This window comes from Shimia sp. (assembly GCF_965227725.1).
Classification (GTDB): Bacteria; Pseudomonadota; Alphaproteobacteria; order Rhodobacterales; family Rhodobacteraceae; genus Shimia.
In genome coordinates this window covers 1-115343 of record NZ_CBDDGH010000005.1, presented here as the reverse complement: position 1 = coordinate 115343, position 115343 = coordinate 1, and the positions used below count along the sequence as shown (strand labels likewise).

80 protein-coding genes and 1 pseudogene (1 of these 81 running past the window's edge) are annotated in these 115343 nt (G+C 58.6%); 33 read left to right on the top strand and 48 right to left on the bottom strand.

The window, feature by feature from the left end; translation table 11 throughout:
* Window positions 1-644 carry the 5' end (the start) of a coniferyl aldehyde dehydrogenase gene (locus tag ACO07T_RS10810; protein ID WP_422049421.1) on the bottom strand. It extends 808 nt beyond the left edge of the window, so the window shows 644 of its 1452 coding nt (coding positions 1-644); its start codon is at window positions 642-644; its stop codon lies off the left edge, out of view.
* Between the two features lie 1067 nt (window positions 645-1711).
* Between ACO07T_RS10810 and ACO07T_RS10805 the strand changes: the two genes are divergently transcribed.
* From ACO07T_RS10805 to ACO07T_RS10785, 5 genes are all read left to right on the top strand, one after another.
* The gene (locus ACO07T_RS10805; protein ID WP_422049420.1) at window positions 1712-4054 is read left to right on the top strand and encodes an ankyrin repeat domain-containing protein; all 2343 of its coding nucleotides are present in this window, start codon (window positions 1712-1714) and stop codon (window positions 4052-4054) included.
* 421 nt (window positions 4055-4475) lie between these two features.
* The gene (locus ACO07T_RS10800) at window positions 4476-6416 is read left to right on the top strand and encodes a thiocillin family RiPP (RefSeq protein WP_422049419.1); all 1941 of its coding nucleotides are present in this window, start codon (window positions 4476-4478) and stop codon (window positions 6414-6416) included.
* A gap of 103 nt (window positions 6417-6519) precedes the next feature.
* On the top strand, window positions 6520-8766 hold the full coding sequence (locus tag ACO07T_RS10795) for a TOMM precursor leader peptide-binding protein (RefSeq protein WP_422049418.1): 2247 nt from the start codon (window positions 6520-6522) through the stop codon (window positions 8764-8766).
* Window positions 8767-8780: 14 nt separating this feature from the next.
* Window positions 8781-10187, top strand: coding sequence for a SagB family peptide dehydrogenase (locus ACO07T_RS10790; protein WP_422049417.1), 1407 nt, complete (start codon window positions 8781-8783; stop codon window positions 10185-10187).
* Entirely contained in the window at window positions 10187-11845 is a 1659-nt protein-coding gene (locus ACO07T_RS10785; RefSeq protein ID WP_422049416.1) for a S41 family peptidase, read from the top strand. The genes ACO07T_RS10790 and ACO07T_RS10785 overlap by 1 nt, the downstream gene beginning before the upstream one ends.
* A 4-nt stretch (window positions 11846-11849) precedes the next feature.
* On the opposite strand, the gene ACO07T_RS10780 is transcribed toward ACO07T_RS10785, so the two are convergent.
* Window positions 11850-14285, bottom strand: a complete 2436-nt coding sequence (locus tag ACO07T_RS10780; RefSeq protein ID WP_422049415.1) for a GcvT family protein — start codon at window positions 14283-14285, stop codon at window positions 11850-11852.
* A 128-nt stretch (window positions 14286-14413) separates the two neighbouring features.
* The gene (locus ACO07T_RS10775) at window positions 14414-15304 is read right to left on the bottom strand and encodes an AraC family transcriptional regulator (protein ID WP_209083856.1); all 891 of its coding nucleotides are present in this window, start codon (window positions 15302-15304) and stop codon (window positions 14414-14416) included.
* Between the two features lie 220 nt (window positions 15305-15524).
* On the opposite strand from ACO07T_RS10775, the gene ACO07T_RS10770 reads away from it, so the two are divergent.
* Genes ACO07T_RS10770 through ACO07T_RS10760 form a run of 3 tightly spaced genes read left to right on the top strand, consistent with a single transcriptional unit; the run spans window position 15525 to window position 19055 of the window.
* Complete coding sequence (locus tag ACO07T_RS10770) at window positions 15525-16370, top strand: SDR family NAD(P)-dependent oxidoreductase (RefSeq protein WP_422049414.1); 846 nt, start codon at window positions 15525-15527, stop codon at window positions 16368-16370.
* 29 nt (window positions 16371-16399) lie between these two features.
* Complete coding sequence (locus ACO07T_RS10765; protein ID WP_209077949.1) at window positions 16400-16864, top strand: (2Fe-2S)-binding protein; 465 nt, start codon at window positions 16400-16402, stop codon at window positions 16862-16864.
* Window positions 16865-16868: 4 nt separating this feature from the next.
* Window positions 16869-19055 (top strand): molybdopterin cofactor-binding domain-containing protein, encoded by a 2187-nt coding sequence (locus ACO07T_RS10760; protein ID WP_422049413.1) that lies wholly within the window; start codon window positions 16869-16871, stop codon window positions 19053-19055.
* A 91-nt stretch (window positions 19056-19146) separates the two neighbouring features.
* Here ACO07T_RS10760 and ACO07T_RS10755 read toward each other — a convergent pair whose 3' ends face one another.
* The gene (locus ACO07T_RS10755) at window positions 19147-19494 is read right to left on the bottom strand and encodes a cupredoxin domain-containing protein (protein ID WP_422049412.1); all 348 of its coding nucleotides are present in this window, start codon (window positions 19492-19494) and stop codon (window positions 19147-19149) included.
* A complete protein-coding gene (locus tag ACO07T_RS10750; RefSeq protein WP_209083862.1) occupies window positions 19494-20018 on the bottom strand; it encodes a DUF4142 domain-containing protein in 525 nt (174 codons plus the stop codon). The genes ACO07T_RS10755 and ACO07T_RS10750 overlap by 1 nt, the downstream gene beginning before the upstream one ends.
* 138 nt (window positions 20019-20156) lie before the next feature.
* Between ACO07T_RS10750 and ACO07T_RS10745 the strand changes: the two genes are divergently transcribed.
* The 4 genes from ACO07T_RS10745 to ACO07T_RS10730 all read left to right on the top strand — a co-directional run bounded on the left by ACO07T_RS10745 (window position 20157) and on the right by ACO07T_RS10730 (window position 32542).
* Window positions 20157-21113: an AraC family transcriptional regulator gene (locus tag ACO07T_RS10745; protein WP_209083863.1), complete on the top strand. Its 957-nt coding sequence runs from the start codon at window positions 20157-20159 to the stop codon at window positions 21111-21113.
* 111 nt (window positions 21114-21224) lie between these two features.
* Entirely contained in the window at window positions 21225-21593 is a 369-nt protein-coding gene (locus tag ACO07T_RS10740; protein WP_422049411.1) for an SPW repeat domain-containing protein, read from the top strand.
* Between the two features lie 400 nt (window positions 21594-21993).
* Window positions 21994-30924: an Ig-like domain-containing protein gene (locus tag ACO07T_RS10735; RefSeq protein WP_422049410.1), complete on the top strand. Its 8931-nt coding sequence runs from the start codon at window positions 21994-21996 to the stop codon at window positions 30922-30924.
* Between the two features lie 52 nt (window positions 30925-30976).
* Complete coding sequence (locus ACO07T_RS10730) at window positions 30977-32542, top strand: Ig-like domain-containing protein (RefSeq protein ID WP_422049409.1); 1566 nt, start codon at window positions 30977-30979, stop codon at window positions 32540-32542.
* Between the two features lie 345 nt (window positions 32543-32887).
* Here the strand turns inward: ACO07T_RS10730 and ACO07T_RS10725 are convergent, their stop codons facing one another.
* The 15 genes from ACO07T_RS10725 to ACO07T_RS10655 form a co-directional block, all read right to left on the bottom strand.
* The gene (locus tag ACO07T_RS10725) at window positions 32888-37657 is read right to left on the bottom strand and encodes a LamG-like jellyroll fold domain-containing protein (RefSeq protein ID WP_422049408.1); all 4770 of its coding nucleotides are present in this window, start codon (window positions 37655-37657) and stop codon (window positions 32888-32890) included.
* Window positions 37658-38000: 343 nt separating this feature from the next.
* The gene (locus ACO07T_RS10720; protein WP_422049407.1) at window positions 38001-41888 is read right to left on the bottom strand and encodes a galactose oxidase-like domain-containing protein; all 3888 of its coding nucleotides are present in this window, start codon (window positions 41886-41888) and stop codon (window positions 38001-38003) included.
* A 583-nt stretch (window positions 41889-42471) separates the two neighbouring features.
* Entirely contained in the window at window positions 42472-43098 is a 627-nt protein-coding gene (locus ACO07T_RS10715; RefSeq protein WP_422049406.1) for a response regulator transcription factor, read from the bottom strand.
* 425 nt (window positions 43099-43523) lie between these two features.
* Entirely contained in the window at window positions 43524-44561 is a 1038-nt protein-coding gene (locus tag ACO07T_RS10710) for an alginate lyase family protein (protein ID WP_422049405.1), read from the bottom strand.
* Window positions 44561-47326 (bottom strand): hypothetical protein, encoded by a 2766-nt coding sequence (locus ACO07T_RS10705; RefSeq protein WP_422049404.1) that lies wholly within the window; start codon window positions 47324-47326, stop codon window positions 44561-44563. Before ACO07T_RS10705 ends, ACO07T_RS10710 begins: the two co-directional genes overlap by 1 nt.
* Window positions 47327-47347: 21 nt before the next feature.
* Window positions 47348-47980, bottom strand: a complete 633-nt coding sequence (locus tag ACO07T_RS10700) for an alginate O-acetyltransferase AlgF (protein ID WP_422049403.1) — start codon at window positions 47978-47980, stop codon at window positions 47348-47350.
* Window positions 47977-49305: an alginate O-acetyltransferase AlgX-related protein gene (locus ACO07T_RS10695; protein WP_422049402.1), complete on the bottom strand. Its 1329-nt coding sequence runs from the start codon at window positions 49303-49305 to the stop codon at window positions 47977-47979. Before ACO07T_RS10695 ends, ACO07T_RS10700 begins: the two co-directional genes overlap by 4 nt.
* Entirely contained in the window at window positions 49298-50107 is an 810-nt protein-coding gene (locus tag ACO07T_RS10690) for a hypothetical protein (RefSeq protein ID WP_422049401.1), read from the bottom strand. Before ACO07T_RS10690 ends, ACO07T_RS10695 begins: the two co-directional genes overlap by 8 nt.
* Window positions 50104-51177, bottom strand: a complete 1074-nt coding sequence (locus tag ACO07T_RS10685; RefSeq protein WP_422049400.1) for an alginate O-acetyltransferase AlgX-related protein — start codon at window positions 51175-51177, stop codon at window positions 50104-50106. Before ACO07T_RS10685 ends, ACO07T_RS10690 begins: the two co-directional genes overlap by 4 nt.
* 7 nt (window positions 51178-51184) lie before the next feature.
* On the bottom strand, window positions 51185-52627 hold the full coding sequence (locus tag ACO07T_RS10680) for an MBOAT family O-acyltransferase (RefSeq protein WP_422049399.1): 1443 nt from the start codon (window positions 52625-52627) through the stop codon (window positions 51185-51187).
* Between the two features lie 2 nt (window positions 52628-52629).
* Window positions 52630-54084: a right-handed parallel beta-helix repeat-containing protein gene (locus ACO07T_RS10675; protein ID WP_422049398.1), complete on the bottom strand. Its 1455-nt coding sequence runs from the start codon at window positions 54082-54084 to the stop codon at window positions 52630-52632.
* Between the two features lie 55 nt (window positions 54085-54139).
* On the bottom strand, window positions 54140-55540 hold the full coding sequence (locus tag ACO07T_RS10670) for a mannose-1-phosphate guanylyltransferase (protein WP_422049397.1): 1401 nt from the start codon (window positions 55538-55540) through the stop codon (window positions 54140-54142).
* 27 nt (window positions 55541-55567) lie between these two features.
* Window positions 55568-56680: a hypothetical protein gene (locus tag ACO07T_RS10665; RefSeq protein WP_422049396.1), complete on the bottom strand. Its 1113-nt coding sequence runs from the start codon at window positions 56678-56680 to the stop codon at window positions 55568-55570.
* Window positions 56681-56700: 20 nt separating this feature from the next.
* Complete coding sequence (locus ACO07T_RS10660) at window positions 56701-58194, bottom strand: glycosyltransferase (RefSeq protein WP_422049395.1); 1494 nt, start codon at window positions 58192-58194, stop codon at window positions 56701-56703.
* A complete protein-coding gene (locus ACO07T_RS10655) occupies window positions 58175-59494 on the bottom strand; it encodes a nucleotide sugar dehydrogenase (protein ID WP_422049394.1) in 1320 nt (439 codons plus the stop codon). Before ACO07T_RS10655 ends, ACO07T_RS10660 begins: the two co-directional genes overlap by 20 nt.
* Before the next feature lie 1092 nt (window positions 59495-60586).
* Here ACO07T_RS10655 and ACO07T_RS10650 point away from each other — a divergent pair.
* Both ACO07T_RS10650 and ACO07T_RS10645 read left to right on the top strand, forming a co-directional pair.
* Window positions 60587-62008 (top strand): hypothetical protein, encoded by a 1422-nt coding sequence (locus ACO07T_RS10650; protein ID WP_422049393.1) that lies wholly within the window; start codon window positions 60587-60589, stop codon window positions 62006-62008.
* Window positions 62001-64352 carry an acylphosphatase gene (locus ACO07T_RS10645; protein ID WP_422049392.1) on the top strand — a complete coding sequence of 784 codons (2352 nt, stop codon included), beginning with the start codon at window positions 62001-62003 and terminating at the stop codon, window positions 64350-64352. Before ACO07T_RS10650 ends, ACO07T_RS10645 begins: the two co-directional genes overlap by 8 nt.
* Before the next feature lie 544 nt (window positions 64353-64896).
* On the opposite strand, the gene ACO07T_RS10640 is transcribed toward ACO07T_RS10645, so the two are convergent.
* Window positions 64897-67179, bottom strand: coding sequence for an adenosylcobalamin-dependent ribonucleoside-diphosphate reductase (locus ACO07T_RS10640; RefSeq protein WP_422049391.1), 2283 nt, complete (start codon window positions 67177-67179; stop codon window positions 64897-64899).
* Between the two features lie 179 nt (window positions 67180-67358).
* Here ACO07T_RS10640 and ACO07T_RS10635 point away from each other — a divergent pair, with 179 nt between their 5' ends.
* Window positions 67359-67790, top strand: coding sequence for a DUF1489 family protein (locus ACO07T_RS10635; RefSeq protein ID WP_209077942.1), 432 nt, complete (start codon window positions 67359-67361; stop codon window positions 67788-67790).
* 158 nt (window positions 67791-67948) lie between these two features.
* Here the strand turns inward: ACO07T_RS10635 and modC are convergent, their stop codons facing one another.
* From modC to modA, 3 genes are read right to left on the bottom strand one after another with little or no spacing between them, the layout of a single operon-like run.
* On the bottom strand, window positions 67949-69034 hold the full coding sequence (gene modC, locus ACO07T_RS10630) for a molybdenum ABC transporter ATP-binding protein (protein WP_422049390.1): 1086 nt from the start codon (window positions 69032-69034) through the stop codon (window positions 67949-67951).
* On the bottom strand, window positions 69031-69726 hold the full coding sequence (gene modB / locus ACO07T_RS10625; RefSeq protein ID WP_209077940.1) for a molybdate ABC transporter permease subunit: 696 nt from the start codon (window positions 69724-69726) through the stop codon (window positions 69031-69033). The genes modC and modB overlap by 4 nt, the downstream gene beginning before the upstream one ends.
* The gene (modA, locus tag ACO07T_RS10620; RefSeq protein WP_422049389.1) at window positions 69723-70511 is read right to left on the bottom strand and encodes a molybdate ABC transporter substrate-binding protein; all 789 of its coding nucleotides are present in this window, start codon (window positions 70509-70511) and stop codon (window positions 69723-69725) included. Before modA ends, modB begins: the two co-directional genes overlap by 4 nt.
* Before the next feature lie 126 nt (window positions 70512-70637).
* Between modA and ACO07T_RS10615 the strand changes: the two genes are divergently transcribed.
* Entirely contained in the window at window positions 70638-71933 is a 1296-nt protein-coding gene (locus tag ACO07T_RS10615) for a flavin-dependent oxidoreductase (RefSeq protein ID WP_422049388.1), read from the top strand.
* On the opposite strand, the gene ACO07T_RS10610 is transcribed toward ACO07T_RS10615, so the two are convergent.
* Together ACO07T_RS10610 and ACO07T_RS10605 are read right to left on the bottom strand one after the other, a co-directional pair.
* Window positions 71930-73528 carry a hypothetical protein gene (locus ACO07T_RS10610; protein ID WP_422049387.1) on the bottom strand — a complete coding sequence of 533 codons (1599 nt, stop codon included), beginning with the start codon at window positions 73526-73528 and terminating at the stop codon, window positions 71930-71932. The two genes, ACO07T_RS10615 and ACO07T_RS10610, sit on opposite strands and share 4 nt — an antisense overlap.
* Window positions 73528-75216 carry a DUF3131 domain-containing protein gene (locus ACO07T_RS10605; RefSeq protein ID WP_422049386.1) on the bottom strand — a complete coding sequence of 563 codons (1689 nt, stop codon included), beginning with the start codon at window positions 75214-75216 and terminating at the stop codon, window positions 73528-73530. The genes ACO07T_RS10610 and ACO07T_RS10605 overlap by 1 nt, the downstream gene beginning before the upstream one ends.
* A gap of 182 nt (window positions 75217-75398) precedes the next feature.
* Between ACO07T_RS10605 and ACO07T_RS10600 the strand changes: the two genes are divergently transcribed.
* Window positions 75399-77381 carry an ATP-binding cassette domain-containing protein gene (locus tag ACO07T_RS10600; protein WP_422049385.1) on the top strand — a complete coding sequence of 661 codons (1983 nt, stop codon included), beginning with the start codon at window positions 75399-75401 and terminating at the stop codon, window positions 77379-77381.
* On the top strand, window positions 77362-78591 hold the full coding sequence (locus ACO07T_RS10595) for a hypothetical protein (RefSeq protein ID WP_422049384.1): 1230 nt from the start codon (window positions 77362-77364) through the stop codon (window positions 78589-78591). The genes ACO07T_RS10600 and ACO07T_RS10595 overlap by 20 nt, the downstream gene beginning before the upstream one ends.
* Window positions 78592-78799: 208 nt before the next feature.
* Here ACO07T_RS10595 and ACO07T_RS10590 read toward each other — a convergent pair whose 3' ends face one another.
* The 5 genes from ACO07T_RS10590 to ACO07T_RS10570 form a co-directional block, all read right to left on the bottom strand.
* Window positions 78800-80116 carry a DUF3131 domain-containing protein gene (locus ACO07T_RS10590; protein ID WP_422049383.1) on the bottom strand — a complete coding sequence of 439 codons (1317 nt, stop codon included), beginning with the start codon at window positions 80114-80116 and terminating at the stop codon, window positions 78800-78802.
* A complete protein-coding gene (locus ACO07T_RS10585; protein ID WP_422049382.1) occupies window positions 80091-81917 on the bottom strand; it encodes a glycosyltransferase in 1827 nt (608 codons plus the stop codon). The genes ACO07T_RS10590 and ACO07T_RS10585 overlap by 26 nt, the downstream gene beginning before the upstream one ends.
* A 79-nt stretch (window positions 81918-81996) precedes the next feature.
* On the bottom strand, window positions 81997-82809 hold the full coding sequence (locus ACO07T_RS10580; RefSeq protein ID WP_422049381.1) for a hypothetical protein: 813 nt from the start codon (window positions 82807-82809) through the stop codon (window positions 81997-81999).
* Entirely contained in the window at window positions 82809-84308 is a 1500-nt protein-coding gene (locus ACO07T_RS10575) for a sugar phosphate nucleotidyltransferase (protein ID WP_422049380.1), read from the bottom strand. Before ACO07T_RS10575 ends, ACO07T_RS10580 begins: the two co-directional genes overlap by 1 nt.
* Before the next feature lie 14 nt (window positions 84309-84322).
* A complete protein-coding gene (locus ACO07T_RS10570; RefSeq protein WP_422049379.1) occupies window positions 84323-85462 on the bottom strand; it encodes an acyltransferase in 1140 nt (379 codons plus the stop codon).
* Between the two features lie 156 nt (window positions 85463-85618).
* Between ACO07T_RS10570 and ACO07T_RS10565 the strand changes: the two genes are divergently transcribed.
* Together ACO07T_RS10565 and ACO07T_RS10560 are read left to right on the top strand one after the other, a co-directional pair.
* A complete protein-coding gene (locus ACO07T_RS10565; RefSeq protein ID WP_422049378.1) occupies window positions 85619-86143 on the top strand; it encodes an OmpA family protein in 525 nt (174 codons plus the stop codon).
* 434 nt (window positions 86144-86577) lie between these two features.
* Window positions 86578-87327 (top strand): family 16 glycosylhydrolase, encoded by a 750-nt coding sequence (locus ACO07T_RS10560; RefSeq protein WP_422049377.1) that lies wholly within the window; start codon window positions 86578-86580, stop codon window positions 87325-87327.
* 282 nt (window positions 87328-87609) lie between these two features.
* Here the strand turns inward: ACO07T_RS10560 and ACO07T_RS10555 are convergent, their stop codons facing one another.
* Together ACO07T_RS10555 and ACO07T_RS10550 are read right to left on the bottom strand one after the other, a co-directional pair.
* Window positions 87610-89388 (bottom strand): methyl-accepting chemotaxis protein, encoded by a 1779-nt coding sequence (locus ACO07T_RS10555; RefSeq protein ID WP_422049375.1) that lies wholly within the window; start codon window positions 89386-89388, stop codon window positions 87610-87612.
* A 252-nt stretch (window positions 89389-89640) separates the two neighbouring features.
* On the bottom strand, window positions 89641-90246 hold the full coding sequence (locus ACO07T_RS10550; protein ID WP_422049374.1) for a nicotinate-nucleotide adenylyltransferase: 606 nt from the start codon (window positions 90244-90246) through the stop codon (window positions 89641-89643).
* Window positions 90247-90384: 138 nt separating this feature from the next.
* On the opposite strand from ACO07T_RS10550, the gene ACO07T_RS10545 reads away from it, so the two are divergent.
* The 3 genes from ACO07T_RS10545 (at window position 90385) to ettA (ending at window position 93994) form a co-directional block, all read left to right on the top strand.
* Window positions 90385-90786 (top strand): hypothetical protein, encoded by a 402-nt coding sequence (locus ACO07T_RS10545; RefSeq protein WP_422049373.1) that lies wholly within the window; start codon window positions 90385-90387, stop codon window positions 90784-90786.
* Between the two features lie 69 nt (window positions 90787-90855).
* Window positions 90856-92256, top strand: coding sequence for a KAP family P-loop NTPase fold protein (locus tag ACO07T_RS10540; RefSeq protein WP_422049372.1), 1401 nt, complete (start codon window positions 90856-90858; stop codon window positions 92254-92256).
* Window positions 92257-92326: 70 nt separating this feature from the next.
* A complete protein-coding gene (ettA, locus tag ACO07T_RS10535) occupies window positions 92327-93994 on the top strand; it encodes an energy-dependent translational throttle protein EttA (protein ID WP_209061092.1) in 1668 nt (555 codons plus the stop codon).
* Window positions 93995-94156: 162 nt separating this feature from the next.
* Here ettA and ACO07T_RS10530 read toward each other — a convergent pair whose 3' ends face one another.
* Window positions 94157-94636, bottom strand: a complete 480-nt coding sequence (locus tag ACO07T_RS10530; RefSeq protein WP_422049371.1) for an REP-associated tyrosine transposase — start codon at window positions 94634-94636, stop codon at window positions 94157-94159.
* A gap of 184 nt (window positions 94637-94820) precedes the next feature.
* Here ACO07T_RS10530 and ACO07T_RS10525 point away from each other — a divergent pair, with 184 nt between their 5' ends.
* Entirely contained in the window at window positions 94821-95240 is a 420-nt protein-coding gene (locus ACO07T_RS10525; protein WP_422049370.1) for a hypothetical protein, read from the top strand.
* 116 nt (window positions 95241-95356) lie between these two features.
* Window positions 95357-95572 (top strand): hypothetical protein, encoded by a 216-nt coding sequence (locus ACO07T_RS10520; protein ID WP_422049368.1) that lies wholly within the window; start codon window positions 95357-95359, stop codon window positions 95570-95572.
* 12 nt (window positions 95573-95584) lie between these two features.
* Here the strand turns inward: ACO07T_RS10520 and ACO07T_RS10515 are convergent, their stop codons facing one another.
* Window positions 95585-96028, bottom strand: a complete 444-nt coding sequence (locus tag ACO07T_RS10515; RefSeq protein ID WP_422049366.1) for a BrnA antitoxin family protein — start codon at window positions 96026-96028, stop codon at window positions 95585-95587.
* A 101-nt stretch (window positions 96029-96129) separates the two neighbouring features.
* Complete coding sequence (locus tag ACO07T_RS10510; RefSeq protein WP_422049364.1) at window positions 96130-96537, bottom strand: acyl-CoA thioesterase; 408 nt, start codon at window positions 96535-96537, stop codon at window positions 96130-96132.
* An 83-nt stretch (window positions 96538-96620) separates the two neighbouring features.
* Between ACO07T_RS10510 and ACO07T_RS10505 the strand changes: the two genes are divergently transcribed.
* Window positions 96621-97778: an NAD(P)/FAD-dependent oxidoreductase gene (locus ACO07T_RS10505; protein WP_422049363.1), complete on the top strand. Its 1158-nt coding sequence runs from the start codon at window positions 96621-96623 to the stop codon at window positions 97776-97778.
* A 224-nt stretch (window positions 97779-98002) separates the two neighbouring features.
* On the opposite strand, the gene ACO07T_RS10500 is transcribed toward ACO07T_RS10505, so the two are convergent.
* From ACO07T_RS10500 to ACO07T_RS10480, 5 genes are read right to left on the bottom strand one after another with little or no spacing between them, the layout of a single operon-like run.
* Window positions 98003-98992, bottom strand: a complete 990-nt coding sequence (locus ACO07T_RS10500) for an ABC transporter substrate-binding protein (RefSeq protein WP_209061106.1) — start codon at window positions 98990-98992, stop codon at window positions 98003-98005.
* A 38-nt stretch (window positions 98993-99030) separates the two neighbouring features.
* A complete protein-coding gene (locus ACO07T_RS10495; RefSeq protein WP_422049362.1) occupies window positions 99031-99876 on the bottom strand; it encodes an ABC transporter permease in 846 nt (281 codons plus the stop codon).
* The gene (locus ACO07T_RS10490; protein ID WP_422049361.1) at window positions 99873-100805 is read right to left on the bottom strand and encodes an ABC transporter permease; all 933 of its coding nucleotides are present in this window, start codon (window positions 100803-100805) and stop codon (window positions 99873-99875) included. Before ACO07T_RS10490 ends, ACO07T_RS10495 begins: the two co-directional genes overlap by 4 nt.
* On the bottom strand, window positions 100802-101233 hold the full coding sequence (locus tag ACO07T_RS10485; RefSeq protein WP_422049360.1) for a GNAT family N-acetyltransferase: 432 nt from the start codon (window positions 101231-101233) through the stop codon (window positions 100802-100804). The genes ACO07T_RS10490 and ACO07T_RS10485 overlap by 4 nt, the downstream gene beginning before the upstream one ends.
* Window positions 101226-102029 carry an ABC transporter ATP-binding protein gene (locus ACO07T_RS10480; protein WP_422049359.1) on the bottom strand — a complete coding sequence of 268 codons (804 nt, stop codon included), beginning with the start codon at window positions 102027-102029 and terminating at the stop codon, window positions 101226-101228. Before ACO07T_RS10480 ends, ACO07T_RS10485 begins: the two co-directional genes overlap by 8 nt.
* Before the next feature lie 32 nt (window positions 102030-102061).
* On the opposite strand from ACO07T_RS10480, the gene ACO07T_RS10475 reads away from it, so the two are divergent.
* Entirely contained in the window at window positions 102062-102478 is a 417-nt protein-coding gene (locus ACO07T_RS10475) for a cupin domain-containing protein (protein ID WP_422049358.1), read from the top strand.
* A 5-nt stretch (window positions 102479-102483) separates the two neighbouring features.
* Here ACO07T_RS10475 and hydA read toward each other — a convergent pair whose 3' ends face one another.
* A complete protein-coding gene (gene hydA / locus ACO07T_RS10470) occupies window positions 102484-103941 on the bottom strand; it encodes a dihydropyrimidinase (protein ID WP_422049357.1) in 1458 nt (485 codons plus the stop codon).
* A gap of 226 nt (window positions 103942-104167) precedes the next feature.
* On the bottom strand, window positions 104168-105418 hold the full coding sequence (locus ACO07T_RS10465; protein ID WP_422049356.1) for a Zn-dependent hydrolase: 1251 nt from the start codon (window positions 105416-105418) through the stop codon (window positions 104168-104170).
* Window positions 105419-105573: 155 nt separating this feature from the next.
* On the opposite strand from ACO07T_RS10465, the gene ACO07T_RS10460 reads away from it, so the two are divergent.
* Window positions 105574-106209, top strand: a complete 636-nt coding sequence (locus ACO07T_RS10460) for a TetR/AcrR family transcriptional regulator (protein ID WP_209061121.1) — start codon at window positions 105574-105576, stop codon at window positions 106207-106209.
* Between the two features lie 87 nt (window positions 106210-106296).
* Window positions 106297-106914: a TetR family transcriptional regulator C-terminal domain-containing protein gene (locus ACO07T_RS10455; RefSeq protein ID WP_422049355.1), complete on the top strand. Its 618-nt coding sequence runs from the start codon at window positions 106297-106299 to the stop codon at window positions 106912-106914.
* A gap of 94 nt (window positions 106915-107008) precedes the next feature.
* On the opposite strand, the gene preA is transcribed toward ACO07T_RS10455, so the two are convergent.
* Window positions 107009-108313 (bottom strand): NAD-dependent dihydropyrimidine dehydrogenase subunit PreA, encoded by a 1305-nt coding sequence (preA, locus tag ACO07T_RS10450; RefSeq protein WP_422049354.1) that lies wholly within the window; start codon window positions 108311-108313, stop codon window positions 107009-107011.
* A 17-nt stretch (window positions 108314-108330) separates the two neighbouring features.
* Window positions 108331-109653, bottom strand: a complete 1323-nt coding sequence (locus ACO07T_RS10445; RefSeq protein ID WP_422049353.1) for an NAD(P)-dependent oxidoreductase — start codon at window positions 109651-109653, stop codon at window positions 108331-108333.
* A 400-nt stretch (window positions 109654-110053) separates the two neighbouring features.
* Between ACO07T_RS10445 and ACO07T_RS10440 the strand changes: the two genes are divergently transcribed.
* The gene (locus ACO07T_RS10440; protein WP_209061130.1) at window positions 110054-110260 is read left to right on the top strand and encodes a cold-shock protein; all 207 of its coding nucleotides are present in this window, start codon (window positions 110054-110056) and stop codon (window positions 110258-110260) included.
* A 122-nt stretch (window positions 110261-110382) separates the two neighbouring features.
* Here ACO07T_RS10440 and ACO07T_RS10435 read toward each other — a convergent pair whose 3' ends face one another.
* Window positions 110383-112290 (bottom strand): adenylate/guanylate cyclase domain-containing protein, encoded by a 1908-nt coding sequence (locus tag ACO07T_RS10435; RefSeq protein WP_422049352.1) that lies wholly within the window; start codon window positions 112288-112290, stop codon window positions 110383-110385.
* 144 nt (window positions 112291-112434) lie between these two features.
* Here ACO07T_RS10435 and ACO07T_RS10430 point away from each other — a divergent pair, with 144 nt between their 5' ends.
* Window positions 112435-113253, top strand: a complete 819-nt coding sequence (locus tag ACO07T_RS10430; RefSeq protein WP_422049351.1) for a DUF2189 domain-containing protein — start codon at window positions 112435-112437, stop codon at window positions 113251-113253.
* Between the two features lie 19 nt (window positions 113254-113272).
* Here ACO07T_RS10430 and ACO07T_RS10425 read toward each other — a convergent pair whose 3' ends face one another.
* A complete protein-coding gene (locus ACO07T_RS10425) occupies window positions 113273-113749 on the bottom strand; it encodes an Lrp/AsnC family transcriptional regulator (RefSeq protein WP_209077904.1) in 477 nt (158 codons plus the stop codon).
* Window positions 113750-113892: 143 nt separating this feature from the next.
* Here ACO07T_RS10425 and ACO07T_RS10420 point away from each other — a divergent pair, with 143 nt between their 5' ends.
* Window positions 113893-114357, top strand: coding sequence for a DUF2000 domain-containing protein (locus ACO07T_RS10420; RefSeq protein ID WP_422049350.1), 465 nt, complete (start codon window positions 113893-113895; stop codon window positions 114355-114357).
* Window positions 114358-114392: 35 nt separating this feature from the next.
* A complete protein-coding gene (locus ACO07T_RS10415) occupies window positions 114393-114995 on the top strand; it encodes a LysE family translocator (RefSeq protein ID WP_422049349.1) in 603 nt (200 codons plus the stop codon).
* Here the strand turns inward: ACO07T_RS10415 and ACO07T_RS10410 are convergent.
* Window positions 114911-115343: pseudogene (locus ACO07T_RS10410) on the bottom strand (hypothetical protein); the annotation flags it as partial. The gene ACO07T_RS10415 and the pseudogene ACO07T_RS10410 sit on opposite strands and share 85 nt — an antisense overlap.

The following is a 115343-nucleotide window of genomic DNA, read 5'->3' as shown; positions in this document are numbered from 1 at the left end:
TCGGCAGCCGCGCGCATCACGATCTTGCCCACCTGCGTGGAGCCGGTGAAAACAAGGTGGTCAAACGGCAGTTTGGTGAACTCTGTGGCAACCTCTACGCCGCCGTTCACAACCGCAACCTCCTCATCAGAGAAGTATTTTCCCAGCATCTCGGTCAGCACATTGGCAGTTTCCGGTGCAAACTCAGAGGTCTTGATCATCGCGCGGTTGCCCGCCGCAAAGGCGCCAACCATCGGCGACAGACCAAGGAAGATCGGGAAGTTCCATGGCACCACGATGCCCACAACGCCCAGCGGCTGGTAATGCACCTTGGTCTTGGCCCCCATCAGCGCCAAAGGCACATCGCGGCGGGATTGGCGCATCCACTTGCGAAGGTTCTTCTTGTTGTAGTGAATACCTTCCAGAACAGGCAGGATTTCCGCCATCATGGTCTCTGCCGGCGCGCGCCCGTCAAAGTCCTTGTCCACCGCGGCCACGAGGCGGTCTTTGTATTCGATGATGCCTTTGTGCAACCGGTTCAGGCGGTCCTTGCGCTCTTCCCGTGTCGGTGCCGGAGAGCGGGTATAGGCTGCGCGAATTTTATCCAGAGACGCACGCAGGGTTGTCCCTGTGTTGTCGGTTTCCATAACGTCTTTTGCGTTCATCGCATCCTCCTAAGGCGCTGAGGTAGGTTGGTATTGCAAAGCTAAGTGCTTTCGCTCCCCACCTTAATGCAACATCCCAAGCGTTTTCTACATGTCGGCGACGGACAACCCGCTGACACTTTCGGACACACCTTTAACGATAGTCAGGCCTGAACTGCCCCCGCTTGGCCGCCGGATGCATTGTGCCTGCCCGGCAAAATCTGCTGTCGCGCGCATCAGCTGCACGCCGTTCGCCGGTCGTTGGCTGTCTGTGTCTGAGAGAGTGTGAGTGGTGGTTTTGGCAATTTCAGCCAGACAGGCAGCACGCGACCGGCGCGGTTTTAGGTGAGTGGTGGTCTTTAAAAATAGGGCCCCCGATCATCTGCGTTGGGGGGGGGAGGAGGGAGAGGGGGTTACGCAGACGACCGGGGATTTCAGTTGCGGCTTAAAGTAAGGTGTCCCGTCGCAACTGGAAAACAAGAGAACTGGCCAACCCCGGCATCGCAGGCTTCGGGCAAACGGCAGCGCGCAAATTCGACGGTGTGGTCACTGTGAACTCAGTCATCGCATCCTCCTAAAGCTCTGTGGTTTCGGGCTTGGTATTTCAGCTTTGACGAACCCTGCGGCCCGCCTTGTGAGGCCAATATGGGTGACTTAGCGTCACGCCAACATGTTCGCGCCGGACAACTCGCTGACAGTTCCGGCCAGCGCTCTCAAAAATGTGAAGAGTCCCTCTTAAACCAAGGCGTTTCCTGCGCGACTGACGCCTAAAATTCTAAGCAGTTTTCCGCATAAGTATTTGTTTTTACGAAACTCTGACAAATTCGGCCATCAAAGGTGTAATTTTGGCCTAGTTTTTCCAGCACCGCGCTATTTTTCTGGAAAATTCGGCCCAAACGCCCCCAAAAAATCCGTTTCACAGCACGCATGGTGCCCCTCTCAAGACCGCTGCGCCGCCCGCAAGCCCTGTCCCGCAGCGTCATCACGCGCCAGATACCCGGCATTTTATCGAACCTCTGTTTGATTTTCAGAAACCGTCAACTTCTAGCCTCTACTCGAATAAGCCATCAACCGATGGGAGCCGAAAATTGGATCAACGCGTGAAGGCTGAAACAGCCGAAGACATCTTTGCCCTTATTAAGACGATTCCGGCAGATGACCCCAGCGGCCCGGTTGCCGATCTTCTGCGCGATGGCGACATCTCGGAACTGATGATCTCCATAGCCACCGACGACTTTGCCACCGTGCGCGAAAATGCCCGTGTCGGCAGCGGTGTGAACTTTCAGGGTGCCTACGGCACAAGCCCTCTGCTCTTTGCGTCCAGCCTGCAGCGCCCTGATGTGTTTGCCTTCCTGCTCGACAGCGGCGCGCGCATCGACCTCGCACTGACCGCTGAGGCTTCCGCCGTCACCTGGGCTGCCCGCTACGGCAGCCTCGCCACCATGACCCATGTGATCAAAGCCGCGCTGGCCTTTGATGACCGCAGCCACATGATCTTCTTCCAGGCGCTCGAAGGCGCGGTGCGCTCTGATGCCCCCGAGGCCAAACTTGATCGTCTCGTCGGCTTTGGGTTCAACTTCATCCTGCCAAGCCCGCAGAAACTGACGCCCATGCATGTGGCCGCCCGCGCAGGCAACGTGGCCGCGATCACCAAGCTCGCGGCCTTCGGGCTGGACCTCGCCTCCCCCGGCGACAGCGGCATGACACCAATGCATATGGCCGTCACTTCCGGCCAGCTGCACACGGTTGAGGCCCTCATCGCCGCCGGTGCCGATCTCGAAGTGACCGACAACCGCGGTGAAACCCCGCTCTTTTATGTCTCGTCGCGTGACGGCGGACAGATCTTTGATGCGCTGATCAAAATGGGCGCCAAACCGGATGCCCGCCGCTTTGATGGCGGCACCATTCTGCACAAGGCTGCGGCTCTTGGCGATGTGCGCCTGTTTGACCGCCTTGTGGGCCTCGGCATCGGCCTTGAGGACCGCGACAACAAAGGCAACACCGCACTGCACGCAGCTTCCGCGGCAAGCCAGCTTGTCGCCATGCGCAAACTGCAAAGCCTCGGCGCGGATCTTGAAGCCACCAACGGCCGTCAGGAAACCCCGATCTTCCTCACCATCAACGCCGAAAACCCCGCCTCCTTCCGCGCGCTTGAAAAACTGGGCGCGGATCTCTCCAAACACCGCAGCTACGGCACCAGCCTGCTGCACGACGCGGCACGCTGGGGGCGCATGGAAATTCTGCAGACCCTGCTGGAAAGCGGCGTCAACGTGAACTGCAAGAACGAGTTCGAAGAAACCCCGCTGCACTTCGCGGCCAAATTCGGCCATATCGAGGTGATCAAAAAGCTGCATGAGTTCGGCGCTGATCTCGAGATGGAGAACAAACAGGGCGAAACCCCGATCAACTCCACCATGGAGGCTCTGGGCCGCAAATCCTTTGCCACCCTCTCCCAGCTTGGCGCAAACACCAAAACCCTGAACCGGTTTGGCGAAGGCCTGATTCACTCCTCCGCGCGCTGCTCCGACCTTGAGATCTTTGAGAAGGTGATCGAGGAAGGCGTGGACGTCAACGCCACCTCCGAAATCGGCGAAGGCGCATTCCACTACGCCGCCCGCTCTCCGCTGGCCAAGAAAAAGCTGGATATTCTCAGCTTGCTGGGCGCGGAAATCGAGGCCGAGGATGATCGCGGGCGCACCGCCATGCACTCTGCTGCCGACGCCAAGAACATGCCGGGCATCAACGCGCTTTACGACATGGGCCTCAGCCCTGTGGCCAAAGACCGCGAGGGCGTCACCCCGCTGCATCTGGCCGCCGGCTCAAGCCGCTCTGAAGGCACCAAAGCCATCAAGGCGCTCGTGGGCATGGGCGCTGAGGTCAACGAGATCGACAGCAACGGCCTCACCCCGCTGCACTATGCCGCCGCCTCAGGCCACGCCTCCAACATCCGTGCCCTTGTGAAACTCGGCGCGCGTGTGAATGTGACCGATCCAAACAACAACACGCCCCTGCACCTCGCAGCCAAAGCAGAGAAAAAAGAGGCCTTGGCCGAGCTCTGCGATCTTGGTGCCAACAAAGACGCCCGCAACGCGGACAACCACAATGCGCTGCATGTGGCCTCCATGGGCAAATCCCGCCGCATGGCGCTCATTCAGGTGCTGCTGGAAAAAGGCTGCGACATCAACTGGCGCACAGGCCTCGGCGAAACCGTCGCCCATCTGATCGCCGAAGATCAGGAGATCAAACCAGCCGCCCTGATCCGCCATATGGAAGAGCTTGCCGAATTGGGCATCGATTTCTTCTTCCGCAACCGCAAAGGGCTGGGCGCTCTGCAAATTGCGCAGGAACATGTGGAAAGCCACGGCGCAGAATGGGAACGCAAAAAAATCGCGCAACTGAGAAAGAAGCGCGGCAAAAACGCCCCAAAATAAGAAACTCACATTCAAAACAAAGAGCTCCGCAAAAAGGCGGGGCTCTTTTCTTATGAAGCACGCCAAAACACCCAATACTGCGCGAATTATCGCCCAAATAAACCTGCACAATGCAAATTAATGCCGATGCGGACTTTATTTAAAAGTGTTTAGACAAAAAAACCCACGCCAAATTCGACAATTCAAACCTAAAATAAATATACAAAATCAACATCATAATCCAGATCACGAATATCCATTTACGTGTATTAGTTAAAATTAGCAGACCTCAAATCCACGCAAAGTCGTGGATATCTGACTTATGCACATCACCATAAAGTGATATAAAAAATAGCATTCCAAAAATATCGCGCCTGAATACCTATTCAATTTCACCAATACGGGCGCCGAAAATTTCAAATTTCAAATTGATGGAGTTGAGATGGCCAAGAAACCAGACTCATCACCCAAAGGCGACTCCGCTGAATCCGCCGAGGGTGCAGAGACCCCGCCCCCCGATACATCCCGACCTGCGCCCGATATACAGCTCGCCTGGGCGCAAATCATTTCCACCGCCTCACAGGACGCCAATTACGCCCAAAGCGCCTTCGCAGATCTGGCCTCCGCCTTCAAAGACATCGGCATTGAGGACATCTCCGACGTCGACATGGACAAAGATCTTGTCCCCGCCCTGCCGGACGCCCAGCGCATGGTCACCGGTGCGCTCAATCTCAAAGCGCAGGAACAGGCGGCGCAGGGCATGGTGGCCTACGGCTATTCCTACGGCACCTATGCCACCGCCCCCGCCGACCAAGCGAGCCATTGCCAACAAACCGCCGTCGATACCGCCGAAAGCCCGGATCAGGGCGACGCATCCCAAGACAGTTCAGACCAAAGTGATTTTCAAGGAGGACCCCAAATGTACACCGATCAATCAGGCACCACGGCCACCTATATGGGCGGTTGCGTAGGCTCCTTCGGAACCGCTGGCTCACTTGGGTCCATTGGCGGCACGGCGGGCTCCGCGGCCACTGTCGGCTCCTATGGCTCAGCCGGGATACCCGATCCCGAAGGCCCCGCCGCCACCGCCTTCACAAAGCCGACCCAGCCCACAATTCAAACCCAGCCAACCATCGCAAGCATCAAACCCACCATTGGCTCGCTGGTCAGCCGCCCCTGTGTTCCGACGCAACCCACTGTCGCCACGCGACCAACACAGCCCTGCATTCCAACACAACCCACGCAACCCTGCGTCCCAACGCAGCCCACACAGCCCTGTGTCCCTACGCAACCCACGCAACCGTGCATTCCCACATTGCCAAGCCAGCCGCCTTGCATCCTGACAAAGCCCTGCGTGCCCACCCAGCCGTGCATCCCGACGCAGCCAACCGACGCGACGATCAAGCCCACCATCGCCTCTCTGCAATCCCAGGCCAGTCTGGTGAGCCAGCCGCCCCCCATTTCCTCCACCCGCCTCTCCGGCAGCACCTATGGCGATCCGATGATGGGCGGCTGCTGGGGCAGCGCCGGCACCATCGGCAGCGCAGGCACCTTTGGCGGCACCGCTGGCACTGTGGGCACCGGAGCCTGCTACGGCAGTGCCGGGGATAGCGCCAAGCTCACCCCCGTGGATCCCTGCACCGGCAGTGTGGTGACACAGCCCACCATCGCATCGGTCAAACCAACCATAGCGACGCTGCAAACCGTGGCCTCCCGCCTCACACAGGCGTCAATCAAGCCAACCGTCGCCACGCAACAGACTACAGCGTCGCTGAAAACCATCGGCTCGCTGGTCTCACAACCTGCGCCCCTTTCCGCAGAGCCCATGGCAGGCGGCTGCAATGGCACCTTCGGCACCGTCGGATGCCTTGGCTCCGTCGGCGGCACAGCAGGCAGCGCAGGCACCGTAGGCACCTATGGGTCCGCAGGCATTGTCGCCGATCTGCAGACCGAGCGCGCCAATATGATCCCCTTTGGCCCATGTCAGCCAACAGCGATGACCACGGCCACCGCTCAAGGGACCTTCAAGGCCAATATGGCTGACATCAGCTCAACCCGTCTGTCCGGAGCCACCATGGGGTCCTTTGCCACCTATTGCGGCTGTGTCGCGGATATGGGGGATCTGCAGGATCCGATGATGGGCGGTTGTTGGGGCAGCGCAGGCACCATCGGCAGCGCTGGCTCCTTTGGCGGCACCGCGGGCACCGTGGGCAGCGCCGCCTGCTACGGCTGCGCGGGGGACTCGCTCACCATGGAGCTCAACCCCGCCGCCATGAGCCGCGCAACCGTCTCCACGCTGCGCTCGGCGATGGAGCTGCAACCGATGGGCGGCGCGGCCAGCTATGGCTTTGGCGCCACCGTAGCCACCTACCCCTACGGCTAAGCCCGCCCCGGTTTAGCCCTCGGCATCGCCCGCACACATTTCGCGGGCGATGCCACGCTTTCATTTTATTTCAGCGCTTTGCCCACAATCCCTGAGGTCTCTCATGCTCATCCGCCCAATTCTGAAGGAAAATTATCAAGCCTATACCGTCTATGGCGAAGGCCATGTGCTGCTCTCAGATTCCGACAGTTTTGCGCTTGAGGGGCATATCCTCTCCCATCTCCTTCCGCTTCTGAACGGGCAGAACAGCCGCGAGGACATTGCCGCCTTGCTCGCCTCCATCGCCACTCCTGAGGAAGTCTACGCCGCGCTGGATTATCTCACGCAGGCCGGCCATCTGCGCGAAGCCGACCCTGAGGCCAGCCCCGAGGAGGCGCTTTTCTGGTCGTCCCTTGGCATGAACAGTCAGGCCGCACGCGCACAGCTCGCGCAATTCCCAGTCACGGTTGCGGCCCCCAATGCCAGCGAGCAGGCCAATGCCATCGCCTGGGCGCAATCCGCGGGCCTTTACGTGGATCAGGAGGCCGGACGCATCACGCTTGTTGTGGTCGAAGACTACCTCGACGAAACCCTGCGCCCGCTCAACGCGCGGCTTCAGGCCAGTGGCCAGCCCTGGCTTCTGGTGCGCCCCTGGGGATTGACGCCGCTGGTCGGGCCGCTCTTCATCCCCGGTGCAACAGGATGTTGGGAATGTCTGGAAAGCCGTCTTCTGGAAAACCGCGATGTCGAGGTGATGCTCGCGGGCCGCATGGCCATCAAAGGCGCGCCTCCGCGCCCTGTGGTGCAGTCAGATGCCTTTTATGCGCAGGCGCTTGCTTCGGCCACGACCCAGCTGATGCGCTACATCGTGTCCGGCCAGAACCCCGAAGTTGCAGGCGTGCTCAACCAGCTCATGCCGCTCACGCTGGAACGCAAACCGCACCGTCTGCTCAAACGGCCGCAATGTGCCTGCTGCGGCACCCCCAGCCTCGGGATGGTGGGCGGCGCCCCGCAACAGTTTGAGGACCGCGACGCCGCCGACGGGGTCGAGAATGGCGAACGCGCCGCCAGTGCCGCGCAAACGTTCGAGAGATACGCCATCCACATCAGCCCGCTCACCGGCGTCATTAAAGAGCTCACCCCCTCGCCCTACAATGGCGTCACCCCGTTGCGCACCTATTCTGCGGGCAACAATCTGGCGGTCAAACCCAATGGTCTCTGGGGCCTCAAACAGAACCTGCGCTCGGTGTCCTCCGGCAAAGGGCGCACCGATCAGCAGGCCCGCACCTCCGCGCTCTGTGAGGCGCTGGAGCGCTACTCCGGCAAGTATCGCGGCGAGGAACTGCGCGTGCCTGCCTCCCTTGAAATGCTTGGCGACAGCGCGCTGCACCCCAATGATCTGATGCTTTATTCCGACAAGCAATATCAGGATCGCGAGGAATGGAACGCCCGCGGCAGCCAGTTCCAGATCGTCCCGGAAAAGCAAACCGCAGATGAGGTGGTCGACTGGACCCCGGTCTGGTCCGTCACCGAGGAGCGCATGAAATACCTGCCCACCTCGATGTTGTTTTACTCCTACCCTGCGCCCAACAACCGTTTCACCTCTTGGGCGGACAGCAACGGTGCAGCGGCGGGATCCAGCTATGAGGATGCCTTTCTGCAAGGGCTGATGGAGCTTGTTGAGCGGGATTCCGTGGCCATCTGGTGGTACAACCGCCTGCCCATGGCCGAGGTTGATCTTACCGGTCTCGATGATGCGTTTGTGGCCGAGAACCGCGCCTTTTATGCCCAGCACAAGCGCGAGTTCCACGTGCTCGACATCACCACGGATCTTGGCATCCCGTCTTTTGTCGCCATCAACCGCCGCGTCGGCGGGCCGACAGAGGACATCGTCATGGGCTTTGGTGCACATCTGGACGCCCGCGTGGGCATCCTGCGGGCGCTCACCGAAATGAACCAGTTCATGCCCGCCGTGCTCAGCGTCGGCGTGGACGGGCGCACCCATTATGCCTTTGACGATCCCGACAGCCTGAACTGGTGGCAAACCGCCACCTATGAAAACCAGCCCTACCTCGTGCCGACCGTCACAGCGCGCAAGCTCGAGGACTATCCACAGATCTCCGCACCCCGCATCACCGACACGCTGCGCGACGCCATCTCTCGTGTCGAACAGGCGGGCCATGAGGTCTTGGTGATCAACCAAACCCGCGCCGATATTGGCCTCCCGGTGGTGCGTGTCTTCGCCCCCGGCCTGCGCCATTTCTGGGCGCGCTACGCCCCCGGTCGTCTTTATGACGTGCCGGTCAAAATGGGCCGGATGGAGCGCGCTTTGACCGAAGAACAGCTCAACCCCATCGCGATGTTCCTCTGAGAAAGGAAACCGCCATGCACCTCTGGATAGATCCCCCTCAGGATCAAGACACCGCAACGCTGCTGGACACCGCGCTCACGCCGCACTTGGTGAATGCCCCCGACTTTGTGGAGACCCTGCGCGCGCTGCTGTCAGATCCGGACGGCACGCCAACAGCAGCCATCGCCAAGGCCAGCATTGAGGCGCGCGACGCGGGCCAATCTATGGCTGAGGACGTGCTGCAAAGCACACTCCTTACCCTCGGCGCGATGGGATGTCTGCGCTACGGCTCAGAGGAGCGCGACGAGGCCGTCATCACCATCTGGCCGATCCAACAATATGTGCTTCCCCCGCTGCAGCCGGAACCGGATCCGGAAGCCCCCTACCGGCTCTCGCGTTTCACCAACATCCGGCGGGAGGGCGACACCCTGATCCTGGAGCGTCCGCTCTCAGGCTATCGCGCCAGCCTGCGCACAGACACAGTCACCGGCTCCAAACTCCTCGCCCTCTTCACCGAAGGCGCAACCGCCGCAGGCCTCTCGCAGGGCCGCATCCCGACCGGCCAGCGCGACACCATCTGCGCCATGCTGTCTCTTGCGGGCATCATCGGCGCGGTGGATGAGGACGGCAAACTGGCGGAGGATAACAACGACACTCTGCGCCAGTGGGAGCCGCAAGACCTCGCCTTTCACGCCCGCTCCCGCATGGGGTTCACCCATGATCCCATCGGCGCTACCTTTCAGTTCAAAGACGACATCTACGCCCAGCCTGCCCTGCATCCGGAGCCGGAAAACCTTGGCCGCGTTCCGCTGATGGCAGCAGATCTGGCCACGCTCTCGGCCACCGACCTGCCTCTGACACAAGCGATGGAGCTGCGCAGCTCGCGACGCCCGCGCATGCGCCGCGCTCTGACGCTGGCGGAACTCGGCATCTTTCTCTACCGCACCGCCCGCATCCGCTCACATTTTGAAACCGACCTCGGCAGCTTCACCTCCCGCCCCTATCCTTCCGGTGGCGGCGCCTATGAGTCTGAAATCTACATCACCGCACAAAACGTCGCCGGCCTGCGCCCTGGTTTCTACTTTTATGCAGCGGCCAGCCACGAGCTCCTATTATTGCGCGACTGGGACGCCTCTTGTGCTGCGCTGGCCAATGACGCACTCACCGCCATGGCCATGACCTCTGCCCCAGATGCGGTACTAACCTTTGGCAGCCGCTTTCAGCGCATGCAGTGGAAATATTCCGGCATGGCCTACGCCACACAGCTCAAAACCACCGGCGCGGCCTATATGGCCTTCTACCTCGCCGCCACCGCCATGGGCCTCTCCCCCTGCGGCCTCGGTCTTGGCAACGCCGCGCTTTTTGCCCAGCTCACCGGTCAGGACCCTCATGTGGAAGGCTCCATCGGCGAGTTTGCCCTGTCCGGTCCGGGAGACGCCTGATGCCACAACCCTCTGACAATCCGCCCCTTGCCCTCTGGGCCGTCCGCAATCAGGACACGCCCATCCCCGCCGATGAGCGCCGCGACATCGCCAACCGCCTGCGCGAGGTTTTGGGTGATTACTACGTGCATCTGCCGCAAAAGGTCGGCTCCATGGCGATCAACCCCGTGCGCGAGCTCGAACTGCTCGCCGATGATGCCGATGCCTATTTCTCCTCCCACGCCTTCTTCCGCCGTCTGCTGAGCATCTTCACCAGCCTGCGGGACCGCCACACCACCGTGCGCATGCCCGCTCCTTGGAACCAGATGATCGCCTTCCTGCCCTTTGTGCTGGAAAGCTGCTATGAGGATCAGCGGCGCAAGCTGATCGTCACCAAGCTGATCAATGCGCCGGATGATCCCCATTTCAACATCGGTGTCGAGATCACCCATTGGAACGGTGTCCCGATCCGCACGTTCATCGAGAATTTCTCCTGGCAGACCAATGGGTCCAACCCTTGGGCACGCATCGCGCTTGCCTTGCGCGCACTCACCCTGCGCCCCATGGCCTATGCCCAACCGCCTGATGAGGATTGGGTCACGCTCACATTCATCGACGGCACCGGCGCACAGCGCAACGCCACCTTTCAGTGGCAAGTGGTCATCGCCCCAAGCGCGCCTGCGGGGGGTGCGGGCGCACAAGGCGGCGTGGCAGAAGGGGCGGCCGAAGGTGGCGCGCCGCTGCTGGGGCTCGACGCAGGCACCGATGTGATCAACCAGGGGCTTCAGGCGCTCTTCTCCCGCCCGCTGCGCGCCCGCAGCCAGGTGCTGGGCCTCACCGCCGCGGACACCGGCCTGCGCGTGGATGAGCTGCAGGGGGCCACGCAGGCCGCCCCCGGCATCCGTCCCTCCATCCTCACCCTGCCTAGTGGGGAGAGCTACGGTGTGCTGCGGATTTTTTCGTTTCACACCAACAACATCCGCGCCTTTGTGGAGAATATGGCCAACATATTGGCGCAGATGCCGCAATCCGGTCTGATCGTGGATGTGCGTGCCAACCCCGGCGGCACCATCCCCGCAGGCGAAGCGCTCCTGCGCCTGCTCACCGACAAACCTGTCAGCTTCAGCCGCAACACCTTCCTCGCCACGCCTGCGACCCGCAAACTCTCCGGCGGCGCAGAGTTTTTCCACCGCTGGAAACGCTCGCTCGATATGGTGCTTGAGACCGGCCAGATGTTTTCGCAAGGCTTCCAGCTCGTCGAAGACGCCCACTGGCAGGGCTTGGAAGGCAGCTACACCGGCCCCGTCGTCGCCATCATCGACGCGCTCAGCTACTCCACCACCGATTATTTTGCCGCCGGATTTGAGGACAACAAGATCGGCAAAATTATCGGCCTTGATCCCACCACCGGCGCGGGCGGGGCCAATGTCTGGTCACTGGACCAAATCGACCGCTTCGCACAGGCCGCAGGCGCATCGCCCATGCCGCCGCTTGCTGCCGGTGTAGAGGCCAATATCGCCGTGCGCCGCGCACTGCGGGTGGGCGACAATGACGGCCTCCCGCTCGAAGGCCTCGGCGCACGCCCTGACTTTCTGCATCTCACCACACGGCGCGACATTGTCTCCGGCAATCAGGACCTTTTGCTGCGCGCCGTTGATGTGCTCAAAAACAGCGGCTGACGCCTCAACTGCGCACCTTGGTCAGTTCCGGATCATAGGGGGACGGCGTGATCACTTCGGCGTCGAAAAGCCCGCCGCAAAGGTCCGCCTGCATCCGCGTGCCAACCTCCGCCAATTCCGGCAGAACATAGGCCATGGCGAGGTTCATCCCCACGCGGTGCCCCCATGCGCCAGAGGTGACGGTGCCAACAATTTTGCCCCCGACCATCAGTGACGCCCCGCCACGAGCAGGCAGCGCGTCTGTGTCGATCTTCAGCGTGACCAACCGCCGCTGTGGCCCCTCCGCCTGTCGCGCCAGCAAGGCGTCCCGCCCCACAAACGCCCCTTTGTCCAAAGTCACAAACCGCGCCAGACCGGCCTCAAAGGGATCAAACTCGGTGAGGATCTCCGCCTTCCAATGCAGATAGCCTTTCTCTAGCCGCATCGCCTCTACCGCGCGGCTGCCAAACAGGCTCAACCCATGCGCTTCGCCAGCTTTGCGCAGCGCCAGATAGGCCGCATAAAGCTGATTGTTTGGCACATGAAGTTCATAAGCCAACTCCCCGGAAAAGCTCACAGACATCGCCACCGCTGGCGCGATGCCCACAAATGTTTCGCGCACGGACAACCAGGGGAAGCCTTCCGCTGACCAATCGCCGCGCGCCGCCGCCGCAAGCACGTCCCGCGCCTTGGGCCCTGCCAGCACAAGGATGGTGAAATCATTGGTCAGCGAGCGGATCTGTACATCCTCATCGGCCCCGATATGGCTGTGTAACCAGTCCATATCGTGATACTCCGCCGCCGCCGCAGAGCCATACCAGATACGCGCAGGTCCCGTGGCACTCGCAGGCAGATTGGCCACCGTGGCCTCACTCTTCAGCATGCCCTTATCGTTCAGCAGATAGCCCAGCCCGACACGCCCCTCTTTGCGCGGCAGGCGGCCACAGATCATCCGATCCAGAAAGCTCTGCGCATCCGCCCCGGTGATCTCAAACCGGTTGAACCCGCTCACCTCGGTCAGCCCGACGCCGCTTGCCACAGCCGCCACTTCCTTGGCCACAAGTGGCTCGACCTCGGTAAACCCGAAGCTGTGGCTCTCCTCAAAATCCGCGGTCGGCTTGATGTAGTCCACCCGCTCCCAGCCGTTCACCACGCCAAATTCAGCCCCCTCTGCGGCCAGCACCGGCGTCAAAGGGGTGGTCTTGATCGGCCGCCCCGCCGGGCGATGCTCATGGGGGAAGTGAAAGCGGAACTCGTTCTGGTAATCCTCAATCGCCTTCAGCGCGGTCAGCTCCACATTGCCGTGGCCCGTGAACCGGCGCGGATCAATCACCCAGGTGTCATAGCAGGCTTCCCCATGCACGATCTGCTGCGCCAGCAGCCAACCATGGCCACCACCCTCGCCCAACCCGGCCCGCAGGCCAATGATGCAATAGGCGTTGCGCTTGCCCGGGATCGGCCCGACCAGCGGCGCGCCATCAATCGTGTAGGTGATCGGCCCGTTGATCACCGTATGGATCCCCGCCTCCATCAGCGCAGGCATCCGCGCAAAAGCGCCCTCCAACACATCGGTCACCCGATCGAGATCATCTGGACACAGGGCGTTGGTGAAATTCGGATCAATCCCATCCATGCCCCAGGTCTTGCAGTCCTGCTCATAAAACCCGAGCAACAGGCCGTTCTTTTCCTGACGGCAGTAATAATCGCTGATCGGGCAGCGCAGCAGCGGCATCCGGTGCCCCGCATCCCGAATGGCCGGGATCTCCTCGGTCAGGAAATACTGGTGCTCCATGGAGGCCACCGGATGATGCACCCCCATCATCGCGCCCACCTCATTCACGCGGTAGCCGCAGGCGTTCACCACAATATCGGCGTGGATCGTGCCCTTGGGTGTCTCCACCTCCCAAGTGTCATCCTTGAGCTGCCGCAGCGCGGTTACCGGCGTGTGCCGGTGCACCTCTGCGCCTGCAAGCCGCGCCCGCCGCGCCAGCGCCTGACAGAGCTGCGCCGGATCAATGTCCCCATCCATCGGGTCCCAAAGCCCGCCCAGCAGGTTGTCTGTGGAAATCAGCGGATGCCGCCGCGCACATTCCTCCGCATCAATGACTTCAAATTCGACATCCATCCCCCGCGCCATGGAGGCAAAATGACGGTATCCCTCCATCTGCGCCTCAGTGTTGGCCAGCCGGATGCCACCGTCACCATGGTGATAGTTGATCGGATACGCGGGATCATTGGCCAGCTCCTGATAAAGCCGTATCGAATGGCTCTTCAGGCCGACCATGGTCTGCGTCATGCCAAAGTTGGTGACCTGCGCGGCGGAGTGCCATGTGGTGCCGGAGGTCAGCTCATCGCGCTCCAGAAGCATCACATCGCTCCAGCCCTCCTGCGTGAGATGATAGAGCGTCGAGCAGCCCGCAATGCCGCCCCCAATCACAACAACCTTGGTCCGCGTCTTCATCCTGTGGCTCCCTCTCCTCAACCTCTACGTGGAGCGTGAGAAAGCAAAACCGCCACCGCAAGCGCTTTTCCGACACGAACTGCGTGTTTTTCAGTTTTTTCAGAGACCTGCGGCCACTGAAAGCCGCCTCAGACCGCCACCGCCGCTGAACTGCGCTGATCACTTGGGGAGATCCCAAACTTGCGGGAGTATTCGCGACTAAACTGTGTCGGGCTTTCATAGCCCACATCATAAGCGGTCGCCGCCACTGTCAGACTGCCGATCGACAACAGACGCCGCGCTTCCATCAGACGCAGCTCTTTCTGGTATTGCAGCGGCGTGGTCGAGGTCACCGCTTTGAAATGCTCATGAAACGCCGATGCGCTCATGCCGGATTCCGCCGCCAGATCCGCCACCGGGATCTGGGTTTTGAAGTTTGCGCGGATATAGGCAATGGTCTTGGAAATCCGGCTCGCCGCGCTTTCATGGCGCAACAGCTGGCGTAGCATGGCCCCATGCCGAGCCCGCAGCAGGCGGAAGTGAATTTCCTTCAGCACCAATGGCGCCAATGCCCGCGCCTCGACCGGATCGCGCGACAGCTGATAAAGCCGGACCACCGCATCCACCAGCGCCGCATCGCCCTTGTCCACATTCATCGAATGCAGCTCTTTGCTCGGCTCCCCGATCCCGCCAATCTCATCATAAAGACTGCGCGCCAACGCCAGATCCAGTTTCAGCGCCAGCGCCACATAAGGCGCCTCCGCGCTGGCCTGTATCACCGCAGACTCCACATGCACCGCATGGCTGACCACCAGCGTGTCCCCCGCAGTGTAGCGGATCACCCGCCCGCCGATCTGTGCTTCTTTGGTGCCCTGCAACACCAGACACATGATCGGCTCATAAAACCCCGGCGTACAATCGCTCACATTGGGGTCTGCAAAGGCAAACAGCCCGTCCACCCCGGTGACACAGCCAACGCCCAATGCGCCCTGTTCCGCCACATGGTCAAAAACGTCCTGCACAAAATCTTTTGTGATCATCGGGGCCTCCTTTGCCCCACAAATATAGGGTCGTTGCGCCGCAGAAAAATACACAAAAGCCGCCGCTCTGGAGGATTAGGCAGATCATTTGGAGAAACAGGCAACCTCTTTGCCCTGCTCTGTGCTATCTTGTGAGCGCGAACATCACTTTTCCCGCTCACGAAACCCATGCTACTTCAGCGCCTTTTATCGCAGCTCTGACGCAGGAACGAGAGACACCATGTATCAAGACGCACTTCAGGCAGGCGGCTGGGCCGTTGTCACCGGCGGCGCAAGCGGCGTCGGCTTTGCCGCTGCGGAGCGCTTTGCGCAGGATGGCCTGAGCGTGCTGTTGGCGGACCTGCCCGGCGCGGCGCTCTCTGAGGCGGCGGAGGCCATCGGCGATCTGCTTGCCGAGGGGGCGGAGGTCACCACCCTGCCCACAGACGTGAGCGATGCAACCGCCATGCAGGCCCTTGCAGATGCAGCCTTTGCGCTTGGCGACGTGGCGGTTTTGATGAACAACGCAGGCATCGGCCTGCCAAGCAGCAGCTGGGATCATGCCGAGGCCTGGCGCAAAACGCTGGAGGTCAACCTCTTTGGGGTGATCAACGGCCTGCAGGCCTTTCTGCCCCGCATGGTGGCCGCAAACCGCCCCGCCGTTGTGATCAACACAGGCTCCAAACAGGGAATCACCACACCACCGGGCAACCCGGCCTACAACGTCTCCAAGGCGGGTGTGAAAGTCGCCACCGAAAGTCTCGCCCATGAGCTGCGCGAAGCCCGCGCGCCGATTTCCGCCCATCTGTTTGTGCCCGGCTTCACCTATACCGGCATGATTTCGCGCCATATCCCCGAAAAACCGGCCGGCGCTTGGACATCTGAGCAAACCGTAGATCATTTGATAACGCGCATGACGGTAGGGGATTTTTACATCCTTTGCCCGGACAACGACGTATCCCAAGCACGCGACATGCGCCGTGTGACCTGGGCCTTGGGGGACATCCTTGAAAACCGCCCCGCCCTATCGCGGTGGCACCCGGACTATGCAGAGCAATTTGCAGAGTTTGAACAACCAAAAGACTGATAACTGAGCCAGAGGGAGACCTGATAGCTATGGCAATCTCACTGAAATTGAACGGCAAGACCCATGAGGTCGAGGCCGAACCGGGCACCCCGCTGCTGTGGGTGATCCGCGATGAGCTGAAACTGACCGGCACCAAATTTGGCTGCGGCGTGGCCTCCTGCGGCGCCTGCACCGTGCATCTGAACGGCGAGCCTGTGCGCTCCTGCCAGACCTACATCGAAGATGTGGAAGACGCCGAAATCACCACCATCGAAAAGATGGAAGAAGACAAAGTCGGCGCGGCCGTGCAGCAGGCATGGCTGGAGCTTGACGTTGTGCAATGCGGCTACTGCCAGTCCGGCCAGATCATGAACGCCGTGGGCCTACTGCGCGAAAACGCCAAGCCCACCGCTGAAGAGATCGACGATTACATGTATGGCAACGCCTGCCGCTGTGCCACCTACCAGCGCATCCGCGCCGGTGTGCAGCGTGCAGCCGAAATTCTGGAGGCATAAGACAATGACTGCTCATCTTTCTCGTCGCGGCTTTCTGAAATCCGCCGCCGCCGCAGGTGCCGCGCTTTATATCGGCGCCAACGCCAAAGGCGTTATGGCCGCTTCCAGCTCTGCGGACGCAGCGCTCAACCCGTTTGTGAAAATCGGCGCAGATGGCCGCGCAATCGCGCTCATCAAACACGTCGAGTTTGGCCAAGGTCCAGCCACCGGTCTGACCACGCTGATCGCCGAAGAGCTTGGCGTGACCATGGATCAGATCACCTATGAATTCGCCCCCTCTGATCCGCAGGTGTACAACAACCTGCTGTTCGGCCCCTTCCAGGGCACCGGCGGCTCCACCGCCATGGCAAACTCCTGGATGCAGTACCGCAATGCCGGTGCCGCTGCGCGCGAGATGCTGATCTCCGCCGCCGCCAAAGAATGGGGTGTGGATGCCGCCTCTCTGGACATCGTGGATGGCATGGTGACCGGTGGTGGCAACTCCGCCTCCATGGGCGATTTTGTCGCCACTGCTGCCGAAATGGACGTGCCCGCAGAGCCACGCCTGCGCGACGCCTCTGAGTGGAAGCTCATCGGCAATGACGCGACCCGCCGTCTGGACAGCCCGATCAAGGTCAACGGTAAGGCCCAATTCGCCATGGACGTGCACCTGGACAACCAGATGGTTGTGATGATCAAGCGCACCCCGCAAAAAGGCGGTGTTGTGGCGAGCTTTGATGACAGCGCAGCCAAAGACGTCAAAGGCTTCATCATGGCGCAGGCCCTGCCCACCAAACACGGTGTCGCGGTCTATGCCGAAAACACCTGGGCGGCCATGCAGGCCCGCAACGCCATTGAGGTGGAGTGGGACAATTCCGCCGCGGAAAGCCGTTCCTCTGCGGAAATCAAAGACGAGATCATGGAGGCGCTCAATGCTGAGCCAACCTACAACGTCAACAAAGCCGAACGCTCTGCGGTGCAAGCGGCCGTTGATGGCGCGGCCACGGTGGTGGAGAAAACCTTCTACTTCCCGCTTCTGGCCCATGCCCCGATGGAGCCGCTGAACTGCACCATCGAGCAGACCGCTGAGGGCAAAATCGTGCTGCATGACGGCGCACAGATGCCCACCGGCACCCACATGGCCTATCAGCAGATCTTCCAACTGCCGCCTGAGCAGATCGAGATCAACAGCATGCTGGCTGGTGGCTCCTTTGGCCGCCGTGCGACCCCTGATGCCGACTATCAGGTCGAGGCCGGTCTGGCCTTTGTGATGACCGATCGCTCCCGCCCGGTGAAACTGGTCTGGGACCGCGAAGACGACATCCGCAGCGGCTATTACCGTCCGGCCTTTGGCCACAAGGTGCGTGTGGGTCTGGACGATGCCGGGAAAATTGTGGGCTGGGATCACCAGATCGCAGGCCAGTCGGTCATCAAAGGCACCGCCTTTGAAGCGGCGCTGGTGCATGACGGCATCGACCACTCCTCGGTCGAGGGCGTGGCAGACAGCCCCTACACCATCCCCGGTCAGTTTGTCGGCCTGACCGACACCCAAAAGGCGACCAGCGTACTGTGGTGGCGCTCTGTGGGCCACACCCACACGGCCTATGTGATGGAAGTGATGATGGATCTGGCAGCGAAAGCTGCCGGTCAGGATCCTGTGGACTTCCGCCTGTCCTATCTGACCGGTGAAGGCGACGCTACCCGCAAAGCGGCAGTGCTGAAACTGGCTGCGGAAAAAGCGGGCTGGGGCAATGCTCCTGCCGGTCGCACCCAGGGCATCGCAGTGCACAAATCCTTCGGCTCCTACGTGGCAGAAGTGGTTGAAATTTCGGGCAACAACGACGACGGCATCGTGATTGAGAAAGTCACCGCCGCCGTGGACTGCGGCATCGCGGTCAACCCGGACACCGTGCGCGCGCAGATCGAAGGCGGCATCGGCTACGGCATCGGCCACGCCATGCGCGACCAGATCACGCTGGATGGCGGCGCGGTGGAACAATCCAACTTCCCGGATTACGAGCCCCTGCGGATTTCCGACATCAAGGCGATTGAAACCCACATCATCGCCTCGGCCGAAGCGCCAACCGGCATTGGTGAGCCGGGCACCCCGCCCTCCGCACCAGCGCTGGCCAATGCGATTGCCGCGCTGACTGAGGACAGTCAGCTGATCGCAGAGCTGCCAATGGCAGAATCCGGCGTCTACTTCGCCTGATAAGGGTCTGAAACGAAAAGCAAACCCGCGTCGGAGACCTCCTTCGGCGCGGGTTTTCTTTTGCGCCTCAGACCAGCGCCTTGGCAGCGGATCAGGAAATTGAAAGCGTTCCGGTCATATGCGGATGAAAGACGCAAAAATAATCGGTCTCCATCCCCTCCGTCACGGTCACCTCTGCGGATGCGCCTTTCTCGATTTCGGCGGTGTCCCAGCCAAACTCCAGCGCGGTTGCCGTATGCGGTGCCAAATCTTCGTTGGTCCAGCGGATGATGTCGCCCACCGACACCTCCAGATGCTCCGGCTCAAAGGTAAAGGAGGTGATCCGCACCTCATGGACCATGGGTTTGGCCGCCGTGGTCTTTGCGCGCAGAAACGTCAGAGCGGCCGCTGACGCGACCGCTCCTCCCATCAAGGCGCGGCGTGACAACGCACGTCCCATCACTGCAGCGCCTTCACCATCATCTCCGCATGCACCTCATGCGCCTTGAAGATCTCAAGCCCCTGCTCAAACAGCGCCTTCACTTCGGCATTGTCGATATTGGGGATCATGGTGTTCTCCACCAGCTCGTTCACCGCCTTGTGGTAGGCCAGCTCATTGGCCGCATAAGCCGCATCAAACTCCGCCCCGCGCAGCTTCACAAAGCCGGCGATGATCTCTTCGGCATTGGCATTCAAGGTCTGGCTGAAGGCATTGTCCTGCGCCGTTGCACCAAGCTTGTCCAGCAGCCCCAGCGCAGCTTCGTTCACCGCCGTATGGTCGCGGATCATGGTGTTTGCAAATTCGTGGATCTCAGGGTTGGTCGACAGGGCCAACGCCAGATGGGCATAGCGAATGTCGATGTTGTCCGCCGTATAGGCAATATGCGCATATTCCAGGTCGCTCATCTCGGCAACGTCCTGCGCAGCGGCTTGAACCCCAGTCATGGCCAGCGCCACGGCGAGTGCGGAAATCAGTTTCTTCATCTTGAGAACTCCATAGGGTGTTGCGATAAAACAGGAGTAATCGGAAGCAAGCTGCGCGATATATGCTTGAACGTCCTAAGTTTCATGCAGATCGTTCAGTTGTCTGTACAGAAGCGCTGGCACCGCTATGGTGGACACATGCTTGATCTGCTCAGTGACATCCTCAACAAACTCTCCATGCGCGGTACGCTCTACTTCCGCACCTCCTTCACCAAGCCTTGGGGCGTGGCCGTGCCGAGCTATGAAAACGTGGCCCGGTTTCACTTTGCCCATCGCGGCGCCTGTCTCGTGCGGGTCAACGGTGTCGCGGAGCCCATCGCGCTTAACCAGGGGGATCTGGTCATCATCCCCCATGGCGCGTCACATGATCTCTACTGCGGGCACGATCCCGAGCACACGGTCATGCCGCTCGATACGGTGCTGGAGCGCTCCGGCTTTGATGGATCAGGCGTGCTGGTCTACGGCGGCGAGGAGCCGCAAAGCGAAACCCAGCTGATCTGCGGCCACTTCGCCTTTGATCCCAAATCCCGCCACATCCTGATGGAGCGGCTGCCCCCCTACATTCACCTCACAAACTATGGCGAAACCGCCGGGCGGTTTATGGAGGCCACCCTGCGGGTGATTGGCGAGGAAGCCGGCGGACACAAAATGGGCGGCGATCTGATTGCCCTCAAAATGTCGGAGGCCATTCTGGCGCAAGCCGTGCGCAGCTATCTTGAAAGCGATGCCGCGCAGGACTCCGCGCTGGGTGGCTTTTCCGACAAGCATCTGAGCAAGGCGCTGGATGCGTTCCACAAAGCCCCCGCTGACAGCTGGACGGTGGAGACACTCGCTCACGCCGCAGGCATGTCCCGCACCGGCTTTGCCGTGCAATTTCGCGAACAGATGCAGATGCCGCCCATGGAGTATGTCACCGGCTGGCGCATGGAAATTGCCAAAAACGTGCTCAAACAGGGCGACGCCTCACTGACCGACGCCGCCGAAAGCGCAGGCTATGCCTCAGACTCAGCCTTCACCCGCGCCTTCAAAAAAGAGATCGGTGTCACCCCGGCCGAGTTCCGCCGGACCGAAAGAGCAGATCATTCGCATGTTTGAACGATCTGCACATACAGACGAACTTCCGAGCATTCATGAGGCTGAAACCTGCGTCTAACCTCTCCCTATCGCCGCTGATGATCAGCGCCAAAAAGAGAGAAAGACATACCCATGTTTCCACGCTTCATCACCAAAAACATCCATGCATATCTCGACTACCCTGTGGCTTTCGGCCTGATCGCCATGCCGTTTCTGTTTGGCTTGGGCGAGACCGCCCCGCTGGCCTTCTGGCTTTCGGTCCTGACCGGCATCGCCGCATTTCTTCTGACCGTGCTGACCGACCACCACCTCGGCCTGATCCGCGTGCTGCCCTACAGCGTACACCTCGCCGTCGACGGCCTCGTCGGCGTGGTCTTTGTCGCCGCCCCCATGCTGCTCGGCTTCACCGGCCTTGAGTTCTGGTACTACACCATCCTCGGCCTGACCGTTCTGCTGGTGGTCGGTCTGCATCAATCCGACGAACAAACCGCAACCGCCTGAGATTTGCAGACGGGTTAAGACAAACTGCCCACAGAAAGGGCCGCAGGCGATCTGCGGCCCTTCGTGCTTTAACGAATTGGTTAATTCTGCAATTTTCGAATTGGAGAAAAGAAGACACCGAAAGGGATCAATCTAATGGAAACAAGCGATGTGATTCTCAAAAAGAAAACTCTTTTAGCTATTGAAACTATTGCCATTCATCAAAAGCCCCTCAACGAATTTGCCTGTAATTTCAACATTTGACTGCCAATCAATTAGCCACACCTCTCGGTCATTTATTAATATTTCATTAAAATCAAACAGCTACCCACCCACCAAAAAACACCCCCTTGACGATACGGCAACCTCACCACAACCTTCAGCTTAGTTTTGGTTAATTTGTATTTCAGGGTATTTCGAAATGTTTATTTCGGTTGAAGCTGTTTCCAACCTTGAGGAAACATCTGGTGTTGATCCTAATTTTCTAAATTGGACTGTCTCTCTGGACGGGCCCTCTGCTGATGAGGTCACCGTGGATTTCCGCCTGCTGGCGGGCACCGGCGGGGTTGGTTCCAGCGGCTCCAGCACCGGGCAGACCGATGCCTACGGCTCCCTGGAAGGCACCCTCACATTTGCCCCCGGCGAGACCTCAAAAACCGTCAGCTACCGCATCGATGCGGATGCGGTGGATGAGACCGATGAAGCCGTGGTGCTCGAGCTCTTTGACCCCAGCGGCGCCGCGCTCGCAGGTGACGCCCCGGTGATCCGCACCACAGGCTGGATCCTTGATGACGACGGCACCGGCAACAACCTCGCGCTGTTTGTCTCCCGCCCGGTGGTGCTCGAAGGGGACAGCGGCCAGACGCAGGCCTCCTTTGACATCTCCCTGTCGCGCCCGGCGCCGGAAAGCTTCACCGTTGATTACACCACAATCGACGGCTCCGCGCTGGCCGGTGAGGATTACGCCGCCACCTCCGGCACCCTCACCTTTGCCGTCGGGCAGACCTCCGCCTCGGTCACCGTGCCGGTCTTTGGCGACACCAAGATCGAGCCGTCCGAGCTCTTCACCCTGGACTTCACCAAGCCCGCCCCGGTGGCCAATGTCTCCCTCGGGTCTGCGGAGATCTTTGACGATGATGCGGGCGGCAGCGCCCCCACCATTAACGTCAGCGCGGCCTCCAATTTTGAAGCCACCTCCGGCGTGGACCCCAACTTCCTGAGCTGGACCGTCTCTCTGGACGGACCCTCTGCTGATGAGGTCACCGTGGATTTCCGCCTGCTGGCGGGCACCGGCGGGGTTGGCTCCAGCGGCTCCAGCACCGGACAGACCGATGCCTACGGCACCCTGGAAGGCACCCTCACATTTGCCCCCGGCGAGACCTCCAAAACCGTCAGCTACCGCATCGATGCGGATGCGGTGGATGAGACCGATGAAGCCGTGGTGCTCGAGCTCTTTGACCCCAGCGGCGCCGCGCTTGCAGGCGACGCCCCGGTGATCCGCACCACAGGCTGGATCCTCGATGACGACGGCACCGGCAACAACCTCGCGCTGTTTGTCTCCCGCCCGGTGGTGCTCGAAGGGGACAGCGGCCAGACGCAGGCCTCCTTTGACATCTCCCTGTCGCGCCCGGCGCCGGAGAGCTTCACCGTCGATTACACCACAATCGACGGCTCCGCCCTGGCCGGCGAGGACTACGCCGCCACCTCCGGCACCCTCACCTTTGCTGCCGGGCAGACCTCCGCCTCGGTCACCGTGCCGGTCTTTGGCGACACCAAGATCGAGCCATCCGAGCTCTTCACCCTGGATTTCACCAAGCCTGCCCCGGTTGCCAATGTCTCCCTCGGCTCCGCGGAGATCTTTGACGATGATGCGGGTGGCAGCGACCCCACCATCAACGTCAGCGCGGCCTCCAATTTTGAAGCCACCTCCGGCGTGGACCCCAACTTCCTGAGCTGGACCGTCTCTCTGGACGGGCCCTCGGCCAATGAGGTCACCGTGGATTTCCGCCTGCTGGCGGGCACCGGCGGGGTCGGCTCCAGCGGCTCAAGCACCGGGCAGACCGATGCCTACGGCACCCTGGAAGGCACCCTCACCTTTGCCCCCGGCGAGACCTCAAAAACCGTCAGCTACCGCATCGATGCGGATGCGGTGGATGAGACCGACGAAGCCGTGGTGCTCGAGCTCTTTGACCCCAGCGGCGCCGCGCTCGCAGGTGACGCCCCGGTGATCCGCACCACAGGCTGGATCCTTGATGACGACGGCACCGGCAACAACCTCGCGCTGTTTGTCTCCCGCCCGGTGGTGCTCGAAGGGGACAGCGGCCAGACGCAGGCCTCCTTTGACATCTCCCTGTCGCGTCCGGCGCCGGAAAGCTTCACCGTTGATTACACCACAATCGACGGCTCCGCCCTGGCCGGCGAGGATTACGCCGCCACCTCCGGCACCCTCACCTTTGCCGCCGGGCAGACCTCCGCCTCGGTCACCGTGCCGGTCTTTGGCGACACCAAGATCGAGCCGTCCGAGCTCTTCACCCTGGACTTCACCAAGCCCGCCCCGGTGGCCAATGTCTCCCTCGGGTCTGCGGAGATCTTTGACGATGATGCGGGCGGCAGCGCCCCCACCATTAACGTCAGCGCGGCCTCCAATTTTGAAGCCACCTCCGGCGTGGACCCCAACTTCCTGAGCTGGACCGTCTCTCTGGACGGACCCTCTGCTGATGAGGTCACCGTGGATTTCCGCCTGCTGGCGGGCACCGGCGGGGTTGGCTCCAGCGGCTCCAGCACCGGACAGACCGATGCCTACGGCACCCTGGAAGGCACCCTCACATTTGCCCCCGGCGAGACCTCCAAAACCGTCAGCTACCGCATCGATGCGGATGCGGTGGATGAGACCGATGAAGCCGTGGTGCTCGAGCTCTTTGACCCCAGCGGCGCCGCGCTTGCAGGCGACGCCCCGGTGATCCGCACCACAGGCTGGATCCTCGATGACGACGGCACCGGCAACAACCTCGCGCTGTTTGTCTCCCGCCCGGTGGTGCTCGAAGGGGACAGCGGCCAGACGCAGGCCTCCTTTGACATCTCCCTGTCGCGCCCGGCGCCGGAGAGCTTCACCGTCGATTACACCACAATCGACGGCTCCGCCCTGGCCGGCGAGGACTACGCCGCCACCTCCGGCACCCTCACCTTTGCTGCCGGGCAGACCTCCGCCTCGGTCACCGTGCCGGTCTTTGGCGACACCAAGATCGAGCCATCCGAGCTCTTCACCCTGGATTTCACCAAGCCTGCCCCGGTTGCCAATGTCTCCCTCGGCTCCGCGGAGATCTTTGACGATGATGCGGGTGGCAGCGACCCCACCATCAACGTCAGCGCGGCCTCCAATTTTGAAGCCACCTCCGGCGTGGACCCCAACTTCCTGAGCTGGACCGTCTCTCTGGACGGGCCCTCGGCCAATGAGGTCACCGTGGATTTCCGCCTGCTGGCGGGCACCGGCGGGGTTGGCTCCAGCGGCTCCAGCAACGGGCAGACCGATGCCTACGGCACCCTGGAAGGCACCCTCACATTTGCCCCCGGCGAGACCTCCAAAACCGTCAGCTACCGCATCGATGCGGATGCGGTGGATGAGACCGACGAAGCCGTGGTGCTCGAGCTCTTTGACCCCAGCGGCGCCGCGCTCGCAGGTGACGCCCCGGTCATCCGCACCACAGGCTGGATCCTTGATGACGACGGCACCGGCAACAACCTCGCGCTGTTTGTCTCCCGCCCGGTGGTGCTCGAAGGGGACAGCGGCCAGACGCAGGCCTCCTTTGACATCTCCCTGTCGCGCCCGGCGCCGGAAAGCTTCACCGTTGATTACACCACAATCGACGGCTCCGCGCTGGCCGGTGAGGATTACGCCGCCACCTCCGGCACCCTCACCTTTGCCGCCGGGCAGACCTCCGCCTCGGTCACCGTGCCGGTCTTTGGCGACACCAAGGTTGAGCCGTCCGAGCTCTTCACCCTGGATTTCACCAAGCCCGCTCCGGTGGCCAATGTCTCCCTCGGGTCTGCGGAGATCTTTGACGATGATGCGGGCGGCAGCGCCCCCACCATCAACGTCAGCGCGGCCTCCAATTTTGAAGCCACCTCCGGCGTGGACCCCAACTTCCTGAGCTGGACCGTCTCTCTGGACGGACCCTCTGCTGATGAGGTCACCGTGGATTTCCGCCTGCTGGCGGGCACCGGCGGGGTTGGCTCCAGCGGCTCCAGCACCGGACAGACCGATGCCTACGGCACCCTGGAAGGCACCCTCACATTTGCCCCCGGCGAGACCTCCAAAACCGTCAGCTACCGCATCGATGCGGATGCGGTGGATGAGACCGATGAAGCCGTGGTGCTCGAGCTCTTTGACCCCAGCGGCGCCGCGCTTGCAGGCGACGCCCCGGTGATCCGCACCACAGGCTGGATCCTCGATGACGACGGCACCGGCAACAACCTCGCGCTGTTTGTGTCTTCTCCTGAAGTCATCGAAAACCTTCCGGGCGGCGCCATTGCGGTGTTTGATATCTCCTTGTCACGCCCGGCCGACAAAGATCTGAGCTTCGCGTTTCAGACCAACGCGGACACGGCCACCGCGAATGCGGACTACGCCCCCCAAACAGGTGTGATTTCCTTCACCGAAGGCCAAACCCGCGCCTTTGTGAGTGTGCCGATTGTGGCGGATCTGATCGACGAATTGGATGAAACCTTCACATTGGCCATCACGCCGACCGCTGATCTCGCCAGCGGAAACGCGGGGACCGTCGGGACGGCGACAATCATTGAAAACGGGCCGCCCCCACCGGAGCCCCCTGTCGCCGCACCGATCACAGCGAGTTTTGGTGAGGACGAGACTGGGCGTCTGGTCGATTTGCTCGACCCGGCTTTTGTCTCTGATCCCAATGGCGACGATCTGGATGTGGAAAATGTTCAGATCACCACGGAGGATGGGCGCACCGTCGGAAACAGTGTCAATCCGGAAACCGGCTTGCTGGTGCTGGGCGACGGGCAGTTTGAGGATCTCGCGCAGGGAGAAACGTTTGACATTTCGGTGTCTTACGATGTGGCCGATGGCGGTGACTCAGTTGGCAACTCCGCCACCATCACCATCACAGGAGCAAACGATGACCCGCTTGCTACAAACGACACCGCCCAAACCGGTACAGGCGCGGCGGTCGAACTTGATGTGCTGGGCAATGACGCAGACATTGATGGTGACGCACTGACCGTCTCTGAGGTCGGCAACGCCAACAATGGCACCACCGAACTCACTCCAGACGGCAGCATTCGTTATACTCCCAATGACGGTTTCACGGGGACCGACAGCTTCACCTACACCGTGTCAGACGGCAAAGGCGGCACAGACACAGCCACTGTTTCCGTCGAGGTCGGAGACCAGCAAGCATTCCGCGATTTTGCCGAATTCCAAATGAACATCGGCAACGCAACCACGCTCACCTTTGATGAGTTTAATGCGCAGGACACCCTGAGCGGAACCGAGTTTGACGGGGTGACCATTGTTGCGCGCGACATCAACGTGATCGACCCGACGTCTCTCGGACTGGTCACCGGAAGCGTAAACGTCAACTCAGCGCCCAACGGCATCTCCGCCTCAATCTTCCAGACTTCCTCCAGCGCCATCGGCTTTGACAACGGTGACGACAATTTCGAAATCGTGTTTGACGAACCTGCCGAAGTCGCAGGGCTTTGGATTGGCAATCTGGGGGCCAGCCACAACGACCCAACCACGCCGACCACCATCCAGTTTCTGTCAGCATCAGGAATAGTGCTGTTTGAAGACACCGTCACACAAGCCTCTGATGGAATCATCGGATCAGGCGCAAACAATCGGATTTTCTGCGGCCTCTCCTCTGATGTACCGATAGCGCGGATCGTGGTTCTGAATGCGGGCGGCGACGGGGATGGCATCATCTTGGACGACATTGTCTTTGGAGATGCGAATCTGGCGCCGACCTCAAATGATGACAGCGGGGCCGGGTTTGAGACCAATGAGGACACGGGCTTTGTCACCGCCTCCGTGCTGGGCAATGACGCCGATGTGGATGGTGATACGCTCACCGTGAGCGCGCTTGACACCACAGGCACCCTGGGCGCGGTCACCAACAACGGCGACGGCACCTTTGACTATGATCCAAACGGCGCCTTTGAAAGCCTTGGCGTGGGCGACAGCACCACCGACAGCTTTACTTACACCGTCTCAGACGGCAATGGCGGCACAGACACCGCCACCGTCACCATCTCCGTGACCGGCGTGAATGATGCGCCTGTGGCCGCAGATGACAGCGCCAGCACCGGCGCAGCCGCCGCCATCGACATCGCCGTGCGCGACAACGACAGCGATGTGGAAGGCGACACGCTGACCATCTCCGAGGTGGGCGACGCAGCCAACGGCACCACCGAGATCAACAGCGACGGCACCATCCGCTACACCCCCAATGACGGCTTCAGCGGATCAGACAGCTTCACCTACACCATCGACGACGGCAACGGCGGCACAGACACAGCAACCGTCACGGTCACTGTCGCCCCCGATCCCCAGCAGCCGCCGCAGGTCGCCGCGATCACCGCCGGCTTTGGCGAGGACGAGACCGGCCGCATGGTCGATCTGCTCGATCCGGCCTTTGTCTCCGATCCCAATGGCGATCCGCTGACGGTGGAGAATGTCCTGATCACCACCGAAGACGGCCGCGTGCTCGGCACCAGCCTTGATCCAAACAGCGGCAAGCTCACCCTGGATGACGGCCAGTTCGAAGACCTCGCACAGGATGAGAGCTTTGAGGTCACCGTCGCCTATGACGTCTCCGACGGCAGCGACAGCACCGCCAACACCGCAACCCTCACCATCACCGGCGCCAATGATCAGCCGGTTGCCACCGATGACAGCGGGGCCGGGTTTGAGACCGATGAGGACACGGGCTTTGTCACCGCTTCCGTGCTCGGCAATGACGCCGATGTGGATGGTGATACGCTCACCGTGAGCGGGCTTGACACCACAGGCACCCTGGGCGCGGTCACCAACAACGACGATGGCACCTTTGACTATGATCCAAACGGCGCCTTTGAAAGCCTTGGCGCGGGCGACAGCACCACCGACAGCTTCACCTACACCGTCTCAGATGGCAATGGCGGCACAGACACCGCCACCGTCACCATCTCCGTGACCGGCGTGAATGATGCGCCTGTGGCCGCAGATGACAGCGCCAGCACCGGCGCAGCCGCCGCCATCGACATCGCCGTGCGCGACAACGACAGCGATGTGGAAGGCGACACGCTGACCATCTCCGAGGTGGGCGACGCAGCCAACGGCACCACCGAGATCAACAGCGACGGCACCATCCGCTACACCCCCAATGACGGCTTCAGCGGATCAGACAGCTTCACCTACACCATCGACGACGGCAACGGCGGCACAGACACAGCAACCGTCACGGTCACTGTCGCCCCCGATCCCCAGCAGCCGCCGCAGGTCGCCGCGATCACCGCCGGCTTTGGCGAGGACGAGACCGGCCGCATGGTCGATCTGCTCGATCCGGCCTTTGTCTCCGATCCCAATGGCGATCCGCTGACGGTGGAGAATGTCCTGATCACCACCGAAGACGGCCGCGTGCTCGGCACCAGCCTTGATCCAAACAGCGGCAAGCTCACCCTGGATGACGGCCAGTTCGAAGACCTCGCACAGGATGAGAGCTTTGAGGTCACCGTCGCCTATGACGTCTCCGACGGCAGCGACAGCACCGCCAACACCGCAACCCTCACCATCACCGGCGCCAATGATCAGCCGGTTGCCACCGATGACAGCGGGGCCGGGTTTGAGACCGATGAGGACACGGGCTTTGTCACCGCTTCCGTGCTCGGCAATGACGCCGATGTGGATGGTGATACGCTCACCGTGAGCGCGCTTGACACCACAGGCACCCTGGGCGCGGTCACCAACAACGGCGACGGCACCTTTGACTATGATCCAAACGGCGCCTTTGAAAGCCTTGGCGTGGGCGACAGCACCACCGACAGCTTTACTTACACCGTCTCAGACGGCAATGGCGGCACAGACACCGCCACCGTCACCATCTCCGTGACCGGCGTGAATGATGCGCCTGTGGCCGCAGATGACAGCGCCAGCACCGGCGCAGCCGCCGCCATCGACATCGCCGTGCGCGACAACGACAGCGATGTGGAGGGCGACACGCTGACCATCTCCGAGGTGGGCGACGCAGCCAACGGCACCACCGAGATCAACAGCGACGGCACCATCCGCTACACCCCCAATGACGGCTTCAGCGGATCAGACAGCTTCACCTACACCATCGACGACGGCAACGACGGCAGCGGCACAGCAACCGTCACGGTCACTGTCGCCCCCGATCCCCAGCAGCCGCCGCAGGTCGCCGCGATCACCTCCGGCTTTGGCGAGGACGAGACCGGCCGCATGGTCGATCTGCTCGATCCGGCCTTTGTCTCCGATCCCAATGGCGATCCGCTGACGGTGGAGAATGTCCTGATCACCACCGAAGACGGCCGCGTGCTCGGCACCAGCCTTGATCCAAACAGCGGCAAGCTCACCCTGGATGACGGCCAGTTCGAAGACCTCGCACAGGATGAGAGCTTTGAGGTCACCGTCGCCTATGACGTCTCCGACGGCAGCGACAGCACCGCCAACACCGCAACCCTCACCATCACCGGCGCCAACGATCAGCCGGTTGCCAACGATGACAGCGGGGCCGGGTTTGAGACCGATGAGGACACGGGCTTTGTCACCGCCTCCGTTCTGGGCAATGACGCCGATGTGGATGGTGATACGCTCACCGTGAGCGGGCTTGACACCACAGGCACCCTGGGCGCGGTCACCAACAACGACGATGGCACCTTTGACTATGATCCAAACGGCGCCTTTGAAAGCCTTGGCGCGGGCGACAGCACCACCGACAGCTTCACCTACACCGTCTCAGATGGCAATGGCGGCACAGACACCGCCACCGTCACCATCTCCGTGACCGGCGTGAATGATGCGCCTGTGGCCGCAGATGACAGCGCCAGCACCGGCGCAGCCGCCGCCATCGACATCGCCGTGCGCGACAACGACAGCGATGTGGAAGGCGACACGCTGACCATCTCCGAGGTGGGCGACGCAGCCAACGGCACCACCGAGATCAACAGCGACGGCACCATCCGCTACACCCCCAACGACGGCTTCAGCGGATCAGACAGCTTCACCTACACCATCGACGACGGCAACGGCGGCACAGACACAGCAACCGTCACGGTCACTGTCCAGCCACCCTCTTCTGGGGGGGGGATCAATCGGGCGCTGGCTGTTTGATGACCCAAGCAACGAGGGCCTGGACAGCACCGTCAACAACAACACGGCACAATTGCGCGATGACGTATCCGCCCCTGCTGGCGCGGCTTTGTTGGATGGTATTGGCGACTACGTGGAAATCGAGAGTATTCTGCCTTATGAAACCCTCACTTCCGGCCGAATAGAAATGGACTTCACCGTCAGCGCATTGGACGGGGAAGACAGCGGCCGCCGCATCAAAGACACCAGCTATCAGACGCTCTTTTCCCGCGACTCCAGCGGATTTGACGGAGGCGGGCATATCACCGCGCTGGTGGACGGTGATGGCTCTCTGCTTGTCCGCCATCAAAGCGGGTCACAAAGCTATTACCTGCAAACCGAAGCAGGCACGATCACTGCGGGCGTCGCCGCTTCCATCGCCTATATCTTTGATCCCACTGAAGGCTTGCAGCTTCTGGTCGGCGTCGACGGCGCGGCTCCAAGCTTGGTTGCGGCCAACACCGACCCAGCGACAAGGGGCGACCCGGTGGGCCTGATCGGCAATGAAGAGCCCTGGACCCTGGGCGCTAGCCAAGTGATCAGTGGCGATGACACTGCTGATCCGTTGCTGAACTTCTTTGAAGGCGCCATTGACCGGTTTGAAATTTTTGACGGTCTCGCCGCGCTCAACACCGCACCTGTGGCTGCGGACGACAGCTTTGAAACGGAGGAGGATCAATCCGTGCAGGGCAACGTGCTTGTGGACAATGGCGCGGGTGCTGACAGTGACGCGGAGGATGACCCGCTGTCGGTCGGCCTTGAAACCGATGTCAGCAACGGCGTTCTTGTCCTGCAGTCCGACGGGCGGTTCACCTATGTGCCTGATGACAACTTCTTTGGTCAGGACAGCTTTGTTTACCGCGTCTCAGACGGCAATGGCGGCAGCGACACTGCCACTGTGACAATCGATGTGACCCAGGCCCCACCCCCGGCGTCCCTGCTCGGCCAATGGCTGTTTAACGATGAAAACCTGCCGGGGTTTGACGGATCTGCCAATGCCAATACAGCACTGCTGCAGCGCGGGGCGCAGGTTGAAATGGGAGCGGTGCAACTGGACGGCGTCAACGACTACGTAGAAATTGCCAATATCGCGCCCTATCTGGTCAAAACCGCCCAGATCCAGATCACCTTTACGATTGACGCGCTGGATGGAACGGACAGCGGAACCAATGTGAACGACGCCTCCTGGCAGGCGCTCTTCTCGCGCGATTCTCGCGGGTTTGACAACGGTGACCACCTGACCGCGCTGGTGGATGGCGACGGTTCGATCCTGATCCGGCATCAAAGCGCCACGGAGAGCTATCTCATTGAAACAGCTGCCGGAACCGTGACCGCTGGTGAGGCCTTCACGCTGGTCTATCAGGTCAGCGACGTGAACGGCATGACACTGTTTGAGAAAAACGGCGATGACTTTGTGTTCCTCGGCTTCAACGAGGATCCGATCCTCAATGACGATCCGGTGGGTCTGATGAACAACAACGAACCCTTCACATTGGGTGCCAGCCAGGTCCGCAGCGCCAACGACAGCGCCACACTTCTGAGATCCTATCTGGATGGGGAAATCGACAGCTTTGAGATCTACAATTTTGATTTTGTCTAAATGAGATTTAAGCCTCCCACTGAAGTGGTCTCCCGCCATGTCTGACAAAACGAAGGACACTCATGGCCAATAAGCGACCGAATCTGGGAGAGAGTGTTGTGGTGATGGAGTGTTGATGGGGCAAAGGCATGCCCCATTTAGGCGCCACAACACATACGGAGTTTGCTGAGCAAAACCATTGCATCTGGCGCATGCAATATGCTGAATCGGCTCAGGTTCATTGATTGAACTGAAACGACTGTTGAGCTCCCCCGGTCCCTAGTCCAGGTGTTTTGCGGTCTTCCGCGCTTTGGTTGGTTGGGCAGCAGATACCCCTGCCCCCAACCTCACTATCCAACCGATACCCTACAGAAACCCATCCACATCAGCCATTTGAAGATCCTGACTGCCCAGCCCCTCAAGATGCTCAAATGCACCTCCACCCTCCGGCGCCATCGGGGTCGGCTCGGGTGCCATTTGCGGCATAACAGCAAGCTGGGTCTCCGCTGGGAACGTCTCATCAGATGTCTGAAAGACAAAGGCATCCGCGCCCAGAGCGGCGCTTTGCGCTGCGGGATCTGCCAGCGGTGCGGCAGAGGCTGTGTAGGTTGCTGAGGCTGGCAGGCTGGACGGCGCGGATGATCCTGCCACATCCGCCAAGGAGCCGTCAAACTGATGGTAGCGGACGAGACCAGCTTCTCCCCCCTCCAAGGTCTGATCATAGAACGTCTCGATCTGGCTGGCGCTTCGGGCGACGGACCAGGCGCGGAATTCGTCAATTTGGCCTGAGAGGCCGCCGCTCAGCACCGTTCCGGCCAACTTGTCGAGGGTGAAATCGCCGCGCCAGCTTGTGGTGACCGCTTTGTCGAGGCCGCCATCCACATAAAGGCGCAGATCAGCCCCCTCCCGCACAAAGGCATAGTGGGTCCAGACGCCGCTTTGTGTGACATGATTGGCGATGATCGGGTCATTGCCGCCGGTGAATTCCTCGGCATAGATGCGCACACGTCCATTGTAGAAGTTGATGTCGGTCGCGCCCGCCTCGCCAAAGCCGATGTCAGACCCGGCAATCCCGTCCACATTGTTGATGGGACCGCTTTCATGCCTCACCCAGGCTTCGATGGTGAAATCGTCTGACAAGACAAGCCGCTCGGTGTCGATAAAGCCGGATCCGTTGAGATCAACCGCCTGATTGGGTTGCGGCGCGGGGGCATAGACAGGTCGGAAATCCTGCCCGGCTTCCGGGGTGGTAAAGCTGCGTATCCGGTCGCTGACACCGTCATCCCAGCCCACAAAATTGAAGGTCACACCGTCGGCCTGATAGCTTTGTTGCGCTTCAATCGTATGGTTGAAATCAATGATGGAATTGAAAGTGAAATCCCCGCCCTGAGCGCGGTTGTCAAAAACAAAGGAGTAGTCATCCACCGGCGCGTCAAATGTCAGTAGGGCTTTTTCAGCGGTCAGGTTGATTTGCGTGGTGCGCGACAGCCCGTCGCTGTCGGTCGCGGTGAGAAACACACCAATACCATCCAGTGTGCTTTCCAGATTGCCCGTGTCCGGGGTCACAAAGCTGACACCCGCAGCGGTGTCCGCGGTGCCGTCAATAGGGCCCGGTCGCTGGATCTGGCCAAGCTGGAAGGTTGTGGTCCAGATCAGCCGATCATCCCCATCAATCAGCCCGTCCTGCAGATCATTGGCAAAGCCGCTCAACTCGATCGTCTGACCCGCACGATAAGTGCCCCCGTCAACCGGCCCCGAGATAACCGGCGTCGGGGCGCTGCCAACCGTGATGATCTGACTGTCAAAAACAGTGGCCGCGCCATTGGCGTCCGTCACCACCAGCTCGACAACATATTGCCCAAAATCCGTGTAGGTATAGGTCGGGTTGGCCTCTGTGGATGTGGCGGTGTCGCCGATGCCATCGCCATCAAGGTCAGTGCCGTCCCCAAAGGACCACTGATAGCTCAGCGCGTCCCCGTCCGGATCTGTCACGTCAGCAATAAAGGCCACGGTATGAGGCGCAGTCGCACTTTGTTGATCACCGGGGGCAAGCTCTATGCCATTGCCCTCAGGGGCCTGATTGCCGTCATCAAAACTGATCCGATTGACGGTCCCCTGAAAGGTAAAGACATTCCCGGTCTGAAACGTGGTGATGTAGTACAAAGCCCCGTCCGGCCCCTGCTCAAAGGCCAGCACCTGCCCCGTGGCATTTTTAAAGAAATTGTCCGACACCAACTCAGGCGTGTCACCGGAGTAGTCGATCTCCAGATAGCGGATCCAGTTGCGCACCCAGTCTCCGTAGAAATAGGCACCGTTATATTCCGTCGGGAACAGATCGCCGCGATAGACCACCCCACCGGTGATGGACGCCCCCCCATTCTGCAAGCCGTCACCCTGTCCGGGGCCGCCAAGATGCGGGTAGGAAAAGATCGGATTGCCGGGATCATTGGGGTTGGGCAGATAGCCTTCGCCGTCAAAACCCGGATAGTCATTGGGGCCCCATCCGTAATCCGCCCCGGCCACCGCGATGTGGATATCCTCATCTGAGGTGTTGTTGCTGTTGCCGCCCACTTCACCAATAAACAGCGTGCCTGACTCCTGATCATAGCTTGAGCGCCAACCGTTTCTCAGCCCGTGGCTGTGGATCGTTGTCAGCACCCCTTCAGGGTCAATTGCCAAGTTTTCTGCAGATGTGGATATGGCACCAGCAGCATCCACCGAAGGATCATACCGCGCCGCAACAGCCGGATCATAGTAGGGGTTGTCCTCAGGCACAGACCCATCGGTTTTGTTGATCCGATGCACTTTGCCATCCGGATTGGTCAGGTCCTGAGAATTTGCCGGTGTGAACTCATCGCTGGTCACAATGTATATTTTCCAAGGGCTTGGATCATTTGCATCTATCGGCTCATATCCAAAGGACAGCCCGCCGCCCTGATGGCAGCACGATGACGTCACATCATTCTCCTGCCAGAGCACCTCTTCTGAGGACAGCGTAGCGCGGCTGCTTGAACCGCCCGCGTTTTCTTGGTGGGTGAAGCGTGCAACGGTTGTCCGCCCCTCGCCCTCTTCGATCTTGGTGTAGTAGAAATAAATCTGACCGTTGCTCTCAAACTCAGGATCAACTTCCACGGCGAGCAGGCCGCGCTCGGCGTCATTCAGCGTCTGGCCGGAGAGATCAAGATAGGTCTCCACATCGGAGCCAAAATTCGTCGGATCGGAGACGATTTTCACAATCCCGCTCTTCTCGATCACCAGCATCCGCCCATCAGGCAGGAAGGCCAGATCCGTGGGCAGGAACAATCCGTCAACCACCTGTGAGTCAATGAATTGCCCGTCCTCCGGCGGCGGCGGAGCAACAGGGATCGTCGACGGCACAAGCGCGGCGCTGTCCGGCAGGGGCACGGGTGCAGAGGCGCCTGTCAGGTCGACCACAGCCTCTTCCGCACCGTCAAAACTGTAATACCGCAGCAAGCCGGGCGTGTTGGCGGGCAAATTCATCTGCATATCCTGAGAGACTTCAGCAGCAGAGCGCGCCACATCCCAGATCTGAAGCTCGTCAATCTCTCCTGTCAGACCGCTGCCGTTTCGCTCCCCCAAAACCGATCCGGCGATCTTGTCGATGACAAGGTCTTCGTTCCAGCCCTGGGGCGCAAAGGCATTGAGCTGCCCGTCCACATAAAGCCGGGTCTCGCCGTTCTCCCGCGTGACCGCGTAATGGGTCCATTCTCCCGGTTCGGACACGTGATTGGCAACGATCACATCGCGCGGCCCCACCGTGTTGTCATAGAGGCGCAGCCGTCCCTGAAAGAAATTGAGATCGCTGTTGGGGCCAACCAGAATGCCATCGGCGTTGCTGATGGCCTCACCCGGCGCATGTTTGACCCAGGCGGCAACGGTGAAATCCCCTTGGATCGTGAGATTGGGCACATCAATGGCGTCCCCGTTTGCGGCAAGCGCGCGGTTGGCGATTGGTGCGGGAGGCACAGTGTCTGGAAAGGTGGCTGCCTGCGCATACTCAAGGCGGATATCGTCAAAATGCGCATTGTTCTCCCCGGGCAGAACCGCATCAAACAACTCGATCCGCAGCGGCTGACCAACGGAGCCAGAGAACGCAGTCAGATCGGCCGCGTTTAGAACAAGCTGCGCTTCGGCAAAACTCCCATTGGCCGCCTGCACCTGATCCGCCCCAAGCGCACCAAGCAGCTGCGCACCGGCGTAAAGGCGAATTTCCCAGCCAAGGTTTTCGCCCCCTGGGGATTCATTGCTGATTGCCGCACTCAGGCGATAGCTCCGCCCGGCCTCAAAGGTCTCTCCCAAAGTCTGGGAGATACTGCCGCCGTTGTCGATATAGGCCACATTCTCCCCTTCAGGGGCCTGCTCCGTGAAAAAGGCGGTATTGGGGTTCCATACACCCATGGAACCACCGCTCAGGTCCCAGCCGGTGATCGTTTGTGTCGACTGAAAATCGCCAAGCGCTTGCGCTTCAAAGCCCGCATTTACGATCGCCACAGAAACGACCTCTGCGGTGGTCCCATCCGTCACAGGCGCTGTGGATGTGGCTGTGGTGGCCCCTGCGGGCAAGGCAACGGAGGGGCTGTTGCCGGTGGCATCCACAAGCTGACCGTTGGAGGCCTCAAAATTGTAGTAGCGCAGCAGCCCGTCTGATCCGGTCGGGACAGTGCTGTCAAATGTGTCCCGAATTTCGGCCGCCGAGCGCGCGCCGTCCCAGATACGCAATTCATCCATCGCGCCGTCAAAGGCCCCGGCAAAACCCCCGGCAATCCGGTTGATGGTGAAATCTGACGTCCAACTGCTGCCAGCGCTCACCGCATCCAGCACGCCATCCCGATAGATCCGCGTGACACCGTCTTCGCGGACAATCGCGTAGTGATGCCATTCACCGGGATTGGTTCTGGTGCCAGAAATGACCTGATCGCGCCCATTGTTCAAATCAAAGACACGTATTTGGCCATTATAGAAATTGATGTCCTGACTTGGTCCGGCGACGATACCGTCGCGGTTGTCAACCGCACTGCCCGCTGCGGGCAAAACCCAGGCCTCAATTGTAAAATTTCCAGATAAAGTAAGTTCAGGGACCCCGACCGACACGGACTCCGTCTGCAACATAGTCATTAAATACACCCTTCACATTAACCTTCGAAAATAGAAGGCTTAAGCCCACCCACTTGGGCTTGATACGATCGGCAAAATGGCCGATTCCCGCCTCTAAGCTGCGTCAAATTCAATTAAAAATCAAATTTGCCCCTAAATGCAGCGCAGTCAGCGAACCGAAAAAGCGCGCGCAAACGAGCTTTCTTTGCAACCGGCTCAAAGGCCAGACAACGTGGCCCTACGCCAAGTACATTAGCCAAGGCAATCGGGAGTGCTGGACACTTACCCGAGGAAGCACCAGCACTCCCCCAAGCCATTGTTAATACGCGCTTAAAACCAAGACCCCACCACCTTCGCCGAACCCTCAAATCAGAATGTCGTCATATCCCGGCCCCAAAAGGCTGATGGCGTCAATGAGCGGCCCGGTGCCGTCACTTTGCCCGTCCAGCTCTCGGAACTCCAACCGGTCGGCCCCGCCGGATCCCTCCAGTATATAGGCATATTCCGTCCACGCGCCGCTGCTGTCAGGCGTGACTGTGTCTATCAGATCACCGCGCCAATAGACCTCTATGGAATCGCTGTCATTGCCCCGCTGGCGCGCGGAGAAGCTGAACTCGAACGTGTCTCCTGCGCGGGTCAATATATCCTGATAGAGATTGTCCAGCGGACGTCCGGCATCCAGCTCCACAAAGCTGCGCCCATCTGCGGCGGCAACGCCCAGAAAACCATCCGCCCAGGCCTCAATACCGCCCGCATCATTGCGCCAGCCCGCGACATCCCCGTCAGCCACCCAACTGTTGTCCGCCACAGAGCTTTCCAGCGCGCCGTTGACCAACCGCTCCACCAACGGCACCTCCGGCGAGGCGATTGGCGGCAACGGGCCGGTCTCATTCACGCGGATCGCGCTGACTTCGCCAACAAGATCCGCATCCTGCGCCCAGGCGGAAACGCCAACAAGTTTGTTCGGCCGGTCCACATCCGCAGGCACCACACCTGCCCCTTCCGCAAGCAGCACGCCGTTCTTGTAGATCGCCATTGTGCCATCCGCATCCACTGTGGCCCGCCAGTCTGCGGTCTCCCCCTCCTGGATCGCATTTGCCGCACTGAGCATATAGCGCGCGTCATCCTGATAGATGTGAAAGGCCATATTGTTGCTCAGCCCTTCCTGCGCGAGGATCAGATTGTTGGAATTTGGTCCATCGCCATAATCAAACACCCGTTGCCACTGTCCGGCGCCAAGGTCATCAAAGCGCGCGGTGGCTTCTGCTTCAAAGGCCAGCGCAGGTTCTGCGGGAGGTTCCACAGGAGGCTCAACAGGCGGCTCGACGGGGGGCTCAACTGGCGGTAATGGCCCGGTTTCATTCACACGGATCGCACTAACTTCGCCCACAAGATCCGCGTCCTGCGCCCAGGCGGAAACACCAACAAGTTTGTTCGGCCGGTCCACATCCGCAGGCACCACGCCTGCCCCTTCCGCAAGCAGCACGCCGTTCTTGTAAATCGCCATCGTGCCATCGGCATCCACCGTGGCGCGCCAGTCTGCGGTCTCTCCCTCCTGGATCGCATTTGCCGCACTGAGCGTGTAGCGCGTGCCATCCTGATAGATGTGAAAGGCCATATTGTTGCTCAGCCCTTCCTGCGCGAGGAGCAGATTGTTCGAATTTGGCCCATCGCCATAGTCAAACACCCGCTGCCATTGACCCGCGCTGAGATCGTCAAACCGCGCGGTGGCTTCAGCTTCAAACGTCAACACAGGGTCAGACGGCTCGACAGGCGGGGTTGGCTGCTCCCCCAGCGCGCCAATGGATCCTGTCTCATTCACGGTGATCGCCAGAACCTCGCCCACAAGATCGGTGTCCGCAGGCCAGGGGCTCTCCCCCACCATCTTATCTGCCCGCTCAAGGTCAGCCGGAACAACCCCGCGGGCCTCCGCCAAAACCACACCGTTCTTGTAGATCCCCATAAAGCCTTGCGACGACACCGTCGCGCGCCACTCGGCGACCTCTCCTTCGACAATGGCACCCACGGCAGTCACGCCATAGACCTGACCGTTCTGATAGATCTCAAAGCGCATGTTGTTGGTGCCAGCCTGCTGTGAAAGCAGAATGTTATCCTGTCCTTGACCGTTGTTATAATCAAAGACCCGCTGCCAATTGCCCGCGCTCAGATCGTCAAACCGCACCGTGGCCACAGCTTCAAACGCATAGCCTTCCTGATACAACGGTGCCCCGTTCAACCCTTCTGTCACAAGGATGGGATCGGTCTCGACGATAGGCGCCATGTCGACACCCGTCAGAGCATATTCCGATGGCACACCGGCGGTGTTGATGACAGAAACCATCCACAAACCGGGAATAAAGACATTTGTCTCAGGCGCTTCAACGACCACGGTTGAGGCATCCACAACCGTGAATTCCAAATCCACCCAACGCGCATCAGAGTTCCTTGCATGGGTGGTGCCACCCACCTTGATGGCGGTGACCTGTTTCAGGTCATAGGCGTTTGACACCGTGAGGGTAAAGCTCTCGCCACTGTTGATATCTGAACTGTGGGAGAGGATTTCCGGCCGCTCAGCGCGCGCGCCGCTGTCGTCAAACAGGATATCAGGCGTAAAAATCTGGCCATTCAGATTTTCCAACGGCCCATGTGCGCCACCGCCTGCGGACATGATGGTGCCGTCTGGCAAAACAGTGCCGGTGGAGTGATAAAGCCGCGCCAATTGCTCATCTGCGAGATCAAGCAGCGTGTTTGTTTCCGGTATCCAGCGGAATGCGCTGTATTGCGCCCCCGCAAGCGCAGCCAGATCGTCCCCCGTGCCAAAGAACTCCGAGGCGATGTTGTCGGTTCCGCCTGTGATGACAACAGAGCCGTCCGCCAGCAGCGTGAAGTTCCCGTTTGACCGCCCTTCCGGCAGATCGTTGACCTTTGTGAAGACTGGCGCGTCAACCGAGATATCCGCCGTCCAAAGCCCGCCATCCAGATCGACCATCAGCACTTTGTCTTGGGCGTACATGATCGAAGGGTCCACCTGCGATGAGGCAAATTGCACCGCCCCGACCTTTTCAACAGAACCCGTGCCGGTGACGTCCATAATGTAGATGTCGCGGCCATTGGCTTCGATCACCACAACCTTCCCATCCGCGCGCTGCCACATATGGGGATACCAGTAAGATCCGGAATTGCTCATGTCGGGTATCTCGGCATCCGTCAGCGCGCGGTATCCGGTCTGCGCGTTGAAAATCTCGGCCACCCCGACCGGCCTGCCCTGACTGTCACGTCCGCCCATGATCAACACCTCGCCGGTGTTGAGCGTGAGGGCGGAAGGGTACCAGCGCTCATAGATCATATCGCCTTGTTCGGCTGGCGTGATCTCCATGGTGCGGTAGTCATAAACATTCACTGCCGCCAATCCATGGGCCGCAGGCACACCATCGGTCATGCGCCCATCCCCCCCAAGGATCAGCACATTGCCGGTCGTCGGATCAATCGCAAGCTGCGCACAAACGATATCCGCGCCGATCTCATTTGGCAGCTTCACATATTCCCCGGTTTCGGGGTCAAAAACGCCATAATGCAAAGTGTAAGGCGAGATATCCCCGGCAGCGACATTTGTCTCCGCGCCAAACATGAAGACCTTGCCGTCGGGTGTCACAATTGTGTGGATCGGGATCACGGGCAGATCAAACACATCGCCCCACTCCCCATCGCCTTCCTGATCAAAGCCGTCCGCGGCCTCCGGCACGGTCAGATCCATGGGATGCCGCCCAAGATCATTCACCGCCCAATCAAGAGACAATCCGTTGGAAACAGGGTGCTCGACAAACAGCACTTCAATAACGTGCTCGCCCGGACCAACGTCGAGGGAGACGTCTTTGACCGCATAGGGTTCCTCTGCCTTGCACAAACAGACGCTTGCAGCCGTGGCCGCACAGGGTCCAAGAGCGGCACCGTCAACATCCGCACTGTCCAACCGCATGACTTCCACGCCGTCGACCTTGATGACAGCCTGCCCCACAACGCCCAGATAAAACTCAATTTTATCCGCAGCGTCAGTGGTGAAGGTCGATGTAAACTGCGCGGCATAGGCGGTGTCAGATGCACCGGTGTCCGGTGAAGGCGACCCTGCCAAACTACCAGTGAAGCTATCACTCACATCGGGAGACGCGCTGAAATCAACGTCATCGATAGCTGTATTAAAAGGAATTTCATAATAGGTTGCCGCCCATGCGGCGGACGTAGACACAACAGTCATTTTACCCCCAAACCACCAACCGCCCCACCCAAGAGCACCGGTGCATATCAATCTTTACGTCAATTCAAAGTCGGGTGCCGTCATCGCTGAGCCACCCAAAATTTCAGTCCAAACACCCGTGTCAGCTGAGCTGACACTCAAAAAATAATTCTGATGAAACTGCCCAATAAATAAGCACAGGCACATGGCTTCCGACAATATAAAATTTGATGTGCTTTTTTTTTGGGGGTGCAGTTAAGTGAATAACTACCAGTGAGATACGCCCCCAACTGGCTTGATCCTCTTTCTAGTTAGGAACCGGACTAGTCAGGAACCGGAATTGCCAAGTTGGCAAAAAACATCACAACCAGGAAGAGATAATTACGAAGTTGCGACAAATTGAATTGCTGTACTACCTAGTCAGACACAACCGCCAGGACACGTCGCTAAAATCGGAAGCCATTGGTGATCCGCGAGAGGTAATCCATTCAAGTCTATTCGAACATCACCTTTTGGAAGTGTCACTTTGAACCTATATCCAACGGCGAAGCCAAATGCCTACAGGCCTTAGACTGACAATGCCACTCAACGCGATGACTGGATACTAAATCCACCCACTAGATCTTGCATATTCTACGACCTGTGCGCGGTCGGAGAGGCCTAATTTGCCTGAGGCTCTGGACTTATACGTCTCAACCGTCTTGGCGCTGATGTTTAGATCATAGGCGATTTGCTTGCTCGCCAATCCGTTTGCGATCCCCACGAGAACTTCTTTTTCTCGCTTGCTCAGGACGTCGTCTTTCCCTTGGTCACCCGTGTTCAAAACATGCCCTGAGAAGAACTTATCAAAGTAAACGCCACCTCCCATGACCACTTCTATAGCCAACTCCAGTTGGCGGAAGGTGGAATACTTCGAGATACACCCATGAAAGCCGGCTTCGGTGACCGCCTGGACCATCGAATTTGTGACTTCAAAACTGTAACAAAGAAGTTTCGTCTCCGGCGACACATCACAGACGCTATTTTGAAAGTCGGAGATGTCATAACTTTGGGATAAATCCAAATGTGCGGGATCAACGATCACAACCTTTGGCTTACTGCACTCAACAACCAAAAGGAGATCTTTCTCGAATGCATACCCCTCACATTGAATGGACGTTTCAGAGGATAGCTGAGTAGCCAAAGAGCTTGCCAAGCATGGATTTTTGTCAAAAACGATTGCGCTATTCACGTCAAATCTCCAAGTAAATTTGGATTCAATCAAAGCAACCAACAAAACTCTCTACACACTTACAAAGGTTAAAAGCCACCCAATACAATCTTTTTGGGTCGCGACACCAGTATTGTTAATACATTGTTAACATATAAAAATGTGACGTTTTGATGAGTATTTCCGGAGAGTTACGCCAAGTAAGCGCTCAAAGTGCTTCTTACTTCTGCCAGCGCACAAATTCTCGGCAAATAATATACTTATTCACTAAAGTGCGAATGCGGGTGGCACGCAAAACGAAGGCCAATTCTGATCTCAGCACCACTGCGCTTCGAATCAGCACGCTCACAGAAAAACCACTTAAGGCTGTATATTGACCTTCGACCGACTGAGATCACAGACACCAATATTGCAGCTGGTTGTCTAATATGAGTGTCTGATCAAACCTATTTAAGCTCCGCCTGCCAAAGGAGATCTTGCCGCCCACCAAGCTTGGAGTGTGACAGTGGGCGCAAACCATTGGCAATTTTGGTCAACCCTGCGTCCTCATGAAGAAGCAGATAGGCTTCAAGCCAAGCCAGCTGATATTTCTCTAGGCTTTCGGAGCCGTCAAAATAACTTTGTGGCTTTCCCGAATAGGCCTGGCTCTTCTCACCCGTTTCCAGGTCACTCATGGCAAAACGCACAATCCGGATGAGCGCATCATCGCAAACACCCCGAATGGACAAGCCTTGCCTCTCCAGCAACAGAGTTGTGACAACCAAGGGCGCGATGGCGTGCAATTGATAGTGCAACGCATATTTTCCGCGTTTCATCTCCTGCGGAAGACTGCCGTCCTCCAGAGCCTGACATTGCAAAAAGGTCGCCGACCAGGCTGACCAGCGCAAGGCACTGTCATCTTTGGTCAAATACCCCGCCAGATTGATTGCGAGTGTCGCCCAGGCCCGCAAGTTGCCACGTTTGGAACCGGGCGTCGCATCTTCTTCCCAAAACGCCATTTGCTCGCGGGCCCGTTGCAACAGCCATGCCTCAATGAGGCGCTTTTCCTGGGTTGAATTTGCATAGGGGCGCACCTGCGCATAGGCGAAGGCAAACCCGGCCAACCTGGAGCCAACTGAAAAATTGGCTGTGAGATTTTTGAGATCAGAAAGTGCGTCAGCTCGGGCCCAGTGAGCCAGCTGAGCAACCACACAATTGGCGCTTTGCGCAGGATCGCCTTTTTGCGCAAGCACGCTGTTGGCTTCTTGGACAAGGCTGCGGATAAAGGCGTCGATCGGTTTGAGCTGGGCGTTCACATCTGCATTGGAGGTGGGATCAACAATCGAGCGGGAACTGTCATCCGCGATGTAGCGACTGCCGTGATCCAGTGAAACAACCGGTTTCGGTGCCGCCGCACATCCCTGATCCGTGCTCGCTTGCGCAACACCGCCCAGCACATTCATACAAGCCCCCATCACGAGAGCTGTCATAAGCCGATTTTGCATCAGCTTCCCTCCCCGGCACTGAGGGCCACCAGCCTTATGATCTCCCCTGCTTTTTGATTGCCCTGCTCGGCAGCCGCCGCAAGCCATTGTTTGGCGGCTCCCAAATCGGGCTCGGTTCCGATGCCAAACGCCAAAGCCTGACCATAGTCTGCCATAGCCGTCACATCGCCACCTTCTGCCGCGCGCTTCAACCACAGGGTAGAGGCAGACAGATCACTTGCGCCCTCAGCTGTCTCGCGAAGATAAACGCCATAGCTGCGCATAGCGAAAATATCACCGGTTTCCGCCGCCACTCGTTGAATCTGAGGCAAATCCAATCGCGCTTCGAGCACGGATTTCACCTGACCGTCCGCGCGCCGGTAGCGCCCTAAATACGCGGAAAGGGTCTCGTGATCTTCCGTTTCAAGCGCCTGCTCAATCATCAGGGCAGCCCTTTCTGGCGCAAATGTCTCAGCATCCGGGTCAATCATGAGATCAAACAACTTGTGTTTCGCCGAGGCATCCCCCGCTGCAATCGCCAACTCAAAAAGCTCTTTCGCATGCACGGCCGCAGGTGAGCCCTCATATGCCAACTTGGCCTCCGCGAGATCCCTATAGGCCCATGCGTTTTCGCCAGTGAGATGCGCCGAAATGTCCAGCCACTGCATGCCAAGATCTTCCATACCGTTGAGGAAGGCGACATGCGCGAGTTTCATGGCATTCTTGTAGTCGCATTGGATCAAACTGACCGCGCGATCCATGTAGCGAATGCGGTCAGGCATCTCCAAGAAAGGAACGGCAAAGAGGAGCGCATCAAAATCTCCGTCCCTCTCGATGAGCTCCTTGTATTCGAGATAGACATCGTGCGGCGTTCCGTTTTGGGAACGCAGAGACGCCAAGAGCTGAATGGCATCCCCGATGCCAAGTCTGGCCGAGACTCTCAGGATCTCTGTGATCTCGTCGTTCACCTCGCCGGAGTTATCTTCCAGAAGCGCTCTTGCCAGCGTCACAGCCGCCTCAGCACCCGATTTCTGAAATTCGCGACGCAACAAATTGAACGCGGCCACACGATCATCCGGGCTTGCCGCCAGTTCAAGCTCCAGCTTGGCAAGTGCTTCCAGAACAAAGTTAAATTGACCGGAATAGACTTCCCAAAAGTGCCGCAATTCCGCATCAGCATTTGGGTCAAGGTCAAGAAACTTAATCCAACTGGCAAGGGAAGACGGACGCCCGTAGAGGGCCTGAGACTGCAGGACCGCCACGGTAGACGGATCTTGCGAAGAGACCAAAGATACGATTTCTGCGCCGGAGAGCTCGACATTTGCTGTGTCTGTCGCTGCTTCGATATCACCCCAGTAGGAGGCTTCCACAAGGCGTGGGCTGTCAGCCGCTTGGCACATAAAGGCAGCGTGAAGTTGCTTACTGGGTGTCACACCACCATGCAGTGAAACCACACGGCTCAAAAGGTTCACAGCACGCTCAAAACTGACTGCGCTACGATCTTTGGCCAACAGCAATTGTGCAAGGCGTGCCGTTCCTTCCATGTCTCCCAATTCCGCGGCGCGTTCTAGAAGCGGCAACGCCGCATCAATGCCCACCCAACGCCCCTGACTGAGCTGCGCATGTGCCGCCAGACGGGTGAAGACCCACCCCGGCGCGTCGGGCAGCGTGGCCAATTTGTTGAATGTCTCGATCTTTTCTTCGACCAGATGAGGGTAAACCTCCTCATGCTCTTCGATAAAGAGGCCGAGCCGGGTCAAACCGGGGCGCTGGTTGGATTGCGCAGCGGCTCTGAACAATGCGAGAGACTGATCAAGGTCTTGCTCAACCAACGCGCCCTGTTCGTACAACCGGCCCAATTCGATTTGAGCAAATGGAAGCCCCGCGTCAGCCGCCTGGCGCAGATACCTCAGCAGAACATCGTTGTCCTTGTCGAATTCCTCGGATTGCATGTGATATTCCACGAGCTTCCATGCGGCGTTTGCATCCCCAAGGTCCGCTGAGAAACGGAACCACTCTCGCGCAAGCTCAGCATTGGGCGCGACGACCTCGCCATTGCGAAATTCCCGCGCTATTCGCGCCGTTCGATCACAAATCGTGGTGTTCAACTCCCCGACCAAAGCCCCAAAGGCCATCGTCACAGACAGTTCATTGGGCACATCCCAGCCCGCAACCGGATTTCCAGACAGGTCTCGCTTTGCCAGCGCGAGTAACGCATCTGCATTGCCCGCATATCCGGCAGAAATGAGGAGCTGATCTGCCAATGCAACATCACGCTCGACGCCGATGCCGCTGCGATAAAAACTGGCAAGGGCGTTTTGAATACGCGGCGAGGCTTCATTGGCCGCACTGGCCAACTGCTGCACCAACTGCAAATTGCGAATGCGGTCATATTCACCTGCGGCCTGCATCGCTTGGATACGCGCCAAAAGCGCGTTTTTGCCCGCGTAACTTGGGTCAAGCTCTTCAAGCAGGAGAATGACTTTCTCAATGGTCGGAAGCCATCGCTTCGCATCAATGTGCTGAAGTCGCTTTATATCGCGCTTCACCAACGCCGTCTTCATGCCCGCAAATGACTGACCACCCCAATCTTCCCAAAACGCAATCGTGTCCTGATCGCTGGAACGGGACACACAGACATTTTGGGGAGCAATTTCAGGCGGGCGAAATTCCAACTTAAGCGGTTCGGCATTGATCTCAACGGGGCAACACAGAGCCGCCAAAGCTCCTAAAAACAGCCCATGGAATTTGAGATGAAACACCGTTTTAAATGAGAATTTCGCCATCACACTTTCCTCAAATCAAGCTTACTTCAAATAGGCATTCGGCGTGGCAAGCGCGGAATAGCCGCCATCATTTTCGGCAAAAACGATGGTCACCCCCGCCTTCCTCTGGAGCTGAACTTGGGTTGCCGTTGCCAGAACTTCGCCTTCCCGACGAACCTCGAAATCCAATGTAAGAGGTGCTTTGATCGCGATGGATTTGCCATTCGCCGCATTCACGCCCGTCAAGACGCTTGCCTTTGCCGCAGGCACGTAGAGCTCCAGATTGTCGGCGTCCGACATGTTGTAGAAAGTAACGTCGGCCTTTGACGGGCTGCCCGTAATTGTGTCGATCTGGACTGTTGCCTGATCATCGGAATGCGACACGATGGTGTAGTGCATATTGGGCTCGACCTGCACGGTGGCAGATGCCCCAGTCAGAGACACCGTCACCTCACCAGGCATCACATTCACAAACTCCGTCGGCCCATCGCTCAAACCTTCAAGGCTCTTGCTCCCAACGGTGGCAACGCTCTGATCCGGAGCCAGAACCCGGATAAAACTTGAATTCGGTGCGAACACATCTTGGTAAAGATTGTCATCCGCGGCCTGCAGGATGGAAGCTTGGCTCAATACAATTGCCGCGGCAACAGGGGCAGTAAGAAACATACGTGTCATGAGTTATCCTTCAACTGTGGAGGGCAAAGTGATAGCGATGGCGAGGGGCCAAAGGGTTCGGACAAATGAATGGAAACTTTGGTTGCACCGGTCTGCCAAAGCCCTGTTGCGGGCATGTAAAATCGACCGGTCCGACGCAGGCGCTCTCCACGCTCAATCGACTTAACGCGGCTCAAGCCATCGTGTGAGGTAAAGTCAAAATCAGCGCGGAGTCCGGCGCTGCCATCGGTGTCAAGAAAGAGCGTATGATCATGGGTGAGATCAATTTGATCCAGATCCGCAACCAAAGAGCGCCGGTCGCTGCTCACTTCAAACGAGATCGCTTTGGTGCATTCTCCTCGCGCCGCAGCGATCAGTTCACGCATCGGCTGATCGCCATACTGTGCCAGATTGTTGTAGATCGGGTTCTCCCAAATCAGAAACTTCGGCCGGCTTTGCGCAAACTCTTCTGACGTCAGATAGGATGTCATGGCACCAAATTGGTTGCCGCCTGTAATGGCATAGTTGATGACCTCGAGCTGCGAATACTCAGCAAGAAATCCGGGAAAGTTATTGATCGGCGAGTCAGAGAAAGACGTCCCGAGCAGAGCGACCTGAATCGCGTCCTCCCCTCCCCCGAACAAATCAAGCCCCGCATCGCCCAAATCTGAAGAGGTCAAAGCAACCGTCTCGTAAGTCATTGTGACTGGATCTGGCAAAGCCAGCTTGCATTTCTTTTGCAGCGCACGACGCATGCCAGAGAACGCAACTTCAGATTTTAGGGGATGAGAGGCGTATTCGGTCTTCTCAAGCGCGGCGTAGCTCGGTTGAGACTGAATGACATTGGCGATCTCTTTGGCTGTTTCCATTGCGCCACGCGCAGACCAGTGAAAATCCGCTTTGAAGAACGTAAGATCACCTTCCGGTGCCTTCAACATGGCGTCGCGCGCATCAACCGCAATAACGCCAGCGTTCTCCAGCCGAGTCAGTATTTCCGTGTGAACCCTCGTTGCCACCTGCAAATCAAAACCGTAAAGCGGGGCGCGCTCAGGTAAATAGTCAGGCATTGTGACGCTTTTTGTGGGGATCGGAACATACACCAAGGTGGTGCCCTTCTCCGCGAGGGCCTCAGACAGTGCCCCCAAATGGCGAACAGTTGCGTCCGAAAATGGATGGTACATGCGAAGATCTGCATTGATGCGAAAAATCACACCGTCCTTGCCTTCTATGGCTGGCAAATCTCCCTGCGTTTCGAGGCCTACGCAGCCAAAATTTGACGCATGGCTTGCCGTCGCGCAGGCTGCAAATCCAAGTGCCAGAGAAAGTCGCCGCATAAATTCAGCCATCCGATTTTTCCTTTCCTGCTTGCTCAAGACCGTCCATGTGCTGCTTCTTGAGCGCACTTTCAGCGACGGGGATGAGGTTTACGGCTGTCGCTCTGACGCTGAGGGAGGGAGAGGCGCGCGCTATTTCCAAATAGGCTCTCGCCCGTTCCAGATCTGCCAGCTCAGCATCTTTGGTTTGCAAAGTGACACTGGCCAATTGCAGAGCGATCGGCCCGGCACCCGGAGCGCCGTTTAGCTGCACAATCTTCTCGATGTCATCGCCAAGCGGTCCAAATGGTTTCTCAGAAATATGGAAACCCACAACCACCTTGAGAGCATGAGAATTACCTGCACGAAGATAGGCTAGGAACACCGCCTTCAGGCTTTGCAAACGGCCCTCAGAAGTCCTCTCGGGGTCTATTTCCTGAAGCGCCTGAACCATGCCGCGCAGAGCGCCGCCCCGCCCTGTCGCAGCTGCAATTCCATAATAATGGGCCACATCCGCTGCCAGATCCGGATCGGACTTGGCTTCAAGATATTGCGCAAACCGGTAGGCGGCAAAACCATCTTGCAGATCGGCCAATGCGCGTATCTTAGAAGGTGAGACATGACTGCCCGCAACAAGTGCTCTGCGAGCGTCAATGAGTTCTGGCGTCGGCAGATCGGTGCTATTCTTTAGCCCCGTGACCAACGAGACTTCTTTGCTCCCGTCATTGCTCGCGCCCACATGAGCACGGCCAGCTGTCACCTCGACGTATTGTGCAGACACCGGCGGTACGGATGCCAGATAGGCACACAAAGCAACCATCCAAACCCGCGTCATGAACCCGCCTCCCGGAGCTGCAAAATCTCGGGATCAGTCAAGTAGCGAACGGGTATCTCCCATAGGACTGTTTCAGGCATCTCCTGTTCGGAGACAGTCTCCAAATAGCGCCGCATTGGGGCGATTGGGCCCTGCCCTTGCTCGGCGAAATTGAGCACATCATGCCGCAATCTAAGCTTCAGAGCTTCGGCAAAACTCCAATTTTCATTGGCAGAATAGCTTGTGCCGACCAGAGCATAGGGTGTCGGCCCGTCGCTTCCGAACAGATCCAGAGCTCCGGTTTCAGGTTCTTCAGATTGTGCCACTGCGCTGTAGGGTACTTCTCGCTCAACTGGTAAACCCACATGCGGTGCCAATGCATCAGAGGTCACAAACGAAATAAGATCGCCGCTAAAGGTGACTTCCTCAGCGTAGATCTTTTCGAATTTATCTGCGCCCCACTGGACCAAACCAGACTCTGCAACGGTTTTTGCCACCGCATCTGCGCCCGCACCTGTCCAATGGGTGTCGGTCTGAAAAAATGCGTCAGAAGTTCCCAAAAGCGCGTCGTAGGTGTCAACAACCGCAACACTTTTGGCGTCCAACTGAGCGAGAAAGGTCGTATAGAAAGCATTCATTGCATCGGATTGAGCGACGTTGCTTGAGTGATCCCGCGCGATGTCGAGCTTGGCTGGAAGCGGCACAACGACCAACTGTGTCCCCTTCCGATCTAGATCGGCAGAAACACTGGCAATCCAATCTGTAACTTCGTTCAATCCGTGGTCATTTGCTGAAGCAGAGCGGAACTCTTCGTCCGTAAAGAGCCAACCGTCCTGCCCCGGCACCACACCCAAGCGGCCCTCTTTGAGCAGCACATATCTAGCGGCACCGATCCAGGCGACGGCGGCGCTGCGATGCGGTAGGTTATCTCGATAGATCCCGTCAATTTCCTGCGTCGCCTTTCCGTCAAAAAGGGTGGCGAAATCCGGCCCGGCAATGTCTGACCGGCTGAGTGCCAAATTGGCGACAACAGCGTATCCGAAAAAAGCGATTGGCAAGGTTAGTTTCATAGCAAGATTGAAGTGCATCATGCGGCCCTCAGAACTGGAAATACAGGAATGGGGAGAAGCTCTGCTCGGCCAATTTCAAGATGGCCAAGGTTCCGCAAAGGAGCGCCCCTAGGGTGCCAAGCACCTGGCTCCAATTCACAACCGCCGCCGCTGTCCCGCCGTGACTGACAATCGGCTGGGGTGATTGGCTGAAATGCCCAAAGATGCGCGGCTCAAGAAAAACAACCAAAATCGCGATCAGGGCCAGAGAAACGCTCTCGCGGGTAGCCTCGTAATAAAGCGCTGCATCGCCCCAAATTCCATTGAAGCCAAAGAGCCCTGCATACACACCCACCCCTTCCGAGACTGAGGTCGCACGGAACATGACCCACCCGATCAGGACAAAAAACAGGGTGAGAGGCAGTGCATACCAATGCTCTTGCGCCCGCTTGTCCCAGCCGACGAAACGCTCCGCAGCAAGCAGCCCACCATGCCAGAATCCCCAGAGAACGAAGGTCCAATTCGCGCCGTGCCACAGTCCGCCCAGCACCATCACTGTCATCAGATTGAAGTATGTGCGCCCCGGGCTCACCCGATTGCCGCCCAGTGAAATATACAGATAGTCACGCAGCCAATTGGACAGGGAGATATGCCAGCGCCGCCAAAACTCTGTGATTGAGCGGCTGATGTAGGGGAAGCGGAAATTCTCCAGGAAGCGGAAACCCATCATTTTCCCCAAACCAATCGCCATGTCGGAATAGCCGGAAAAATCAAAGTAGAGCTGCAGCATATAGGCGATTGCCCCGGCCCAAGCGATCACCATCCCGGGGCTGTCTGCACCAAAGACCAGATCGGCAAGTGGTGCCACCGCATCAGCAAGAATGACCTTCTTGGCCATGCCCACCAGAAAACGCGCCAGCCCATCGCAAAACAGCTCAACGCTGTGGTCTCGCTTGCGGAACTGATCCTCCAGATCTTTGTACCGCAGGATCGGTCCGGCGATCAGCTGCGGGAAAAGCGCAATGAACGCGGCGAAATCTATGAAGTTGGCATCCGCCTTTGCATCCCCTCGATAGACGTCGATGAGATAGCTCAACGCTTGGAAAACATAGAAGGAAATACCAATTGGCAAAATCAGTCGCCAATGCACGCCAAGCCCGGCCGCGTCCGTCCCAAACAGCATGGCGAAGCTGTCGATGAAGAAATTCAGGTATTTGAAGACACCCAAAACCCCAAGACAGCCAACAACCCCAATTGCCAGAAAGGTACGCCCCTTCGCGGTTCCCTTATGCTTGGCCACCTTTTGGCCAATCACATAGGCGAAGGCCGTTGTTAGGATAAGAAGTCCGAGAAAATCGACGCGCCACCACGCATAAAATACATAGCTGCCAAGCAAGATCGGATAGGATCTCAAACGGACTGGCGTGAGATAGTACATCGCCAGAAACACGGGCAAAAAGAGAAAGAGGAAAGACTCCGACGAAAAGACCATTCTTACCCCTCCTGTGCTTGAGTGTTGCGACATGCGAGCTCTGGCAAAGCAAATTGGTCGACACCAGCCGATGCCAGAGTCACGAATTGTTTGCCGTGCAAATCCTGCAGAATTTGCCTGCTCTGAAAAATGAGATCCCCTTCGAGCAAACGTGGAAATTGCTCAGAAAAGTCATTGTCTTGCATCAAGAGGTCCGCTGCACTGGCAGAGCTTAGTCCAACGCGATTTGCGGTGATCTGGTTGCCCATCAACCGGGTCTTGGTGCCAACCGGCTGATTGGTAACGTGAATGCCCGCACTCTGATTTCTAAAGATCCGATTGTTCTTGATGACGCTGCCTCGCGATGAGGAAAGCGAAATGCCTCTGCTTTGCGCCGAAAAAATATAGTTGCCATCGACATATGTGCAGTCTGATCTTGAGACAGAAATGCCGTTTCGGGCACTGTTCCAAATGTGATTGCCAAGCAGCTGCGTTTGCGCCCCAGCACCTTCCACCTCAATGCCTTGCGCAGAAGACGCCAGTATCAAGTTGTTTGCCACATAGGTGCCAGACGCTCCGTCTGTCACACGGATGGCGCTGCCTCCCGTTGGGGCGACAAAGGTATTGCCAACGACCTGCGCGCCCTCGCCTCCACGAACCACCATTCCCGGTCCGATGGACTCTAGAAACAAATTCCCCGACACATCGGCGCCCCGCGCGCCTTTTACAGAAACAGGCCCTGAGTTCAGAAACGTGTTGCCCTGAATAACGCTGGATTCGCTGGGCTGATAAAGTCCAGGACTGAGAAGGGACACGCCAGAGAAAGCCGCTGTGGTCCCAAAGCCCAGGCTCTCCAAATGGGAGTTTTTGACGTACGCAATCCCGGTGCCTGCCGTCGCAACAAATGGCCTATAGTCGGGCTCGCGCAGATTGGCTGATCCACTCCCGGAAATTTGACTTTCAAAGACGGTCAAGCGACCGAAATTCGCCACAAAAGCCCCGTCAGAGCGACTGAGACGCAGATGATCGTTTGGCTCCAATACCAACTCGGCATCCGCCCAAATAGCGATTGGCACTTTGAACCCATCAACACCGATCAGATCCGCCTGCTGTTCCATTGCGCGCACGATCGAAACCAATTCAGAAAATCTGAGCTGCCCGCCTTGGATGGTGAGACTGCGCTGTTCCTGATCGCTTTGTGCCTGAACAATCGAAAGTTGGTTATTGGAACCGGCTGACAAAGACAGCTGCCCCAGAACCAGCCGTGTATTGGCAAAAATCACCGAAGCAGGTTCTCCGGTGCTTTCATGGCTGGGTTGAGAAACCGTCAGATCGCGGCTTTTGCCACCGAGCAACGCGGCCGACACATCAAAAGAACCAGAAAGTTGCTTTGCGCGATATTTCTCAAAGACGTCCGCATAGGCACGTTCGAGATGCGAAAAATCTGCGATTTGATTGGCCAGCGCGGCGCCGGACAAAGCCACTGCAACGGCGCAAGCGCCCACCGCAGTTTTTACAATGCGCCTTGTTTCACTACGCATTTTGGACCTTTTCCCAATATGGCTCAGTTTCGATACTGCCCGCCATCGTGACCAAAAGAGCCTCAGCGGCGTCATTGCCATTGTTTGTGAGAGTGGTGCGCCCTTCCGAAGGCATCGCCAGCCGTTCACCTATGTCCAGCGCGCGCCGGCGCAGGCCGTCAAAGATCTGCAGATTGCCCGAGACGGGAATAATCTGGCGGCCCGGAAGCGCGTCAAGCTTGATCGAAGCGCCTGCATTTATCCTGATCACCGACATGTCAAAGCTGGGCGACCGCATGATATGGGTGCTTTGCCCCCAGACATGGTCTTTTGACACTGGCGCAACGGCTTCACTCCGCTGCTCATCCTTCAGCGTGTTCACAACCTCTTTGACGTCCTGGCATTTGCCGCGCTGTGTCACAAGAACCGCATCAGGCGTATCCACAACAATCACATCTGACATGCCTACGACTGCAATCAGACGTTTATCGGCCTTCACCAAAGCGTTGGTTGTATCGACCGAAATCACATCGCCATGAAACGAGTTGCCCTCTTTGTCCTGATCGGCAATCGCGTGCATCGACGTCCAGCACCCGACATCGTCCCATTCGACATCCAGAGGGGCGAGCACAACGCGTTTTGATTTCTCAAAGATAATACGTTCTGTCGGTTCATTCGTTGCTTTGCGGAAGCTCTCCGGATGCAGCAACAAATTGTCGTTGATCTCATCGCCACGATCCACCGCAGAGAAGACCGCGTTGAAGGTCGTGGGGTCATACTTTTTCATTTCTTTGATGATGGTGCTCGCAGTGAACATCGAAATGCCTGACGCCCAATACGCTGCACCTGATGCCAGCAACGCAGTCGCTTGTTCGATCGGCGGCTTCTCAACAAAGGAGGCAACGCGCTGCAGATTGTTAAAATTGGCAATCGACCCGCCATCGGTGATGTAGCCATAACCCGTTTCAGGGTAAGATGGCTTGATGCCAAAGATCACGATGCGGCCATCCAGCGCGACCTGTCTCATCTCACGCAAACGGCTGTTGATATCCCCGGTGATCACGTGATCGGACGGCACCACAAGCAAGATCCCCTCGGGATCTCTTTGCGCGACCCGAATGGCCGCGGCCATCACCGCAGGTCCGGTATTGCGGCCCATCGGCTCGCAGATCACATCGGCGGAGCATTGCAACTCATCCAACTGGCGCTTCACGGTGTGCTGATGCTGTGCCGCTGTCACAATTGTGGGCTGCGCAAAATTCTCTGCACGATGCCTCTGAATGGTGGTCTGAAAAAAGGTCAGCGAAGATGGGCCGTTCACTTTTTGAAACTGCTTTGGGCTTTGTGATCGAGACAAGGGCCAAAGGCGCGAACCGGAACCTCCACAAAGAATAAGGGGGTGTATGTCTTTCATCTTCCTATTCTCCAAATTCCAATCGCGTCAGGACGCAAAACCCGGAAAGAAATTTCCAATTTTTACAAATGCTTGTTGGATATTGCTGATGGCAGCGTCCCGCAGCCGAAGGCGGCCAATCGTCCCGGGCTCTATCGAGCGGGATGCGGCATCCGCCAGGGTGAGCTTCACTTTGGAGTAGCCACGCAAGTCCACCTGCGCGCCGGTCTCAACGATCTGCACATGTGCCGGCAAGACCGTTCCATCAGCCAGCTCAATTTCTGCAGTGTCACCGTCTATCAAACGCGCAGCACCCTCACTGCTCAGTTTGGTTTCGCTCACCAGAGGCGCATTTGGCTCGGCAACCTTGAGAAGGGCATCCCCCGCCAGCACTGTCCCACCGGTAAAGAGCCCACTGTAGGGAAGCACTTCACAATCACAGGGCATCTTTGTGCTGAGCAAGTCGCCAGAATTTGAGCTGATTGAATAGGCGACTTCGCCCTCTGCGGCGTCGAAATTGATGTATGAAATCTGTCCTGAAGCCGTTGCGCGCATGATGTCGCCCGCGCGGGTGAAGACAACCGGGCTTTCCTCATATTTGTAGGCGACCCGCTCAATAAACATGCTTGCCGCCAAAAAAACGAGGCCTGCCCCCATCGCGGCGAAAAATGCGCCACGCACCCCATTCGCGGCACGACGCGCGACGCTTGTCTTCGCGTTCGGAGCGGGAGGCTTGGCTTTGGTTGGGCCTGTGAAACCCAACAAAGCGCCCATATTGACCATATCGCCAGCTATAAAGCTGTTCAGAATATAACGCATGGGCGGGAGGTGCTCGCCCGTGGGATTGGTAAAGCTGAGTTTGACCTTCGGATTGTCGCTTTCCTCGCTCAGCTCAATCCGGGCTTCCGCAAAGAGATTGATTGAAAATCCATCAAAATCAAATCGAAGCGTTACCAGCTCTTCGTTTCCATTCAGAGACTTGGGCAGCAATCCTGTGACCTCAGCCTTCGTCAATGAGATGCATGATCCCTCTAGCCGCCGGTCATCAATGATGGCACCAAACGGGATCGTCAGCATGGGGTGTTCGTCTTCAAAGACAAACTCCTCGGGCAACGCCTTGGGCGGAAGAGATGTATTGTGGCTGCTTTCAGTGTTTGACATGAGGTTCCCCCTTTCAGCGCTTATGCGGCGCCTGTGAGATAAAGAACGGCGAGCGAGAGCCATCCAAGTGCAAGTACATGAAGGTAAATTGATCCGTAGGACTTCAGGCGTTCAGAGGTGGAACGAGGCGCTTTCTGCCCGCCCTTGGCGGCTTGTCGGGTCCACTTCTGCCGATCAAGCCGAAAGTAAACAAAGCTCTTAACCGCCGCGCCTACCAGCTGACCAAAGTACAACAGAAAGGGGTATGACACTGGGAACCAATGCCCCCGAAAGAGCGAGATCATGGCGCAGAACATATAGCGCGTGAACATCACCCAGGCGAAATAGGCGGGCAGTACAATCGGATCAAAAAAGATGGCTGCCGTGATTGCTGAAAGAGGCCCTGCAAGTGTCGTCCAGATTGACAGGTTCTGGTCGAAGATAGACCACCAAACAAATAGCCCGATACGACGGCTCGGAATTTCAAGCGCGCGTCCGTTGGTGCGCAGCATGTTCCCAAACCAGCGCACCATCAGAGCAATGGCGCTCCCGAAAAACGTGGGTTTGGGCTGCGTTTCCATCGAGACCGAGCGCACGTCCGGCAGGTAGACCATCTCATAGCCATTTTTGAGCAGCCAGTACCAAGTCGACTTGTCGTCGCCAGTCAGAAAATTGACCCTTCCCAGCCGCCAGTGATCAATGAAATCACTGCGGATCAATTTGATAAAATCGGGATTGGTGGCCAAATCGGCCCGAAAAACAGACATGCGCCCGGTCAGTGTGAGAACACGTTTGCTCAGCCCCATCGAGCACATCATGATCTGACGCTGATCAAACCTCAGTTTGAACCAATCCCTGAAAAAACCAGGCTGCGGAATATCGACCGCTTCATCAGTTGTCAGAGCGCCCACTTGAGGATTGGTGAAGAATGGCGCCGCCTGATCAACGATGTTCGCAGGCACACAGCTGTCGCCGTCCACAAAAACAACCACGTCGCTGCTGCTGGGGCAATTTCGCGAAATCAGCGACAAGGCCTTTGCCAAAGCGTCTCTTTTTCCGGTGCCGGGGATGCGGTCAATGATAAGTTTCACGCCGCTCATGTCGCAAGGCATGCAGGAGAACACCTGCCGGATCAGCCGTTCATCAGCGCCATCAACCACCGAAGAGACGATCGTTGCGCCCCCTTTGGACTTCGCAGCCGCAGTGAACACACTGGTATAGACGGGGATCGTAACTTCAGGCTCAATCTTATACGATGTTGTCAGAAAATAGGCATGTGCGGCCCCAGGACGCGACGCATAGTCCTTCACCGCACGTTCTTTCTCCCTGGGATAAGCAAAACGCCTAAAATATATCGCCCGAGCGAAATTCACCGATGCCCAGCTATATCGCCATGCCCCCAAGAACCCGATCAAGATCAGCGCTTCTTCGGCATTCCCCAAACGCTCCGCGGGAACAAAGGAAATCAACAGAATGATAATGGCAAAATATGCGATATGACTGAGCATCGAAGAACTACCAGCAGATGCCTTCATAGGACCCGGCTGACGTCAAATCGCGCCGCAGCCGTGTCAGATCGACCATAGGTTTTGAGCCGGACACTTTTCCAAGTTCATCGACGGTGTCTTTATAAAGGTTGCCAACCACGATGGCGTCTGACCGCGCGATCAACTCCTTGAGTTCCGGAACAATTCGGCTCGCCAGATCCGGTACAACGTCATTTCCCCGGCCCGCGGTGGAATTCTCGTTGGCGTAGGCTTCATGGACATAGGGATCATAAAATTCGACGCCCATTCCGCCCTTGATCAAACGCGACGCCAGTTCGGCCAGCGGGCTTTCTCGGAGATCATCCGTGCCCGGCTTGAAGCTCACACCGACAAAGCCAACCTTCTTGGCCCCCGCGTCCCGCACCATGCGCTCCGCTTTCGCGATTTGCGCTTCATTGGCCTCCAAAACCGCGTGCAACAAAGGCGCAGCGACATCCTTGGATTGGGCCAAATAGCGCAAAGCCCGAACATCTTTGGGCAGACAGGATCCCCCAAATGCAAAACCAGGCCGCATGAAATAAGGTGAGATGTTGACCTTCTGATCAGAGCACAAAATCTCCATCACGGTCTGACCATCCAAGCCGCAGGCCTTCGCGATATTGCCTATCTCATTGGCATAGGTGACCTTCACTGCTCGCCATGTGTTGGAGGTGTATTTCACCATCTCGGCGGTGCGCACATCCACACTGTGGATGTGACAATTCAAAGGCTCGTTGATCTCTTTGAGGATTGCCGCCGTTTTCTCTTCCAATGCGCCAAAAACGATCAAGCCAGGGTCGTAGTAATCCTCGATTGCGGTGCTTTCACGCAGGAATTCAGGATAATACCCAACGCCGAAGTCGGCACCGGCACTCTTGCCCGAGAAACGCTCCAAGGTTGGAATACAGGTTCCTTCGGTGCTGCCAGGAACAATGGTCGACCTGATGATGACGGAATGGAAGCTCGGCTTCGCAGCAATCGCACGACCGATGTTTTCGCATGCACTCTCAACATACTTCAGGCCAACAGAGCCATCCGCAGCGCTGGGGGTTCCTACACAGACAAAAGATGCATCCGAGTGATTGATCGCGTACTGAACATCATCTGTCGCCTCGAGACGACCTGCTTCGACGACCTCTTTTACAAGGGCATCAAGGCCATTTTCAACGATGGGTGAAATGGCTGCGTTGATGGCATCGATTTTCCCACGATCCACGTCAACCGCAATGACCTTATGGCCATCTTTGGCCAAGCAAGCCGCAGCGACAACCCCGACGTAGCCAATACCGAAAATGCTTATATTCGCCATAAAATCCTCGCGTTAAGTGCATGTGGTCAAAATATCTGTCTGACACCCAGCACCTTGCGGCAGCGCAGCATTTTTCGGCAGTCGGTAAACTCCTTTCGGTTGTGGGGGAATCTCCTACACAGCGCGCACAGAAATCTCCCTACGTTAGAAATCGGGTCGCAGCGGGGTAAGCATTTATTGGTTATTGATGTCGTCGCGGGATCAAGATTTTCGCGAATTCTCAAGTAGATATAGAGTTGTTCGCATGGGAAGGCTGCTTCTTCCTGCTGACCACTCGTGGATAGAACAACGAAACGGCACACAGACGCTAACGACCGTTTGTGATCTCGTGCCGAAGGTGTCGGTTTAGCCTAATGCTAAGCGTTCTGCGCCACTGATAGAATTTCGGCGGTGCGTTCTTGCGGCTACCGTTGCGGCTGAAAGTCTTTGCTCGCCAAGAAGTATTCCGCGCCGATCATGGTGCCCAGCATATCTTGTTCAAGAGGCTGAAAGAAAACCTCTTGAGTGCCTTAGCCGCCCGGCCTCCAAGCCATTCCCACACAAGTAAAATTTCTCCATCTACAACCAAGTACGTAACACCCGAAATGGGAAGTTGCGGCAGCACCGGCATAGTCGGGTCGATAAACTGAGGAAAAAGCGCACCGAAAAGGACAACAGCAAATGGGCTCGCCATCGAAGTCACAAAACCTTGACGGAATAATCGAAACGATTGCTCGGATAACGCCGCAGCTTTCGTGGCTTGAGATCAGACAAAGCAAACCTGAACGGCATTGAAACAAGACCTATCACTAAACGCAGACACATCTGTAACAAGCAACCAGGTATCTTCGCAGAGGTTCAGTTCATCAGGCGACTGTTTGTGGCCGCTCTACCCTGAGGCATTAGCCTGTTCCAATACAGCTTCAGCTGACTAAGACAACAGTCCCTTGATAACTAAGAAATTGAGGCAATCCTGGAAGGCCATGCCTTCAGACATAGCGAACAAAAATACCCCAAGATGGCTTGAGTGTTTTTAGGCTTGGAAGTGGGCTCACATCTACTATTGTCGGTTCACTTTCGACATTCTTAAAAAGCCGATATCGGGTTCACGACATGCTAATCGCCCAGAAACTATGCGAAAAAAACAGTTTCTCGTTTGAGGCTACGTTTCGAAACCAGTTCCTTCTTACCCAGAACAGAGCTCTAGATGTACCCGAGTGGACGGAAAAAAGCCTCAATGGCTGGCACCTTAAGCATTGTCAGGATTTACCTGTAGCGAAAGTCGTGTCTGCCACAGGTTTGCCTATTGGCTTTATCTTAGGAGTCGCAGTCGACAGTGATGGGCATTGCGTCGACAGCACCCAAACACTGCCTTGCGAAGAAACTTCGGTGAATTTCTGGGATGTAGTTGAGCGTTACGTCATAGGGCTCGCTGGCCGCTACGTCGCGATCTTTCTAACCAACGACGCTCAAAGAGTTTATACAGATCCGGTTGCCGACTACGCTGTGGTCTATGATCCGGATGCTCGCATCGTCGCATCCTCTTTGTGCCTTTGTCTCGATCGAGAAATTCACCCGAATCCAATTTTTCCCTGGCAGGAAATTACAGGACGCCGCAAACAGTATTCGCTGGGCCATACCAGAGATTTCGGAGTGAAACGGCTGCTCGGGAACCACTATCTTGGCCTGCGTGATTTTCGTCCCAAACGCTTCTGGCCCAGGCATGACAGTGATCTCGAAACGAGGCCTGAAGATCAGGTCAACGAAGTTGTGGCAAGCATCAATGAGCGGCTATCTCAAAATTTGCGGGCTCTGCTTAGGAACCATAAGTGTATCTTGCCGCTTTCCGGTGGGCGGGATTCCAGATGTCTGCTTGGTGCAGGGATTGAAGATGTCCAAAGCGCCGAATTTGCGTTTACCTGGCGGTTTCACAAGCAATCTGGCCAAGATGCAAATATTGCAAAGGAAATTTGTGAACGCTTAGGCATCCGCCACCAACTCTACGGCTTTCAGAAGACGACGTTCAAACATCGGCAGAGTTATTTTCTTTCGAATGGCTACGCCACTTTTGGGCCAGAAGTTAAGACGCTCGCTGTACACGAACAGCTGCCTAAAGGCTTTGTTGTTCTGAGAGGGAATATTATGGGCATACTTCGGGCGACAAATTGGGCTCGGCAACGCGAGGGCAGCTTGAATTTAGAACACGCCGTCAAACGGCTTAGAATCTACGGTCCTGATGAAACGCAACGGGATTTTCAGCTTTGGTTTAATGCGTTTTTGGAATGGTATGAAACGCTGCCCCCTCAAGGAAAGAACAAGGTGCATGACCTCGCTTGGCTGGACATAACGCTTCCACATAGCCAGGGTGCGCGTTGGCATGGGTTTCCCAATCAGTTCTATATGAATCCCTTCGCTGACCGGCGTCTCTTGTCTTTGTCTATGCAGTTGCCCTTAAAATTGCGCAGGAATGACAAAGCATATGCCGCACTGCTGGATCTAACGGTGCCTAGCCTCAATGATATCCCGTATGTCTGAACGTGACTGCTACCACCTCCTCGTCTACGGCAAAGTTCAAAAAGTCGGCTTTCGCAAGTGGACGTTACAAAAAGCTGCTACTTTGGGCATTCAAGGATGGGTTCGCAACCGACCAGACGGCCGTGTAGAGGCAATGGCCACTTGTACCGAAGATCAGTTGAAACTGTTCTGCCGTGCTCTTGAAGAGGGCCCTGCAAACGCGCGCGTTGCTCGGTTGGATGTAAAAGAGGCGAGGCCAAAAAGCTTTCGCATGTTCACTGAGAAAGCTGATGGACCATCGACCGCTGAGAAAGTGAATGACTTGGTTGACGAACTCCATCCAGAATACGTGGAGGCATGTCAACGCGCCTACGACACGCTCCCTGCTAATTGCCGCGAATTTACCAAATATGAATCAAAGCCAGCACGTTGGCGATTTGGGCAAATTGATGCGGCCGCAAAAAAATTCGGTGTTGAGCTCACTTATTTGGGACCCAAATCGCCCCCAAATTTTTTGTGCAAAACCGACAGAAACTTGTTCGGGATGGATGTTACTCGCCCTTCTTGGGTCAGTCCAATCACCGAAGAATTTAGCAACAACAAGTTTCTGACCAAAACTGTTCTGAGCGCGCAGGGTATCTCCGTTCCTTACGGAGAGGTTTGCAACGATTTGACGCAAGCTCATGACGCTTTTGACAAGTTGCGTGGTGATGCGGTGGTGAAGCCTGTGTTTGGAACTGAAGCCAAAGGTGTGACAACCAACATTAAGTCGCGCCATGAGCTTAAAAAGGCGTTTGAATACGCAAAGTCGGTTTCGCGAAACGGGCCTGTGATAGTTGAAGAGTATGTCAAAGGCGTCGATATCAGAATTCTATTGATTGGTGACAAAATCGTTGCGGCCTACTTACGGCTGCCTGCGCATGTTGTCGGAGATGGGAATAGAACAATTTCCGAGCTTGTCGAAATCAAAAACGCGGCGCGTGCAACTCTGCCAGCTACTCAGGATGCGCACCTGCTCGAGCTCAAAATCAGCCAACGACGGCTGTTGACGCTACAAGGGCTGCAACCCGATGATGTCCCCCAACGCGACAAATTGGTTTTACTTGGAGTTTCGCCTAATTTCACTGATGGCGCTGACCTGGTGCCTATCACAAACCAAATCCATCCAGATATCACGCAAATGGCCCAAGACGCAGCGCGTGCCGTCGATCCTACGGCATTTTGGGGTATAGACGTACTCTCTGAAGACTTTGCCGCGCCTCTTACTGAAAAAAACGCATCTATATGTGAGATGAACAGCAGACCCGTCGGTGGCGTTTTCCGACACGCGACACATGGTTCGCATGTCCCTTTTTTTGAAAACCTGTTTGACCAAACGCCCAACATTGGCAATCAGTCCATTCCCTGTACCGAGAAAGAAGTGAGCGTTTCCTATGCGCCGGAGATAAATGATGCGTTTGATAAACAAGTCGCAGATGCCATCATGGCGTCGAGTGCTGGAACAAAGTTCTTAACGCCCAAGATCCTTGTAAAGCAAAGGCCTGCTGCTGCCGATTTCTATTCTCTACAACAGAATTCCAGCACTGTTAGAAGTGCGCTTGCCCCGTGGCGTTGGCTGGCTCTCCGCGATGCGCTCGATGCCAATGGCGTAAGTGTGGTATCGCAAAGCCGCTTGAATCATAGCGAAATCGCCCAGCATGATTGTGCAAGTCCCATTGGCCGAGCATTTACACTTAAGCGTCGGCATAAGATGAAAACGCATTGGGTTGAAGATTCAAATCGTCTTCGATCTCTCAGGAAGATTTACTCTGATTGGGAAATCATTTTTCAGCCTTTCGAAACCGCCTCTTCCTTGGAAGTTGCCATCGTGGGAGGCGCCGCAATCGCCGCCGCGCAGCTTGAATATCAATCAGTGCGTGCGACCGGCGAAGAAAGTACATTGGAGCAACTCGAGAGAACCCTCTTCTTTCGGCGCGGATCGATCTCTTTGTCTCAACGGCAATCCAGAAAGGAGCTTTTGGCTCCTGACGACGTGCTGCCGAGGGGCACGTTTCTCCCTCAGCCGAGAACTTTCGCCCGCATGTTGAGTGTGATCAACACGGACGTGAAGCTCACCGAAGGTCTTAAGTCTGCGTGTGATGAAATTTTGAGAATTTTACCTGGTCTACAGACCGCTACCGTCGTGTTCCGAGAAACCGAAACAGGAGATTGGGGCGTTTCCGAGATTAGGCCCGATATAGATCCACGACCATTCCTTCTCCCCGATATTGGGGAGCCAAAGAATTTGGCTTGTATACAAGCAGGCTTGGTGCTCAAGCGGTGCCAAACCTATCCTATCCAGCTAGAAAGCTTACAAATTCACTGATTCATCCAGCCTGAGAATGACAGGGTTGAAACAAGAGGTATATCTGGGACTGTTGCCTTAGCCTGCTGAAGCAGGATTAGAGCAGTCTAATGCCTTAGGGTGAAACGACCTAAAACAGCCGCCCGATGTACTAGATCTCCGCAAAGGCCGAATTGGCCCCACTTTTTCGGACAGTTTTGCAGCGTCGCTAAGGTGAATCTTGTTTAGGCTTCACGCTGCTTTTTGTTCTTCCAAGCCCGCCGAGGCTTGCGAAGATGGCGCAGGCTTTGAAACCCGCCAGGGTTTTGTCGGGAGATCAGCTTGCTGAGTTTCTGCCAGTCATCCCGGAGACTGAAAAGGTATAGGGCTTCTACAAACCTCAAGATCGTTACACCAAAAAAGGCGGCGCAAATTTGCGCCGCCCTTCTGAGTTCGTACCAACGATACTTCCGCTTTGGTTCTGGGCGAAAAGAGAGCCTTCACCCTCATTCGTAAGGGCAAAACAACAACCTCAAACACCAAACGGAAATCCTATGGTGTGTCAGACAACACTACCCCAGCACTCTCACCCGCACTTGCTATATCCGCAGCTGGTGCAGGTCATGCAGCCTTCCACCATCTGCAGCGAGAAGTCTCCGCAGCTGGGGCAGGCCTTGCCGCGTGGGGTTTCGCCCACCGCCACAACCTCGGCTTTCGGGTCAGATTTCAGCCCCATGCCCTCGCCTTCGATGAAGCCGATCGCGATCATGTGGCGCTCCAGCACGCCGCCGATGGCTGCGAGAATGGAGGGGATGTATTTGCCTTCCATCCAGGCGCCGCCACGAGGGTCAAACACCGCTTTGAGCTCTTCCACCACAAAAGACACATCGCCGCCGCGACGGAACACTGCCGAAATCATCCGTGTCAGCGCTAGGGTCCAGGCGTAGTGCTCCATGTTTTTGGAGTTGATAAACACCTCAAACGGGCGGCGGTGGCCGTTGATGATCACATCGTTCACGGTCAGGTAAATCGCGTGCTCGCTATCGGGCCACTTGAGCTTATAGGTCGCGCCTTCAAGGCTCTGCGGACGCTCCAGCGGCTCGCTCATATAGATCACTTCACCGCTGTCGGCCACGTGATCGGCTGGCTGCTCGCCCGGCGCCTTCTCATCGCTTTCCGATACGGTCAGAACCGAGCCGGTCACATCGTTCGGACGATACGTGGTGCAGCCCTTACAGCCGGTGTCCCACGCCTGCATGTAGACGTCTTTGAACGCATCAAAGCTGATGTCTTCGGGGCAGTTGATGGTCTTTGAGATCGAGCTGTCGATCCACTTCTGCGCCGCCGCCTGCATGCGCACATGCGCCGCTGGCTCCAGAGTTTGCGCGTTCACGAAGTAGTCTGGCAGCTCTTTGTCGCCAAACTTGTCGCGCCACAATTGCACAGCATAATCAACGACTTCTTCCTCGGTTCGGGAGCCATCTTTCTGCAGAACCTTACGGGTGTAGGCATAGGCAAACACCGGCTCGATGCCAGAGCTCACGTTGCCCGCATAAAGGCTGATCGTGCCGGTCGGCGCAATCGAGGTCAAAAGTGCGTTGCGGATGCCATGCTCTGCAATCGCCGCTTTCACGTCCTCATCCAGATCCTGCACCATACCGCCAGCGAGATATTTCTCTTTGTCAAAGAGTGGGAAGGCCCCCTTCTCTTTTGCCAGCGCCACAGAGGCCAGATAGGACGCCCGCGCAATCGCTTTCATCCAGGCTTCGGTCTGTGCTGCGGCTTCTTCGGTGCCGTATTTCAGGCCCAGCATCAACAGCGCATCCGCCAGACCGGTCACGCCAAGGCCAATGCGGCGCTTGGCTTGGGCTTCCTGCGCCTGCTGCTCCAGCGGGAACTTGGAGGCATCCACCACATTGTCCATCATCCGCACAGCAGTTGCCACCAGATCGGTCAGCGCCGCCTCATTCAGCTCGGCCGCCGCCTCAAACGGATCGGTCACCAGACGCGCGAGGTTGATCGAACCCAGCAGACACGCACCATATGGCGGCAGCGGCTGCTCCCCGCACGGGTTGGTCGCCGCGATCTCTTCGACGTAGCTCAGGTTGTTGCGCTGGTTGATGCGGTCGATGAAGATCACGCCCGGCTCGGCATAATCATAGGTGCTCTGCATGATCTTATTCCACAGATCACGCGCCTGAACCGTGTGATACACGCGGTCTTTGAAGACCAGCTCCCAAGGGCCATCCGCCTTCACCGCTTCCATAAACGCATCGGTCACCAGCACGGACATGTTGAACATCCGCAGACGCGCCGGATCGGACTTCGCTGTGATGAAATGCTCGATATCAGGGTGGTCACAGCGCATGGTCGCCATCATCGCACCACGGCGGCTGCCCGCGCTCATGATGGTGCGGCACATCGCATCCCAAACATCCATGAACGACAGCGGGCCAGAAGCATCCGCCGCCACACCTTTCACATCCGCGCCGCGCGGACGAATGGTGGAGAAATCATAGCCGATGCCGCCGCCCTGCTGCATGGTCAGCGCCGCCTCTTTGAGCATGTCAAAGATGCCGGACATGCTGTCAGGAACCGTGCCCATCACAAAGCAGTTAAACAGTGTCACCTGACGCGCGGTGCCTGCACCTGCGGTGATGCGGCCCGCTGGCAGATACTTAAAGTCTTCCAGCGCAGCGTAAAATTTGTCTTCCCACTTGGCCGGGTCTTTTTCCACGCGCGCAAGGTCGCGCGCAATCCGCCGCCAGCTGTCTTCCACCGACAAATCAATCGGCGTGCCATCCGCCTCTTTGAAACGATACTTCATATCCCAGATTTGCTCGGCAATAGGGGCGGCGAAACGGCTCATCGTGGCGTCCTCGACTGTTCTGCTATGATGTTCAGGGTTTCTTAACCTATAACAAACCCGTGTATGGTGGCAACGGGCAAATAGTGTCCCGAGCAAAGAAAAGCCACATGATTTTGGGGTTGAAGGTTAATGAACCCACTATATAATGTAGGCTCCGTGCATAACCCTGTGGGAAAGCTGTGGATAAATCAGTCCATCTTGTAAAACTGTCCGTCGGGTCGGAAACTCCCGAAACTCTGGCCGCTTGGCAAGAGGCAAATGCGCATCGTTTTCCCGATGGGCTGCCCCGTCACGTCACCCGCATGTGGCCTAAACGGGAGGCTGAAATCCTCAACGGCGGATCAATCTATTGGGTGATCAAAGGGTCGATCCAGTGCCGTCAAAAGATCATACGGCTGGACGAAGTGATTGGATCAGACGGCATCCGCCGCTGCGCCATTGTGCTGGACCCGCAGGTCCACCTCACGCAGGCCGCACTCAAACGCCCGTTTCAGGGCTGGCGCTATCTGAAGCCCGAAGACGCCCCCGCCGATCTGCCGGAAGGCCGCGAAAACGACGACGTGCTGCCTGACGACTTAAACCGCGCGCTGGCCGAAATCGGCGTGCTTTGAAGGCGCGGTTGCCGCACGCTGCGTTAACCACACGTTCCGGCTGTGTGACGCCCTTTAACACCGACGCAATACCGTAGGGATACCGACGCGATACCGAAGGCCCTTTTTGGGCAAGTCATCCGCGTTAAGAAAGCGACTCAAAACGCGAAAAAACTGCGTTACCGTGTGCCAATGTCCTGTGGCGCGACCGAGACCGACTTGATCACCGCATAGCACGCAACACCTTCGCGCAACGCCAGCGCCTCGGCAGAGCGGCGGGTGATGCGCGCCAGCACACGACCGGCTTTTGTGTCTACCGAGACAATGGCCCCCGGCCCGCCTCCGGCCCGCAAAGACTGCACGGTTCCCGCGATAATATTGAGCGCGGACAAACCCTTAGGTTCATCTCGCGACAGGATCACATCATGCGCAGCAACCCGCACGCGCACCGAATGGCCCACCGGATGTGCCACTTTCGGCAACAGCAATGGCACCCCATTGGCGCTGAGTTCCGTCAACCCGTCCGCATGATGGGCCGCAACCTCCGCTTCCAGCACAGCCCCCACGGCCCGCACGCCCAACGGCGTAAAGCTCGGATCAGACAGCACCTCCGCCGCAGGTCCAACCCGCACTACGCGCCCTTGCTCCATGGCGACCACCGTTGTCGCCAGACGCGCAACCTCCGCAATTGAGTGGCTAACATACAGTATTGGCAGCGAAAATTCGTCGCGCAGCCTTTCAAAATACGGCAGGATCTCCGCTTTGCGCGGCTCATCCAAAGCGGCCAGTGGCTCATCTGCCAGGATCATCTCAGGGCGCGCCAACAGCGCTCGACCAATCGCCACCCGCTGTTTTTCACCTCCTGAAAGCGCCGCAGGACGGCGCTCCAAAAGTGGCCCGATCCCAAGGATTTCCACCACCTGATCAAAGCCCGCCACCTCGGCCCGCTCTTTGGCATAGCCCGCCCCGTAGAGCAGGTTGCTGCGGACATTCAGATGCGGGAACAAACGCCCCTCTTGAAAGACATATCCTACGGCGCGTTTGTGCGACGGCGTCCACAGGCCTGCGTCGCTGTCCACCAGCCTGCGCCCGGCAGCCGTGATCCGCGCATGGCTTGGGCGGCTCAGCCCCGCCACCGCATTGATCACCGATGTTTTGCCCGACCCGGAGCTGCCAAACAGCACCGTCAAACCCGGTGGGGCCTCAAACTGCACATCAAGGTCAAACCCTTGAAAGCGCTGTTTTATCTCGACGGATAGGCTCATGCCTGCCCCACTTTCCGCGCAATCCGCCGCGCCAGAACTTCCGACAGGATCAAAGCGCCCATGGCCACCACAATGGCCACAATAACCAGCCGGATCGCCGCCGTTTCCCCGCCCGGCACCTGCAGGAACGCATAGATTGCCGAAGGCACGGTGCGGGTTTGTCCGGGGATATTCGAGACAAAGGTGATGGTCGCGCCGAACTCGCCCATGGCCTTGGCAAAGGCCAGCACCATCCCGGCCAATATGCCCGGCAAAATCAGCGGCAAGGTCACGGTTGTGAACACCCAAAAGCGGCTTGCGCCCAAAGTAGCGGCGGCCTGCTCCAATTTCGGGTCCACCGCCTCAATCGACAGCCGAATCGAACGCACCAGTAACGGAAACGCCATAACTGCCGCGGCCAGCGCCGCCCCGGTCCAACGGAAGGCAAAGACGATCCCGACCTCTTTGAGAGCTGCGCCCAAGGCCCCTTGGGTGCCAAAGGTCACAAGCAACAGATATCCCGTCGCAACAGGTGGGAGGACAAGCGGTAAGTGTACAAAAACATTGAGCAATTGCTTGCCGTAAAACTGCCAGCGCGCCAGCGCATAGGCCACAAAAACACCGGGAATCAGCGCGCCCAACGTGGCCCAAAACGCCACTTTCAGCGACAGCGCCACCGCAGCCCACTCCTCTGGCCCCAGCCACTCCGTCACTCACTGCCCTCCAGCACCCGAAAGCCCCGCTCTGCAAAGGCGGCCTTCGCGACTTCGCTTTGCCAAAACTCCATAAATTCAATCACTTCGGGACGATCTTGCCCGGCCACAACAGCAGCTGGATACACAATCGGATCGTGTAATTCCGACGGAAAGACCGACAAAATACGGACCCGCTCTTCCGCCAAAGCATCCGTCACATAGACAACCCCAGCCCGCGCCTCGCCCAGCGCCACCAGCGCAAGGGCCGAGCGCACATTATCCACCTGCGCCACCTTCGGCGCCACATCCTGCCAAAGCCCCATGTTTTCAAGCGCTTGGCGCCCATAGATTCCGGCAGGTACAGCCTCGACCAAGGCCATCGCCAGCCGCCCGTCCGCCAGCAAAGCGTCAAAGTCGACGTCAGAAATCTCAACAGGCCCGGTCGGATCATCCGCCGCAACAGCCAAAGCCAAGTCATTGCCAAATAAGGTTTTTGTCTGCCCCTGCGCCAACACAGCGCGGTCCTCCAAATGCGTCACCCAAGCCGCATTAGCCGAGACAAACACATCCGCAGGCGCCCCATATTCAATCTGCCGCGCCAGCGCTGAAGACCCTGCCAGCGTCAAAACCACCTCATGCCCGCTCGCCGCTTCAAAGGCATTCCCCAAGTCTTTCAAGACCTCCGCCAAACTGGCCGCCGCAAAGACAGAGACCTCTCCGGCCTGCGCCCCGGCAGGCGCAAGCGTCAGCATCGCCGCGCAGGCAGCGTGTTTGACACCAGAAAGCAGAGCGTTACGCCGCATGGGGTTCCATTGACAATTCACCGTCTTTTCATGGGGATACCGAATGCGCCCCCCACAAGGCAAGGTCTTTGGGATTTGTCAGACACCGCCCCGCTGCTACTGTGGCGCAAACAATCGGGAAGCGCCATGCCAACAGCCTCTGATCTACCAATTGTCATCGCCGGCGGCGGCATCGGCGGGCTGGTCACCGCCTTGACCCTGCATCAGATCGGCCAGCCGGTGGTGGTGCTCGAAGCGGTGGAGACCATCCGGCCGCTGGGCGTTGGCATCAATCTGCAACCCAACGCCGTGCGCGAACTGCTTGAGCTCGGCTTTACACTGCGCGATCTTGACGCCATTGGCCTGCCCATCACTGAATGGGCCTTAGTCGGTCTGAACGGCAAAGACATTTACAGCGAACCGCGCGGCGAGGCTGCGAGTTATCACTGGCCGCAATACGCGGTGCATCGCGGACGGTTTCATATGATGCTGCGCGACGCCTTTCTGGCCAAGGCAGGGCCTGACGCCTTGATCACCGATCACCGCGTGCTCGGATATTCCCAATCAGAAGAAGACGTTACGGCCCATTGGCAGACGCGCAGCGGATTTACGGGCGAAACCAAAGCCGCACTTTTGATCGGTGCTGACGGCATCCATTCCAAGGTGCGCGCGCAAATGCACCCCAATGACGGTGGCGTTCAATGGGGCGGTGTTCTCATGTGGCGGGGCACCAGCCTGGCAAAGCCCTTGCGCACAAAGGCCTCCTTCATCGGGCTGGGGACCCACGACAAACGGGTTGTGCTCTATCCGATCTCCGCAGCGGATGCGCAAACCGGGCTGGCCGAAATCAATTGGATTGCTGAAATCACTCTTGATGGCGATGCGGACTGGCCGAAAGACAGCTGGTTTTCGCCAGTGCCCCCGGCGCAATTCTTGGCGCATTTTGCAGACTGGAAAAATGATTGGCTGGATGTCCCGGCTCTGATCTCTGCCACGCCCACAGCCTTTGAGAACCCGATGATAGATCGCAATCCTCTGCCGCATTGGCACCAAAATCGCGTGGCGCTCTTGGGCGACGCGGCCCACGCGATGTATCCGACCGGCTCTAACGGAGCGACGCAGGCCATCATCGACGCGCGCGAACTTGGCAAAAGCCTGTGCGATCTCGGCGTCACCCCCGCCGCGCTTACCGACTACAACAACAAACTTTGTGATCCCGTGGCCCAGCTGGTTTTGCGCAACCGCGCAGATGGCCCCTTTGGCCTCCTCAAACATATCGACCAGCTATGCGGTGGGCAATTTGATGACATTGACGCGGTGATCTCTCCCAAAGAGCGCGCCGATTTTATGCGCACCTATCAAACCGCCGCCGGATTTGAGCGCGACGCCCTCAATGCCTCAAAGCCCATCCTGTCGCGCTCCGCGTCACTGCGCTCCCCCTAGGGATTTTGCTGCGCGGCCATGGCTTCAAGTTCCGGCAGAACAGCTGATTTGAAGTAGCGCGAAAGCAAAATGTAGTCTTCCACTGTCACTTGACTGACGAGTGGCTCCGCAGGTTCGCCACCACCTGTCGCGGCCATCATCTCCGTTTCAAGCTCGGCAAGTATCTGATCAACCAGTTCATTCTGATATAACACCGGTTTGGCAGCAGGCTCCGGCGCCAGCGACGCAGGGGGGGTTAGGCTTTCAGCAGTATCCGGCGCCGCTGGATGCACTCCCATGCCTTGGGCTGTGTCTTTGGCCGCCATCTGCAGCACCCGCAGCGCGGCTTGTGGATCCAGTCCCAGATCGGAAATCAGATAATCCAGCTTCTTCACTGTATCCGCCCGCTGGTCAGACTGAGGCTGCGCAGCAGGGCCTTGCGGCATCACCTCCGGCTGCGCACTCACTACTGGAGAGATCGGCACCCCGGCGCCAGAAGCCCCCCCAGCAACCGGAAGAGACGGATCTTGTTGCAGCCCATCCAATTGGGTCTGTAGCCCCTCAACCGCCGCGAGCAACTGCGCCAAACTGGGCTCTGCCTGCATGCCCCCTGCCCCACTCACGGGCATCGCAGCCTGCGGCGGGAATGCCGGTGCGGGGCTCGTATCAGGCACCTCTGCTGCCCGCCCAAGCTGCGCCTGCAAAATGATCTGTTTAAGCGTTTCAAGCTCCGTGCGCAGCTCTTGCCCGCTGACTGTATCGGCCATCGGCGCAGATGCGGCTTGCGGCTGGGCCGTGGCGTTGGGCGCAGCCAACGTCACCGGGCTCGCCGTGGTCGCAGGGGCAATTCCAGCGGCAAGCGCACTGGCATATTCAGGCGCAAGCACCTGTGGCTGCGGCATGGGCGAACTCCAGGCGGCAGGTTGTGTCATGGATCCCGCGCCCCCTGCCCCGTCGGCATTTGGCACCGGCCAACCTCTTGGCAAGACAGAATAATCCTGCCGCGCCGCAATCCAGCGCAGATAGGCGGTGACCGCCGAAAACCCTTTGAGTGACACGCGCGACACCTCCGATCCCCCGCGGCGCACGATCAGCTCGCCGCCCGATCCCAAAAGCAACTCAAGCGGGACATCCAAGGGCTGCAAAATCCGCTCCGGCACCTGAATTTCAGACACGCCTTCTGAGACAAAGAACTGATCCCCGGCCAGCGCATTCTCAAGCTTGATCTGCAGCTGCCCACGATCCGTTAGAAAGGCCTCAAGCCCTTCTTTTCGCGCCGCGCAGGCATAGGTGCGCGGGCGGCAAATCACCTCAAAAACATCCACATCCAGCCGCGGTGTCGGCGCAAAGCGGGCGTAGCCATCCGGATCAAACCGGAAATAGACCCCTTCCACCAAGCCTTCCTGAAAGCTGGGCCAGCCAAACGCGCCGCGCAAGGCCTGCCGCGCCTCCCGCGCGCCAATGGCAAAAGGAATGGAGGTATCCAAGATCGCGTTTTCCGAAGCAAAGGCCTCCTCTCCACGCTCAGGCACGCCAACCGTCTGTGCACCGGCCGGTGTGGCCGCCAAGAGCGCAGCGCCAGCCGCTGCGGCGAGGGTTTGAACAAAATATCGCATCAGTAATCAGCCTTCTCTTGAACGGAATGACGCAGCGCCGGGAGCCAGTCGTCTTTCTGTGGAGGGTCCGGATAATTCCGCAACAGCCGGATATCCTGATCGCGGAACGCGGTGTACCATACCTCGGTGTCGCCGGTGTAAGGGGTCAGAATGGTGCCCTGCACCTTGTGCAGCAGGGAGGTGAGAATGATGCCATTGTTGTTGGCCGTATAGATCGCCACACGGCCCTGCCCACGCTCATAAAGCCCTTCATACATACCGTTTTCCGGATCATAGAGCTCGATAATCGCCTCATAGAGCACATCGGTATATTCGGTTTCCCACAACGCCCAGAGGCCCAGCGCCGCCTTGGCGGCCACGGCGGAGTGATCCGGCACATAGTCACCACGGGGCGTCACCGTATTCCAGGGGTAGCCATCCGAGAAAATGGTGTCATAGGTGAAATACGGCGGACCTTTGACATTGTGCTCAGAGCGCGCCGTCATAAACCCGGTCTGCCGCCAGCGGTTTTCCTGCACCTGATAGATCCGGTCGGCAAACTCCGCACGCCAGCCATCCGTGTGCACCCATTCCGGGCTGCTGTCGTCATGGGGCATGTCAAACCCCAGCTCCAGCCCGTCTTGCAGGTAGGATTCCGTCACCACATAGTTTTGGGAATGAAACACCCGCGGGTCACGCCCGTCATAGGGCACCTGAATGCCAAAAATCGAGGCTGTCAGGAACGGCTCCGCCCGATGGGCCAGACGCGGCTGAAACCCCCAGAGCGCAAATCCCTTGGCCGCATACTCCTCATAACCAAGGCGCCCTTCTTGGGCATAAACGGTCTCATCGGTTTCCTTATCGATATAAGCGCCAAACATTAACCCTTCAGAGTCAATGGCATTACGGAAATCCCATTTCAGCAATACGGAATCAATTGTATTTGCCAAATAAGGATAGCGATTCTTGCAAATACGCAGCCACACAAGAAACCGCCCTATATCCAAGGCGGAAAATCCGATTTCCCCCGGCTTATTCGTATAATCCACCTTCGCGCCGGTCTTGGTGTGATACACTTTATTGGGCAGCTCTTTGCGAAACAGCTCGAGCCCTTTCACCGTTGTCAGAAGCTGTGTGATCCGACGGTCAAACTCCGGCTTCTCAATCAGGCACAGCTCAAAGGCAGACACCAATCCCGCCATGTAAGAGGCCGTGTCCCAAAGCGTGGTTGAAGGGTAGTTGCCCACCGAATTGGCAAGCCCCGTGGTTTCCTGTGTGAATTTCTCAAAATAGTGCCAGGCCACGCGCGCCGCCCGCAACTCCCGTTCATTCAGAAAACCACGCCTTGCCCGATACTTACGCACATAGGCGTTGTGTTTATCATAGCCATGCGGCACGTTCAGGCCACGCTCCAAAGTGTCAAAATAATCCGCGGGCATTTCACACATTCGGGGCGGTTTTTTGCGACGTGGCACATCCGTGAGCATGCTGCTTGTCACGCTTGGCAAATTCCCCCGCATCAGCGCAGGAATGTCATCCAGCTCACCGCCGGCAATGATCGGAATGATCTCTTCTTCCTGCGCCAGAAACACCTTGCGCGCAGATAGACCAACCGAATATCCGGCCCCGCTCAGCACAAGCACGGCAGCAAAGAATATAACAACGCCCCGTAGCGGCGACCGCTTGCCAGAACCAACAGCACTCTTCATCAAACACACTCCAAACGGAATGCAACCATGAAACGGCAAAGCTATTAACAATTGGCAACCAACGCCGCCAATTACCAATTTGAACAAAATAAGAACATAAAATTGAAAACACCTTACCATGCAATGCTTTTGTTAACTTCTGCGCGCTAAAACAAAGACGTGTTGTGAAGGTTTCCTTGGTTATGTCCGATATGTCCCCCCCTCAAAACGCTATGGAAGCGTCCAGACGGTCTGCTGGCCCCACCGATGCGCAGCCGGTGCCTTTTCAGGATCGCGCCACCCCGATGTGGGCCACGGCGATCTCCATCCTGTTTTCTCTGGGCAGCGGCCTGTGTTTGCTCTCGGTCGCGATTTTTGTGGTGTTCTTTTATGAGCAGGTTGCGCTGAACGGGCAGACACTTCTTGCGGCCCTGCTGGCCGTGGGGGCTGTCGTGCCGCTTTTGGGGATGATCATCTTTGAAGTGGGCCACAGCCGCGCCTTGGCCGGATACCGCTATATGCGGCTGCGCCATGCGGTGACCGGGCGAGCGGTTGTCGGGCTGTTTGCCTGCGCGATCTTTGCTGTGTTCTCCCCCTATTTGGCGGTGCCTTTTGTGCTGACTGCCGCGCTCGGTTGGCTGTTCTGCGGGGTCGTTGCCCAAAAAATGCACTCTGAGCCGATGTGGGAATTTCTACCGCAGGAGGCCGTCGCCTTTCTGTCCGGGCGTGATCAGCGCGCGGTTGATCTCGCCAATGCCGCGCGGGGCGAGAGCGCCTTTCTCGACGCCACACAAAGCGCGCTCGCGTTGTGCGGGCTAATAGGTGGCTTTGCCATGGCCTCCTGGCTTGTGGCCCAAGATGTGCTCAACGTCGCGGCAATCGCCACCATCGCCCTCGTAACCTGCTGGTCAGCCGACGCCTTCGCCGCTTTCTTTCGCCAGATATCCCGCGCCGATCCGGAGTTGCAGCACCGCGCGGCCGAGGTGCGCCAATTGCCTGCGCCCTATTCTGCAGACGCCGAAGGAGACGACACAGCGTTGATCGTCAGCCATCTCTCTGTGCGCACGCCGGACGGCACCCCCCTTTTGTCCGATATCTCTTTCCGCGCAGAGCCGGGCACGATCATTGGCCTGTCTGGGGACAGTTTTTCCGGAAAATCCCTGCTGCTGCGCGCCCTGCATGCCCCCCATGATCTTGATGGGCTTTTGGTGGAAGGCCATGTCGCGCTGCAGGGCGCAGAGCTTTGGGCGCGTCATGCCAAAGCCCGCGCTCTATCCTCTGCATTGGTGGGGCCAATGCCGCTTTCGGTCCCCGGCGGCGGCGCGAACAATCTCAGTTGTTTTATCGGCGATCTGCAGTTGCAGCGCGCGCGAAAAGCGCTGCAAAATCTGGTCTTCACCGCCGATACTGTGGATCGCATCCAAAACGCCAGCGACGTCACGCAGCTGTCTTGCACCGAACAAAAGGCGCTGGCACTTGCGCGCGCGTTGGCGCTGCGGCCCAGCCTCTATCTGCTCGACCGCCCCGAAGACGGCGCCAGCGAAAGCCTGTTGGTGGCCTTGAGCCAGCGCCTGAAATCTGACGCGCGCCTTGGCCATATCACGCTGATGATCACCGAAAACCGGCAGCTGCTCGAACAATGTGACCAACTCTTGATGATGCAAAACGGGCGGATCATCGAATTTGCCGCCACCTCAGACATTCGCGAAAGGCAGGCCTCCGGCTGGCACCGTTTTGTCACCCCCCGCAGCCTTGAAAGCGAAGAGGCGCTGGATGGCTGGATCTGCAGCCATTTCCGCCGCGAGGGGGACGAGGCCAACCGCCGCGCTGTCTGTATGGTGGCCAATGAAATGCTCAGTCTGGCGTGCCAATCAGGGATTGAGACACAAACAGAGGCAGACAGCTTATCCTTTGAGTTCAAGCATTTCGTGGGCAAATGCCAGATCCGGATGATCGACAGCCGCCTCGCGCTTTCCTCCGGGGCGATCCAGAAAGCCAAAACCGCCGCAGACACCTCGGTGGACGGGGAGCGCCTGTCCCCGCTGGCCAAGATCATGCGCGACTCGCTTGATGTAGAAAGCAGCGCCTCTGATGGCGGCGGCGTCCTGCTTGTGGCCATCAAAACCTATGATCCGCGACTGCTGTCCTCTCGCAAGGTGAGCCAAGATGCGCCCCGCCAGCGTTGATCTCAAACCGCCGCGCCGTTTTCACCGGATGCCGCTGGTCTGGCTGGGCTGGGCCACGGCCTCTTGCGCCCTGCTCGGGGTCAGTGCCTGGTCCCTCTCCCAGCACATCACCATAACGCCGACACAACGCTACACCGGCACCTTTGTCAGCCAGGCGCGCACGCTCCCCGTGGTACTACCCGCAGGCGCCGTCCTGCAAAGCGTACTGGCCCAAGATGGCGATGACGTCTCCAAAGGCCAGAAACTTGCCCGATATGATCGGGACGCGATGGCCCAGCATAGCATAGAGCTCTCAAATCAACTGGCGCTAAACCGACAGCACCGCTGGTGTTTGCTGCAGAAAAATACCGGCACGCCAGTCTCCGAAGCCCCCGCCACATCAACGGATGCGCTTTCAGCAGAGGCTGATCTGCCCCTGGATCTGCGCAAGGAAAGCGCTTTGGCGCGGTGTCACAACACCCACCGCCTCAACCGTCTGGCCCGTGACAAGCTGCAACAGCGACGCGATAGCCTGCGCCGCAAAAGTGCCTTGGCGGTGCAGGAGCTGCTGGCCCGGGCCGCCTTGGCCAAACCGTCAGCACAGGGTGTGCTCAAACTGCGCGCCGCAATTGAGAAAGAAGCGCTTGAGGCCTCCATTCGCGAGTTGGAGTTTGATCTGGCCCTCCTGCAAGAAACCCAAAGAAAAACTGTTCTGAATGAGGTGCAGCGTCTGGAACAGAACGCGCTGACAATCGAAGCGGAATTGACCGCGCTGTCCGCCCTGATCGACGCGCCTTGGCTGATTTCCCCTGGCACCGGCCAGCTCCTGCGTCTGCGACAGCTGTCACCAGAAACGGCCTCAAACACCGCGCTGACGCTCGCGCAAATTCACCAGCCGCAAAACAAGGTGTTTCATGCGGCAATCACGCTCCCGGAAGAACAGGCTGCACAGTTGAAAGCGGGCGACCAACTGCCCGTCCGTCTGCTGGACATGGGGAAACTCCAGGCGCAGATATCAGGTCAGATCAAGCAGATCACGCCCGCGAAAGAGACCGCCGCGCTGGCACAGGTGGAACTGGAACTGCGCCCGCAGGAAACCGACCACTTGCTTCAAATCACATTGGAAGACCTGCCCAGCGGCACCCACGCCGCGATCGAGGTGACAGTGCCGGAGCGCTCATTCACAGACATTCTTTCGAGATCGGCAAAAACAGTCCTTAAGAATTTCTGAAGGGCAGGAGCAAAAGCCGCAGGAAACCTCTGATCACCGTAGCGAAGTTCGAAAGAACACTCCTGCACGCTCACTTCGCTTTGAAAGACCGCTTCCAATCCCGCATGGCCACGACCACGCCCTCTCCTGAAGTTACGCTCAGGTGATCCCTTCCCCATCGGGGCCTTTTGTCAGCCTAGACGCCAACCATAGCCCCCGCCCGCGGCCCTCAGCGCAGCAGAGGCCCCTTGAGCTTATAGTGAAGCGCTTCCAGAACCACCGCATTGGTGTTGAGCGTCAAAGCAGAGTTGACGCGCCCATCAGCCTCATATCGGCCCGCCATCCAGCCCGTTGGCCCGGCCAGATCCGTCAACTCTTCCCTCAGGTTCTCCGTGTAGGCCGTGCCATAAAGGGCATCCCAGCCAATGGTCGCCTTCAGACTCACGGTGCGCAGATCGTCATACAGGCTGCCGTCTTCTGCAACCACGGCCCAATCCCGCCCGTTGCCATAAACCGCGCCATAGAGGAAATGCGGCTCCTGATCGATGTGATCTTCTGACACCATCGTCGCCGCCCCTGTCTGCGCATGACGCGCTTCCTGAGCGGCATAAACCCGGCTCGCCAACAGGCGCGATTCACTGTTCAGCCCGACCTCAAAGGCTTGCAAGAGATAGGGTTCACTCAAAACCGGCGTGATCGCGCCAAAGCTGGTTGCGCGCCGCCTGTCCGCCGCAACCTCCACCCCGCTGACCGTTTCCCAGGCCAAGATCGGGCGGGCTGTGCTGGCTTCAAGCACATCCAATCCCCAAAGCGCCGCGGCGCGCGCGCCATATTGTTCATAACCGATGCGCCCCTCCTGCGTGTATTCTGTCACCCCATCTTTGCGCGTGGCGCCCCAAAGTCGCCCATCAACCGTCATCGCGCTCAAATCCCATTGCGCCAGCAGCGCCCGTATGCGCGGCCCATAGGCCGGTTCGCTGATTTCAAACACCCGCAGGGCCATCAACATGCGTGCCACATCCAGCGCCGACCAGCCGACGCCCTCCGCCACCGGGGTATTGGCGTAATCCACCATCACCAGGCTGCGCGTGTCATAAGCCTTGTTGGGCAAACGCCCCTCAAACAGCGGCAATCGCTCAAGCCCTGCCATCAAGGCCTCGCTGCGCGTCAGGAAATCCTCCCGTGACAGCAGCCCAAGCCCCTCTGCCGCCATCAACGCCAGCAAGTGGGATCCCTGATCCCACATCGTCGCATTGGGGTGACCGTCAACCGCGTCGACAAATCCGGTTTCTGCGCGGAAATTGGCTTGGAAATACCGCCAGGCGGTTTCAGCATCCTGCCAATCCTGTGCGGTCAACCCGCGGGCTGGCTGCGGCACATGGCGCAGCTCCTCTGACAGCGTGGCGAGCGTGTTTTGACGCATCACCTGCCCCCAGCCATCGGTCCCAACCGCAAGCCCCGCCGTGGCCAAGAGCCCGACCACAAAGGCCCAGCTCATACGGTTGGAATTGCGGGTCTTCTCAGTTTGCAAGCTGACATGCGCCATGGGCGGCCTCCGGTTCTGTCTGCGTTTCTTCGGTCTGGCGCGCCTCGGGCGGGGTCCACCAGGCCATCGGCACCAGCCGCGCAATCAGCGTCATATTGACCCCAAGCCAAAACAGGTTGACCCACAAGAGCGGCGCACTAAAGCCCGTGTGGCCAAGCGCGGTGCGCACAATGCCCACAGCCGCAGCCCCGCTCATCAGGGCAAGCAGCACGAGATGGGGCAAAACATGCCGCAGCCCGCCGCCAACAAGCGGCAATTTGGGCGTAGGTGCAAATCGCGGCTTTTGCCCGCGCAGCACGCAAATAAACGCATGCCAATGCACAGGCAGCGCGGCAACGCCAAGCACCCGCCCGGGCCCAACAGGGTACCCTTTGCAGGCCGCCAACATCGCCAGTTCCCCCAGCACCACCGCGGGCAGGAAATGCATAAAAAAGTCGAGCGAATAGGCTTTCACCGGCGTCACAGCGGTGGTCAGGGAAACCATCGGTGCAAGCAGGAGTATCGGCGCCCAGAGGACATTGAGATAGGACCAGAAGGTCGCACCGTAGTGCAGCTTCTGACGCCAGCTCAGGCAACGCCGGAAAATCGGGTTGTCATGCGCCGCTATGTCAAATGTACCGCCCGCATATTTCAGGCGCTGCGCGGCCCAGGCCGTCAGGCTCATGGGAGACAGCATCCGCGCCTCAACCTGCGGATGGTAAACACTTTTCCACCCTGCCGCCGCATCCTCATGCAGCAGGATCGAGGTGTAGAGATCCTCTGACACGTGAAACCGGTAGGGCTGTAAAGGCAGCGCGCGCAGGCAGGTCGCCACGGGCTGCCTCAAACGTGTTTGCAGCCGCCCCACCGCAGCCGATTTGCGCTTTATCGCCCCGGCAAACACCGCTTCGCGCCGGTGGATTGAGGCCGCCCCGCAACAAAATGCGGCGTTGTTTCGGTTGCGCCTGCGTTGAATGACGTCAAAAAACACCGTGGGATCTGCGAGGAAGGGGTCTGCCCCGATCCGGCCGCGCCCGGTGATCCAGGTCAGCACGGCTGCCGCCAGCCTGACCAAGCGATGTGCAGGGGTGCCGCCGATGTGCCTGACAATCCAGTCAGACCAGCTCTCCCCCGGCGGCACATCATAAAACCAATGAGGCGTCTGCACCCAGGCGACCTGCGGATCAGAAAAATAGCCCAGCGTGTTTTGAAGAAAGCCCGGCAACAGCCGCGTATCCGCATCGCAGATGACCACAAGATCGCCCGATGTGCGCAGCAGCCCATTGCGCAGATTGCCCGCTTTGAACCCCAGGTTTTCACGTCGCGCAAAATACCCGATGCCGTGATGCTTGGCCAATTGCGCCATGTCGGCGCGATCCCCATCGTCCAGCAACCAGATCTGCACGCGCATATCCTCGGGCGCGATGACCGCCTTTGCATCCGATATCGATGGGGCCACAACGGCCACATCCTCATCATAGGTCGTGATAAAGATATCCACGCTTTGCGGCGCGGGAGCACCTGATGTCGCCTCAAACGCTGCGCCATCATAGGGCCGAGGGGGCGTGTCCCCTTCGTCCCAAAAATCAAAGTAAAACAGCAGGGTCCCCAGAAAAAACAGTGTCTCAGCCCCGACCACCAGCATCGAGAACCCCAGCGCATCCGCGTTTAAAGACGCGCTCCAGCGCCACTGCAGATAATAGGCTCCGGCGGCGACGGCGCAGCCTGCCAAAAAATGCCAGATCGCGCGCTGGCGGGCGGACATCGGGGCAAACACTGGCGGTTTGCGCGTCTCATAAGCTGTGAAATACGGGCGCGTCATCAGGGCCTTACACCTTCACTTGGATCATTTTGTGTGGCGCAAGCGACTGGATGCCGCTTTGCGCATCGTCTCTTGGGGCTCAGCGGCCATTGACCTTCTGATGGTCACGTACAAAGGCCTCTGCCACGCGCAAAATGGCATCCCGTTCATTGCCGCTGTGATCGCGCGCGGAGGAGCCTGTGGAAAAGGACCAGACGCCAGCCGCCACTTTGATGCGCGGATCGCGGGTCAGCAGAACATCCTGAGAAAGGGAGGCAAACACCGAGTATTGGTAGTCACACAGGTCATCCGGATCAGAAAACGAGAAATAGAGGTTGAGTGTGGGCTGCCCGTCCAGCGTGGGAAGCGCGTCTTTGTCGACCACCTCAATCCCCGCGGCCTGCAGCTTGCGCACAAACGTCTTGTGCAGCGACGGCCCGAAGTCTGCCGAGAACCCGGGGGGGGATTTCAGCCCGGTCAAATCAAGATGCAGCGCGTCAACGCCGCGCAATACCTCGCCCTTTTCCGATTTGGGCAAGGCCATGGGATCAAATCCAAGCGCCGCCTCGATCTGATTTTTGCGACAGATATTGGGGGCCTCGGAGTGATCTTTCGGCAGCTCGGCGGCCTTGTGCAGACCACCCTGCAAGCCAAACAACCGGTAAATGAATCCGGTGTTGTTGGTGGTCAGGGGGCGGCTGGAATAGCTTTTGAGTTCAACGCATTGCGCACCGTCTGGACAATGGCGCCCGGCGAATTTGACCCGCTCCCACAACAGCCAAAACCGATCCTGCGTGAGCGCTGGATTTGGGGCACCTACGCCTGATTGGGCGCTGGCGGGCTGCGAAAATGCGCCCCACAAGAGACAACTCAGCACCGCAGCGCGCAGGATCGAACCGGACCACAGCGTCATCACAGGCTCCCGACGCGTGGCAAGTCCACAGGGGCTTGCGCAACTTCGGCGTGGGTAACCCCTTCCATCGGCACAGCGGTTGTTGTGCCGCCATCTGCAAAGCGGTGGTCGATGGCCCAATCTGCCGAGACAATCATATCGCTGAGCCAGGTCCCCGGGGCGACGGCTGTGTTCGGCATCAGGATCGAGCGCTGCACCAGCGCCCGGGGCGCGACCCTGGCGCCCGCGCCGACCACCGTGGGCCCGTCAAGTTTCGCGCCTGCCGAAACCTTTGCACCGGGGCCGATGTAACAGGGCCCCACCACCACCGCGCGCGCAGAGAGCTCCGCCCCCGGCGCCAGCCAGACATGGCGCCGCACCTCTTGGGCCTCAGGAGAGACGCCCGCGATCAAGCCGCGCAAGGCTTTGGAGATGGCGGCGAAATAGTCCTTGGGGCAGCCGATATCGACCCAGTCGAATGGGGCGCCATACACCTGAAGCGCTGCACCTGATTTCAAGATTTCCGGCAAAAGATGCTGCGCGATATCAAGCCCCTGCGGAGAGGCGTCAGAGGAAGTAAGATGGCGCAATGCGCTGGGTTTCACGACATAGATGCCGGTGCTTGCCAGCCGTGATTGCGTTTGCTCCGGCGCAGGCTTTTCCACAAAATGCGTGATGCGCCCGCGCGCATCCGCTTCAATGATCCCGTATTTCTGCACCTCCTCATGCGGCACAGACGTGGCCGCCACCGTGACCTCCGCCCCGCTGGCGCGGTGCTGCGCCATCATCTCTGCAAGATCAATATTGATCAGCGCATCCCCGCAGAAGACAAAGAAATCCTCTTCAAAAGCAGCGCATTGCGCCTGCAACGCCAAAAGCGTGCCAGCTGAGCCCAGGGGCGCAGGCTGCCAGCGCTGATTGACAAACTGCCCTTCGTTAAAAAACTGGATGCTGCGGTGAGCGGTGGTTTTGAAACGGGTGTGAAACTGCGGCCCCAGATGGCCCGGGTTGAGAATGAAATCCCGCAGGCCAAAGCTTTCCAGATGCTGCATCACATGGGCAATCACCGGCTGTCCAAGCAGATCCACCAGCGGTTTTGGCGTGTCATGTGAAATCGGCGCCATCCGGCTGCCAGCGCCCGCAACAAGCAGCACCGATTTGACACCGGCCAATTGGCAGGCACGAAACGCGGGGTGGGCCAAGGCCTCCTTGCGCGTGTCAAACAGGCTCAGAAGCGGCGCAATGCCAAGCTTGGTGATCGCGGCTTTCACCGCGGGTTGCGCGCCGAAAAAGGCAATGCTGCCGTTGGATTTGGCCGCGCTCTGAAACTCCAAAAGCGCTGCGAGGCCGGAAACAGCGGCGCGGCGCACTCCGCTCAGATCCACCAGATGAGCAAAACGCCCACGCTCTTCCGCCGCCATCTGTGCCTTTTTCAGGGCGGCAAAATCGGCTGAGGTCAAACGGCTTGTGGCCACTTTCATCACGGAAATCATGCCAAGGTCTTCGCTTGTGGTGAGCATGTTTGCCTCCTTGATCAAATCGGTTGTGAGCGCACAGCGCGCGAAATTTGGGGAAATCGACCCAGACCAATGGTCCATCCCAGCCATCGGGAGCGGCCAAGCAGCCAGACAAACGCAAGCGTCATCGGCAAGGTCCACAGGAACTCCAGCCCGATCAACGCGATGGGTGGCAGGTGGCTGTCTTTCAATGCAACTTCAGCGAGGTCGAGAAAGATCGGGTGACACAGGTAGATGCCAAAGGTGTATTTCGCGACCTTGGAAATCCAGCCTGGCCAAGCCCTGTGCCCCAGGCACATACAGATGAACAGCAGCGCAATCGGCATCAGATAGTCGGCCCAAAAGCCCGGCGCATAGGCAAAATCCCATTGCCCCGTGACGATCACATCGGAAATCGCCACCAGTTTGAACGCAAAAAGCCCCACAGCAAAAAGCAGCACCGGCCCAAGCCACCCCTCGCGCTCAGGCGCTTCGGACCGCCGCCAGAGCCCCAAAATCGCAGCCGCCGCAAGGCCATAGCCGGTATAGGTCGCCACTTTGGCCAAGCGCACGATGTAAGGCAGGATATCCGCGCCCCAGAATATCTTGAAGATCACCGGGTCAAGCACCTGTTTCATCAGCAAAAACACCACTGCGAACAGGCCAAAAATCGGTGCTTTCTCTGCCGCGCGGTAGGCTGGGTAAAACAACAAGAGCGCAAACAGCGTGGGGATGAAATGCATGTGATACTTCACATTGCCCAGCAGCAGAAAACCAACCCAGCTTTGCCAGGCCGCAAGCTCCGCCCATTCGGGCGAAAAATACCCCAGCGCGTCAGCTTTGATCAGGCCGTAAAACGCAAAGAACACGGTCCAGAAAACGAACGGCACCAGCAACCTGCGCGCCTGTTCCTTTATGGTGGCACCATAGCCGCGCGGGCGACGCTCAAGCGCCATCAACAGCAGGAAGATCGAGATCATCAGAAAGAGCTCAGTGCGCGCCGTATAGAGCACCGCACGGATCAACATCGGCGCCACCCTCTCTGACGGCGTCGCATCCGGAAACGGCTGCCCGTGGGCATCCGCGGTGACATGTAATCCAACCATTGAAAGCCCGGCAAAGAGACGCATCGCGTCAATCCACGTGTGCCGGTTGGCCAATTGACCTTCTGCAACCATGCAGCGCACCCATACAAACAAACAACAGGGTCCATACTGCGCAAGAGGCGTGAACAAAACATAAACATATGTAATTTCACCACGCACGGCACCTATTTCGAGGATTTACAAAAATTCAACGACTTGGCGGGACAATTTATTCAAGGAGTGCTCGTTATGCGGTTGTTTGGTTATGTCTGCCTGTTGGCGGCGATTGGGTTTTGCTCGCCTGTTCTGGCGATGAGTGAGTCAGAGATTTGTGCACAAATCATGCGGGAATATGGTGTGCGTGCGGATCAATGCGCCGATGCGCCCACCGCACCGCCGCAGCGCGTTGTGTCAACAGAGCTGTCAGCGGACATTCTGGAGAGCCATATTTTCTTCGCAAAAGGTGGCACCGCGCTGGATGGTGACGCCCGCCTGCAATTGGCCGCCTTGGCCGCGGTCCTAAATGCGGCGCCGATGCAAACCGCCTGTCTGCGCCTGATCGGCCATTCTGACACCAGCGGCGGCGCAACCGCCAATCAGGCCTTGGCGCTCAAACGCGCAGAGGTGGTGGCCGCGTCCCTCAGGGCCTCCATGGCGGATGGCAGCCGGATCAAAGAAGTTGTTTCTATGGGGGAAACCCAACCGCTAGACAGCCTGCCGGGGAGTTCCCCTCTGAACCGGCGTGTGGAAATCCGTGCCAAAACATGCCCCTAAAATGCGTACAAGTGGGTCAAACGTTTCACCCGTGATATTTCCCTGCCCTTGCTCGCTGTCGCCATAGGCAGCGCGAGGTAGCTCACCCCCTATTTGACGACCAGAAAGCTGACACGGCAATCATAGCCACGGACTTAAACCTTCGGCTGCGATCGCACACGCGGCCCAACCGCATCCGCAATCCGCCGCCGCCCAAATTAACCATAATTATAAATTCCCCTTGCCAGGCACCGGCACCCCCCCAGATAAATTAAGGTTAACAGTTATTAACCTTAATGCAGGGTGGAGACAGGGTGCGGATCTGGGGGAAACTGTGTGAGTGGTTCAAAGCCGCACCGCCTCTCAGCGGCGCATATGCTGCTACATCGACCTCCGCGCCTTCCCTGCAGGCCCACAGGGCCAGCTGCTCTTCCGTTTCGCTCGGTGCCTTGCTGATGTCGCTGGCCACCACCTCGCTACACGCCGCCGAACCACCGGGCGACCCAGCCAACGGGTTTCAGGCCCGCTTTGAGGCCGCCGCGCCGCCCGACTGGCAAGTGGCGCACTATGCCTTTTCGCATCCGATGTTTGACACCGATTGGTCCCGCGCAAATGTCGCCTTTGACAAGGGGCTTCATCTGACCCTGACGCCACAAAAAGCCCGCGAAAACCGTTTTTCCGGCGGCTCCATCCGCCACACATCCCTCAGCCATTACGGGCGCTATGAGGCCACCATCCGGCCAGCCAAGGGCGACGGTGTCGTGACCGGTTTCTTCACCTACACCGGCCCCTACTACGGCGCGCGCCACGACGAAATCGACATCGAATTTCTGGGACAGGACACCACAACCATCAATCTCGCGTGGTTTGTGGACGGCCAACTCCATGACCGCAAAGTGCCGCTGGGCTTTGATGCGGCAGAGCGCGCAGCGCGTTATGCCTTTGAGTGGCATCCAGACCGGCTGCGGTGGTTCGCGGGGGATCATCTGTTGCTGGAGGTCACCGCAGAGGAGGCCCCGCTGCCGCAGGTCGCGGGCTACCTTTTTGCAAATCTCTGGGCGGTAGACAAAAGCCTGAAAGACTGGGCCGGTGAGGCGAAGGTGCAAACCACGGCGTCCGCCTTTGTGACCGACATCCGGTTTATCCCTCTGGCCCAGATGCGCAGCGCTCACACTGGCCGCAGCAACCTCAACGCCATGCGCTAAACCCTTCTATAAGGGCGCTTTTCCGTAAAGCACGTGGGTGAGGTCAAACCCCCAACCAACTGGTCGCACTCAGCACGACCACAGACAGCAGAACCAAAGCAAAGAAGTGTTGAACTGACTTACTCATGACGTCGCTCCCATCCCCTTGGGGCCAAAAGACTCTCGCGAATCCAGGTTACCATAGGAGTCGTCCAGAGAGGTTAATTTGTTTGAAATTGTCTGCAATGAGCAAAAAAAGACCGGAACACATGGGAGCGTTCCGGTCTTTGATTTTTGGGACGATCAGGCGGACTGACGGAAGCTCAGGTCGCTCTCATCTTCGTCCCAGTCGTCCGTTTCAGACGCGTCCTGCTGCGCCTCAATAGAGGACGGGCGGAAGCTCGCAACCAGCTCGGCCAGTTCCCCGGCCGCCGCCTGCAGCGCCCGGCCCTGCGCGCTGGAGCGCTCCACAAGGCTTGCGTTCTGCTGGGTCACCCGGTCCAGATCCATGACACCGGAGTTGATCTCGGTGATCGCAGTGGACTGATCGCGCGAGCCTTCGGCAATCTGCACCGCCAGTTTGCTCACGTCCTCGATCTTCTTGATAATCTCTTCAATCGCCTTACCGGCCGCATCCACCAGATCCACGCCAACCTGCACCTTGTCGGTGGAGTTGTCGATCAGCTCCTTGATTTCATTCGCACTTGTGGCCGAGCGCAGCGCCAGTGACCGCACCTCGGAGGCCACAACCGCAAAGCCACGGCCACTGTCGCCAGCACGCGCCGCCTCCACGCCGGCGTTCAGCGCCAGAAGGTTGGTCTGGAAGGAGATGTCTTCGATCACGCGGTTGATTTCAGAGATCTTGCCTGCGGAATCCTCGATGTCCTGCATCGCGCCAACCGCACGTTTCACAATGTCCCCGCCGCGCAGCGCTTCGGCTTTGGTAGCATCCACCGTGGCCTCAACCGATTTGGTCTGGTTGGTGGCATTCTGCACGCTTTCGGTGATCTGGCTGATCGCCGCAGCGGTTTCCTCAAGCGTCGCCGCCTGGCTTTCCGTGCGTTTGGAGAGGTTGTGCGTGCCCTCCGCCATCGAGCCGGTCTCTTCCTCGATCTGGGAGATCGTTGCCAGAACCCGGCCAATCACATCATCCAGCGCTTCTGCGGTTTTGTTGAAATCCGCGCGCAGCATTTCATAGTCTTCGCCAACTTCCGCCGTGATCCGGTGGCTCAGCAGGCCCTGCGCCAGATGGTTCAGACCATCTGCCAGCTCGCCAACCACCTCGGTCTGCTCCCGTGCGGTGTTGCGGGATTGCTCTTCCAGGGTCTTGTTTGCCTTGATGGTCTGCACAAATTCCACCACCGCGCGCGCCAGTCGGCCCAGCTCATCCTTGCGCCGATCGCTCGGCACCGCGCCCTCGGTGTCGCCTTCCCGCAGGCTGTCGATGCGCTCGATGATTCCACCCAGCGGCAGGGTCACACTGGCCGCAATGATGTACACGATAAAGGCCATCACCAGTACCATGGCGAGCCCCACAACCAGCGACTGCATATAGAGCTGGTTCACAACGGCCACGACCCGGCTGTGGTCAAAGCCCATCACCATTTCGCCCACCAGCGTGCCATCGCTGTGGCGCACCGGGAATTTGATGTATTCAACGTCCCCAACAGACAGGCGGGCGCTTTCCGCTTCCAGCGCCAGAACCTCGGCAACGCCCTCGTCCCAGCCGGTGATGTCCGCCCCGTCCAGGGCGACCTCTGCAAAGATCTCACCATCAACAAAGACTTTGGCAAACATCGCATCTTCGATCTCAACGATGCCCGCGATTGCGCCTTCCGCGCCATCGGTGTTGAAATCCCAAACCGCCGCAGCCACAGGTGGCGCAACAAAGGTCTGCGCCATCACCACTTCGTTCTCAAACGCGCGCTGCAAGGTGCTGGTTTGCAAATTCATCCACCACACGGTGGAGCTGGTGAAGAAAACCACGATACAGCCGACGATGGGCAGCAGCAGCCGCCCCATGATCGAAAATCCCAAGAAACGGTCGAGCAGACGCGTCAGAAAGTTTACCAAATAGGCCATTGCCTCGATCCGCTAAGCGGCCCCCAGTTTGCCTCTGCAAGAGAGGTCATTGCCATAGTCTCAGGGGGGCATCTGTGCCTTTTGGCGGGTGAGTGACCGCACTCATCTGCGCGCCACGGCGCCTTTGCGCACCAAGGGGATCAGACGGTTTTGAGCACAAGACAGCCCTGTCCTGTTGCGCTCACCGTAGGAAAGTTGCGTTAACAGTTGCTTACAGGCGCTCGGGCAGAAAGATGGGTTTTGAACTATCGCCTAAGCCTCTGGCCAAGCACCATTTTTGCGCAGTTCAGTGGAGCTGATTGCGCGCATCGGCACATTGGCAAAGCCCCAGGCCGGCGCCGCTGAACGACTCAACAGCCGGTTTTCACGCGGCTTCAGACGCGCCTTGCGAAACACCTGCGCCGCCTTGGCAGTGCGCGCTTCAATCCGGTCTCCGGGCCGCGCCAGCACGCCCACCGGCACCCGCGCCATGATCTCCTGCCAATCTTTCCAGCGATGAAACTGCGCCAGATTATCCGCGCCCATCAGCCAGACAAACTGCGCCTGCGGCACGGCCTGCTGCAATCTCGCAATGGTTTCGGCCGTATAGCGCGTGCCCGCCTGCGTCTCAAAATCGCTCACAAACACCCGCGGATGCTGCATCAGCGCCCGCGCCGCCAGCAAGCGCCGCCCAAGCCCCGCCGGGCCACGCGCCTTCAACGGGTTTCCCGGGCTCACCAGCCACCAGACCTGATCCAGCCCGAAGCGTTTCATCGCCTCCAGCGTGATATGCACATGCCCCGCATGCGGCGGATCAAACGATCCCCCCAGCAGGCCAATGCGCTGGCCGCGCGCGACATATGGCAATCCGTAAGGCACCCCGCCTCCTGACCTTTTCCCGCCCCGGCTGTCAAGCCCGCCCGGCGTACTCGCGCACCTCTGTCGCCCCTGTGATGTCCCCCGTATTGCGCTGGCCGCGCACAGCCACTAACGTCGGCGAAAAAACTGAGGCACAGCATGACACCCAAAGCCGCCCTAGCCGCGCTCACCCTTCTGGCCGCCGCCACCCCGGCGCTGGCGCAGGACAAGAAGTTTGTGGGCTACACGATCACCACGCAGTCACCGGACGTGCGCGGCGTGATGCTGCATGAGGGCTATAGCGTGAAACAGGTGATCGCCTTTGTTCAGAAAAGCTGTGGCGGCAAAATCGGCCCCTTTGCGCTGGCCACCAAGACCCACCGCAAAGGCGGCTTTACCCTGAAAAACTTCCGCACCACCTGCCCCGCAGGCCCCGCCGCCCGTTTTGACGGCACAGAGCGCCTCTCCGTTGAGCACGAACGCCTGCCCGACGGCCGCACGCTGACCGAGTATTTTTATGTGAGCGGTGGCGAGAGCAAACGGCTGGTGGAGTTTGAGTAGAGGCGGATAACGCTGGACAATTGGGAAATTCAAACGCACGTATAAGGCGATTACTCCAAGGATTTTCCCATGGCGCGCCTCTACATTCCCGAACCAAAGATCACCCTCTACGAAGATGGCTTTGACGGACACGATAAGCTTAGCCGCAAAACCACGGGCGACAAACTCTCCGATCTTGTCGAGCGGATAGACGACCCCCTCGTCATCGCCCTTGACGGCGCATGGGGCTCCGGCAAATCGGTGTTCCTGAAATGCTGGGTCGGCGAGCATCTTAAGCATCATGGTGACAAAACACAGACAGTCTATTTCGATGCGTTTCAACACGACTATTTGGACGATCCACTGATTGCATTGACCAGCGCAATCTCGGAGCGCATCGAACGTGACCCAGAAAGCAAATCCGCAAAAGCATGGCGCATTGCAAAGAACGCCGCGCCCTTTTTAGGCAAAGCCGCGCTCCGGCTCGGCACCGCTGCACTTGTGGGCAAAGCAATCTCTTTGACCGGAGACGAAGATGGCGCTCTCAATGACATTGGCGACAAGCTCTCAGAGGAAGGCGGCGACATCGCCAAATCGCTGAATGACTTTTGGAAGAAGGAAGACGGCAAACGCGCCGCAATGGAAGCTTTCCGGAGCGCGCTTGTCCAGCTTACTGCCCCTGATGAGCAAGGATCGCCAACTCAAAAGCTGGTCATCGTCATCGACGAACTGGACCGCTGCCGCCCCGACTACGCTCTCTCCGTGCTGGAAATCATCAAGCATTTCTTCAATGTGGATGGCGTGCATTTTGTGTTGGGAACCAATCTTCTGGAACTCGCAAATTCAGTAAGGTCACGATATGGCTCTGGCTCGAATGCCGAAGGTTATCTCGGTAAATTCATCACTCTCAGCATGCGCCTTAACAACGGCAATAAACACGTTGGTTTAAAACCTTTATTGCAGTTTTCGAAAAATGCAAAAGAAGAGATGGGTTTAGTAGGCAACCCATTGGCCGAAGCACTTGACGTCTATCTGGAGTTACCTCGATTGAACCAAAGTCTCTCACTTAGGGATATTGAAAGGCTCTATTCGCATTGTTCAGTACTACACCCCTTCGACACAGCTTGGGGTGGCGTCTTGTCAAACTGGATGTTGGCGGGGCTAATTATTCTGAAGCATCAATCATCTAAAGAGTTTCGAGCATTGTGTCTTGGGAACACAAGACAAATAGGGCTTCTTGAAACGCTAGGCTTCGACAAACTTTCTTTTCCCAACAGAGATCCTCTCCGCGTCGAAAGGCATCAACTACTTAGTGAATTTTGGAACTACATCTTCAATGATGGCTTTCGGGCCGACCAAGAGTGGGTGAATGAACGCCACAAGCAATTCATGCCCGACGACTTAAACAGAGGCAGCATGCACTCAGTGGTACTGGAAACAGCTCGGAATAAGCTCGGCGAAGTTGAGGTGGTCCCTTTCGGCGATGACTAGCGATTGCCCCCGCCCCCGCCCTCCGCTATCACACGCTCTAACGTGATTTTGGCGAACGGAGTCGGCTCCCATGGCATCTTATCAATATGTCTACCACATGCAGGGTGTGTCCAAGACCTACCCCGGTGGTAAAAAATGTTTTGAAAACATCCACCTGTCCTTCCTTCCGGGCGTGAAAATCGGTGTGGTCGGCGTCAACGGCGCCGGTAAATCCACCCTGATGAAGATCATGGCGGGTCTCGACAAAGACTTCACCGGTGAGGCGTGGTCTGCCGAGGGCGCCAAAGTCGGCTACCTGCCACAGGAGCCGCAGCTGGATGAGAGCCTCTCTGTGCGTGAAAACGTCATGCTGGGTGTGAAGGAAAAGAAAGACAAAGTTGATCGGTTCAACGCCATCGCCATCGAAATGGCGGAGAACTACACCGACGAGTTGATGGAAGAGATGACCGTCCTTCAGGACGCCATCGACAGCGAAAACCTCTGGGATCTGGACAGCCAGGTCGACATCTCCATGGAGGCCCTGCGCTGCCCGCCCGATGATGCCAATATCGCCGATCTCTCCGGTGGTGAGAAACGCCGTGTCGCGCTCTGCAAACTGCTGCTGGAAGCGCCCGACATGCTGCTGCTTGACGAACCGACCAACCACCTCGATGCGGAAACCATCGCCTGGCTGCAACAGCACCTGATCGACTACAAAGGCACCATCCTCTGCGTCACCCACGACCGTTACTTCCTGGATGACATCACCGGTTGGATCCTAGAGCTCGACCGCGGCCGCGGCATCCCTTACGAGGGCAACTATTCTGCATGGCTGGAGCAGAAAGCCAAACGTCTGGAGCAGGAAGCCCGCGAAGACAAATCCAAGCAGAAAACGCTTGAGCGCGAACTTGAGTGGATGCGTCAGGGCCAGAAAGCCCGTCAGGCCAAATCCAAAGCGCGTATCGCCGCCTATAACGATCTGGCCAGCCAGTCTGAGCGCGAGAAAATCACCCGCGCGCAGATCGTCATTCCAAACGGCCCGCGCCTTGGCTCCAAGGTGATCGAAGTCAACGGGCTGTCCAAGCACTTTGGCGACAAGCAGCTCATTGAAAACCTCGAATTCTCCCTGCCTCCGGGTGGCATTGTCGGCGTGATCGGCCCCAACGGCGCCGGTAAATCCACGCTCTTCAAGATGCTCACCGGTCAGGAACAGCCTGACGAGGGCACCGTGGAATACGGCGACACCGTGAAGCTGAGCTATGTGGATCAGTCCCGCGATGATCTGAACGACAAAGACACCGTCTGGGAAGCCATCTCCGGCGGCGCCGAGATCATCGAGCTGGGCGATGCGCAGGTCAACTCCCGCGCCTATTGCTCTTCGTTCAACTTCAAAGGTGGCGATCAGCAGAAACCGCTGAACCTGCTCTCCGGTGGTGAGCGCAACCGCGTGCACATGGCGCGCCTGCTCAAAGAAGGCGGCAACGTGCTGCTGCTCGACGAACCGACCAACGATCTGGACGTCGAAACCCTCCGCGCCCTCGAAGACGCGCTGGTCGATTTCGCCGGCTGCGCCGTGGTCATCTCCCACGACCGCTTCTTCCTCGACCGGATCTGTACCCACATCCTCGCCTTTGAAGGCGACGCCCATGTGGAATGGTTCGAAGGCAACTTCGAGGACTACGAAGAAGACAAAAAACGCCGCCTCGGCCCAGATGCCCTGGAACCCAAGCGCCTGAAGCACAAGAAGTTCACGCGCTAACGCGCCATCGCACTACTCTGGAAACCAAAACACCCGCGCCCCCGCGCGGGTGTTTTCGTTCGCCCCCACGGGCAATCCCCGTAGGGTGCGCATTCACTGCGCACCACCGCCCAACGTCCACCGCACGCCACACGCAACAAAGGTGCTCGGCAACCGCGCACCCTACGCCCACCGCCCTGCGGCAATCTCTCGATGCACCGACGAAAACGGCCAATCCTCCGCCCGCGCGACAAACCCACGTTTCACCGGGTTCAGATGGCAATAGCGCACCGCAGCGTCATAATCTCGCTGATCCCGCACATGATGCTCCCAGAACCGCCGCTGCCACACCCCGCGCTCCCGGCGCGAGATATGGCTTGGGCGTAGCCTGCCTTTGGGCACATGTCGTGAAAACCGTGCTTTAATCAGTCGCCACCGTGTTGCGTAGTCGCTGTCCCCCGGCGGCAAGGTCCAGACCGCATGCATGTGGTCGGGCAAGACCACCCAGGCATCAATGTAAAACAACCGCTCAGACCGCGTACGCCGCACCGCGTCGCGTAAGGCCTCAACATGGCGCACCAGCAGGTCGCCACCACGCTGCGCTATATTCACGGTAAAGAAAATCGTCGCGCCCGGAACCCTGGGCCGCACATAACAAGACATCCCATAAGTCTGCCCAATCTTGGTTAACCAAACCCTACCCCGTAAGGTGCGAACTCGCTGCGCACCTCGCCGCGCCCCCCCCCCCCCACAAACACACCCCATCACACCCCCGCCATCCCTCTGTAACAACCCTTCCCCACGCCCCCGCGCATCCCCATCTCCATACCAACATCGGAGACACCCCATGCGCCACCTGATCCCAGCTCTTACCGCCGCCCTCCTCATGGCCGTGCTCATCCTCGTTGATGTGGCCCGCCCGCTCGGCGCACATCCGTGGTGGAGCCAGCAAACCCTGCTGATTGGCGCACCCCTTGGTCTCTTGCTGGCCACACTGGCGGGCCTGCGCCTCAATACACTCCCGCTGACTGTCGCTTTCCTGCTCGCCACGGCGCTTGCCTTTGGGGCCGCCAAATACGGTCAGCTCCAGTTTGCAGCCTCTTATGCCGAAGACCAGCTTGCCGGCCAGCTCTGGCATTTTGGCTGGATCGCCACCGGCCTTTTTACCGCCGCCACCCTCACCGCAGCCGCCGCCACTCTGATCGACACCTGGGCTGCAACAATCCGCTCATCCGCCAACCCATTGCGTAAAATAAGGAAAATCTGACACTCGGAAAACTTGGGCAAATTTGCGCCGACCGGGAAAATCAAAGCCCTTGCCAGGCCCTACTTCCGCCCTATTTAACCGACACAATGACGAGGCACACCGTGATAGGACACCCCATGGCACTCGCACTATTCATCCCCGGAAGTATCGCAGGTTTCATTATTGGCCTGATCCAGGTGTTTGTGCTGGGAGCCGGTGTCTGGACGGGGATCGCCACCTATTTCGGCTTCTCTCTGGGCTTCCCGCTGGCGGTGTTTGCCCTGACCTATCTCGCCTGCGCCCTGCGCCGCTCCGAAGACGAACGCGAAGAGATCACGCTGCACAAAGCCTGATCTCGCCACCACTCACGGCGCGTTCGTTTCGGCCTCACCTGACCGCGGCCCCAACAGCTGGCTTTGCGCCGCCTCTGTACTATCGCCATGATCGTCCATCGCCGCATCAATATGCAGCTCTTCGGCGATCTTCATCTGGGCCCATGTCGCCAACAGACGGTTGATCCGCGCCTGATAGCCTTTGCCCATCGCCCGATAAAACCGCGCCACGGATTTATCGAGGTACAGCGTCACCTTCTCCTTGCGCTCCTGCACCTCCAGATCCTGCTCCAGATGATGCCACGCCTCCGGCACCGCCTCCCGCAGGGCCGAGGTGACCCAGCTTTCCGTGGTCAGCATCAAGAGGTTTCGCCCCAATGCCGCCCGCGCCTGTCGCTGCGCCTTGGTGCCTTTGATCACCGCGCTTTGGGCGGCGCGGCGGCTGGGCCGATGTGGCGGACGGATCTCTTCTGACATGGCGCTCTCCTTTGCGCCCATGTCAGCGCCAAGCTTTTAACGCGCGGCCAATCCACCGCGCGCCGCCCGTTGCCCTCCCATGCCTTAGCAGTAAGCGCCACTCAGGCACCGGGCCAAGGCGTCTCTTCCTCGGGCACCGGCCGTGGACTGCCATCCTCGTCAATTGCCACATAGGTAAAGACCGCCTCGGTCACCTTTTCCGAAATCCCCTGCCGGTGGCGCACCGCCCAGGCTTCGATCTTGATCGCCATGGAGCTGCGGCCAACCCGCTCGACCCAGGCCCAGACGCAGAGGATATCCCCCACTCCGACCGGCCGGATAAATTTCATCGCATCCACCGCCACCGTGGTCACGCGCCCCTTGGCACGCTGCGCCGCGATGATCCCGCTCGCGATGTCCATCTGGCTTAACACCCAGCCGCCAAAGATGTCCCCGTTCACATTCACATCCGCCGGCATCGCCAGCACCCGCAATGTCGCTTCGCCTGCGGGCTGTTTCTCTTCGGTCATGGCTGGTCCTTTCACTTGCTGCGCCACCGTATCCGTCTGGCCTCGGAGGGAAAAGCTGATAGAAGCAAACCGAGGGATAAAGCATGACAGAGTTTGACATCATCATCATTGGTGCCGGTCCGGCAGGCAGTGCGGCGGCCGCTTGGGCTGCCAGACAAGGCCTGCGGGTCGCCTTGGTGGACAAGGCGCGCTTTCCGCGCAGCAAACTCTGTGGCGGCCTCTTCACAGAGCGCAGCCGCAGCTATTTCCGCGAGATTTTCGGGCAAGACCCTGATCTATCTCAGGCCGTCACCCGCCACAACTGCGCCCTCTGGTATGAGGGCGAAGAGCTGGCCAAGCTCGAAGACATCCCGCCCCTGCATCTGACCATGCGGCTGGACATTGATGCGCAAATGTTTGGCCACGCGCTGGCGGCGGGCGCGCAGGATTTCACCGGCCGCCCCGTGGCCAACCTCACCGACAGCTCCGTGACCTTCCGCGATGGCGACACGCTCACCTGCCGCGTGCTGATCGGCGCGGATGGGGTCAGCTCGATTGTCGCCAAACACCTCTTTGGCGCGGCGTTTGACACCAAGACCATCGGCTTTGGCCTTGAAATAGAGGCCCCGCTGGCGTTGCAAGACCCGCAAACCCAGCCCCTGCGCATTGATTTTGCCGCCGCCCAGTGGGGCTATGGCTGGTCCTTCCCCAAACAGGGCTCCACCACCGTGGGCATCGGCGGCCTGAGGGCTGAGAACCCGGATATGAAGGCGCAGATGGCCGCCTATCTCACCACCTTGGGCCTGCCGACTGACGCGGTGAAGGTCAAAGGCCACCACCTGCCTTTTGGCGATTTCCGCCCCCACCCCGGACGCGCCTCTGTGCTGCTGGCCGGAGACGCCGCCGGGCTGGTGGATCCGATCACCGGTGAGGGCATCGCCTTTGCCATGAAGAGCGGCCAACTCGCCGCACAAGCCGCATGCGATGCCCTTCTGGCTCAGGCGCCGCAGACCGCGCTGGCCCGCTATCAAAAAGCGCTCAAGGACATGCACCGCAACCTGCGCATCGCCTGCGCCCTGCGTCATGTGATCTTTGGGCCGCGCTGGCAGAAGACGCTAATGGCCAGCTTCCGCCGCTCCGGCACCATGCGCATGATGTATATGCAGCTTCTGGCCGGTCAGGTGGAATACCCCGAGCTCGCCCGCCGCCTGCTCCTGCGTTTGCCGAAATACCTGCTTACGGCTCTACGCCCCAGCCGCTAGATCACCGTCCAGCAAATCTGTAACGATTGTAACGGGTCACATAGACCAGCCCCCGACCCTGGGTGGGGGTGAAGCCCCCTCCCGTGGGGAGGGTCGGGGGCTGGTCGGCTTCGCCGCCTGCGTGCTGGTGGAAACCATGCGTTTTAGATCTTCAGGACGATGATTTTAAACAAAAAAGGCCGGGATCTCCCCGGCCTTTCGCAATTCTAGCACTAAGGTTTGGCTTACTTCAGCGCTTTGTCGGTGATGGCGTGGGTCCATGCACCTTCTGGGGTCGCAGTGATAACCGGATCAGAGCCGCCAGACATCAGGCTTGCCACCGTGCGCTCATAATCCGCCGGATCAAGTGCACCGTTGGAGCCTGCGGTCAGCTTGGCAATCTCGCCCATCATCCGCACCTGATGCTCTTCGGTCTGCGCACCGGTTTCGTCATACTCCAGCACGATCATCGCTGCGTCTTCCGGGTTCTCTTCAGCCCACTTCCAGCCCTTCATGGACGCGCGCACAAAGCGCACCATCTTGTCCTCAAAGGCCGGATCGGCAAGGTTTTCTTCCAGCGCATAAAGCCCGTCTTCCAGCGTCGCCACACCCTGATCTTCGTATTTGAATGTGGTCAGATCATCCGGGGTCAGGCCCGCATCAATCACCTGCCAGTATTCATTGTAGGTCATGGTGGACACACAGGCCGCCTGGCCGTTCAGGATCGGATCCACGTTAAAGCCCTGCTTGAGCACCTCAACACCGGCGTCGCCGCCATCGGTGCTCAGCTCCAGCTGCGACATCCAGCTCAGGAAGGGGAATTCGTTGCCAAAGAACCAAACGCCCAACGTTTTGCCGGCAAAGTCATCGGTGGTCGCCACACCCGCATCCTTGCGGCAGGTCAGCATCATGCCCGAAGATTTGAACGGCTGCGCGATGTTCACCATCGGCAGGCCTTTTTCACGGGCCGCCAGCGCCGCAGGCATCCACTCCACGGTCACGTCAGCGCCGCCACCGGCCAGCACCTGTGTCGGGGCAATGTCCGGGCCACCCGGCTTGATGGTCACATTCAGGTCTTCGTCCGAGTAAAACCCGTTTTCCAGCGCCACGTAGTAGCCTGCAAATTGGGATTGGGTCACCCACTTAAGCTGAAGGGTCACATCATCTGCGGCCAGTGCAGCAGATCCCAGCAGGGAAAAGGCCGCGGCCGTAAGAGAGGAAGTCGAGAGTTTCATGCAAGTTTCTCCTTGTTGAATATCATTTGGGTTGTTGTTCAACCTCTTTGTGATGGGTGCCAGAAGGTCACCCGTTTTTCGATCCATGCGACAACCCCGTAAAAGGCGCTGCCCACAAGTGCTGAGACAAAAATCTCAGCCCAGACCAAATCTATTGAAAGACTGCCAACGCCGGTCGAGATACGAAACCCCATGCCCCGCGTGGGCGAACCAAAATACTCCGCAACAATGGCACCGATCAAAGCAAGGGTTGTGGCAATCTTCAACCCATTGAAAATGAAAGGCAGTGCGGCAGGAATACGCAGCTTCAGCAACGTCTGGAAATAACCCGCCGCATAGGTGCGCATCAGATCCCGCTGCATCGCGTCCGTGGCGCGCAAGCCCTGCACCGTGTTCACCAGAATGGGAAAGAACACCATCACCACCACAACGGCCGCTTTGGAGTGCCAGTCAAAGCCGAACCAGTTCACCAGAATTGGGGCCACGCCGACAATCGGCAAAGCGGCGACAAAGTTGCCAATCGGCAGCAGACCACGGGTCAGAAACGCACTGCGGTCAATCAGCAGCGCCGCAATAAAGGCCGCCGCCGCCCCCATCAGAAAGCCGCGCAACGCGCCTTTCACAACGGTCTGCACAAAATCGACCCACAGAAGGTCTGTGGATTGGGCAAACACCACCATCACCTGGCTGGGAGGCGGCAAGATCACCTGGCTGACCCCAAAGCCGCGCACAAGGCATTCCCAGAGCACCAGAATGGTGATCCCAAACAGCACCGGCACCGAGATGCGCACCGCCGTCATTTCCGCATAAGCCGAGTTTGCGAACCAAACATTGGTGCGCCAGGCAGCCGCCCAAAACACCAGCATTGCAACAATCCAGATCATGAGTTGAACCCCATCTTGCGCAGCGTGACCCGCTGGGTGATGTCAATCAGAGTGACCAGAATACCGGCCAGCACAGCGGCACAGACCAGCGCCGACCAGATCGCCAGCGGCGTGCCAAACTGATCCCCGATCAGAATACGCGCACCCAACCCGCTGATCGCACCCGTTGGCAGCTCGCCCACAATCGTGCCCACCAAAGCGGCGGCAATGCCGACCTTCAGCGCGGTGAAAAGATAAGGCACACTTGCCGGAAGACGCAGTTTCAGAAAGCTCTGCAACCCACTGGTGTTATAGGTTTTTAGGAGATCCAGCTGCTCGCCCGTCGGAGAGCGCAGGCCTTTGACCATGGACACCAGCACCGGGAAGAAACACAGATAGGCAGAGATGATCGCTTTAGGTACCCCGCGTCCCTCGATGCCCACCTGATTGGAGACCACGATAATCATCGGCGCCAGCGCCACAATCGGCACGGTCTGGCTGATGATCGCCCAGGGCATCACACTCATGTCCACCACACGGCTGTAGACAATGGCAACCGCACCCAGAATGCCCACGGTGGTGCCCAGCAGGAACCCCCAAAGGGTGGACTGCAACGTCACCCAGGCATGATAGATCAACGAGCGTTTGGACCATGTCCGCCCCTTGGCCACCATCGCGCCCGTGGTCTTCCACAGCTCCTCGCCCACCTGCGCCGGTGTCGGCAGTCGTGGACGTTTCAGATCATAGCCCGCCGCCACCAGCGACGGGTTGTCGAGCATCAGCTTAAAGACCGACACATCGCGGCGTTCCACCGAGCCTTCCGGCACCACAACCGCGCCACCCCGTTCGGCAATATCCAGCGCCGGGCGCACGTTCATCGGCGCCACCGCCAACCACCAGATGCCCACAATCGCCGCCAGTACGGTCAAAATCGGGAGTAGATTTCTCATCGCTGCCACTCCATCCGCACTTCACGCACCGTGTTTGGCGGCTCCGCGTCATGGCGGCTCACCTCGACAAACCCTTCGCGTTTGTAGAACTTCTGCGCTTTCAGGTTCGGCTCATGGGTGGTGAGCCAGAGGAAATCGCGCCCCTCTTTCACCTTGTCCATCAGCGCTTTGCCCAGCCCCTGCCCGCTCTTGCGGCAATAGAGACCACCCACGCGGGTGGCTTTGGGATCATAGGAGAGATAGCCCTCAATCGGTTCCCCCGCGACCCACATCTCCCGCGCGGGCATGGCCTCACGGATAAACCCGGAAATCTCCTCCGGCCCGTAGGGCGAGCTCATCCACTCCGTCGCGGCCTCCCAGTCACAGACAATCTGCGCCATCGCCCCGACATCCTCAGGCGTCGCCCGTCTGATGTGCAGCTCAGTCATTTTCATGCCCCGCCCGCAGGCCATCCCGCACCCGATGCGAAATGTCGATGAACTCCTGACTGTCGCGAATATCCAGCGGCCGCTCTCTTGGCAGCGTGCTCTCGATCACATCATGAATGCGCCCCGGACGCGGACTCATCACCACAATCTTGGTCGACAGGTAAACCGCCTCAGGAATCGAGTGGGTGACAAAGCCAATGGTCTTATTGGTGCGCGCCCACAGCTCCAAAAGCTGCTCATTGAGGTGGTCACGTACAATCTCATCCAGCGCACCAAACGGCTCATCCATCAACAGGATATCGGCGTGAAAGGCCAGCGCGCGCGCAATGCTGGCCCGCTGCTGCATCCCGCCGGACAGCTGCCAGGGGAACTTCTTCTCAAAGCCCTCCAGATGCACCAGCTCCAGCACCTCTTTCACGGATTTGTCCTGCTCGGCCTTGTCCACGCCCATGATTTCCAGCGGCAGGCGAATGTTGCCGCCAATGGTGCGCCACGGATACAGCCCCGCGTGCTGGAACACATAACCATAGGCGCGGCTCTTCCGCGCCTCCTGCGGGCTCACCCCATTGACGGTGATTTCCCCCGCCGTGGGCTGTTCCAGATCAGCCATACAGCGCAGAAATGTGGTCTTCCCGCAGCCCGAAGGCCCGATGAAAGAGACAAAGTCCCCCTTTTTGATATCAAGGTTCACATCCTTAAGCGCATGCACCGGACCATCGTTGGTCTCAAAGGTCAGGCTCAGGTTCTTGGCGCTGATCACGGTTGACACACCGTTCTCCCCATCTGTCATAGTCATATCATTATTGCCTTTTTCGGGAGCACGCCCCCATGACATCTTCTTCCATGCCCACCAAATGCCAAAAGCTGCGCCCAGGCGGCACTTATGCCGGCAAACAGGGGTTCAGCTATTTTGAGGGCATCGCCCGCGAAACCACCGGTGCTCAGGGCATCTGCATGCACATCCTGCGCATCCCGCCCGGCGGTCGCGCCAAAGCCCATCTGCATGAAAGCCATGAAACGGCGATCTATGTGATGGAAGGCTCTGCCGCGATGTACTGGGGCGAAAAGCTTGAACACTATATGGAAACCGATCCGGGCGATCTGGTCTATATCCCTGCGGGCGTGCCCCACCTGCCGATCAACACCGGCTCGGTAGAGGCTGTGGCCATCATCGCGCGCACCGACCCGCACGAGCAGGAAAGCGTGCGCCTCCTGCCCGAGCTTGAGGATCTGGTGCCCGCCTAAGCGCATCACACACCCGTGGCCGGAATGCCGCTGCGCTCCACCGGGCGCGGCGCGCTCAGCTCTTTCCACGTGCTCAGCGCCTTGTTGACCGTGGTGTTGGCTTCACGCTCCACAAACTTGCCATGGCCTTCCTGCGTGCGGATCTCGCCGTCATGCACCGCCACATGGCCCCGTGTCAGGGTAAAGCGCGGCAGGCCTTTGACCTCTTGCCCTTCAAACACGTTGTAATCAATCGCGCTCTGCTGGCTGCTTGCGGAAATCGTCTTGGTCTTGGCCGGATCCCAGACCACAAGGTCCGCATCCGCCCCAACCAGAACCGCGCCCTTCTTGGGATAACAGTTCAGGATTTTCGCAATATTGGTGGAGGTCACGGCGACAAACTCATTGGGCGTCAGACGGCCGGTTTCCACACCATGTGTCCAGAGCATCGGCATCCGGTCCTCAAGCCCGCCGGTGCCGTTCGGGATCTTGGAGAAGTCGCCCACGCCATAGCGCTTCTGTTCGGTGGTGAAGGCGCAATGGTCGGTGGCCACTACACTCAGGCTGCCCGATTGCAGACCGGCCCAGAGGCTGTCCTGATGCTGCTTGTTGCGGAACGGAGGTGACATCACCCGGCGTGCGGCGTGATCCCAATCCGGGTTGAAATACTCGCTCTCATCCAGTGTCAGATGCTGAATGAGCGGCTCGCCCCAAACGCGCTTGCCCTGCATCCGCGCCCGCCGGATCGCTTCATGGGCCTCTTCACAGGAGGTGTGCACCACATAAAGCGGCACACCGGCCATATCGGCAATCATGATCGCGCGGTTGGTGGCTTCGCCTTCCACTTGTGTCGGGCGCGAATAGGCATGGCCTTCCGGCCCCACATTGCCCTCTGCCAGCAGCTTGGCGGTCATCTCCGCCACCACATCGCCGTTCTCGGCGTGCACCATGGCAATCCCGCCCAGCTCAGCAAGACGGTTGAAAGAGGCAAAGAGCTCATCGTCATTCACCATCAACGCGCCCTTATAGGCGAGGAAATGCTTGAATGTGTTGATGCCGCGCTGCTCAATCACGGTCTTCATATCGTTGAAGACCTGCTCGCCCCACCAGGTCACCGCCATGTGGAAAGAGTAGTCACAGTTCGCGCGGGTGGATTTGTTGTCCCAGCGCTTGATCGCATCCAGCAGGCTCTCGCCCTGATTTGGCAGACAGAAATCCACCACCATCGTGGTGCCGCCTGCCAAACCGGCGCGCGTGCCGCTCTCAAAATCATCGCTGGAATAGGTGCCCATAAACGGCATTTCCAAATGCACATGTGGGTCAATCCCGCCCGGCATCACGTAGCAGCCGGTCGCATCCAGCTCTTCGTCGCCCTTGAGGCCTTTGCCAATCTCGATGATCACGCCGTTCTCGATCAGAACATCCGCCTCATAAGACAGATCCGCCGTCACAACGGTGCCGTTTTTAATGACTTTCGTCGCCATGTCTTCACTCCCTGAATAACCCGCGCATGATGCGCTCAATTCCCCCCCCGGCTTCCTCTTGCGGGAAATATCCCGGGGGTGTGGGGGCTGGCCCCCACCTATTCTGCGTGTGGGAACTGGCCCCCACCTATCCTGTGCGTAGGGGCTGGCCCCCACTCAAATCACTGTGCGGAGAGTGCCCCCGCACACATTCGGTGGCCGGAGACAGAGCCCCGGCATCCCGTGTTTATTCCACGATCTCCGCGGTCTCGAGCACCGCATGCAACAGCACATCCGCGCCCGCTGCCGCCCATTCTTTGGAAATCTCTTCGGCCTCATTGTGGCTCAGACCATCCACACAGGGGCACATCACCATGGCTGTTGGCGCCACTTGATTGATCCAGCAGGCATCATGGCCTGCGCCGGAAATAATATTGGTGTGGCTATAGCCCAGACGCTCCGCGGCATTGCGCACAGCTGTCACGCAGCCCTCATCAAACTTCACCGGATCAAAGCCGCCCACCTTCTCAAAGGAGATCGTGAGCCCCATGTCATCGGCGATTTTCTGACCTTCCACCTTCAGGCGGGCTTCCATGTCCTCAATCACCGACAGCTCAGGGCTGCGGAAATCCACGGTAAAGACCACCTTGCCGGGGATCACATTGCGCGAGTTCGGGTAGACATCGATATGGCCCGCCGCGCCCACCGCATGGGGCGCATGGGAAAAGGCGATCTCATCCACCTTGTCCAAGATCCGCGCCATGCCAAGGCCCGCGTTCTTGCGCATCGGCATCGGGGTGGAGCCGGTGTGCGCGTCCTTGCCTTCGATGGTCACCTGCGTCCAGCTCAGGCCCTGACCATGGGTGACAACCCCGATGTCCTTGCCTTCGGCTTCCAGAATAGGCCCCTGCTCGATGTGCAGTTCAAACATCGCGTGCATCTTACGCGCGCCCACTTCCTCATCGCCACGCCAGCCGATCCGCGCCAGCTCATCGCCGAATTTCTTGCCTTCCGCATCTTCGCGGTCGTAGGCCCAATCCTGCGTGTGAACACCCGCAAACACGCCCGACGACAGCATCGCCGGCGCAAACCGCGTGCCTTCCTCATTGGTCCAGTTGGTCACAACAATCGGGTGTTTGGTCTTGATGCCAAGGTCCTTCATCGTGCGCAGCAGCTCCAGACCGCCCAGCACCCCAAGCACACCGTCATATTTGCCGCCCGTGGGCTGGGTATCAAGGTGGCTGCCCACATAGACTGGCAGCGCCTCAGGGTCCGTGCCGGGATATGTGGCAAACATATTGCCCATGGTATCCAGCCCCATGGTGCAGCCCACATCCTCACACCATGTCTGGAACAGCGCGCGCCCTTCGGCGTCTTCATCGGTCAGCGTCTGTCGGTTGTTGCCGCCGGCCACACCGGGGCCAATCTTGGCCATTTCCATCAGACTGTCCCAAAGACGGTCGCCATTCACCTTCAGGTTTTCACCGGGTGCACTCATGATTTCACTCCCTATTTTCGGCCCGGGTTCCTGACCCTTTCGGATCGGTCCCTCACTGGCGGGGCTCTTGCTTTCACGGCCATCCTGACCGTATGGTCAATTTCAGAGCACCACAGCCTGACCATTCGGTCAAGAAATTTCTCAAGGCCCCATTCATGACCTCCACACGTACAACCAACAGCAAAAAACTGCGTCGCAAAGAGGCGGAAACGCTGATTTTATCAGCAGCAGAAAAAGTCTTTGCAGAGGCGGGTTTTGGCGGCGCCACCATGCAGCTGATTGCCGATGTGGCCGGCCTGCCCAAGGCAAACCTGCATTATTACTTTCCTACCAAGGAGTTACTCTATCGGCAGGTGGTTCAGAACATCTTTGAAATCTGGCTTCAGGCGGCCGATTCCTTTGACAACGCCGAAGGGCCGGAAGACGGCATTGGCGCCTATATTGATGCCAAGATGGAAATCTCCCGCCGCCACCCGGACGGCTCCAAGGTCTGGGCCAGCGAAGTGATGCACGGCGCGCCAGTTATTCAGGATTATCTGGAAACCACGCTCACCGACTGGACCAACGGCAGAATCAAGGTGATTGAACGCTGGATTGCCGAGGGGCGCATGCAGCCGATTGATCCGCGCCAGCTGCTCTATATGCTCTGGGCCACAACCCAGCATTATGCCGACTTCGGCCATCAGATCGAAACCCTCAACCACGGCGCGCCGCTCTCGGACGCGCAATGGGAAGAGGCAAAAAACACCATAAAAGCCATCATTTTGCGCGGTATCGGCACCATTTCCTGACCAATCGCACAGCAAAACCTTTGCCCTACTGGACCGCGCCTGCGCCCTCCAGTAGCCTCACTTGCAAAGAGCAATGGAACATCACGAATGCCTGAGGCCCAAACGCGCAAACCCAGCCGCATCCAGCAACGCAATCGCAAACGCATCCTCGATGCCGCGCTCGAAGTGTTCTCCAGCCACGGCTATCGCGGCGCAACGCTCGATCTGATTGCCGATGAGGCCGGTCTGTCAAAGCCCAATATTCTCTATTATTTCAGCGGCAAAGAGGACATTCATGTCACCCTGCTCAACCAGCTGATGGAAACCTGGCTCGACCCGCTTGAGGATATGGACGCTGAAGGTGACCCGCTCGAAGAGATCATGAGCTACGTCCACCGCAAGCTGGAAATGAGCCGCGAGTTCCCGCGTGAGAGCCGCCTCTTCGCCAATGAAATCCTGCAAGGCGCGCCGCGTATGGCACCGCATCTGCAAACCGGCCTGAAACCGCTCTTTGACAGCAAAACCGCCCTGATCCGCAAATGGGTGGCAGAGGGCCGTCTGGCTCAGGTCGAGCCGCGCCACCTGCTGTTTTCGATCTGGGCCACCACGCAGCACTACGCCGATTTTGACGCGCAGGTGCGGGTGCTGACCGAAGGCGAAACCAATGTGCTCGACGGCGCAGACGCTTTCCTCGACCAGATGTTCCGCAAACTTCTCTCGGTCTGAGGCCGCGCGCCGCCCGCGCAAATCCTTCACACCAAACGCAAAACGCCGCTGCATCTCCTGCAGCGGCGCTTCTTTTTAATATGGTCGTGACGCCTTACTCAGCAGCCGTCGCCGTTGGGTTGTTCGGATGGCTGGTCCAGTTGCCATATTCCGCAGCAACCGGCGTGTTTGTGCGCTCATCCATCTCGCCCGCATCCAGCGTGCGCATGGTGATGCAGTTCTCCACCGGACACACGTTGACGCAGAGGTTACAGGCCACGCATTCATCATCCTTCACGGTGAACACACGGTCCTCAGACATCTCAATCGCCTGGTGGCTGGTGTCTTCACAGGCCGCATAGCAGCGACCGCATTTGATACAATCGTCCTGATTGATCACCGCTTTGGTCACGTGATTGAGGTTCAGATACTGCCAGTCGGTGACATTGGGTGTCGCCATGCCGACAAAAGCAGCGGTGGAGGTATAGCCCTTCTCATCCATCCACTGGGACAGGCCAGAGATCATCTCCTGCACAATCTTAAAGCCATAGGTCATCGCCGCTGTACAAACCTGCACGTTGCCCGCGCCCAGCGCCATGAACTCTGCCGCATCGCGCCATGTGGTCACGCCGCCAATGCCGGAAATCGGCAGACGCGCGGTCTCTGGGTTGCGCGCAATTTCGGCCACCATGTTGAGCGCAATCGGCTTCACCGCCGGGCCGCAATAGCCGCCGTGGGTGCCTTTGCCGTCAATCATCGGCTCCGGGCTCATCGCATCAAGGTTCACCGAAGTGATGGAGTTGATCGTGTTGATCAGGCTCACCGCATCCGCCCCGCCGCGCAGCGCCGCTTCGGCGGGGTAGAGAATATTGGTGATGTTGGGCGTCAGCTTCACAATCACCGGCAGGTCGGTGGCCTCTTTACACCAGCGCGACACCATCTCGATATAGTCCGGCACCTGTCCCACAGCGGAGCCCATGCCACGCTCGGCCATCCCGTGCGGGCAGCCAAAGTTCAGCTCAAACCCGTCACAGCCAGTTTCCGCGATCATCGGCAGGATTCGCTTCCACTCATCTTCTTCGCACGGCACCATCACCGAAGCGATCAGCGCGTGATCTGGATAGTCCCGCTTCACCCGCGCCATTTCCTCAAGGTTCACCTCCAGCGGACGGTCGGTGATCAGCTCGATGTTGTTAAGCCCCAACAGACGGCGATCCGCGCCGTGGATCGCGCCATAGCGCGGGCCGTTGACGTTCACCACCGGCGGGCCTTCCGCCCCCAGCGTTTTCCAGACAACGCCACCCCAGCCCGCTTCAAAGGCGCGGCGCACGTTGTATTCCTTATCCGTTGGCGGCGCAGAGGCGAGCCAGAACGGGTTGGGGGATTTGATCCCTACAAAATCACTTTCGAGATTGGCCATATCGCTTATCTCCTACCTTACGCCAACAGTGCAGCGTGAATGTCTTCGGCCGCATCGCGGCCCTCGGCTACGGCGGTCACGGTCAGGTCATCGCCGCCCGTGGCACAGTCGCCGCCGGCCCAGATGCCCTCAACAGAGGTCCGACCGGTTTCATCAACCTTGATCTTGCCCCACTCCAGCGCCGGCAGGCCGTCGCCTTCCAGTGTCTGACCAATCGCCTTGAACACCTGATCCGCCACCAGACGCACGCTTTGGCCGGTCGGCTTCAGATCATTGTCGGTGTACTCAAACTCGATCTCGCGCACCGCGCCATTGCCGATCACCGCCTTGGGCGAGGCATTGGTGATGATCCGCACGCCTTTGGAGGCCGCCAGATCCTGCTCAAATTCCGAAGCGTTCATCCGGTCTTTGCCACGGCGATAGACAAGGCTCACGTTCAGCGCGCCCAGCAGCTTGGCTTGCACAGCGGCATCCACCGCCGTCATACCGCCGCCGATCACCACAACATCACGCCCGATTTCCATCTGGGTAAGGTCTTTGGCCTGACGCAGCTCCGCGATGAAGTCGACCGCATCATCCACGCCGTCTTTGTCTTCGCCATCCACGCCCAGCGCGTTCACGCCGCCCAGACCGATGCCAAGGAACACCGCGTCAAATTCGGCCTTCAGACCGTCGAGCGACAGCCCCTCGCCCAGCTTCTTGCCAGTCTCAATGGTGATGCCGCCGATTTTCAGCAGCCAGTCCACCTCGCGCTCCGCAAAGCTGTCGACAGACTTATAGGCCGCGATGCCAAATTCGTTCAGACCGCCCGCTTTGTTGCGCGCGTCATAAACGGTCACGTCATGGCCATGCATCGCCAGACGGTGCGCCGCCGACAGACCCGCAGGCCCCGCGCCCACCACGGCCACTTTCTTGCCGGTGGAGGCTGCGCGCTCAAACGGATGCACACCGGCATCCACCAGCACATCTGTGGCGTAACGCTGAAGGCGGCCGATCTCTACCGGATTGCCTTCCGCTGTCTCGCGCACACAGACCTGCTCACAGAGTGTCTCGGTCGGGCACACCCGGGCGCACATGCCACCCAGAATGTTCTGATCCAAAATCGTCTTGGCCGCCGCTTCCGGCGTGCCGGTGGCGATCTGGCGAATGAACAGTGGAATATCGATATCTGTCGGACAGGCTGTCATGCAGGGCGCGTCGTGACAGAAATAACAGCGATCCGCCGCGACAAGCGCCTCGTGATCGTCAAACCGGGGGTGCAAATCCCCGAAATTTTCGGCCAGTTCCGCAGAGTTCAAACGCCCTGCTTGGATGCCGTTGCTGAACAGTGTGTTGGACATAAAACCTCCCCAGACACCTATTTGGCTACGCAATCAGGCTGGCACAGGCTTTTTTATCAATCAATCATTTTTTACCGAGCGGTCAAATTTAGACGACACCTCCCCAGTGCTTGTGCATTTTTTACGCAGCCGCCCAAAATACAGACCTACAACCAATGAGGGAAATTTTCCTGCTTTTGAGCGCAAAGATGCCGACAGGCGGCAAAATATCACTAAAAAGACCCTGTTTTCATTGGCTTGTTACACGAAAATCCTTGCAATACGCCGATACCCCCTTCAGATGGACGTGCTAAGTTTTCATCTTCGACCTTCTGCTCCGCTATCTGGCTCAGTCATTCGATCATGTGACCAAGCCGCGCTGTTGCATTCCGTGGACAGCATAAGATCAGGAGAGACGACGATGGCCACAGGCACCGTCAAATGGTTCAACACCACCAAAGGCTTCGGCTTCATTGCACCGGACGAAGGCGGCAAAGATGTGTTCGTGCACATTTCTGCAGTAGAGCGTTCCGGGCTGACCGGTTTGGCTGACAATCAGAAAGTCAGCTACGAGCTGCGCGCAGGCCGCGACGGCCGCGAAAGCGCCGTAGATCTGGCACTGCTCTAAGGCTGCCACCTTATGGTGAGAAAGGCGCTGCCCCCGCAGCGCCTTTTTTGTTTTGGGGGATGGGGGAGAGTGCGGTTGCTTGGAAAAGCTCTGGTTCGCACTTAGATCGCCGGATGATGTGATCATCCTTCCGGAACTCCCGCCTTCTTTAAACCTTCGATAAATCCTTGATGTCGCGCGTGAGTGGCGGGCGGCATGCTGTCGATCACACGCTTTATCGTCAGCCCCGGATAGCTTTGCATCAGCTTTTCCACGGCTTCGTCTGCCTCTTTCTGCCGCCCCGCTTCGGCGGAGAAGCTGGCGAGGTCGCGATAGGCCCATGTGACCCCAGGCCCGGCGGTGAGCCCTAATTTCACCGATTTGACGGCTTCATCATAGTCGCCAAGCACGCCCTTCGCGTAGCCTCTTCCAAATTGAATGTTAAAGAGAAATGGGTCTCGTGGGCTCAGGGCCTCGGCTTTATCAAACGCGGCCAGACCCTCGTCGATCTCTTGCAGATACACATGGTTCCACCCTTTGCGCATCCAGCCCCAGGCGGAATTCGGGTCGAGAAGCAAGGCTTGCTCCAAGAGAACACCGGCACGCTCGTGATCCAGCCCGGTCATGCCCAGCGCCGCTGCAATGGCCACCAGAGATGGCGCATGGCTGCCTGCCGAAAGCACCGCTGTCTCCGCATCCTCAAGCGCGCGTTCGCGCGACACCAAAGGCGTTTCACTCCACATATAAGTCGCTTGCTGAGCAAACGCCCACGCACGGAGCGCCTGAGCGCGAAAATCACTTGGGTCCAGCGACATAGCCGAGGTCAAAAGCTCAATTGAGCGTTCATTCTCAGAGCGCCGATGCGCCCAAAAATGCGGAAAGGCGCTCATATAGAGCTCATATGCTTTGCGCTCCATTGGTGCGACAGCCCGCGCGGCAGCGATCTCCGAAGCCCGGATCGAGGGAGAAATTGCACCGGCAACATGAGAGGCAATCTTGTCCTGAAGCTCAAAAAGATCCTTCAGCTCGTCATCATACCTCTGCGACCATAGATTTGCGCCAGTGATCGCCGAATTGAGCTGTACGGAAATGCGCACCCGAACGCCCGAGCGGCGAATAGCACCAGTGACAACATAGCGGCTGCCAAGTTCGCGCCCCACTTTGCGAATATCAACCATCCGCCCCTTGAAGCTGAACGCTGATTGCCGCGCGATCACGGATATGTCGCCCACGCTGGACAGGGCCGAAGTGATTTCATCGACAACCCCGTCAGCAAAGAACTCGTCTTCCCCACCAACTTCTTCAAAGGGCATAACCACAACCGCAGGTATTTGGGCCGGACTTGGCCGGGTATCGCAGATGGCCGGTCCGGTTATCCAAGCTTCAATCGGATTGGGGATGTTTTTTACAGAGACGTTCCCCATGGCCTTAAGCGCAACCAGAAGACGCCCTTCAACCTGATCTCGTGCCGCTCGCGAAAGACAAATTCCGCCCACAGGAGACATAGCCTCAAGCCTTGCCGCAACATTCACGGCGTCTCCGAAAATATCCCGCTCAAGAACGACCACATCGCCGACATGGATACCGATGCGGAACCGCAACCTCTCGTCCTCTGGCCGGTCGGTGTCGCGGTTTTCCATGGCGTCCTGAACCGCCAGCGCGGTTCGCACAGCTTCAACGGTGGATTGAAATTCAGCAAGAAACCCATCGCCCATCGTCTTAATGATCCGGCCACCTGATTGCTGAACCATCGGTTTTACAACCTCAGACCATATTGCGCGAAGACGGGAAACCACCCCCTCTTCGTCGACAGCCATAAGCCGGGAATAGGCCGCCAGATCAGCAATGACTATGGTTGTTAATCTTCTGATCGTGGCACCTCCCTGCTGCACCAGATTACCTTGCGTCAATTTCTCTACGAGAGCAATGATCCGGCGGTCTTGCTGATGGGCAACTAACCAAATGGCGAGCGATACTTTTAGCCCTTTGACACAACCGTCCCGCCCCCGATTGGAGACAACCCGCAACCACTTCAGGTTGCGGCCGATCATTGCTTCTTACCCCCAACCCTTGCCCCAAACGCCCCCCTCATGCACACTCTTCCCATAGGCGCGCGACAGGGAGGATCCGCGCGCCACTGCCGGAGCAGTCCCCAGATCACCCGGCACAGAGGCAAGCTTTGGGAGGAGTGTGTCATGACGTCCAAAACCGCAGGCCCCACCCCGCCGGGCAATCTGGCACCGCGTCCACAGAGCGTACTCAAGGTCAACAAGGTGACCGCAGCCGACATCACCGCCGCGCTCAAAGCAGGCTACGCCGATTTTTGCGCACACCCGGCGCTCAGCGGCTTCTTCGGGCTGTTTTATGTGGTCTTTGGCCTGCTGATGGTCTGGTGCCTGCTCTGGCTCAACCAGATCTGGATGATCATCCCCGCCATTGTCGGCTTCCCGCTGGTCGCGCCTTTCGCAGCCGCTGGCCTCTATGAGATCTCCCGCCGTCGGCAAAAGGGCGAGCCCTTTGGCTGGTCAGACATCCTCACCGTCATGGCCCATCAGCGCAAACGCGAGATGGGATGGATGGCCTTTGTCACCCTCTTTATCTTCTGGGTCTGGGTCTATCAGGTGCGGCTGTGGCTGGCGATCATCCTCAAAAACGCTTCATTTTCAGACCTCAACGGCTTTCTGACAACGGTCTTCTTCACGCCGGAGGGCTGGACCTTTCTGGCCGTGGGCACCTGTGTCGGCGCGGGCCTCTCTGCAGCGCTTTTTGCTGTCACCGTGGTGGCCATGCCCATGCTGCTGGACCGTGAGACCAATTTTGTCACCGCCATGCTCACCTCGGTGCGCACGGTCACGGAAAATCCGCTCGTGATGCTCACATGGGCGGCAATCATCTCTGCCACCATGCTGCTCTCGCTGCTTCCAGCCTTTCTCGGCCTGATCGTCACCCTGCCGATCCTAGGTCACACCACATGGCACCTTTATCAACGCGCCGTGCCACCTGAGGGCAGCTGAGCCTCCGCGCGCGCAAAGATCACAACATCGGCCAGCCGCTGTGCGGCTTGATCTCCTTGAGCGCAAAACTGCTCTCCATCGCTTTGATCCCCGGCATCCGGCGCAGATGCGTCATCGAGAATTCCGCATAGGCATCAAGATCCTGACAGACCACCTGCAACAGAAAATCCGCATTCCCGCCGATGGAATGGCACGACACGATCTGCGGATAATCCGCCACCGCCTTCTCAAAAGCACTGGCTTCTTCCGCTGAATGGGTGTCGATCTGAATGGTCACAAACACCAGCACGCCCAGCCCGATCTGCTTGCGGTCAATATCGGCTCGGTACCCCTTGATGTAGCCCTGCTCCTCAAGCCGCCGCGTCCGCCGCCAGCACGGCGATGTGGACATGCCCGTCGCCTCCGCCAGATCCGCATTGCTCAACCGCCCCTCGGCCTGTAGCGCTGCCAATATCCGCTTGTCCGCCGCATCAAGCGGATCCTGCCCCTGTCCCATGCCGTCACTCCTTTTGGCAATTCCTACCCGATACCGCCTACAGAAGGTAGATCTTACCTAAAAACCCACAAACCTAAACACAAACAGATGCAGATCACCCGTCTCAATGATGCTGTTCTTCCAGAAAACATCAGGAAGACATCATGCCAAACGACACCACGCCGCTCCCAGCCAAAGCCCTCCCCCTGCATGGCACCGGCGATCTGCGCCTTTCCATCATCACCTCACCCGAGCTGCCAACCGGGCACCTTGCCAACACGGTTGCCACCATTGCCGCAGGCCTCGGCGCGGCACACCCGGGCATCGGCAACGTCCCGCTGCCAGATGCCAATGGCTTGACCATCCTGAACTCCGCCGACCGCCCCATTCCGATCCTTCAAGCCGGTGCGGCCCAAATGCTTGAGATCATCCAGAAGGCGCAAGCCCACCGCCCCGATCTCACGCTGGTGGCCTTCCCCGAATTTGCCCGCAAGCTGCATTCCTTTGCCGATTATGAGGCGGCGTTCCCCCAGCGCGCCCTTGCCACCGAACCGCTCAGCGGCGTCGGGCTCTGCGGCCCCACAAAACTTGTGAAGTCCCTCACCGGCGCGCTGAAGCTTCTCCGATAAAACCGCCCCGCGCACTCAGACCAAAAGCAAAGCCCATGGACCTCTCACATCTGCTCCTCTTCAACGCCGCCCTGCTGACCGCAATCCTCAGCCCCGGCCCGGCCTTCTTTGTCGCCATGCAAAACACCCTATCCTCCGGCATCCGGGCAGGCATCGCCACCGGCCTTGGGCTTGGGCTGGTTGGCGCGCTTTGGACCGCGGCCGCCCTGCTGGGGCTGGATCTTGTCTTCAACTGGATGCCATTGGCCTATACCGCCGTGCGCGCCTGCGGCGGCCTCTACATCCTCTATGTCGCCTACCACATGTGGCGCGGCGCGGGCGCGCCGCTGGCGACCGTCGCCAAACCCGCGTCCCATGCCTTTGGTCAGGGCGTGATGATCAATGCGCTCAATCCCAAAACCGTGGTCTTCGCCGCCGCCATTCTGGCCACGATCTTCCCGCCAGACCTCAGCACATCAGAGACCGCCCTCATCATTGCAAACCACTTTCTCTTTGAGCTGAGCTTCTATGCCGCCATGGCCTTTGGTCTCAGCCGTCAGAAGGTGCGCGACGGCTACCGCGCCATAAAGCGGCCTCTGGATCGTCTCAGCGCCGTTGCACTTGGGGGATTGGGGGCGGCTCTGATGCTCAACAGATGAAATCTGGCGGGTTTTACTGCGCCCACACAATCACTGCGGCCATCCCCAGCATCGCTGAGGTGATCGGCCCCCACAGCCGCCGTTCCGGCACAGATGGTGTGATCCAATTGGCCAGACAGGCGAGCCCTTGCACGCCCAACGCCACCCAGCTTGTCCCAGATCGGCCATTGGGGCCGCCAGCCCGCAGCGGAAGTGATGGCCACCGCCATCCCCAGCAGAATCACCACAGAGACCGCCGCCGCAATCCGCCCGGACAGAGGCAAAGCGCCCTCATGCTGACCACCCTGCGTGATCCGCCCCCAGGGCGCTCCAAAGAGCAGCGCAAATTGAAATCCGATCACCGCCAGA

Bases quoted from the DNA above. Each gene is read 5' to 3' on its own strand.
- ACO07T_RS10800 (WP_422049419.1), top strand. From the start codon at position 4,476: ATGGCCAAGAAACCAGACTCATCACCCAAAGGCGACTCCGCTGAATCC.
- ACO07T_RS10795 (WP_422049418.1), top strand. From the start codon at position 6,520: ATGCTCATCCGCCCAATTCTGAAGGAAAATTATCAAGCCTATACCGTC.
- ACO07T_RS10790 (WP_422049417.1), top strand. From the start codon at position 8,781: ATGCACCTCTGGATAGATCCCCCTCAGGATCAAGACACCGCAACGCTG.
- ACO07T_RS10785 (WP_422049416.1), top strand. From the start codon at position 10,187: ATGCCACAACCCTCTGACAATCCGCCCCTTGCCCTCTGGGCCGTCCGC.
- ACO07T_RS10780 (WP_422049415.1), bottom strand. From the start codon at position 14,285: ATGAAGACGCGGACCAAGGTTGTTGTGATTGGGGGCGGCATTGCGGGC.
- ACO07T_RS10775 (WP_209083856.1), bottom strand. From the start codon at position 15,304: ATGATCACAAAAGATTTTGTGCAGGACGTTTTTGACCATGTGGCGGAA.
- ACO07T_RS10770 (WP_422049414.1), top strand. From the start codon at position 15,525: ATGTATCAAGACGCACTTCAGGCAGGCGGCTGGGCCGTTGTCACCGGC.
- ACO07T_RS10765 (WP_209077949.1), top strand. From the start codon at position 16,400: ATGGCAATCTCACTGAAATTGAACGGCAAGACCCATGAGGTCGAGGCC.
- ACO07T_RS10760 (WP_422049413.1), top strand. From the start codon at position 16,869: ATGACTGCTCATCTTTCTCGTCGCGGCTTTCTGAAATCCGCCGCCGCC.
- ACO07T_RS10755 (WP_422049412.1), bottom strand. From the start codon at position 19,494: ATGGGACGTGCGTTGTCACGCCGCGCCTTGATGGGAGGAGCGGTCGCG.
- ACO07T_RS10750 (WP_209083862.1), bottom strand. From the start codon at position 20,018: ATGAAGAAACTGATTTCCGCACTCGCCGTGGCGCTGGCCATGACTGGG.
- ACO07T_RS10745 (WP_209083863.1), top strand. From the start codon at position 20,157: ATGCTTGATCTGCTCAGTGACATCCTCAACAAACTCTCCATGCGCGGT.
- ACO07T_RS10740 (WP_422049411.1), top strand. From the start codon at position 21,225: ATGTTTCCACGCTTCATCACCAAAAACATCCATGCATATCTCGACTAC.
- ACO07T_RS10735 (WP_422049410.1), top strand. From the start codon at position 21,994: ATGTTTATTTCGGTTGAAGCTGTTTCCAACCTTGAGGAAACATCTGGT.
- ACO07T_RS10725 (WP_422049408.1), bottom strand. From the start codon at position 37,657: ATGACTATGTTGCAGACGGAGTCCGTGTCGGTCGGGGTCCCTGAACTT.
- ACO07T_RS10720 (WP_422049407.1), bottom strand. From the start codon at position 41,888: ATGACTGTTGTGTCTACGTCCGCCGCATGGGCGGCAACCTATTATGAA.
- ACO07T_RS10710 (WP_422049405.1), bottom strand. From the start codon at position 44,561: ATGCAAAATCGGCTTATGACAGCTCTCGTGATGGGGGCTTGTATGAAT.
- ACO07T_RS10705 (WP_422049404.1), bottom strand. From the start codon at position 47,326: ATGGCGAAATTCTCATTTAAAACGGTGTTTCATCTCAAATTCCATGGG.
- ACO07T_RS10700 (WP_422049403.1), bottom strand. From the start codon at position 47,980: ATGACACGTATGTTTCTTACTGCCCCTGTTGCCGCGGCAATTGTATTG.
- ACO07T_RS10695 (WP_422049402.1), bottom strand. From the start codon at position 49,305: ATGGCTGAATTTATGCGGCGACTTTCTCTGGCACTTGGATTTGCAGCC.
- ACO07T_RS10690 (WP_422049401.1), bottom strand. From the start codon at position 50,107: ATGACGCGGGTTTGGATGGTTGCTTTGTGTGCCTATCTGGCATCCGTA.
- ACO07T_RS10685 (WP_422049400.1), bottom strand. From the start codon at position 51,177: ATGATGCACTTCAATCTTGCTATGAAACTAACCTTGCCAATCGCTTTT.
- ACO07T_RS10680 (WP_422049399.1), bottom strand. From the start codon at position 52,627: ATGGTCTTTTCGTCGGAGTCTTTCCTCTTTCTCTTTTTGCCCGTGTTT.
- ACO07T_RS10670 (WP_422049397.1), bottom strand. From the start codon at position 55,540: ATGAAAGACATACACCCCCTTATTCTTTGTGGAGGTTCCGGTTCGCGC.
- ACO07T_RS10665 (WP_422049396.1), bottom strand. From the start codon at position 56,680: ATGTCAAACACTGAAAGCAGCCACAATACATCTCTTCCGCCCAAGGCG.
- ACO07T_RS10660 (WP_422049395.1), bottom strand. From the start codon at position 58,194: ATGAAGGCATCTGCTGGTAGTTCTTCGATGCTCAGTCATATCGCATAT.
- ACO07T_RS10655 (WP_422049394.1), bottom strand. From the start codon at position 59,494: ATGGCGAATATAAGCATTTTCGGTATTGGCTACGTCGGGGTTGTCGCT.
- ACO07T_RS10650 (WP_422049393.1), top strand. From the start codon at position 60,587: ATGCTAATCGCCCAGAAACTATGCGAAAAAAACAGTTTCTCGTTTGAG.
- ACO07T_RS10645 (WP_422049392.1), top strand. From the start codon at position 62,001: ATGTCTGAACGTGACTGCTACCACCTCCTCGTCTACGGCAAAGTTCAA.
- ACO07T_RS10640 (WP_422049391.1), bottom strand. From the start codon at position 67,179: ATGAGCCGTTTCGCCGCCCCTATTGCCGAGCAAATCTGGGATATGAAG.
- modC (WP_422049390.1), bottom strand. From the start codon at position 69,034: ATGAGCCTATCCGTCGAGATAAAACAGCGCTTTCAAGGGTTTGACCTT.
- modA (WP_422049389.1), bottom strand. From the start codon at position 70,511: ATGCGGCGTAACGCTCTGCTTTCTGGTGTCAAACACGCTGCCTGCGCG.
- ACO07T_RS10615 (WP_422049388.1), top strand. From the start codon at position 70,638: ATGCCAACAGCCTCTGATCTACCAATTGTCATCGCCGGCGGCGGCATC.
- ACO07T_RS10610 (WP_422049387.1), bottom strand. From the start codon at position 73,528: ATGCGATATTTTGTTCAAACCCTCGCCGCAGCGGCTGGCGCTGCGCTC.
- ACO07T_RS10605 (WP_422049386.1), bottom strand. From the start codon at position 75,216: ATGAAGAGTGCTGTTGGTTCTGGCAAGCGGTCGCCGCTACGGGGCGTT.
- ACO07T_RS10600 (WP_422049385.1), top strand. From the start codon at position 75,399: ATGTCCGATATGTCCCCCCCTCAAAACGCTATGGAAGCGTCCAGACGG.
- ACO07T_RS10595 (WP_422049384.1), top strand. From the start codon at position 77,362: ATGCGCCCCGCCAGCGTTGATCTCAAACCGCCGCGCCGTTTTCACCGG.
- ACO07T_RS10590 (WP_422049383.1), bottom strand. From the start codon at position 80,116: ATGGCGCATGTCAGCTTGCAAACTGAGAAGACCCGCAATTCCAACCGT.
- ACO07T_RS10585 (WP_422049382.1), bottom strand. From the start codon at position 81,917: ATGACGCGCCCGTATTTCACAGCTTATGAGACGCGCAAACCGCCAGTG.
- ACO07T_RS10580 (WP_422049381.1), bottom strand. From the start codon at position 82,809: ATGACGCTGTGGTCCGGTTCGATCCTGCGCGCTGCGGTGCTGAGTTGT.
- ACO07T_RS10575 (WP_422049380.1), bottom strand. From the start codon at position 84,308: ATGCTCACCACAAGCGAAGACCTTGGCATGATTTCCGTGATGAAAGTG.
- ACO07T_RS10570 (WP_422049379.1), bottom strand. From the start codon at position 85,462: ATGGTTGCAGAAGGTCAATTGGCCAACCGGCACACGTGGATTGACGCG.
- ACO07T_RS10565 (WP_422049378.1), top strand. From the start codon at position 85,619: ATGCGGTTGTTTGGTTATGTCTGCCTGTTGGCGGCGATTGGGTTTTGC.
- ACO07T_RS10560 (WP_422049377.1), top strand. From the start codon at position 86,578: ATGTCGCTGGCCACCACCTCGCTACACGCCGCCGAACCACCGGGCGAC.
- ACO07T_RS10555 (WP_422049375.1), bottom strand. From the start codon at position 89,388: ATGGCCTATTTGGTAAACTTTCTGACGCGTCTGCTCGACCGTTTCTTG.
- ACO07T_RS10545 (WP_422049373.1), top strand. From the start codon at position 90,385: ATGACACCCAAAGCCGCCCTAGCCGCGCTCACCCTTCTGGCCGCCGCC.
- ACO07T_RS10540 (WP_422049372.1), top strand. From the start codon at position 90,856: ATGGCGCGCCTCTACATTCCCGAACCAAAGATCACCCTCTACGAAGAT.
- ettA (WP_209061092.1), top strand. From the start codon at position 92,327: ATGGCATCTTATCAATATGTCTACCACATGCAGGGTGTGTCCAAGACC.
- ACO07T_RS10530 (WP_422049371.1), bottom strand. From the start codon at position 94,636: ATGTCTTGTTATGTGCGGCCCAGGGTTCCGGGCGCGACGATTTTCTTT.
- ACO07T_RS10525 (WP_422049370.1), top strand. From the start codon at position 94,821: ATGCGCCACCTGATCCCAGCTCTTACCGCCGCCCTCCTCATGGCCGTG.
- ACO07T_RS10520 (WP_422049368.1), top strand. From the start codon at position 95,357: ATGGCACTCGCACTATTCATCCCCGGAAGTATCGCAGGTTTCATTATT.
- ACO07T_RS10515 (WP_422049366.1), bottom strand. From the start codon at position 96,028: ATGTCAGAAGAGATCCGTCCGCCACATCGGCCCAGCCGCCGCGCCGCC.
- ACO07T_RS10510 (WP_422049364.1), bottom strand. From the start codon at position 96,537: ATGACCGAAGAGAAACAGCCCGCAGGCGAAGCGACATTGCGGGTGCTG.
- ACO07T_RS10505 (WP_422049363.1), top strand. From the start codon at position 96,621: ATGACAGAGTTTGACATCATCATCATTGGTGCCGGTCCGGCAGGCAGT.
- ACO07T_RS10500 (WP_209061106.1), bottom strand. From the start codon at position 98,992: ATGAAACTCTCGACTTCCTCTCTTACGGCCGCGGCCTTTTCCCTGCTG.
- ACO07T_RS10495 (WP_422049362.1), bottom strand. From the start codon at position 99,876: ATGATCTGGATTGTTGCAATGCTGGTGTTTTGGGCGGCTGCCTGGCGC.
- ACO07T_RS10490 (WP_422049361.1), bottom strand. From the start codon at position 100,805: ATGAGAAATCTACTCCCGATTTTGACCGTACTGGCGGCGATTGTGGGC.
- ACO07T_RS10485 (WP_422049360.1), bottom strand. From the start codon at position 101,233: ATGACTGAGCTGCACATCAGACGGGCGACGCCTGAGGATGTCGGGGCG.
- ACO07T_RS10480 (WP_422049359.1), bottom strand. From the start codon at position 102,029: ATGACTATGACAGATGGGGAGAACGGTGTGTCAACCGTGATCAGCGCC.
- ACO07T_RS10475 (WP_422049358.1), top strand. From the start codon at position 102,062: ATGACATCTTCTTCCATGCCCACCAAATGCCAAAAGCTGCGCCCAGGC.
- hydA (WP_422049357.1), bottom strand. From the start codon at position 103,941: ATGGCGACGAAAGTCATTAAAAACGGCACCGTTGTGACGGCGGATCTG.
- ACO07T_RS10465 (WP_422049356.1), bottom strand. From the start codon at position 105,418: ATGAGTGCACCCGGTGAAAACCTGAAGGTGAATGGCGACCGTCTTTGG.
- ACO07T_RS10460 (WP_209061121.1), top strand. From the start codon at position 105,574: ATGACCTCCACACGTACAACCAACAGCAAAAAACTGCGTCGCAAAGAG.
- ACO07T_RS10455 (WP_422049355.1), top strand. From the start codon at position 106,297: ATGCCTGAGGCCCAAACGCGCAAACCCAGCCGCATCCAGCAACGCAAT.
- preA (WP_422049354.1), bottom strand. From the start codon at position 108,313: ATGGCCAATCTCGAAAGTGATTTTGTAGGGATCAAATCCCCCAACCCG.
- ACO07T_RS10445 (WP_422049353.1), bottom strand. From the start codon at position 109,653: ATGTCCAACACACTGTTCAGCAACGGCATCCAAGCAGGGCGTTTGAAC.
- ACO07T_RS10440 (WP_209061130.1), top strand. From the start codon at position 110,054: ATGGCCACAGGCACCGTCAAATGGTTCAACACCACCAAAGGCTTCGGC.
- ACO07T_RS10435 (WP_422049352.1), bottom strand. From the start codon at position 112,290: ATGATCGGCCGCAACCTGAAGTGGTTGCGGGTTGTCTCCAATCGGGGG.
- ACO07T_RS10430 (WP_422049351.1), top strand. From the start codon at position 112,435: ATGACGTCCAAAACCGCAGGCCCCACCCCGCCGGGCAATCTGGCACCG.
- ACO07T_RS10425 (WP_209077904.1), bottom strand. From the start codon at position 113,749: ATGGGACAGGGGCAGGATCCGCTTGATGCGGCGGACAAGCGGATATTG.
- ACO07T_RS10420 (WP_422049350.1), top strand. From the start codon at position 113,893: ATGCCAAACGACACCACGCCGCTCCCAGCCAAAGCCCTCCCCCTGCAT.
- ACO07T_RS10415 (WP_422049349.1), top strand. From the start codon at position 114,393: ATGGACCTCTCACATCTGCTCCTCTTCAACGCCGCCCTGCTGACCGCA.